Consider the following 115,343-nt stretch of genomic DNA (forward strand, 5'->3'; position numbering starts at 1 on the left):
TTATACAAGTATGGTTAGATCATTTCTAAATTCAGATATAACTATTCTTTTAATAATCAATGTGGCTCATGCAAAAAAAGGTAATCAGTATTATGGATACAGGTGTTTAATTGAAAAGTATTCATATCTAGAGCATTTGGTTATTGATGGTGAGGTATTTGTTTCAGGTTGCCGTGAAGATGTTGGAAATGGATATGCTTGGGAGAATGCTCTTGATGCTGATTCTTATGTAACAAAGCTCCAAATACTCGATGATATCTGTAAGGAGTTTCCATTGTCATCTTTTGGTGAGAATGACTGGAAGGATTATGTAACAAAGGTCAAGGGTCAGGCAATCTAATCATTTACTAAACATTCTAGTTTTTGTCACTTTTATTTTTTATGCTCCTTTACAACAAGCAAAAGCATAGACATAAGTTGCTCAATAGCGTTATTTAAAATGTTTAAAATGAGGTCTTACTAGTAAAAATTCTTCTCCATAGTGACTGCAGGGTTAAATTTTAATGCTGTTTCGATATGGCCGAGGCACGATGAGCATAGCGCATGTTCTCCAATGGATTTAGTGCTGTCTATTCTGCAGGTTGGACCAGCGCACTAAAACTCTGCTCAGGTAACTTTATTCAAGTTTGATAGTTACCAGGCTGGCTCACTTCTCGCTGAAGTAGAATTCACCCGTCAGGCGCTTGTCACGGTAATACGCGAAGAATTTGGAAATTATATCTATAGCGAGAGAGTTTCCGAGTACATCGACCATCAGGATCAGCTTGTTGAAAATATGCTCACCAGCGGTTAGTGATTTGCCATGCATTTTGAACCAAAGTTCAACCATGTGTTTCTGAGTCTGACGGTCTACCGATTCACATAGCCAGGACTTCGCCTCCGCCTCATTCATGGTGTGATGCTCAAAAGCCAGCGCTTCGCCTTTGGTGGGAAACTACTTACGGATACTAATTTCGGTGAGGTAGCATTCGCCAATCCATTATACTTGTGTCGAGTTTTTGTATTGTCATAAAAAAAGCCCTCATGTCTGAGGGCTTTTATAACTGTGTGCTTGAACAGTACTCAATGAATATTTGTGAACATATACACTTGTAGTGAGTTAAAAAGATTACTTTGAGTTAATTATCTTATCTAGTATCTTGGAAAATTCATTAAATTTGTTTAAATCATGTACACCATGTTTTTTAAGGTATTCTTTTGCTTGATTAAGCATCATTTCTGTTTCAGTTTCGGCTTTATATCTTGTTTTGTTAACTTCGATGCCGCTAGACATTATGATATTCGCAGCTAAATTTAAAATTATTAAGCAGTGAGTGTCATTGAGTAATATTTTTTTTACATCTTCACAGTTTTTTTCAATTTTATTACTATTTAAAGGATGTGTTTCTTCACCCATGGTAAGTATTCTTGTAATCATTAAGATATGGAATCTGATTTTTTTAAATTTATTATCAAGCTCCCCGCTCCTGAAGAATTGCTCTATTTTATAATAACAAAGTGCGCTCAGGTAATAAGGTGATAATTTATGTTCCATATTGAACATTTGTCCTTTGAATCTGTTAACTATCGTTCCATAATATGCACTGACAAGATGCGGTGAATTAAGAAACATTGAAGCAAAACACTTTATTTGTACGGGTATAGATATAATTTGTGTTTTCTTTATATCAGCAGAGTTATATTGCTGAGAACGTCTTTCATAATATAATTGCTGACTTTTTTCTGAAGAGAAATACAACTCTAGATTTTTTTGAAATAAACTTAATGACTCGAGTTGTTCTGGTTTTACTTCAGTTTGACTATTTGTTGCTAATGTAATGTCGGTTTTTATCTCATCACTATCTGTAACGACGATTTTGATTGGGACAAATACATTATTCACACCCTCTAGTTTCTGGCAATCATGAAGTACATGGCTTGTTTGACAGCCATTAACAACTTGATAATCTCGTAATGTAAATCTATTACCAGCAGGAGTAAGAGAAGATGCGACAATTGTAACACCATTGTTTAAAACACTAAATAAATCAAATTTTTTGTTTTCTAACGTGGATTTAATTTTTTTATTTACTTCATTTTCGCCCTGAAAATCACGAACGTTATCATCAAAAATGCTATGGATTGTCTCATTTTCATCCTGAATAAGCTTAATGTATTCCTCAAATGGGATAACGCCAAGATAAGCTTCTTTAACTTCTTTTATATCGGGCAATGTGATTCTGTTAATAAAATTTATTGTTGTTGATAATTTGTTTTTGGTCTCATGATAAAGTTTTTGAATTTCAGTTGCACCGTAAGGTGTTATTTGAACTTTTTCAAAGATCCCAATTTGCTCTATTTCAGAATGGCCATTTTGTATTATGGCAAGCAAATTGGCATCATTCATCCATCTACCTGTTGTTACATAATACATCCTTGCGTTCGGTCTTCTATTAATCATTAGGTCAGACCTTGTAAAAATCAGCTCCCACAACTCTTTTAATTCTTTAATAACACTATTTTGAACTAAAGCCGGTCTTTCTGAAAGAAAATCTTTTATTCCAAATATGAAGTTTCCAAGCTGTGAACCATCAAAAGAAGAACTAGTTTTTGCTTGTATAAAAGTAATGTCGATATCTAAATAACTACTCGATTCTGCAATATCTGTAAATGCATCAATAGAATTTATTATTTTTCCATTGATAGTGATTACTAATCCATCAATTCCACAATCGTTTCCGGAGCCAGTGTGAACATCTTCCAGTTCAAAACTGCTTCTGTTCAATTTAGATATGATGGCATAGTTACAAAAATGCTCAAACCTAACGCTTTCAGATAAGGCTTTTAGTTCGTATTGCTTTGTGAATGATTCTAATAAGGAGTTTGTGATTTTGTCCATAATTTATTCCTTTCGCTGTATGCTATAAATTCAAATGCTTTATTTATTAATATGTCAAGAAGGTGTAATGAAATAAAAAATCTAGCTAATAATAGTATTTCATTAAGTAATAACTCAAAGAATTGATTGTTATCCAAACTGAGCACTTGACTTCTCTGTGAATATTTTATTATGTTATTTATAATAAAAGAATTTTCAGTTTTTAATAACCTAATACCATTAGCTGATGTGAGTGGCTGTTCACCGGCAAGGTATCTGACATTTTTATCTATGATTATGCCGAGGTTTTTAGCGGCTTCAGGAATAATGCATCTATCTAGAATTAATTTAGAAGGAATGAGTTGTTCATTTTCTATCGTTTTCACTGATGCGCTTATCAATCGTTCACCATTTGGTGTTGATGGGATAGTGGTATTCTTAGGTGATAAATATGGTAATTTATTTTCATTGTCAGAAGTTAGCGATGCTAATGAAGCACATGTGTCCTGCGCACACTGAATTATATAATTTGCAGGTAAAATATCCCTCAAATACCGGCTAGCAAGCATACGACTAGAAATACCTAACTTCTCACATAATGCCTGCTTTGTACCAATACCACAAGCTTCGATCATACGATCATTCGCAGCTTTTCCAACTCGACGTAAGTTCATACTAATCCCGAAACGTGAGTAATCACCTATTATCCCGGCTAATCACAAGCCAATAAATGATATTGCATCATGATCCCTGACATTTCAATCACTCTGAATACGCCTTACGTCACAATCGAACGATATAACGAGTTAACAGGGCTGACGGTCATCGTTTTACCCTAGCTGATAGCGATGCCTTTACGGGGATGATTGCCACTTAGCTGCATACCTGTGAGCTGAAGAAGAAAGAGGCCATGCAGGTGAAACGACGGTGAAAGAAAACTGCCGCGCCCAAAGAGCCGAGAGCAAAACAGGGCGATTACCTCGTGGAAATGGATGAAAACGTACTAGTTCTCGACCGTACCTATGCCAACCTTAGCAATGCGGAGCGTGCTGCAAAGACCCAGTGTGAGCGCCTGCAGCGCGGTGTGGCGTCATTCTCCCTGCTACTCGCAGATGCCGGGCCGATGTCTACACCGAAATGCCCGTGAAAGTGAGCGGCTCCAAGCAGCCTATTGATGATGCGGAGTGGACGATCACCACCCTGACGTATACCGTCTGCCGGGTAACGGATTTACGACCAGCCTGGATCTCGAAGAGAAAATAGATGAGTCGAAATTGAATGCTTAGTTCAAAAATGAGAACAATAACGTATCATTATTGCGAACTGGTTAAGAGTGAGGGCTGAACGAAATGATGAACTGTCCCATGTGCGGGCCAGGCCGCACATACTAACAATAGCTTTCAGGTTTCCAGCGGAACCAAAGAACGATACTACTAGTGCACCAATATTGAGTGCGGGCATACGTTCGTGGCACATAAGACTTTTGTTCGGTCCGTCTGCCGTCCGCAAAAAATCAGCGCCGCACCGCCACATCCGAAAGGAATGCAGGAACAATTAGCTTATTGATCCAAGATCATAGGCGTAGTCTTTTATCACTGCGCTATTAGTCTTCTTCTGAAACCCCTTTCATCAGCAATCTCCATCAATCTTGCCTCGGCAGCAGCCAGCCTCCGCATTTCCGAAAGCGTCATTTTAAAGCCATGAGCATTTCCCTGAATGTTTAGTGGTAAGGAAAGCGATGCGATCAGTGTGTCTTCAAGTTCCCAGGGCGCTTCGACAGGATGCCAGTGAACTTTGGCATTCTTTTCCATCCAGGCGTCAAGCCACTGCTCGCCAGGGTGAGTAAATGTCATTCTGGATCCTGAACCCACGCGCCGCAGGGGAAAGCCACTTAAACCACTCAATAACACACCTAGCGTGCGCCTGAGTGTTGATCCAGCCGCATTGCCGCTGTAATGCGTTTTGATGCGTTTCCTTAAGTTCGAACGGCTGTTAGGTTTCCCCCTCTGGTCGGGTGAAATACCAACGTATAGCAGCGTGTAACCGTCTAAGGTAATGCAGCCCTCTGTCGGCACACCTGGAGGGATCTCCTTAAACCACCAGAAGTAGACTCCATTTACTGGCGGAACTGGCGATGGTTTGCTCATCACTTCCGTTCTGCTGTAGGTTTTCTCGGGATAAAAATCGAACATGCGGCTTTCCTTGCTGACGTTTTTCCTGATTTTATTCTTTTGCTGTCAGGGAGCGATAGTTTTATGAAGCCTGGAAGAAGAAAGTAATGGGATAAGTTTTTTTTCCGGAGCTGACGCCCAGCATCAGAAAGCGTGGCTGTAAGCGATTGATTCTGTGAGTGAGTGGATTTCAGACAACAAAAAACCCATCAACCTTGAACCAAAACGGCGGGGTTGATGGGCTCCACAAATTGGGGACATCAAAGAAAAGCAGTGGCACTAGTTATGACTGCCCCCTGATAAAAAAGTTCTGCGCGTAACAAAAATATTTTCCGCCACGCGCATTCTTAGGAGTTATCCGAGTCCGGGCCAGATGATGATGATCAGCGTACCCGCAAGTGTGAGCAGTACGTTCGCGATAGCATAGGTGCCCGCATACCCCAGCGCCGGGATGTTGCTGCGCGCGGTGTCGCTGATGATTTCCATGGCCGGCGCACAGGTACGCGCCCCCATCATTGCCCCGAAGAGCAGGGCGCGGTTCATGCGCAGCACGTAGGCACCGAACAGGAAGCAGATCACCACCGGTACCAGGCTGACGATAAGTCCGGAAACCAACATCTGCCAGCCGACGGCGCCGAGGCTGTGACCAATCCCGCTGCCCGCGCTTAAGCCCACGCCCGCCATAAAGACCATCAGACCGAACTCTTTCACCATGTTCAGCGCGCCCTGCGGAATGTAGCCGAAGGTCGGGTGGTTCGCTCGCAGGAAGCCCAGCATGATCCCGGCGAACAGCAGCCCGGCGGCGTTACCGATTCCGAAGCTGAAGTTGCTGAACTGGAAGGTGATCATCCCGATCATCAGGCCAACGATAAAGAAGGCGCAGAAGGCCAGCAGGTCGGTGACCTGGCTGTGAATGGAGATAAAGCCGATGCGGTCGGCCACGGTTTTCACGCGGCGGGCGTCGCCGCTGACCTGCAACACGTCGCCTTTGTTGAGCACCACGTTGTCGTCGATAGGCATCTCAATCTGGCTGCGGATCACGCGGTTGAGGAAGCAGCCGTGGTCGGTCAACTTCAGCTGCGCCAGGCGGCGGCCCACGGCGTTATGGTTTTTCACCACGATCTCTTCGGTGACGATGCGCATGTCAAGCAGATCGCGGTCGAACACCTCTTTGCCGTTACGGAAGCTCGGGTCGAGACGGGCGTGGGCGTCCGGGTAACCTACCAGCGCGATGTCATCGCCCATCTGCAGCACCGCGTCGCCGTCCGGGTTTGCCAGAATGCCGTTGCGGCGGATACGTTCGATGTAGCACCCCGTCTGGCGGTAAATCCCCAGCTCGCGCAGATTTTTGCCGTCAGCCCAGGCAACCAGCTCTGGCCCGACGCGATAGGCGCGGATCACCGGGAGATAGACTTTACGTTTGGAATCGGTATCGAGACCGCGCTCGCGGGCGATTTGCTGGGCGCTGGTCTGCAGATCCTGATGCTGCAGTTTTGGCAGGTAGCGTGCGCCAACGATCAGGCTCACCAGACCAATCAGATAGGTCAGGGCATAACCCAGGCTCAGGTGGTCAAGTGCGGTAGAAAGCTGCGCGCCGGCCATGCCGGAATGGCGCAGGGTATCACCGGCACCCACCAGCACAGGGGTGGAGGTCATGGAGCCTGCCAGCATACCGGCCGTTAACCCGATATCCCAGCCAAACAGTTTACCCAGCCCTAAGGCGATCAGCAGCGCGCTGCCGACCATTACCAGCGCCAGCATCAGATAATTTTTGCCGTCGCGGAAGAAAATTGAAAAAAAGTTCGGTCCCGCTTCCACGCCAACACAAAAAATAAACAGCATAAAACCTAAGTTGAGCGCGTCCGTGTTAATGCTGAAGTGCTGCTGGCCTAATAATAAGGAGACGACTAAAACGCCAATGGAATTACCAAGTTGAACTGAACCCAGGCGCAATTTACCCAGGCAAAGGCCCAGCGCCAGTACCACAAATAATAACAGGATGTAATTCCCATTTAACAAGTCTGCGACGTTTATATTCACGGAGGCTAACTTCTTGTTTACCAGTAAGTTGTTGAATGAAAGGACTTTTTGGGCTACTGTTTTCTGGGTCAGGGAAAGGCGTTAACGCTCCCTGTTTCCTGCTTTATTCCCTAAAACATTAGCTGGCGTGTAGTTTAATCGTATTAGCTACTGACAGCTACTGATTATCGCATCACCCTGTGCGTACTTTGGCAAGGATTGCCGCATTGCTTTATCTGACTGGGCGTCTACCCGACGAAAGTGTATTTGATAGAGATAAGTCAGGAGGATAGTTTGAACATTAAACGAAACTGGGCGGGGGTGATCAGCTGCTTTTTGCTGTTCACGGTCGTATGCATGTCGCTTGCTTTTAACGTGAAAGGGGCATTCAGGGCGTCGGGTCATCCGGAGCTGGGGCTGCTCTTTTTTACGCTGCCGGGGGCTGCTGCCAGTTTTCTCTCCCGTAAAGGGGAGGTGGTGAAGCCGCTGCTGGGCGCCATGCTGGCTGCGCCGCTCTGTTTGCTGCTGATGCGCTTGCTCTATATCTCAACGCGGAGTTTCTGGCAGGAGCTGGCATGGTTGATGAGCGCCGTATTCTGGTGCGCTCTTGGCGCGCTCTGCTACTTATTTGTGCGCAGTCTGCTTCATAACCGGCGGCACCACAAATAAAAACGCCCTCTCGGTGAGGGCGTCTTCACATTACTGGGCGGCAAACAGGCCCAAATGCTCTTTGGCGTAGGCTTCAAAGTCCGTGCAGCCGCCGATGTGTTTCTGATCGAGGAAGATCTGCGGTACGGTTTCAACCGGCTTGCCGACGGTTTTTTCGAGATCCGCTTTCGTGATGCCTTCCGCGTGGATATCCACGTAGCGGAAGTTGAAGTCATCGCGCTCTTCGGTCAGTTTCTCAGCCAGCTCTTTCGCGCGTACACAGTATGGACACCCTGGACGACCAAAAATTACTGCAAACATTTCTCTCTCCTCAAAAAACAAGCCTGACGGCGAATAAGACATATAGTGCCCGATAACCTGCCGCCATTAAAGAAGGTTTCGCCTGTCGCTTTGATACAGTCAGGCTATGTTTCGCCAATTACACCGTGCAAATCATTGCCTATACTGGCTGCCATACGTATTTAGCACGACAAAGAGAGAGAAGATGACACCCACAATTGACCTGCTCCGTTCCCACCGTTCCATTCGCCACTTCACTGATGAGCCGATTACCGAGGCGCAGCGTGCCGCGATTATTGACAGTGCCAGGGCGACCTCGAGCTCCAGCTTCCTGCAGTGCAGCTCCATTATCCGCATCACCGATCCGGCCATGCGTGAGCAGCTGGTGACGCTGACCGGCGGGCAGAAGCATGTGGCCCAGGCGGCGGAGTTCTGGGTGTTCTGCGCCGACTTCAACCGTCATCTGCAGATCTGCCCTGAGGCCGAGCTCGGACTGGCCGAACAGTTGCTGCTGGGCGTGGTGGATACCGCGCTGATGGCGCAAAACGCCTTCACGGCGGCGGAGTCGCTGGGATTAGGCGGCGTTTACATCGGCGGTCTGCGTAATAACATCGAAAGCGTGACCGAGCTGCTGAAGCTGCCAAAACACGTGCTGCCGCTGTTTGGCCTGTGCCTCGGCTGGCCTGCGGATAACCCGGATCTGAAGCCGCGCATTCCTGCGGCGATGCTGGTGCATGAAAACCACTACCAGCCGGTCGATCAGGACGTCCTGAATCAATACGATGAAGAGCTGGCAAACTACTACCTGACGCGCAGTAGCAATAACCGTCGCGATACCTGGACTGACCATATTCGTCGCACCATCATTAAAGAAAATCGCCCGTTTATTCTTGATTATCTGCACAAACAGGGCTGGGCGACGCGATAGTCCATTTATCCTGCGCCTGCCTGCGTATATGATACGCAGGCTTTTTCCATGTCTTCAGAGAGGTGCAGGGTGAAAATTGCCATATTGTCCCGGGATGGAACGCTCTATTCATGTAAGCGCCTGAGAGAAGCGGCGGCGAAACGCGGGCATCAGGTTGAGATCCTCGACCCGATGTCCTGTTATATGAACATCGACCCGGCCGCCTCGTCGATTCACTACAAAGGTCGCAAGCTGCCGCATTTTGATGCGGTCATCCCCCGCATCGGCTCCCAGATTACCTACTACGGCACCGCCGCGCTGCGCCAGTTCGAGATGCTGGGCAGCTATCCGCTCAACGAATCCGTCGCCATTTCCCGCGCCCGCGACAAGCTGCGCTCGCTGCAGCTCCTTGCCCGTCAGGGGATCGATCTCCCCGTCACGGGGATTGCCCATTCACCGGACGACACCAGCGATCTGATCGACATGGTGGGCGGCGCCCCTTTGGTGATCAAGCTGGTGGAAGGCACCCAGGGCATTGGCGTGGTGCTGGCGGAGACGCGTCAGGCAGCGGAGAGCGTGATTGACGCCTTCCGCGGGCTGAATGCCCACATTCTGGTGCAGGAGTATATCGAAGAGGCCAAAGGGCGCGACATCCGCTGCTTCGTCGTGGGAAACGAGGTGGTGGCAGCCATTGAGCGTCAGGCCAAAGAGGGCGATTTCCGCTCTAACCTTCACCGCGGCGGCGTCGCGCGTGTAGCCGATATCAGCGACCGCGAGCGGGAAATTGCCGTGAAAGCGGCGCAAACCCTGGGGCTGGACGTGGCGGGTGTAGACCTGCTGCGGGCGACGCGCGGGCCGCTGGTCATGGAGGTGAACGCCTCGCCGGGGCTGGAAGGCGTGGAAAAAACCACAGGGGTCGATATTGCAGGTAAAATGATCTTATGGATCGAGCGTCATGCGACGCCGGGCTACTGTCTGAAAACGGGTGGTTAAATGGATTACCGCGCGCTTTTTGAGTACCCTATGCGAAGTTTTTATTAAAGAGGCTGCATCGCGATGGATTTACAGGTCGTACCTACACTGGATACGTTACGTCAATGGCTTGATGATGCCGGAATTACGTTCTTCGAATGCGATTCCTGCCAGGCGCTGCATCTGCCTCATATGCAGAATTTCGACGGCATTTTCGATGCCAAAATCGATCTGATTAACGACGTGATCCTTTTCTCCGCGCTGGCCGAAGTGAAGCCGTCCGCGCTGCTGGCGCTGGCCTCCGACCTGTCGGCCATCAATGCCAGTTCTTTGACGGTGAAGGCATTTCTCGACATACAGGATGATAATCTGCCAAAACTGGTCGTTTGCCAGTCTTTATTCTCCGGGGCAGGGCTATCGTTCAAGCAGTTCGCCTGGTTTATGCGCCTGAGCGAAGAGCAAATTTCGATGGTCATGATGGAAGCCAATGCACATCATCTGCTGTATAGCGCGGAAGATGATGCAGAGAATAATGATGCATCTCCCAATTTTCTTCACTAAGCCTGTCTGACTTTTGCGCAGTCGCTGCCACGGCGGCTGCAGAAGGCCATTTTTTCTGCTGCTTTTAACCTTCCTTTAAAGAATTATTCACCTCCCTGAAGGCCGTTTCGGCTTATCACGTAGACTTAACTTGCATAAAAAATTGATAAAAGGCGTTTTTTCGTCTGGGCTATAGCCGGAGACACGGGCTACAGTTATTCTTGCGATGCTTCAAAAAGCGAGCGGAAGCTGCCGGGTAAAGAGGTTTCTTTTTATTTTGAGCAGAGCGACAAACTATGCATGATTTTTGCATATATCCAGATTGCACAGTTTTAGTTCGTTTGTTAACGAGCTTTCAGAAGGAATAACACTATGATCGCCTTGAATAAAAAATGGTTATCGGGTCTGGTTGCGGGTGCTCTGATGGCCGTCTCTGCCGGCACGCTCGCTGCGGAACAAAAAACGCTGCACGTTTATAACTGGTCTGACTATATTGCGCCGGACACGGTGGCAAATTTTGAAAAAGAGACCGGCATTAAAGTGGTCTACGACGTGTTCGATTCCAACGAAGTGCTGGAAGGAAAACTGATGGCGGGCAGCACCGGGTTTGACCTCGTGGTGCCTTCCGCAAGCTTCCTCGAGCGCCAGCTGACGGCAGGCGTTTTCCAGCCGCTGGATAAGAGCAAGTTACCGAACTGGAAAAATCTCGATCCGGAAGTGCTGAAGCTGGTGGCCAAGCATGACCCGGACAACAAATACGCGATGCCGTATCTCTGGGCGACCACCGGTATCGGCTTTAACGTCGATAAAGTGAAGGCGGCGCTGGGTCCGGACGTGAAGCTGGACAGCTGGGACGTGGTGCTGAAGCCGGAAAACCTTGAGAAGCTGAAAAGCTGCGGCGTCTCCTTCCTCGATGCGCCGGAAGAGATTTTCGCGACCGTGCTGAACTACCTGGGCAAAGACCCGAACAGCAATAAGGCGGATGATTACACCGGCCCGGCGACCGATCTGCTGCTGAAGCTGCGTCCAAACATTCGTTACTTCCACTCTTCCCAGTACATTAACGACCTGGCGAACGGCGACATCTGCGTCGCGATTGGCTGGGCAGGGGACGTATGGCAGGCGGCTAACCGCGCGAAAGAGGCGAAAAACGGCGTGAACGTCTCTTACTTCATTCCGAAGGAGGGGGCGCTGGCCTTCTTTGACGTCTTCGCGATGCCGGCTGACGCGAAAAACAAAGACGAAGCGTATCAGTTCCTCAACTACCTGATGCGTCCTGACGTGATCGCCCACATCAGCGACCACGTTTACTATGCGAACGGTAACAAGGCCTCCGTGCCGCTGGTGAGCGAAGAGATCCGTAATAACCCGGCTATCTATCCGCCAGCGGATGTGTTCGCCAAGCTCTTCACCCTGAAAGTTCAGGATCCAAAAATTGACCGCGTGCGTACCCGCGCGTGGACCAAGGTGAAAAGCGGTAAATAACGGCGTTTGGTATTGCTGCCCGGTGGCGCTATCGCTTACCGGGCCTCTACAACCCGTAGGCCGGGCAAGCATTAGTGCCGCCCGGCGATGCGCACCCTGACGGTGCGTTTGCACCAGTTTTGATCTCTACCGGAGAACACCCCGTGAATGACGCGATCCCCCGCCCGCAGGCGAAAGTCCGTAAAGCGCTGACCCCGCTGCTTGAAATTCGTAACCTCACCAAATCTTTCGATGGCCAGCATGCCGTGGACGACGTCAGCCTGACGATCTATAAAGGCGAAATTTTTGCCCTTCTGGGGGCCTCTGGCTGCGGTAAATCGACCCTGCTGCGTATGCTGGCCGGTTTTGAACAGCCCACCGCCGGGCAGATCGTGCTCGACGGCGTGGATCTCTCCAGCGTGCCGCCGTATCAGCGCCCGATCAACATGATGTTCCAGTCCTACGCGCTGTTTCCGCATATGACGGTGGAGCAGAACATCGCCTTCGGCCTGAAGCAGGACAAGCTGCCGAAAGCCGAAATTACCGCGCGCGTGGCCGAGATGTTGAGCCTCGTGCACATGCAGGAGTTCGCGAAGCGTAAGCCGCACCAGCTCTCCGGCGGCCAGCGCCAGCGCGTGGCCCTGGCCCGCAGCCTGGCAAAACGCCCGAAACTGCTGCTGCTCGACGAACCGATGGGCGCGCTGGATAAAAAGCTGCGCGACCGTATGCAGCTCGAAGTGGTCGATATCCTTGAGCGCGTGGGGGTGACCTGCGTGATGGTGACCCACGACCAGGAAGAGGCCATGACCATGGCCGGACGTATCGCCATCATGAACCGCGGCAAGTTCGTGCAGATTGGCGAACCGGAAGAGATTTATGAGCATCCGACCACCCGCTACAGCGCGGAGTTCATCGGCTCGGTTAACGTTTTCGAAGGGCTGCTGAAAGATCGTCAGGAGGATGGCCTGGTCATCGAATCGCCGGGGTTGCAGCATCCGCTTAAGGTCGATCCGGATAACTCGGTAGTGGATAACGTGCCGGTCTACGTCGCGCTACGTCCGGAAAAGATCATGCTCTGTGAAGACCCGCCTGCTGATGGCTATAACTTTGCCGTCGGGGAAGTGGTGCACATTGCCTATCTGGGCGATCTCTCTATCTATCACGTGCGCCTGAAAAGCGGGCAGATGCTCAGCGCGCAGTTACAGAACGAACATCGCTATCGCAAGGGACAGCCGACCTGGGGCGACGAAGTGCGCCTGTGTTGGGATGCAGACAGTTGCGTTGTGCTGACGGTATAAGGAGCGGCCAATGAGTACACTTGAACCTCCAGCCCGCGTCGAAAAGCCGGGCGGCTTTGCCCACTGGCTGACGCGCATGCAGATGAAGCACGGCCGCAAGCTGGTGATCGCCATGCCGTACGTGTGGCTGATCCTGCTGTTCCTGCTGCCGTTCCTGATTGTTTTCAAGATAAGTCTGGCGGAAATGGCGCGGGCGATCCCGCCTTACACCAACCTGCTGGACTGGGCCGACGGGCAGCTGACGCTGACCTTAAACCTGGGTAACTTCCTGCAACTCACCGACGATCCGCTCTATTTCGAAGCCTATCTGCAGTCGCTGCAGGTGGCGGCGATCTCGACGCTCTGCTGTCTGGTGATGGGCTACCCGCTGGCGTGGGCGGTGGCGCACAGCAAGCCGTCAACGCGTAACATCCTGCTGTTGCTGGTGATTTTACCGTCGTGGACCTCGTTCCTGATCCGCGTTTACGCGTGGATGGGGATCCTGAAAAACAACGGCGTGCTGAATAACTTCCTGATGTGGCTCGGGGTTATCGATCAGCCGCTGACGATCCTGCACACCAACCTCGCGGTCTATATCGGCATTGTGTACGCCTATCTGCCGTTTATGGTGCTGCCGATCTACACGGCGCTGACGCGTATCGACTACTCGCTGGTAGAAGCGTCGCTCGATCTCGGTGCCCGTCCGTTAAAAACTTTCTTCAGCGTCATTGTCCCGCTGACCAAGGGCGGCATTATCGCCGGGTCGATGCTGGTCTTTATCCCGGCGGTGGGGGAGTTTGTGATCCCTGAACTGCTCGGCGGGCCTGACAGCATCATGATTGGCCGCGTGCTGTGGCAGGAGTTCTTCAATAACCGCGACTGGCCGGTGGCCTCGGCGGTGGCGATCGTGATGCTACTGCTGCTGATCGTGCCGATCATGTGGTTCCACAAGCATCAGCAGAAACAGATGGGAGATCACGGATGAACAACTTACCGGTAGTGCGCTCCCCGTGGCGAATTGCGATCCTGGTCATCGGCTTTACCTTCCTGTATGCGCCGATGCTGATGCTGGTGATCTACTCGTTTAACAGTTCCAAACTGGTGACGGTCTGGGCAGGCTGGTCGACGCGCTGGTACAGCGAGCTGTTCCACGATGATGCGATGATGAGCGCGGTGGGGCTGAGCCTGACCATTGCGGCGCTGGCGGCGACCATGGCGTCCGTGCTGGGCACGATCGCCGCGCTGGTGATGGTACGCTTCGGGCGTTTTCGCGGTTCAAACGGCTTCGCCTTTATGATCACCGCTCCGCTGGTTATGCCAGACGTGATCACCGGTCTCGCGCTGCTGCTGCTGTTCGTGGCCCTGGCGCACGCCATCGGCTGGCCGGCGGACCGCGGGATGCTCACCATCTGGCTGGCGCACGTCACCTTCTGTACCGCCTATGTCGCGGTGGTGATCGCCTCGCGCCTGCGCGAGCTGGATCGCTCCATTGAAGAGGCGGCGATGGATCTCGGCGCGACGCCGCTGAAGGTCTTTTTCATCATCACCCTGCCGATGATTATGCCGGCGGTGATCTCCGGCTGGCTGCTGGCGTTTACCCTGTCGCTCGACGATCTGGTTATCGCCAGCTTTGTCTCCGGCCCGGGGGCGACGACGCTGCCGATGCTGGTCTTCTCAAGCGTGCGCATGGGGGTCAACCCGGAGATCAACGCCCTGGCCTCTATCATCCTCGGTGTGGTCGGAATTGTCGGATTTATCGCCTGGTATTTGATGGCGCGCGCGGAAAAACAGCGCGTGCGCGATATCCAGCGTGCAAGACGCGGCTGAAGGATTTAAAATTTCCAGTGATGTGCCGCGCATGACGCGGCACTGTTTTTCAGGGAAGTAAAACATTGGGATTATTAAAAAAATCACGTATTACGCACGCACGTCCTAACGTACCTGCACTGGTTCAGGTGGCGGCGCTCGCCATTATTATGATCCGCTGCCTGGACGTGCTGATGATTCTGAATACCCTGGGCGTGCGCGGCATCGGTGAATTCATTCACCGCAGCGTGCAGACGTGGAATCTAACGCTGGTCTTTTTGAGCAGTCTGGTGCTGGTGTTTATCGAGATTTACTGCGCGTTTTCGCTGGTTAAAGGGCGCAACTGGGCGCGCTGGGTCTATATGCTGACGCAAATTACCGCGGCGAGCTATCTGTGGGCCGCCTCGCTGGGCTACGGCTACCCGGAGCTGTTCAGCATTGCCGGTGAATCCAAACGCGAGATCCTGCGCGCGCTGTTTATGCAAAAACTGCCGGACATGCTGGTGCTCTTTCTTCTCTTCGTTCCGGCCTCCAGTCGACGGTTCTTCCGCCTGCAATAATGTGTATACACGTCATCCTTCAAGCCGTCTCTGCGTTGGCCGCGTCTGTTCACCCCAGTCACTTACTTGAGTAAGCTCCTGGGGATTCTCAGACTTGCCGCCTTGATACAACTTGAATGATTTTGTGTATATAATCGCAGCCCTCGTGATTCTTAAGGTTTTCATATGCAGTGCGTACTCTATGCCGCCGGACGCTGCCGCTCCTGTCAGTGGATAGAACAACCGGTCTCTCAACAACTCACCGCCAAAATGGCCGACCTGCAACAGCTGCTGGCAGAACACGCGGTGGGCGAGTGGTGCGCACCCGTCAGCGGCCCTGAGCAGGGTTTTCGCAATAAAGCCAAAATGGTGGTCAGCGGCAGCGTGGAAAAACCGCTGCTGGGGATGCTGCACCGCGACGGCACGCCGGAAGACTTAACCGACTGCCCGCTCTATCCCGCTTCCTTTGCGCCGGTCTTTGCCGCACTCAAGCCGTTTATTGCCCGGGCAGGGTTAACGCCCTATAACGTGGCCCGCAAGCGCGGCGAGCTGAAATACCTTCTGCTGACCGAAAGCCAGATCGACGGCGGCATGATGCTGCGCTTCGTGCTGCGCTCTGAAACTAAGCTGGCGCAGCTGCGCGCGGCGCTGCCGTGGCTGCAGGAACAGCTTCCGCAGCTTAAGGTCATTACGGCGAACATTCAGCCGGTGCATATGGCGATCATGGAAGGGGAGAAAGAGATTTTCTTCACCGACCAGCACGCGCTGGCGGAGAGCTTCAACGGCGTGCCGCTGTGGATCCGCCCGCAAAGCTTCTTCCAGACCAACCCGACCGTGGCAAGCAGCCTGTACGCTACCGCCCGTGACTGGGTGCGTGCGTTGAACGTTCACCACATGTGGGATCTGTTCTGCGGCGTGGGCGGGTTTGGCCTGCACTGCGCCACGCCGGAGATGCAGCTCACCGGCATTGAGATCTCTGCCGAAGCGATTGCCTGCGCGAAGCAGTCCGCCGCCGAACTGGGGTTAACGAATCTGCACTTCCAGGCGCTGGACTCCACGCAGTTCGCGACCGGCCAGGGCAACGTGCCGGAGCTGGTGCTGGTCAACCCGCCGCGCCGCGGCATCGGCAATGCGCTGTGCGACTACCTGAGCCAGATGGCGCCGGAATACATCATCTATTCCAGCTGCAACGCGCAGACCATGGCGAAAGACATCGCTCAACTGCCGGGCTACCGCGTTGAACGCGTGCAGCTTTTCGATATGTTCCCGCATACCGCGCATTATGAAGTGTTGACGTTGCTGGTGAAAACGCACTAATCCTCAACATCGCCCGGTGGCGCTGCGCTTACCGGGCCTACGATCGGGAGTAGGCCGGGTAAGGCGTAGCCGCCACCCGGCTTTGTTTGCTCAACCCAGGAATGCGACTCCCGCCTCTGTTTTAAGCCAGCGTGGCGCTTTCAACTGGTCGGCAAAATAGCCTGTCAGCTCAAAGAGCAGATCACCCATCACGCGGGCTGACTCCGGCGCAAGTACCCCCCCTATTAAGAGTTGCGTAATCTCCTCACAATAACGGCACAGTTGATCAGGCTCCGCGTTGAATGCAGGTTCTCTTTCTGGGAAAACGTCCACCGTTAATCGTTCATACAAATGCTCCGGCACAGGTTCCAGCAGCATCGGGCGGAGCAAGGCAAGACAGGTGGCGAGGCGGCCACAGAGCGCGATTTTTCTGGCAGGATCGGTTTCTTCAACCAGCGCTTCTCAGTAGCGCTGGCAGTTGTCGGCCAGATCGGTGAAATCGGTATTGTGATTAACAGGAAGTGTGAGAAGTGTGTCTGAAAAAGACGAGACGATCGACATATAAACATCCTCAGTATGTTGGTTTGTTACCTTCCAAATCTTCAACAAAATGTGAACTCTTCATCCCGGCGAAATCAGGTAAGCTTACGTCATAAGAAATGTATGAAGGCTTACCCATGAAGCAGATCCTGCTGGTGGAAGACGACCACGATATCGCGGCGCTTCTGCGACTCAATTTAGAAGACGAAGGCTACGCCATCACCCACGAGCCCGACGGGGGCAACGCCCTGCAGCGTCTTGAAGCACAGACGTGGGATGCGGTGATCCTCGACCTGATGCTACCCAACGTGGACGGTCTGGAGATTTGCCGCCGCATCCGTCAGATGACGCGCTACCTGCCGGTGATCATCATCAGCGCCCGCAGCAGCGAAACCGACCGCATCACCGGGCTGGAAACCGGCGCCGACGACTATCTGGCAAAACCGTTCTCCGTGCAGGAGCTGATTGCGCGTATCAAAGCACTGTTTCGTCGCCAGCAGGCGATGGGGCAGGCGCAAACCGACGGACACATTCAGGCGCACGGACTGACCATCGATCCGCTGGCGCGCAGCGTGCTGCTTCACGGCCAGGTGGTGGACCTCACCCCGCGCGAGTTCGAACTGCTCTACTTCTTTGCCCGTCATCCCGGCGAGGTGTTCTCCCGTCTGGCGCTGCTGGAGCAGGTCTGGGGCTACCAGCATGAAGGCTACGAGCACACCGTCAACACCCATATCAACCGCCTGCGCATCAAGATAGAGAAGGACGCCGCCGAGCCGGAGATCATTCGCACCGTCTGGGGCAAGGGCTACAAATTTGCGGAGCCGCAGCATGATGCGTCGCTTTAGCCTGAGCCAGCGCCTGACGCTGCTCTTCATCCTGCTGATGATGCTCTGCGCCGCCGTCGCCTGCGCGGTACAGCTCTACAGCAGCATGCAGTACGGTAACGCAATGGTGCAGCGTTTGTCGGGTGGGCTGGCGCAGCAGATCGTCCAGCGCGAACCGATTCTGGACGCGCAGGGCCGGGTCGACCGCAGCGCGCTGAAACCGCTGTTTGGCCGGCTGATGACCTTTAATCCGAGCGTTGAGTTGTACGTTATCTCTCCTGACGGCGATATCCTCGCCGATGCCGCACCGCCGGGCCATGTTCAGCGGCAAAAAATCGATCTGGCGCCGGTGCAGAGCTTCCTGAGCGGCACCGCCATGCCGGTACTGGGCGACGATCCGCGCAGTCAAAATAAAAAAGTCTTCAGTGCCACGCCGCTGCGGCAGGACGGCGAGCTAAAAGGCTATCTGTACATTATCTTGCAGGGCGAGGAGTCAAATGCTCTGGCGGAAATGGCCTGGCACAAGGCGCTGTGGAGTACCGTCCTGTGGTCACTGCTGTGGGTCGCGCTGTTTGGGCTGCTGGCAGGGCTGCTGGTCTGGTACTGGGTCACGCGCCCGGTCAAACAGCTGACGGTGGAGGTCGCCGGACTGGAGCAGGACAGCATGAGCGCAATCAGGCTGCTGGCGGCACAGACGCCGGACGCGGCGGCAAAAGATGAAGTGGCGATCCTGCGCAACAGCTTTATCGAGCTGGCGCGCAAAATCACCCAACAGTGGGATCGGCTGGCCGACAGCGATCGCCAGCGCCGGGAGTTTATCGCCAATATTTCGCACGATCTCCGCACGCCGCTGACCTCACTGCTGGGTTATCTCGAAACCCTGTCGCTCAAATCCGCCACCCTGACGCCGCAGGAACACCAGCAGTATCTCGCCACCGCGCTGCGTCAGGGGCAAAAAGTCCGGCATCTTTCGCAGCAGCTGTTTGAGCTGGCACGCCTTGAACACGGTGGTATTAAACCCCAGCGCGAGCGGTTCGCAATGGCGGAGCTGATTTCCGACGTGGCGCAGAAGTTTGAGCTCACGGCCCGCACGCGAGAGGTCAATCTGCATATTGACGTGCCGGGGCCGCTGCCGATGGTAAACGCCGATGTGTCGATGATTGAACGCGTGGTGACCAACCTGCTGGATAACGCGATGCGCCATACGCCTGGCGGCGGAGAAATTCGTCTGGCGGTGTGGCAGGAAAATGAACAGCTGCAGGTCGAAGTGTCCGACAGCGGAACGGGTGTGGATGCCTCGCTGCGCGACGATCTGTTCCAGCGGCCGTCGGCGCTCAATACCCAGGCCTCGCGGGAGAATCGCGGCGGGTTGGGGCTATTAATCGTGAAACGGATGCTGGAGCTGCACGGGGGCGGGATCAGGCTAATGGAGTCGGTGAGCGGGGCACGGTTCAGGTTCTTTGTGCCGTTATGAGAGAGTGCCGGGCGGCGCTGCGCTTGCCCGGCCTACAAATCCCCCCGTAGGCCGGGTAAGGCGAAGCCGTCACCCGGCAAAAGACATTACTGCGGGAACCACTGCTCGCTGATTTTCTGGTACGTACCGTCCGCTTTAATCGCTTTCAGCGCGCCGTTCAGTTTTTCCAGAAGCGCTTTGTTATCCGGACGTACCGCGATGCCGAGGCCCGTGCCGAAGTACTGTGGATCGGTCACTTTCTCGGTAGCCGTGCCCAGTTGCGGGTTGGTTTTGAGCCACTCGTTCACCACGGCAGTATCGCCGAAGACGCCGTCGATACGGCCATTTTTCAGGTCGATAATCGCGTTCTGGTAGCTGTCATAGGCCACGGTCTTCACTTCAGGATGTTTGTCCTGCAGGTATTTCTGGTGCGTGGTGCCGTTTTCCATCCCGATGCGTTTGCCTTTCAGCTGATCGAAAGAGGTATACGCGCCTTTCTTCGCAATCACCACCGCCGAGTTGGCGTAGTACGGGTCGGTGAACGCCACCTGCTTGCTGCGCTCAGGCGTGATGTCCATCCCGGAGATCACCGCGTCGTATTTTTTGAACTTCAGCGACGGGATCAGGCTGTCAAAAGCATGGTTAGTAAAGGTGCAGTCGGCCTGCATCTGTTTGCACAGCGCTTTCGCCAGATCGATATCGAAACCGACGATCTGGTTGCTGGCATCCAGCGACTCAAACGGCGGATAGGTGGCGGACACGCCGAAATTGATTTTTTCCGCAGCGGATGCGCCAGCGGCGAGGGTGGCGAGTAATGCGGCCAGAACTAACTTTTTCATTGTAATGCTCCCGTCTGTCTTATTGATGCGCCGTGTCTGCGGCCTGGATGTACAATGCCAGTTAATGAATTTATATGCAATAAAAATGATTAAGTATTATTTTTATCGCAAAAAAAAGCGGATAACCCATCAGGTTACCCGCTTTATGAATACCGTTTTATGCATTCGCGTGGTTAATTTCTGCGCTCAAACGCCAGCGCTTTACGCTCAATCAGGCGCATCATCAGCGTCAGCAGACCGTTCACCACCAGATACACCACGCCCGCCGCGCCGAACACCATTACGTCATAGGTGCGTCCATACAGCAGCTGTCCGTGTCCCATCACTTCCATTAGGGTGATGGTGTAGGCCAGCGAGGTACTTTTGAACACCAGCACCACTTCGTTGGAATAGGAGGAGAGGGCGCGCTTAAAGGCGTACGGCAGCAGGATTGCCAGCGTGTCTTTCTTGCTCATGCCCAGCGCCCCGCAGGACTGCCACTGGCCTTCCGGGATGGCGCGGATCGCCCCGTAGAACAGCTGGGTGGTATAGGCCGCGCTGTTCAGCGAAAGGGCAATCAGGGCACACAGCCACGGCTCAGAGAGCAGATGCCAGATAACCGGATACGCCTGCAGCGACGGGAACTGGCCCGGGCCGTAGTAAATCAGGAAGATCTGCACCAGCAGCGGCGTACCGGTAAAAAGGGTGATATACCCGCGCACAATCCACACCAGCACCGGCGTTTTTAGCGTCAGGATGATGGTGAAGATGAGCGCCAGGATCAGCGCCACGATAATGGACGCCACGGTCAGCGTCAGGCTGGTGTGCAGCCCTTTCATCAACTCGGGAAAGTATTCAAGCATCAGCCTGGTCTCCGTTCAAAGCGCGTCGCTCGCAGGTCAATACGCTTGAGGATGTACTGACTGAGCAACGTGATCACCAGGTAGATCGCCGCCGCCACAATGTACCAGGTAAACGGCTCCTGGGTACGGGTGGCGATGCTTTTGGTTTGCAGCATCAAATCGTTAACGCTAATCAGGCTCACCAGCGCGGTATCTTTCAGCAGCACCAGCCACTGGTTGCCGAGCCCCGGCAGGGCATGACGCCACATCTGCGGCATCACCAGACGGAAAAAGATGGCGGATTTCGATAACCCTAACGCCTGACCCGACTCCCATTGTCCCTGCGGCACGGCTTTCAGCGCACCGCGCAGGGTTTGCGACGCGTACGCGGAGTAGAGCAGGGAGAGGGCAATCACGCCGCACAGGAATGGGCTGACGTCGAAGTTGTCGATCTGCATCTGCACCGGGATCTGCGCAAAGCCGAGATTGATCGTGAAGCCGTCAGACAGCGTCAGTAGCAGCTGTGAGGAGCCGAAATAGATAAACAGGACCACCAGAATTTCCGGTAGCCCACGCAGCACGGTGACCAGCGCGGAGCCTGTCCAGGCGACGGGGAACCATTTCGCGGATTCCCACACCGCAAAGAACATCGCCAGCACGAGGCCGATAATCAGTGCGCAAACGGCAAGGCCGACGGTCATCCCGGCAGCGCTTGCTAAAGGAAAAATTTCATTCATCAGGAATTACTTCTGGAACCATTTTTTGTAGATGGTTTCGTAGGTGCCGTCTTTCTTCACTTTTTCCAGCGCAGCGTTGAATTTCTGCTGCAGCTCAGTGTTGCCCTGACGAACGGCAATCCCCAGACCGGTACCGAAGTAATCCTTATCGGTCACTTTGTCGCCCACGGGTGCCAGCTTGTCGTTGGCTTTCAGCCACTCGGTCACCACCGCGGTATCACCAAATACGCCGTCGATACGGCCATTTTGCAGATCCAGCTTCGCGTTCTGGTAGCTGTCATACGGAACGGTGGTGATTTCCGGATGCTTATCCATGATGAATTTCTGGTGCGTGGTGCCGTTCTGCACGCCCACTTTTTTGCCTTTCAGCTGATCGACAGAGGTGAATTTACCTTTCTGACCAATGAACAGGGCGGAGTTGTCGTAGTAAGGGGTGGTGAACAGCACCTGCTTTTCACGCTCGGGGGTGATGTCCATACCGGCCATCACGGCGTCGATACGGCGGAACTTCAGGCTTGGGATCAGGCTGTCGAACGCCTGGTTGCTGAAGGTACAGGTTGCATCGATCTCTTTACACAGGGCGTTAGCCAGGTCCACGTCGAAGCCCACAATTTTGTTGTTCGCATCAATGGACTCAAACGGAGGGTAAGAGGCTTCCGTCGCGAAACGAATGGTCTGGGCTGCGGTAGCAGAAAGGGTAACGCCAGCAAGCAGCACGGCAAGTAATACTTTTTTCATTATATTTCCCCTGACACAATCAATGAGATAAATAGTTTTTGAAGGCATCGGTTTGCGGGTTAGCGAAGCAGCTCGCATCACCTTGCTCAACGATATACCCATTTTCCATGTAGACCACACGGCTGGCGGTTTTGCGCGCCACTTCCACTTCGTGGGTGACGATAACCTGCGTAATGTTGGTTTCCGCCAGCTCGCGAATGATGCTCACGATCTGGGCGGTGATTTCCGGATCCAGCGCCGCCGTTGGTTCATCAAACAGCAGCACCGCGGGTTCCATCATCAGCGCACGGGCAATGGCCACGCGCTGCTGCTGACCACCGGACAGGTGCAGCGGGTAGCGGTCGCTGTAGGGCTTAAGGCGCAGACGCTCCAGCAGCTTTTCGGCACGCGCAATGGCCTGATCCTTGCTTAACCCCAGCACGCGGCACGGGGCTTCAATCAGGTTCTGCAGCACGGTCAGGTGCGGCCAGAGATTGTATTGCTGGAAGACCATGCCGACGTTTTGACGCAGTTCGCGAATCGCCTTATCAGACGGCGTCTTCGCGAAATCAAAATGGTTACCGGCAATCGCCAGCGTACCTGAACGGGGCATCTCAAGCAGATTAAGAACACGCAGAAGGGAGCTTTTACCTGCACCGCTAGGGCCAAGCAAAACCAGCGTTTCGCCTTCCGGGCAGTTTAGCGTGATGTCAAACAGCGCCTGGTGTGCGCCGTAGAAGCAGTTAATGCCGTTTAGTTTAATACTCATCGGGGCAGTCTTTACTCATCCAGGCAATCTATAGCAATTGAGGCCGCAGATAGTACCGTTGACAGAATAGTTATGCAATATTTCTGCGTTAAAAGTTAAATATAACCCGTATTTCCTCTTAAACATAGCACAAAATAGCGAACGGCAAGGTCGGCGAGTATAAATGTCGGCATTCCGCAAGAAATGCCGGACATTTTACGGGGGTAACATTTTTATCATTGATGAATCAGCGGTTCTCAATCGACTGGCGAAGCGTGCCTGCCGGGGCATGAACGCTGCCGCCCACGTAGCGTACGTCGTCCACCGCCCAACACTGTCCTTCACGGATCATCAGCACTTCGTCCTGCCAGGTTTGGGTGCCCTGCGTCAGCTTCACGCGCAGTGGAATATTACGGGCATCCGTGTTCGGGATGGTTGACGCGCTGGCCACTTCTGCGCTGTCCGGTAGCGTGGTGCGACTGGAGAACGGATCGGATTTCAGCAGCGCGTTGTGCTGCGGATCGCGGGTGGCATCATTAAGCAGTTTTGCCAGGCCATCGCTCAGATACGGGCGCAGGCCGGTGAGATCGTTGCTGCGGTGCTGGAGGCGATAATCATCGAACTGCTGCGCCACGGTGTCCGGGCCGCCCTCAATGCAGGGGCCGCTGCGGGTACCAATATCCTTAAAGGCAGGCGTGACCGTGGTGGTACAGGCGCTGAGCACCAGCGCGCAGGGCACCAAAAGTGTTAAAGCTGAATAGCGCATGTTGATTTCCTTATTTATTAACTATCCTTTCAATCATAGCGTAACGAACCGATAATGCTGTGCCTAAGGCATTGAACGCTAAAGAAGGAGAGAAACCATGCAGTTTTCAACAACGCCAACCCTGGAAGGGCAGACAATTACCGAGTACTGCGGCGTGGTCACCGGCGAAGCGATTCTCGGCGCCAATATCTTCCGTGACTTTTTTGCCGGTATCCGCGATATCGTGGGTGGCCGCTCGGGTGCATACGAAAAAGAGCTGCGCAAAGCCCGCGAAATCGCCTTCAAAGAGCTCGGCGAGCAGGCGGAAGCCCTCGGCGCGGATGCGGTCGTGGGGATTGATATCGACTACGAAACGGTCGGTAAAGATGCCAGCATGCTGATGGTGAGCGTAAGCGGTACGGCGGTGAAAACCCTGCGATGACGCGTTTGTTTGCCACCCTCCTGCTGGCGCTGCTGCTGGCAGGATGCGTCACGGAAAAGGGGATCGTTGATAAAGGCGCCTACGAGCTGGATACGCGTCATCAGGCGCAGGCGGCTTACCCGCGCATCAAGGTGCTGGTGATCCACTACACCGCGGATGATTTTGACAGCTCGCTGGCCACGCTGACGGATAAAAATGTCAGCTCTCACTATTTGATTCCTGCCAGCCCCCCGGCGCCGGACGGCAAGCCGCGCATCTGGCAGCTGGTTCCCGAGAGCGAGCTGGCCTGGCATGCGGGCATTAGCTTCTGGCGCGGCACCAACCGGATTAATGATACGTCCGTGGGGATTGAGCTCGAGAACCGCGGCTGGCAAATGCGCGACGGCGTGAAAACGTTTACTCCGTTTGCCCCTGCGCAGATTGCGGCGCTGGTGCCGCTCGCCAAAGACATTATTACCCGCTACAACATCAGACCTGAAAATGTGGTGGCCCATTCGGATATCGCCCCGCAGCGTAAAGACGATCCCGGTCCGCTGTTTCCGTGGCAGCAACTGGCTCAGCAGGGGATAGGTGCCTGGCCCGATCCAGCCCGCGTGGCGTTCTATATCAATGGACGGCCGCGCTATCAGGAGGTCGAACGAGGGGCGCTGCTCGATGTGCTGAAGCGCTATGGCTACGAGGTGCAGGACAACGCCACGGAACAGCAGCAGAAGAGGGTGATCTGCGCGTTTCAGATGCACTTCCGCCCCGCGCTGTGGAACGGCGTGGCTGACGTAGAAACCCTGGCCATCGCCGAGGCGCTTTTAGAGAAATACGGGCAGGGGTAGTCCTTCAGGACTGCCCCCTGACCAGGTCATATTACCTTATTTTCTATGAGATTAATCTTAAGTACATTCTCAATTCATTTTTAGTTAATTGACTTAAAAATACCCTCATTTAAGATAGACGTATAGCTTGCTAAGTAATAACAAAAAATAACACCTGCTTATTGCTCTTATTTCACTTCTTCCAGAAGTTTTTATCAGGATTATACGAATAGTTCGGTGGTTCCACCGTGGCCCCTTTTTATCTAAAATTAACATCTTAATTCGGGTATAACAATGTTAAGCATTTACGGCAGAAAATTGCGTCCGCATCATGAAATGGAAAACATTATTTCCGCAACAGAAGGATATGAAGAAAAAACGTTAAAGAAATGGCAAAAAATTACCACCGTCGACAATGAATTTATTCATGTTATCGTCAGCGGTGAAGTGGAATTTCGCCGCGAATCCGACGAGCTCTGTATGTTCACCCTGCAGGGGCAGTGCGTCTTTGGACTCTCTTCCATTTTTTATCATTCATCCCATATGTATGGCCTGGTCCGCTCGAATACCGTGGTGCGTTCGATTCCAAAAGACGCCTTTTCTCAGCTTATGACGGAGAAAGGCTTATGGCCTGAGCTTACCAAAGTGCTGGCCTGGTATATCTGCATGCTGAGCAAGCGTGATGACGTGCTGGTCGCCCGCAGCGCCTATTCTGTTGTGCGCGAGTTTTTGCTGGAGATTAATGAACTGATTGTCCATCATCAACGCGATATCAACGTTTATGATTATATTCAGGAATACACCAACCTGGCACGCAGCACCATTATCAAAATTCTCTCCGACCTGAAAAAAGGTCAATATATTGTGGTGGAAAAGGGTCGACTCCTTAACATCACCAACCTGCCTGAAAAATATTAACTATTCCAGCCGGTCTCCTTTTTCACTTAACGGAGACCGGGAATTTTCTTTATGTAATGTGCTGGCCTGAGCATTATCCTGCGTTTCGTCAACCGGCGGCGCGGGTATTTTGCCTTGCGAATAATCCTGCTCCTGTTCTTTTAACGCCTGCTTAAACAGCTCGGTTAATGAACCGTCGTCACCGTCCGTGCGGGCGGGGGCTGCATCGTCGTGCGCTTGCGTGCCGGGGAGGGTATCCCGCGAGGTATCGTGCGGCACCGTGCCGTCCGGCGCCTGCTGCCAGTCGGCGTCGTCGCTGTTAATCGGCAGATCCTGCATGGCAGGGACGTCGGCCTGCACCGGCGCGGGTTTCGGGTGCGGATGCGGGAACGGCTTACTCACATACACGTAGTGCATGTCGGAAAGCTGCGTTTCAGGCTTCGCCACGTGCACTTTTTTTACCGGCTCCGGCGCAGGGTGGCGCAGTTGCCAGTAAACGTGGGCGTACAGCCCCGCCATCAGCATGACGCAGAGGCTTACTATTCCTAACAAGGCGTTAGAAACGATCTTTCTCAGGCTGGGCATGCGGTACGAAAACCAGACCGCTTCCCCGGAAACGTAGCTGCGCTGAGCCGCAAGACAGATGGTAGACATTAGGAATGCTTCTCCTGCGTTTTCGCGTCCGGCGCGGCGTGGGTGGTCTGAAGCAGCACGCTCGGCGTGGTGTTGGTGTCACGCATTAACTGCATCAGCGTATCTTCCCCGGGAATGCCGTCGACGCGCAGATGCATTTTTTGCTGGAACTCGCGGGTGCGTTTCATCATCTCTGCCGTCCAGGTTTGCGCGTGGGTTACCGGTTCGGCAAGGGCCTGGCTCAGTTGCTGGTCAAGCCAGGCCAGCTCTTTACCGTCGCTGGCGGCGCTGATGGCGTCTTTGCCTTCCGGCGTCAGGCGGTGGAGCTGGGTATAGTTGCCGGTGGCATGCTGGTTAAACCAGTGACGGCTTACCTGCCAGGTGCGGTTGTTCATCAGCAGGTCGAGTGAGTTATCCCCGACGCGGGCGACCACGGCATAGTTAAGGTGGTTGCCGGTTTTCAGTTCACTCACCCACGGATACCCTTCCTGTGCCAGCGCATCCGGGGAAGCATTCCCCTGCTTACACATCAGGTTCACCTTCGCGGCGTTCTGGCACAGGGCATCCTCCGCCGAGGCGTCATACCCCCACATCAGATAGAGCTGATGCATCGCATCCGGCTGGTTAACCACCTCGTTGTCGATAACCGGCACCACCGGCGCCTGAACTTTTGGCGTCTGCTGTTTCCAGCTGGCAGGCACCGGCAGTTGAATCGGAAGTCTTGCACCGATTGAAGAGGTCAAATACCAGCCGCAGGCGGCGAACAGCACAGAGGCGAATACGCTCACGGTAGCCAGGCGCTTACCGTATTTTTTCGCAGGCAGGATTTCACCTGCCGCCAGGCGCAAATGACGCGGGCTGACCTGGGCTGCACGTTCGGTCCAGGCGGCAAGCATCGACAGGTGCGCCAGCTCGTTCAGCTTGCTGATATTCCCTTTAGTCAGGGCATGCATTTTACGCACCCGCGCCGGGGTTAACGGCGCGTGCTCACACCCGTGCGCTTCACACTGCGCCTGAACGTAGCTGAGAAACTCCCGGCAGGTAAGGGGACGCAGGGTGTGACAGGTATGCGCATATTCACGCAGTTCAGGCTGCTGCATCAGCGCGGCATCCCGATCCGCTGGCCCCATCAGCACGACGGACAGGCGAAACTCCAGCTCCTGCGCACGCGTCAGCAGCAGAGCCAGCACCTCCCGACAGGTCTCTTTCATGGCATCGGTATGGCTAATCACCAGCACTTTCGTCCTGCTTTTCCCTCCCTGCCACTGGTGCAGGATGGTATCCACTGCCTGAAGCCGGTTTTTGCTCTCTTTCGTTCCCGGGTTGAGTTTATACAGCAGGCTACTGGCACTCAGTTTTGGAAACGCATTGATAGCAATAACGCCAGGGGAGGTGGATTTCAGGGCGTCGCTGACCTGGCCCAGCAGCGGGGCATCGTCAGCAAAGAGCCCAATAATCCCCGCCTGTTGGGTTTTCTCTTTCAGCAGGTTGAAAATATCCTGATGATACGGCACGAAGAAATCGCCCGAGGCACGGGTGATTTTTCGAAAAGGCGGGTGATTAAATTTAAAATGACTCTGATACATAGCGACTTACCGTCTCTGGACATGAATAGCAATGGTCCGGAAAAGTACGGCAAGGCTGCATCATGGTCAATTTACGGACAGGGTAAAAATAACCTGTTGGCTACCTCTAACACCGGTCTTTTTGACGGTCAATCTTTTTCTTTATCAAAGTTAACGGCGAAGCAGGTGGTCGATTATCTGGCCGCTAATTACTATTTATGCCACATATTGGCGCAGCATGATGCTGCTTATTTTCGCTTTGCTAAAGGCCAGATGAATAATGAGGTTCTCACTTTTTTCACGGTGGATAACGCCCTGTATTATGTTTGTATTGCTGATTTTTTGCGGTCAGCAAGGCTACGTCATTTTTAAAGATTATAAAAAAGTGACGAATAAGCTGGCGAACGCAGCGGCGAAACCGCAAAAAAGACGTCAGGAAGAAAAGGCTTTTTCACTTTTCACCGCCGCCGTGCGTCAGGATAGCCTGCCTGAGGCCGCGAAAGCCCCGCTCGCCGCCGAAATTGAGGGGATCGTCCGCAGCGACGATGCCTGGCTCTCCTTCGCCGTGATCAAAACGCCGGGGGGACAGAAGAGCTATCGCGAAGGCGAGGCGCTGACTGGTTTTAACGATGCCTTTATTCAGGAAATTAACAAAGACAATGTGGTGGTTAATTACGAAGGTGCTACACAGGTACTGGCGTTAAATAAACCTGATTATTTTAAGGGCGGCGTTGACAGCGGTCCGGTAACCAAATCGACGAAAGATGCAGGTGCGGAAAGCGTGCATCTGGATGATTATCTGGTGTTAAAACCACTTATCGAAAAGGGCCAACTGGAAGGCTACAACATTAATCCAAGGAATGCCTCTGTCTTCTACAGCCATTCCGGGCTGGAAAAAGGCGATGTGGCGGTAAAAGTCAATTCTGTCGATATGACCGATGCAGCAAAGGCAAAAAATATTATTGCCAACTGGTCGAAAATGAAAGAAGCGGAGGTCGTCGTCAGACGTCACGCTCACCTTGAAAATATTCGGGTCAATGTTCTAAACAATTAACAAGTGTACAGACATGAAGAAATTTCCTTGGGCGTGCGTGGCGCTGACCGCATTGTCGTTATATTCCAGTTCGCTGCTCGCAGCCAACTTTAGCGCCAGCTTTAAAAATACCGATATCCGCGAGTTTATTGATACGGTAGGCCGCAATCTGAACAAAACCATTCTGGTCGATCCGTCCGTTCAGGGCACGGTGTCGGTCAGAACCTATAACGTGCTGACGGAAGATGAGTATTACCAGTTTTTCCTGAGCGTGCTGGACCTGTACGGCCTGTCGGTGATCCCGATGGATAACGGCATGGTCAAGGTGGTGCGCTCAAGCATTGCCCGCACCGCCGGTGCGCCGCTGGCCGACGGTAAAAATCCGGGCAAAGGCGACGAAATCATCACCCGCGTCGTGCGCATGGAAAACGTGCCGGTGCGCGAGCTGGCCCCGCTGCTGCGCCAGCTCAACGATGCCACCGGCATCGGGAACGTGGTGCACTTCGAGCCGTCCAACGTGCTGCTGTTGACCGGTAAAGCCTCGGTGGTCAATCGCCTGGTGGATCTGGTTCAGCGCGTGGACAAAGACGGTATTCAGCGCCGCGAGATTGTGCCGCTGCGCTTTGCGTCCGCTAAAGAACTCTCCGACATGTTGAACAACCTCAACAATGAAGAGCAGAAGGGGCAGAACGCGCCGCAGCTGGCCACCAAAGTGGTGGCAGATGACGAAACCAACAGCCTGGTGATCAGCGGCTCGGAAGACGCGCGCATGCGTACCCGCTCCCTGATCCATCAGCTGGATCGCGAGCAAAATAACGAAGGGAATACCCGCGTCTTCTATCTCAAGTATGCCAGCGCCACCAAGGTGGTTCCAGTCCTGACCGGCATTGGCGAGCAGCTGAAGGATAAGGCGGGCGCGCCGAAGTCGAAAGCCGCGCCTGCGTCCAGCGATCTGAACATTACCGCCGACGAGGCAACCAACTCGCTGGTGATCACCGCCCAGCCTAACGTGATGAACTCTCTGGAGAAGGTGATCGACAAGCTCGACATCCGTCGTCCACAGGTGCTGGTGGAAGCCATCATCGCGGAAGTACAGGACGGTAACGGCCTGGATCTCGGCGTGCAGTGGACCAGCAAGCACGGCGGCGTACAGTTCGGCTCAACCGGCCTGCCTATCAGCCAGATTAAAAACGGCACCATGAAGGGGGCGAGCTTCACTGGCCTGGCGACCGGCTTCTTTAACGGCGATTTCGGTGCCCTGATGACCGCGCTCTCCACCGACGGCAAGAACGACATTCTCTCCACCCCAAGCGTGGTCACGCTGGATAACAAAGAAGCGTCGTTCAACGTCGGGCAGGATGTGCCGGTGCTCTCCGGCTCGCAGACCACCAGTGGCGACAACGTCTTTAACTCCGTTGAGCGTAAGACGGTCGGTACCAAGCTGAAAATTGTGCCGCAGATCAACGATGGCGACATGATCCACCTGAAGATTGAGCAGGAAGTCTCCAGCGTCGACAACAGCGCGACGGAGGACGCCAGCCTCGGCCCAACCTTCAACACCCGCACCATCAACAACGAAGTGATGGTACACAGCGGCCAGACGGTGGTGCTTGGCGGCCTGATGGAAAACGTCACCAAGCAGTCGGTTTCCAAAGTGCCCCTGCTCGGCGATATCCCGCTGGTTGGTCAGCTGTTCCGCTACACCTCGCAGGATACCTCGAAGCGCAATCTGATGGTGTTTATCCATACCACCGTCCTGCGCGACGACGATAACTTCAGCGCGGCGTCGAAAGAGAAATATGACCAGATCCGCGCCCGTCAGCAGCAGCGCGTGGAGGAGAAGAAGCTCGGTATTATTGAACCGTCCGACAACGCGGTGCTGCCAGCCTTCCCGTCGGCCAGCGCCGCGCCGGCCACAACCCGCGCCAGCACGTCGCGCAATCCGTTTAAAAACTAAGGCGGAGGGCGCAACGTGGATGAACTGAGTAAAACGCTCTGCAGCAGCAGTTACGCAAAGGATAACGGCGTCCTGTTTTACAACAACGACGTCTACATTCGCGAGGATGCTCCCGCGTTTGCCCTGCTGGAGATGCGCCGGGTACTGGGACGCCCCTTCGAGCCGACGATCCTCGCCCCTGAGGCCTTTGAGGAGATGCTGGCCAAAATCTGGCAGCAGAGCAGCGGCGTCTCCCAGCAGCTGGTGGACGATATGGACGCGGATATCGACCTGATGGCGTTAACCGAGGAGATCCCGGACAACGAAGATCTGCTCGATAACGACGAAAACTCGCCGGTGATCCGCCTGATCAACGCCATTCTCGGCGAGGCGGTGAAGGACGGCGCGTCGGATATTCACATTGAAACGTTCGAACGGACGCTGAGCATTCGCTTCCGCGTTGACGGCGTCCTGCGCCCGGTTCTCCAGCCCGCGCGCAAGCTCGCGCCGCTGCTGGTGTCGCGCATCAAGGTCATGTCAAAACTCGACATCGCCGAAAAACGTCTGCCGCAGGATGGCCGTATCTCCCTGCGCATTGGCCGCAAGGCGATCGACGTGCGCGTCTCGACCATTCCGTCCCAGTACGGCGAGCGCGTGGTGATGCGCCTGCTCGATAAAAGTAACCTCAAGCCCGACATCAACAAGCTGGGCCTGATTGATGAAGAGCTGGAGAAGTTAAAAGGGCTGATTGACCGCCCGCACGGCATCATCCTGGTCACCGGGCCCACGGGCTCCGGGAAAAGTACCACCCTGTACGCCATTCTCTCGGCGCTGAACGGTCATGAGCGTAATATCCTGACCGTCGAAGATCCGATTGAATACGAGCTGGAAGGGGTGGGGCAGACCCAGGTGAACCCGCGCGTGGACATGACCTTTGCCCGCGGGCTGCGCGCCATCCTGCGTCAGGACCCGGACGTGGTGATGATCGGGGAGATTCGCGACGGCGAAACCGCACAAATTGCGGTGCAGGCCTCGCTCACCGGTCACCTGGTCATGTCTACGCTGCACACCAACAGCGCCGCCGGGGCTATCACCCGTCTGCGGGATATGGGACTGGAGTCGTTTTTAATCGGTTCATCGTTGCTCGGTGTCATTGCCCAGCGTCTGGTGCGTCGGCTGTGTTCGCACTGCCGCACCACCAGTCCGCTGGACGCCAATGAAAAAGCGCTGTTCAGCTTCATGGCGACGCCGCCGAAAGCGATCTATCGCGCGGTGGGCTGCGAGCATTGCCGGCAGAGCGGCTATCAGGGACGTGCGGGTATTCATGAATTCCTGGTGGTGGACACCGCCATGCGTCGCGCCATCCATGAAGATAAAGATGAGATGTCCATCGAAACGCAGCTCTTTAAGCAGGCCTACAGCCTGCGCGAAAACGGGCTGCTGAAGGTGATCAGCGGCGTCACCTCTCTGGAAGAGGTGATGCGCGTCACCGCCGAGCGTGGAGGGGATGAGTAATGGCCCTCTACGCATGGACGGCAACGGATGCGGCGGGCAAAACCCGGCGCGGCACGCTGCAGGCCGAAGGGCAAAAGCAGGTTCGCCAGACATTACGTGAGCAAAAGCTGATGCCCGTCAGCATCTCCGAAACGCGCGAGGCGGCGGCGTCCGGGAAAGCGAAAACCGGGGCGAAGCTCTCCACGCCGGTGCTGTCGATGTTTACCCGTCAGCTCTCCACGCTGGTCAACGCCGCACTGCCGCTGGAGAGCGCGCTGAAGGCGATCTCGAAGCAGACGGAGGACAAAAAGCTGGCGGCGATGGTGGTGGAGATCCGCGAGAAGGTGGTGGAAGGGCATACGCTGTTCGACGCCTTCAGCCAGTTCCCGCGCACCTTCGACAAGCTCTACTGCACGCTGGTGATGGCCGGTGAAAAAACCGGCCACCTCGGCGACGTGCTGGAGAAGCTGGCGGAGTACAACGAGCAGCGACAGAAGATGAAGAGCAAGCTGACGCAGGCGATGGTCTACCCGATCACCCTGACGGTGGTGGCCATCGCGGTCATTAGCATTCTGCTGGTGGCGGTGGTGCCGCAGGTGATCGAGCAGTTCACCCATATGAAGCAGCAGTTGCCGATCACCACCCGCACGCTGATTGCGGTGAGCGATTTCCTGCAGGCGTACGGCATCTATATTGTCGGGATCCTGACCGGTGGGGTTATCGGCTTTAAGACCTGGCTCAGAAACGCTAAAAACCGCTTTCGCTGGCACAGCTGGCTGGTGAACGGCTCGCCGATTAAAAAGCTGGTGTGCGCCATCAACAGCGCCCGCTATATCCGCACGCTCAGCATCCTGCAGGCGAGCAGCGTGCCGCTGCTCGAAGGGATGTATATCGCGATGGACGGTATCGAAAATCTCTACGCCCGGCAGGTGCTGGAGCAGGCGGCGGATACCGTGCGCCAGGGGGCATCGCTCTATGCCGCGCTGGAGCAGGCGAAATTATTCCCGCCCACCATGCTGTACATGATTGCCTCCGGTGAAGAGAGCGGCGAATTAGGCAACTTAATGGACCGCGCGGCGGAAAACCAGGAATCGGCGCTACAGCATCGTATTACGTTAACGCTGTCGGTATTTGAACCGGCGCTGGTGGTCTCCATGGCGACGATTGTTTTATTCATCGTGCTGTCAATATTACAGCCGCTTCTGCAACTTAATAATATGGTAGGTTAAATCATGGCTATAAAAACAAAACGTCTGGCTCGCCAGGCGGGGTTCACCTTGCTCGAATTAATGGTGGTGATCGTTATTCTCGGCGTTTTAGCGAGTATGGTGGTGCCAAATTTAATGGGTAATAAAGAAAAAGCGGACGCGCAAAAGGCGACCAGCGATATTGTTGCGCTCGAAGGTTCGCTGGATATGTATAAGCTCGATAACCACCGCTACCCGACCACCGAGCAGGGCCTGCAGGCGCTGGTGACCAAACCTGAGATCGCGCCCATTCCCAACGGCTACCGCGCCGACGGCTATATTCGCCGCCTGCCGCAGGACCCGTGGGGCAACGATTATCTGCTCGTCAGCCCGGGTGAACACGGCGCCGTAGACGTCTTCTCTGCCGGTCCCGATGGCGAAGCCAATACCGCAGACGATATTACGAACTGGTCTCTGGATAAGAAAGAGAAATAATGAAGCGTCAACGCGGCTTTACGTTGCTGGAAATTATTCTGGCGCTGGTGATATTTTCCAGCTGCGCCATGATGGTTGTATCAACAATACCCTCACGCAGCGGTGCGGATATATTTGGTCAGCAATTAAAAGCCCTCGTTGATTATGGTTCGGACCGCGCGGTAATGGACGGAAATATTGTCGGGCTGGTCATCACGACCGATAACTATCAGCTGGTCACGCTCGACGATAAAAACGGCGAACGTCGCTGGGTGCCATTATCCGCAGGCCGTATTACCACGAAGGGCGATTTCCCGGAAGAGATGCACGTATCGCTTTCGCCTCAGCGTCTGGCGGCGACCGTCGAGGCCGACCCCCAGATCCTCTTTCTGCCGGACGGCGAGATTGGCCGTTTTACGCTGACGCTGCAAAGTTACGACAAACAGCATCACTTCCGCGTGGTGTCGCAGGGCGCTGCCCCGGTATCGGTAGAAAACGATGACTAAAGGCAAGGTTAAGCAGAACGGGATGACGCTCCTGGAGGTGATGGTGGCGCTGGTCATTTTCTCCACCGCCGCGCTGGCGCTGATGAATTCCGTCTCCCTGAACGTGCGCTTCACCCACGGGCTGGCCGAAACGCTGCAGGCCAGCTGGGTTGCGGAAAATCAGCTGGCAGAAGCCCAGCTTGCTAAAGCCGATTTTCCCGATGCCGAGGAGCAGGGGACGGAAATTATGGGGGGACGCAGTTGGTACTGGCACAAGCAGCGGGTGAAAACCGCCAATAGCGGCTGGGCCAATGCCATCCGCGTTTACGCCGAAGGCGATGAAAGCCAGCCGGTCATTTCGCTTCAGATTATCGGGCCGGGAGAAGAGAGCAAGTGAAGACGATCCGACGCCAGCGCGGTTTTACCCTGCTGGAGATCATGATTGCGCTGACTATCTTCGCGGTCATCAGCACCCTGGCCTGGCAAATTCTGGACGGCGCGATGCGCACCAGTTCAGCCACGGATGCCAGTGCGGCAAAGCTCAACCAGCTACAGCGTGCCTGGAGCCTGATGGAGCGCGATTTTTTCCAGCTGCAGGCGCGGGCGCCGCGCAACGAGCCGGACCTGTTTTTGCAGGATGGTGATGCGGTTGAATTCACCACGCTGAACGGCGTGAGCGGCACGGTCCAGCTGGAGCGTGTGCGCTGGCGGCTGGAAGAGGGGCGCCTGTATCGCGACGTCTGGCCGGTGATTGACAGCCCGGCAGACGTCAAACCCGATGAAGTGCCGATTGTCAGCGAGGTGAAATCGATGCAGTGGCGGTTTTATCGCCAAGGCTGGCAAAAAAGCTGGGGTGAGTCCGCCCATCTGCCAGACGGCGTGGAGCTCACGCTGACCATGGAAAATGGCGAGACCTGGCGCTGGGTGTTTACCACGCCGGGAGATATGCCGGAAGCGGCGGCACCGCAGCCGGGCACCGAAACGGCGGCACCGGCGGCGGAAAATGCACCCGCCCCGCAACGTGCGCCTGCGCCGGACGTGAAGCCATGAGCCGGATACATCAACAACGCGGCGTTGCCCTGCTGGTTGTGCTGATCCTGTTGGTCATGATGTCGGCCCTGGCGGCCAAAATCAGCCAGCAGTTCTGCCGTAATTTGCAGAAAACCCACTATCAGGTGAGCCAGCAGCAGCTGCGCTGGGCAATGCAGGCGCAGGAAAAGGTGGTGAAAGATCGCTTGCAGAGCGACGCCAGCGGCGAGAGCAAACCGCTCGACCCGGAGGGCGACTGGCACCAGCCGCTGGAGACGCAGGGTGAAGACTATACGGTGGTCAGTCAGGTCGAGGACGCGCAGGACTGCTTCAACGTCAATAACCTGCTGGCCGCAGACAAAGTGGCTCAGGATCAAACTGCGTCAGCCGTGCCGGAAAAGCCGCGAAAAGAGAAGATTGTCGAGCAGATCCTGACGGACGGCGGCGTCAGCCAGACAACGGCGGAAGAGGTCTATCAGCAGCTGGTGGATTATCTCGACGGCGACACTACAACGGTGAAAGAGGGCGCGGAGACGGACGCCTGGGCTGGCGTGGTGCCGGCGCGTCAGCCAGCGAATCAGATGATGCGCACCCTTGCCGAGATAAAGCTGCTGCCGGCGTTTCCTGCTGCGGCGTACCCGAAGGTGAGCAAGCTGTTATGCGCGCTGCCGGACTCCGCCAGCAAGGTGGATGTCAATACCCTGACGCCGGAGCAGGCTCCCTTACTGGCAGCCCTGTTCCCGGGAAAACTGACCGCGGACGATGCCGTTCGTCTGATTGCGTCGCGGCCGGAGACCGGCTGGGAAAGCATGGAAGTCTTCAGCAAAGCGCTGGAACAGGCCTTCCCGCAGCTGAAGGACGATCTCCCGCAGGTGGCTGAGGTTCTCTCCATCAACAGCCGGTATTTCCGCGTCAACTATACCGGCAATACCGATGAGTTAACGCTTCGCGTGGTGAGCCAGCTTCAGGTGAATAACGAAGCCGGTGAAATTGTGACGTGGCAACGTCGTTACCGAATGATTGAATAAGAAAAGTAGAACGCTATGAAACAGGTCCTTTTTGTTCGTCCCGACAGCCGTGAGGACGGGAAAATCATGTGGTGTGAGTCGGGAAGCGAACAGGTTACAACCCTGGACACCCCGCAGGCGCTGCATACCCTTGCCGATCATCCGCTGGCCGCGCGCGTCTGTCTGCTGCTGCCCGCCAGCGAGATGATCTTCCGCCACTTTACGCTGCCGAAGAAAGTCGCGTCGCAGGCGACCGCCTTCTCGTGGATGGCGGAGGAGACCCTGATCGGCGAGGTGGACGATCTCCACTGGACGGTGCTGAACAAAAAAGGCGCCGAGGTGGACGCCGTGGCGATAGATACCGCCCGCCTGCAGCAGTGGCTGACCCGCTTTCACGAGGCGGGCCTGAAGGTGATTCAGGCCCTGCCGGACGCCTGGCTGCTGCCGGTGACGGCGGGCGGAAGCACGCTGGTCGCACAGGAGGAGAACTACTGGCTGCGCTTATCCCCGCATACCGCCTGTAACGTTGAGGCGGGTCTCTTGCCGCTGCTGATGCAAAAAGCCGGAGACGGCGAGGTGCGTTGCTACGGGGAGATCCCGCCAGGCGTTGAGGTTGACGAACAGCTGGCAGGCGAACATCCGCTGGTGCTGATCCAGCCCCAGTGGCAGGCGTGCCGCGTCAACCTGCTGCACGGCGCGTTCAGCGCGAAGGCGACCAGCGCGAGGGCGGCGAAAGGGATGAAGGCCGCCGTCGCGGCGATGGGGCTTCTCTCTCTGGGCCTGCTGCTCGGCCCCCGCATCGCCCTGGCGTGGATGTTGGTCGATCAGGAAAATCAGGTCCAGCAGGAGATGGTCCAGCTCTATCAGCACCATTTTCCAAGCATGCGCCAGCAGACCAACCTCAAGTACCACTTCGGGCAGAACATCAAGAAGCAGCCGAAAGGCATTTTTTTGCAGATGGACGAGCTGGAAAAAATCCGTCAGTCCGTTCCGTCGATGGAAATTACGCTGTTTGAATATGACGACACGCAGGGGACCCTGACGTTAAGTGTGAGTGCGCAAAACGAGCAGGCGCTACAGGAATTCATTCATCAGGCCAGCGCGAACTTTGATTTTACGTTAGAGCCTATTTCAAAGGACGCGCCGTATACGGCCATGATTACAGGGAAATATAAATGAAAGGGCGAATTGCACAGCTTAAATCTCGTTATCAACAATACAGCGTCAGAGAACAACGCATTTTAAAAATAGCGGCGGGAGCCTTATTCGGCGCCGTCATCTATTACGCGGGGGTAATACCCCTGGATAACATGATAAAAAATAGCCAGGCGACGCTGGCGCGACAAACGGAAACGGTAAACTGGATGAAAACAGAAATTGATAAAAACCATCTGCCGGTGCTACAGGTGAAAACTGATAATCCACGCAGCGTGGTGGAGAATAGCGCGCATGAAATTAACCTGACTTTGACCGATATTCGCCAGGATGGTCAGACCCTGGCCTTTGTGGTGAACCGGGTCAACGTCTATGAGTTAAAAAACTGGCTGCGTGAGATGAACCTCGCCTCCGGCGTCAGGCTGGAGAAAATAAACCTTACACCGGTGGATCACCTGAGCGACGTGAAGGCCGAAATCCAGCTGACCTGGAAAAAAGTGGCATGAACGGGCTGATGCTCGTCCGGGAGAGTTATCCCGTCGGGTTTGCCGCGATGAGCGGCGTGCTCGGCGCGATCCTGGGGAGCTTTCTCGGCGTCGTGGTGGACCGCGTGCCGGGGATGGTGATGGAGGAGGCGTGCCGCAGCAACCTGCTTTTCCCGGCATCGCACTGTCCCGTCTGCCAGCATGCGCTGCGCGCCTGGGAGAATATTCCGCTGCTGAGCTGGCTGGCGCTGCGGGGACGCTGCCGCTGCTGTCAGTCGGCGATTCCGCTGCGGTTATTTTTACTCGAACTGGTGATGGCGCTGTTCTTTGGCGTCACCGCCTGGTGGATACCGGGATTGGCATCTCTTTTCTCGCTGTGGGTGCTGGCGGCCTTTCTGTTGCCGCTGGCGATGATTGACGGACAGCACCAGCTGCTGCCCGACTGCCTGACGCAGCCGCTGCTGTGGGCCGGGCTGCTGTTCCACGCTTTTAGCCACGGACTGCCCCTGCGCGATGCGCTGCTGGGCGCGGTGGCGGGCTATCTTTCGCTCTGGCTGGTGTACTGGGCGTTTCGTCTGCTCACCCGCCGGGAAGGGCTGGGCTACGGCGATTTTAAGCTGCTGGCGGCGCTGGGCGCCTGGTGCGGCTGGCAGGCGCTGCCTGAGATTGAATTAATTGCCGCATTAAGCGGCATCGTGGGTTATTTGCTTTTAAATAAATTAAATAAAAATAACCTCACCATCGCTTTCGGACCTTATCTGGCTTTTGCTGGAATAGCACTCTATACCAGCCAGTTATTTTCACTGACATATTAAATAACCGGGTCAAGTTTTTTTATCAATTTTTTCGACGGGGAAAGAGAAGGACGACCTTTTATCCTCAGTGTATCGTAAAAGGCATAAGCTACACGGAGTTTTAGCTTGTATCTTTTAATGGAGGAATACAACGCGTCTTTAAGGTTTGGGTAACGGCTGTCTGCGTATTTAAAAAACGCACTATGTGAATAATATTCCATGTTTTAAAGGAAGATATGGGTCAATTACGTTTACGAATAAATTTATCAGGAAATAAAAATGAAATTTATTAAGCCTAAATATCTGGCGCTCTTTATTGCAGCGGCAACCGGTTCTGCATTCGCAGCTGCGCCAGGTGCACCGACCATCGGCTACGGCAATGACAAATTTGCGCTGGTGGAAGTGGATCAGGCCGCGCAGGATTACAACAGCCTCGTCAAGGTGCATAACGACGGCGTGGATGTGAAAGTCGAGTGGAACGTGTGGAGCGGCGACGCGCCAACCTCTGCAAAAGTGCTGCTCGATGGTCAAACCGTGTGGACCGGAGCAGCCGGTGCAAGCGGCTCAGCCACCTTTAAGGTGAAAAAAGGCGGACGTTATCAGGAACAGGTGGAAGCCTGTAACGCCAGCGGCTGTACCAAAAGCGCCAGCAAGCTGATCATCGTTGCGGACACTGACGGCAGCCATCTGCTGCCGCTGAACGCACCGCTCCAGGAGAACAACAAAACGTTCGCCAAACATCCTGATAAAGTGGTTGCGGCGTACTTCCCTGAATGGGGCGTTTACGATCGTAACTTCCCGGTTGATAAAATCCCGGCTGCAAACCTTAACCACATCCTCTATGGCTTCATTCCAATCTGTGGCGGCGACGGCATTAACGACGGCCTGAAAACCGTTGAGGGCGGCAACAGCTTCTCCGTGCTGCAGCGCGACTGCGCCGGACGTCCAGACTTTACCGTGGCCATCCATGACCCGTGGGCTGCTCTGCAAAAACCGCAGGCGGGCGTCGCCGACTGGGACGACCCGTATAAAGGGAACTTTGGCCAGCTGATGGCGCTGAAAAAAGCGCATCCTGACCTGAAAGTGCTGCCATCCATCGGCGGCTGGACCCTGTCCGACCCGTTCTACCACATGGGCGACCCGGCAATCCGCTCTCGCTTCGTGGCCTCCGTGAAGGAGTTCCTGCAGACCTGGAAATTCTTTGACGGCGTGGACATCGACTGGGAATTCCCGGGCGGCGGCGGTGTGACTGAAACCAAAGGCAATCCGCAGCAGGATAAAGCCACCTACACGGCGCTGATTCACGATCTGCGTACCATGCTGAACGAGCTCTCCGCGCAGACGGGTCGTACCTATGAGCTGACCAGTGCCATTGGCGCAGGCCGCGATAAGATTGAAGACGTGGATTACACCACCGCTCAGCGCGATCTCGACCATATCTTCCTGATGAGCTACGACTTCTACGGCGGCTGGAGCAACACCGAGCTGGGCCATCAGGCCGCGCTGCGCGCGCCGTCATGGCGTCCGGACACGAACTACACCACCGAGAACGGCGTGGACGCGCTGCTTGCTCAGGGCGTACAGCCAGGCAAGATCGTGGTGGGTGCGGGCATGTATGGCCGCGGCTGGACGGGCGTGCATGGCTACACCGGCGACAATCCGTTCACCGGTACCGCAACCGGCATGGTAAAAGGCACCTGGGAACCGGGCGTGGTGGACTATCGTCAGATTATGAACGAGTACAAAGGCAAGCCAGGCTGGGAATCCGGCTACGATGCGACTGCCGAAGCGCCGTATGTCTTCAATAAGACAACGGGTGATCTGATCTCCTATGAAGATGCACGCTCTACCACGGCAAAAGGGAAGTACGTGCTGTCGAAAAAACTGGGCGGCCTCTTCGCCTGGTCTATCGACTCCGATACCGGCGACATCCTGAACGCGATGAACGAAAGCCTGATGGGCGGCTCTGCGCCAGTTGATCCGGTCGTGACCAACCATGCGCCGGTTGCCACCGCGGTTGACCAGACGGTAACCGGTCCGGCTACCGTGACCCTGGACGGTTCGGCTTCAACCGATCCAGACGGTGATGCCATCACCTACAAATGGACCCAGATCTCTGGCCCATCGGTGACCCTCACCAACAGCACCAAAGCGAAGGCTTCCTTCAACGTGGCGGCCGTCACCAGCAACCAGACGCTGGCGTTCCGACTGACCGTGACCGACGCGAAGGGGCTGAGCAACTCCGCTGATGTTCAGGTCGTTAACAAAGCGCCAAAAGCGAACCAGGCGCCGGTGATTAACCCAATGCAGAACGTCACCCTGCAGGCAGGCGAAACTTATGCCCTGCACGCGCAGGCGGCGGATCCAGACGGTGATGCGCTGACCTACGCCTGGAGCGTACCGGCTGATATGCACGCGACCGGTACCGATAGCGCGAACGTGAACATCACCGCGCCTGAGGTGAGCTCTGAGTCGTCCTATACCCTGAGCGTGGTGGTGAGCGATGGCAAGACCAGCGTTCAGTCCAACGTCCAGGTCGTGGTCACGCCAAAACCGGCTGACGAAGTGACGCCTCCGGCAGAAGACGTCACCCCGCCTGCGGATGAAGTAACGCCACCGTCAGACGAGGTGACCCCGCCATCTGATGAAGGGACGGCGACCGGCAGCTGCGATAAGCCTGTTGACGCCAACGCCAGCAAATATCCGGCGTGGGAATCCAGCAAAATCTACAACACGGGCGATACCGTCAGCTTCGACCATCTGGTGTGGAAAGCGAAATACTGGACGCAGGGCAACCAGCCTGACTTCGGTGTGGACGCATGGGAAATGGTAAGCAACGTGAAGATGAACTGGCGCTCTGACCTGGCATATAACGGCGGCGAAACCACGACCTACCAGGGCAACGTTTACCGTGCGAAATGGTGGACGCAGGGTGATAACCCGGCCAACAGCGACGTATGGGTGAAAGAAGGCGCATCAACCGATTGCAAATAACCTTCTGAACCGTGAATTGCGGGAATGATATCAACCCGCAATGGTTGGTCACACCCCACTTCGGGTGTGACCAACACTTCAGAATGATCGCTAATTATGAGCAGGAAGAGGTTCAGTATTTAAGAGCAGGTGCTCATGAAACGCGTGATTTTATTTTTACTGCTGTTTAGTCAAAGCGTATTTGCGAACTGTTGGGATAACGCCGGACATTATTATCACGTCGATCCGTGGCTGTTATATGCGATTGCCAAAGTGGAATCCGGAATGAATCCCTACGCGGTAGGCTGGAACCACGACGGCACGCGTGACGTCGGGTTGATGCAGATTAATAGCTCGCACTTCAGCGAGTTAGAGCGTCAGGGGATTGATGAGAACCAGCTTATGACTGAGCCCTGTACCTCCATTATGGTCGGCGCGTCCATCCTGTCCGGAATGATAAAAGTGTATGGCTATAACTGGGAAGCGGTAGGTGCCTATAACGCCGGGTTGAAAAAAGAAAATTATCCGCAGCGCATGCGTTATGCCCATAAAGTGTGGGCGAAGTATCAGCAAATAAAGTCGGGTAAATAACGATGGCGTCATTTTTGTTTTTTGAAGAATTCCTTTTGGTGTTCTTCAGAAAATGAAAAAGAACCACACTCTCAGGCTTATTTATTAAGGGAGTAATACATAAGCCGGGAATGTACTCACCCTAGTTGCTTAAATACAGGATTATTTGAAATGACGAAAAGGACATTACTGAGCGTTCTCGTGGCGGGAGCATGCATTGCACCCTTTATGGCGCAGGCTGCATCACTGCAGGCGGCCAGCAGCGAGCCGTACACCATGAAAGCCAGCGATCTGGCGAAAAAGGAAAAAGAGCTGACCAATTTCCCGCTGATGGTTTCGGTGAAAGACACCATTGCGACTCTGGACAACAGCCTCGTTGAGCAGATTGAGCCAGGTCGTGCGTCGAACCCTGACAACGTCAAGCGCGTTGAAGGGATCGTGAAGGCCAGTGACTGGGAATATCTCTTCCCGCTGCGCGCTCAGTCTTACACCTACAGTAACTTCCTGAAGGCTGTTGGTAAATTCCCGGCACTGTGTAAGACCTATAACGATGGTCGCGACAGCGACGCCATCTGCCGCAAAGAGCTGGCGACCATGTTTGCCCACTTTGCGCAGGAAACCGGCGGTCATGAAAGCTGGCGTCCGGAAGCCGAATGGCGTCAGGCCCTGGTTCACGTTCGTGAAATGGGCTGGACTGAAGGCCAGAAAGGCGGCTATAACGGCGAATGTAACCCTGACATCTGGCAGGGACAGACCTGGCCATGCGGTAAGGACAAAGACGGCGACTTCGTAAGCTACTTTGGCCGCGGCGCGAAGCAGCTGTCTTACAACTACAACTACGGTCCGTTCTCGGAAGCGATGTTTGGCACCGTCCGCACCCTGCTCGACAAGCCTGAGCTGGTGGCGGATACCTGGCTGAACCTGGCGAGTGCGATCTTCTTCTTCGCCTATCCGCAGCCGCCAAAACCAAGCATGCTGCAGGTTATCGACGGCACCTGGCAGCCAAACGATCACGATAAAGCCAACGGACTGGTTCCTGGCTTCGGCGTGACCACCCAGATCATCAACGGTGGCGTAGAGTGCGGCGGCCCGACCGAGATTGCCCAGTCTGAAAACCGCATCAAGTACTATAAAGAGTTCGCGAACTACCTGAAAGTGCCAGTTCCGGCGAATGAAGTGCTGGGCTGCGCCAACATGAAGCAGTTCGATGAAGGCGGCTCCGGCGCGCTGAAGATCTACTGGGAGCAGGACTGGGGATGGAGTCCGGATACGCCGGACGGTAAGACCTACTCCTGCCAGCTGGTGGGTTACCAGACGCCGTTCAGCGCGTTCAAAGAGGGTGACTACACCAACTGCGTTAAGAAGTTCTATAACGTGAACATCATTAACGATGACGGCTCGGCAGTGACCCCAGGCGAAGACAAAACTCCGGCAGACACCACGCCGCCAGCGGATACCACGCCAGCGGAAGATACCACCCCTGTTGAACCGGCAACCGTGAATCACGCCCCTGTAGCGCAGATTGCGGGCCCAATCGGGGCGGTTGAAGCGGGTGCGCAGGTTTCCCTGAGCGCGGAAGGCTCCACAGACGCCGACGGTAACAAGCTGACCTACACCTGGCGTTCCCAGGATGGCCAGACCGTGACCGGTCAGGACAAAGCGGTGGTGACCTTCAAGGCACCAGAGTCTGCAACGGCTCAGCAGTACGAAATCGGCCTGACCGTCAGCGATGGCGAACTGACCAGCACCACGTCCTACCTGCTGAACGTGAAAGCGAAAGCCACGTCTAAGGACGAAGGCACTTCCGGCTCTTACGCCGCGTGGAGCGCGAACAGTAAGTACAACGCAGGTGATATCGTGAACAACCACGGTAAACTGTTCCAGTGCAAACCGTTCCCGTACAGCGGCTGGTGTAACAACTCTCCGGCATACTACGAACCAGGCGCTGGCCTGGCGTGGGCAGATGCCTGGACAGCTCTGTAAAAGCAAACGGCAACCCTCGGGTTGCCGTTTTCGTACATGAGGCTAATGGGGCGAGGGGGCAGTACGGAGCAGTTGTAGGCCCGGTAAGGCGAAGCCGCCACCGGGCAAAAAGGCTAGCGATGAAGCTTCCCGTGATCCCGTAACCACGCCGCCGTGCGCATAATCCCTTCATCCAGCGTCACAACCGGTTTATACCCCAGCTCATTCTCCGCCCGCGAAATATCCAGCGTGAAGTCAAAGTTGAGTTTAGAAACGCCGTAATGCGTCAGCGCAGGCTCTTTGGCTGTTTTACTGCCAAAGCGCTCCATGCTGCGGGCAATCATATCCAGCATGGGATAGGGAACAGAACGGATACGGCAGTCGATCTGCAGCTCGTCGATCAGCCGCTGCACAATGCTGCGCAGCGTGCAGGGTTCGCCATTAGTGATGTTATAGGCACGACCGGAGATCAGCTTATCGCAGTCCGGCTGGCTGGCCAGCCACATGGCGTGAACGGCATTTTCGTAATAGGTCATATCCACCAGCGCATCGCCGCCGCGCGGCAGCAGCACGCTGCCGTAGTGGTGCATCATCTGCGCCAGACGGGGAATAAATACCTTGTCGTGCGGCCCGAACAGGCTCTGCGGACGCAGGACCGTAAAGCGGGTATGCGGGTTTGACTGCGCCAGCAGGTCAATGACCTCTTCGCTGGCCGCCTTGCTGCGGGCAAATTCACAGGCAAAGCGGGCAGGGCGGAAATCTTCCTGCACGTCGCGATGGTGGTGATAGTCGAAATAGAGTGACGGTGACGAGATATGAATAAAGTTACGCACGCCCCAGGCAACGGCCCATTCACCCAGACGGCGGGTGGCCCGCACGTTGGCGAGATCGAAGGCTTCCTGGGTCCCCCACGGGGAGGTAAAACTGGAACAGTGCCATAGCGTGTCGATACCGGCGAGCATCACCTTCGCCTGCGAGGAGACGAGCTCCGTCAGGTCGGCATGGACGAACTCTGCGCCCATTTTTTGCAGCAGTTTACCCATCGCTTCGTTGCGACCGGTAGCCCTGACGCTGATGCCTTTATTGCGCAGAAATTCGACCGCATTTCGGCCTAAGCCGCTGGTCGCCCCGGTAACCAGTACCTTCATAGCTATCCACTGTGTTGAAAAGAATTTCGTGCGCATTCTTTCGTGAATTACGGCGCTATGCAATGGGAAAGGTGAAAGAAAGAGAGTTTTATTTAGATCTTTTCCGTCTTTTGTTCTGCCCGTTGCGCAATGCGTTTCGCCATGCCCCGGAAGATAAACAGGTGGGCAGGTATCATCAACAGCCAGTAGAACAGACCCGGCATTCCGTGCGGATGCCACCATGCGCGGACGTCCAGTTCACGATGATCGCCTTTGTCTTTCAGGGTAAAGCAGAGTCGGCCCAGCCCCGGGGCTTTCATGCCGAACAGCAGTGCCAGCTGTTTTTCCGGTTCGACGATGATCACCTTCCAGCTGTCAACCGCGTCACCCACCTCAAGATACGGGCGTGCCGGGCGGCCTTTTGCCAGCCGGTGGCCCACCAGCAGGTCCATTGCCCCGCGCGTTTGCCAGAGGAGATTACCGAAGAAATACCGTTCTTTGCCGCCAATCTGGTTCACCACCTCCCACAGCGCGGCCAGGCTGGCGTCGGTTTTCACCGTACAGCCCTCCTGTTTCGGGTAATAACCATACTCCGGCCGCCAGCGGGCAAAGGCTTGGGCGTCGTAACCCCAGTCGCTGGAGTTCACCAGCTTTTCTTCTTCCTTGAGCGTATTGCGCACGGCATCGTCAAAGCGGATCAGGTCCTGGGGAATTAAGGCGCGCAGCGCGCGATCGTCGGCCAGTAAATCATGCTTCAGCCCCTGAATAAGCGCTTTGGCGGTCGTCGGCGGCACCGAGGTGATCACATTCAAAAACCACACCGAAATCCAGCGGGTCGGGAAGGGAATGGGGATCAGCCAGCGGCGGCGTCCGCTGACGCGCATGAAATGTTCGAACTGCTCCTGATAGCTCAGTACGTCCGGGCCTGCCGCCTCGAGCACGCGGTGTTGTTCCGCCGGATGATCCAGCAGGGCCACCAGATAATGCAGCAGGTTCTCCAGCGCAATCGGCGTGGTGCGCGAACGGACCCAGCGCGGCGGCGTGAGCACCGGCAGGTTGTAGACCATATCGCGCATCACTTCGAAGGCGGCAGAGCCTGCGCCGACGATGATCCCGGCGCGCAGTTCTGTGACGGGGATATTGGCCCCCCGCAGGATGTCCGCCGTCAGCTGGCGGGCGCGCAGGTGATCGGACTGCTCGTGTTCAGGTGCCTGGAGTGAACTGAGAAAAATCACCTGCTTCACCGGGGTTTGCAGCAGGGCATCGCGGACGTTCATCGCCACCTGACGCTCGTGGGCGATAAAATCCCCGCCTTCGCCCATGCTGTGCACCAGGTAGTAAAGGGTGTCGACCCCGTCCAGCAGCGCGGGAAGTGACTTCGGCCAGTTGAGGTCAACGTTGTGACAGGTAACGCCCGCTAAACTGAGTTTTTGCAGGCGTTCGGTGTTGCGTGCCGCAGCCAGCACCTGGTGCCCCTGCTGGCTTAACGCCGCGGTGAGATGCTGACCGATATACCCGCTGGCGCCGAGCACCAGAATGCGTTGCGGCACGTGCTGCTCCTTATCGCTGTAAAAACGCCTGCCAGTGTTTCACCACGTCGGTCAGCTGCTCGCGGCTGACGTCGAGATGCGTGACCAGACGCACGACAGGCGAGGCGTTGATCAGCACGCCACGTGCTTTCATGAACTCGCCAAGCGCAGCAGCGTGGTCATCGCCCACGCGAACGAACAGCATGTTAGTGTCGTGGCGCATCACGTCGGCGCCAATTTCACGCAGCTGCGCCGCCATCCACGCGGCGTTGTCGTGATCGTCCTTCAGACGCGCCACGTTGTTTTTCAGGGCATACAGCCCCGCAGCTGCCAGAATACCCGCCTGACGCATGCCGCCGCCGGTCATTTTGCGCCAGCGGTTGGCACGCTTGATGTAGTCCGCATTGCCGACGAGCAGGGAACCCACTGGGGTGCCCAGCCCTTTAGAGAGGCAGATGGTGAATGAGTCGCAGTATTGCGTAATCTCTTTCAGCTCGCAGCCGTACGCCACCACGGCGTTAAAGATACGCGCGCCGTCCACGTGCAGGCCCAGCCTGCGTTCGCGGGTAAACTCCCATGCGGCTTTCAGATATTCGCGCGGCAGCACTTTGCCGTTGTGGGTGTTTTCAAGGCTGAGCAGCCTGGTGCGGGCAAAGTGAATATCGTCGGCTTTTATTTTCGCCGCGACCTTATCAAGGGGCAGGGTGCCGTCCGGCGCGGCGTCAATCGGCTGCGGCTGAATGCTGCCGAGCACCGCGGCACCGCCGGCTTCGTAGAGGTAGTTATGCGCGCCCTGGCCGACAATGTACTCTTCACCGCGCTCGCAGTGGCTGAGCAGCGCCACCAGGTTGGCCTGCGTGCCGGTGGGCAGGAACAGGGCGGCCTCTTTTCCGCTCAGCTCTGCGGCATAGCGCTGCAGTTCGTTGACCGTCGGGTCGTCGCCGTAGACGTCGTCCCCGACCGGGGCGGCCATCATCTCTTCGAGCATGGCGCGACTCGGGCGGGTAACGGTATCACTGCGTAAATCAATCATGGCATGTCCTTATATTTAAAAAGGCGATGCCAGATGTTTTACCTGAGCCAGTTGGTTTTTGCCAGTTCGATCACCTCGTCACCGCGCCCGCTGATGATCGCGCGCAGCATGTACAGGCTAAAGCCTTTGGCCTGTTCAAGCTTGATCTGCGGCGGGATCGCCAGCTCCTCTTTGGCGACGACCACATCCACCAGTACCGGGCCGTCGATGGAGAAGGCGCGCTGCAGGGCTTCATCCACCTCGGACGCTTTCTCCACGCGAATGCCGGTGATGCCGCAGGCCTCGGCGATGCGGGCAAAGTTGGTGTCGTGTAGCTCGGTGCCGTCCGTCAGATAGCCGCCGGCCTTCATCTCCATCGCCACGAAGCCCAGCACGCTGTTGTTAAAGACCACGATTTTCAGCGGAAGCTTCATCTGCACCACCGACAGGAAATCGCCCATCAGCATGCTGAACCCGCCGTCGCCGCACATCGCCACCACCTGGCGCTCCGGCGCTGTCGCTTTTGCGCCCAGCGCCTGCGGCATGGCGTTGGCCATCGAGCCGTGGTTGAACGAGCCGAGCAGACGGCGCTTGCCGTTCATTTTCAGGTAGCGTGCCGCCCAGACGGTTGGCGTGCCTACGTCGCAGGTGAAAATGGCATCGTCGTCCGCGAAATGGCTGATCTGCTGCGCCAGATACTGCGGGTGAATGGCTTTGTCGCTCGGTTTGGCGAGATCGTCCAGACCCTTGCGGGCATCGCGATAGTCGCTTAGCGCTTTATCGAGGAACTTGCGATCGGTTTTCTCTTCCAGCAGCGGCAGCAGGGCGGCAAGGGTGGATTTGATGTCGCCCACCAGCGCCATATCGACCTTGCTGTGCGCGCCGATGCTGGCCGGGTTGATATCAATCTGAATGATTTTGGCGTCCGTCGGGTAGAACGCGCGGTACGGGAACTGGGTGCCGAGCAGGATCAGCGTGTCGGCGTTCATCATGGTGTGGAAGCCGGAAGAAAAACCGATCAGTCCGGTCATGCCCACATCGTACGGGTTATCGTATTCGACGTGCTCTTTGCCGCGCAGGGCGTGGACGATTGGCGCTTTCAGCTTACCGGCAAATTCCAGCAGCTCCTTGTGCGCGCCCGCGCAGCCGCTGCCGCACATCAGGGCGATATTGCTGGCGTAACGCAGCAGCTGCGCCAGCTTTTTCAGCTCCTCCTCGGCTGGCGTCACCACCGGCTGCGGCGCGTGATACCAGTGGGTGCTGGCCCCTTCTGGCGCAGCCTTGAGGGCCACGTCGCCCGGAATAACGACCACCGAAACGCCGCGATTCAGCACGGCCTTGCGCATGGCGATCGCCAGCACCTGCGGGATCTGCTCCGGGGATGAAACCAGTTCGCAATAGTGGCTGCATTCACGGAACAGCTCCTGCGGATGCGTCTCCTGAAAATAGCCGCTGCCGATTTCGGACGAGGGGATGTGGGCGGCAATCGCCAGCACCGGCACGTGATTACGATGACAGTCGAAGAGACCGTTGATCAGGTGCAGGTTACCCGGCCCGCAGGATCCGGCGCAGACGGCCAGTTCACCGGTAAGCTGCGCTTCAGCGCCTGCGGCGAACGCGGCAACCTCTTCATGGCGGGTCGGCATCCATTCGATGGTCTTCATCTTGTTAAGGCTGTCGCTGAGTCCGTTCAGGGAATCGCCGGTGACGCCCCAGATACGTTTTACGCCAGCCTGTTCGAGCGTTTTCGCTATATATGCAGCCACGGTTTGTTTCATGGTTGTCCGTCTCCTTTTTGTGATAACGCTTACAAGCTTAGAAGAAAGTCTCCGTATTGCCCGTCAAATCCCCCCAATTAAAAGGTGCTTTTCACGCACAATTATTCGGCATAATCTGGTGATACCTCAGTGAAAACAGGAATCATTTCAAATGGTTAAATCATTGTTAATTGCTGTTAATGAAAAGCTATCGTGCGACGATCTTGGCAAACTCTTGTTACGACTTGCCGTCGGCGGGCTGATGCTCTTTCACGGTTTGCATAAGCTGTTTGGTGGGGTGGGCTTTATCAGCGGCATGCTGGTGGAGAAAGGGCTGCCGGGGTTTATTGCCTACGGCGTGTTGATTGGCGAAGTGGTGGCGCCGATCCTGATTATTGTCGGGCTCTTTACGCGCCCGGCCGCGCTGGTGCTGGCGTTTACGATGATCGTGGCATGGCTGATGGTGGGAATGGGGGAAACGCTCGCCCTTGATAAGGTTGGCGCATGGGCGATTGAAAGCCTGGTGTACTTCTTTATCGGCTCGCTGGCGGTGGCGTTTTTAGGCGCAGGGCGGTTTGCGCTGGGGAAAGCGCCTGCGTGGCGGTAGGGGTTGGAATCTGTTCCGAGGGAAGGGGTCTACGGACCCTTTTTTATTGTTGAGTTTTAACTTGTTGATTTCACAACGGTGAATTGTTGATGGTGAAAAAAGGGTTTACGGAGAATTTTAGGGGGATTTCTTTATATCACAAGAAGATAGGTGTAGATTGTTCCAGTTCACTGCCGTACAGGCAGCTTAGAAAGTTGCCCACTATCAGTAACGTCTCCGCGCTCTGTTCACTGCCGTACAGGCAGCTTAGAAACCCGGAACAGGGCGCAAGTGATTTTTACATACGTTCACTGCCGTACAGGCAGCTTAGAAATATACAGTTACAGGCACGAGTAGAGATGAGCAGTTCACTGCCGTACAGGCAGCTTAGAAAAAAAAAGATGGCGTCGTATTTACTGAAAAAACGTTCACTGCCGTACAGGCAGCTTAGAAATTCCGGGATTTCCGGATATACGCCGAACGTTTTGTTCACTGCCGTACAGGCAGCTTAGAAAATCACATGAAAACCTTAAGGCTCTAGCTAAGGCTGCACTGCCGTACAGGCAGCTTAGAAAGCACTTCAGCCGGGTAAGCGTCGGTGGTTAGGGTCGAATGCCGAACAGGCAGTAGGCACAACGTAGGCCGGGTAAACGCAGTGCCACCCGGCAAAAAAGCCCGGTGGCGCTGACGCTTACCGGGCCTACGAACGAACGTTTATCGTTTATGCGAGAACCAAATCCCCCTGCGGATGGCAAGAGCACGCCAGCACGTAACCCTCGGCAATTTCCGCGTCGGACAGCGTCATGGTGCTGGTCACGGTGTACTCCCCGGAAACCACCTTCGTTTTACAGCAGCCGCACACCCCGGCGCGGCAGGCCGCTACCACCGGCACGTGGTTACTTTCCAGCGCCTCCAGCAGCGTGGTCCCCACGCGGCCAAAGAAGGTCTGCGCAGGCTGCAGTTTGGTGAACTGAATCCCGCTGGTTGCTGCTTCCGCCACCGGCGTGAAGAACTGCTCTTTGAAGAAGCGGGTCACGCCGAGCGCTTTCACATCTTCTTCCACGATAGCCATGTACGGCGCCGGGCCGCAGGTCATCACGGTGCGGTTCGCGATGTCCGGCACGCTTTGCAGCAGATCGCGGCTCAGGCGACCGGGCACAAAACCGTGCGTCGCGTTGTGCTCAGCCACCAGCGTCACCGGATAATCACGCCACTCCTCGGCAAAAATGACATCGTCCGGAGAGCGCACGCTGAAGATCACCTGCACGTCGGCCTGCGGGCGGTGTTTGGCCAGCCAGCGGCGCATTGACATAATCGGCGTTACGCCACAGCCTGCCGCCAGCAGTAGGAATTTCTCTTCCGCTTTGTCGTCACAGGTGAACTCACCCTGCGCATCGGACAGCCAGATATAATCCCCGCGCTTCACGTCCCGGGTCAGCCATTCTGAACCGGCTCCGCCTTCAATGCGACGGACGGTAAGCGTGATGTACTCGCTCACGCCCGGCGTGGAAGAAAGGGTGTAGGCGCGCAGGGTGTCTGCCGAATGGCGAACGCTAACCAGCGCATACTGACCCGCACGGTACGGATAGTAGTCGTGGCACAGCAGCGACAGCGTCCACACATCCGGCGTCTCCTGATGGATGTGATGAACCTGCATGCGCCACGGGCAGTGTGAGGTTGGCATGGTCATGAGTTACTCCTTACGCGCTCAGCAGCTGCTTCATATCGTCTTCAACGTTGGTCACGGAGCGCAGACCGAATTTTTCATTGAGCACCGCCAGCAGGTCCGGAGTCAGGAAGCCTGGCGCGGTCGGGCCAGTCACGATGTTGGTCACGCCCAGAGAGAGCAGGGTCAGCAGAATGACAATCGCTTTCTGCTCAAACCACGAGAGCACCAGCGACAGCGGCAGGTCGTTCACGCCGCAGCCCAGTTTCTCCGCCAGGGTAACGGCCAGAATGATGGCCGAATAAGCATCGTTACACTGGCCCGCATCGATCAGGCGCGGCAGACCTTCGATGTCGCCGAAGTCCAGCTTGTTGAAACGGTATTTGCCGCACGCCAGGGTCAGGATCAGGCAGTCTTCCGGCACGCGGGTGGCGAAATCGGTGAAGTAGTTACGCTCGCCGCGCGCGCCGTCGCAGCCGCCGACGAGGAAGATGTGGCGCAGCTTTTCACGGCTGACGAGGTCGATCAGCGAATCGGCGGCACCGAGCAGGGTTTCACGACCGAAGCCGACGGTGATCAGATGCGGGATCTCGCTGTACGGGAAGCCTGCCATCTGCTGCGCTTGCGCTATCACCGGACCGAAATCGTCACCTTCAAGATGGCTCACGCCCGGCCAGCCGACGATGCTGCGGGTCCAGATGCGGTCGTCATACGCGCCCACGGTCGGGTCGATGATGCAGTTAGAGGTCATCACGATAGGGCCAGGGAAGCGGGCAAATTCCACCTGCTGGTTCTGCCAGCCGCTGCCGTAGTTACCGATCAGGTGCTTAAACTTACGCAGCTCCGGATAGCCGTGCGCCGGCAGCATTTCACCGTGGGTATAGACGTTAACGCCGGTGCCTTCGGTCTGCTTCAGCAGGTTGTAGAGATCTTTCAGGTCATGGCCGGAGATCAGGATACATTTACCCTCGGTCGCTTTGACGTTGACCTGCGTTGGGGTCGGATGGCCGTAGGTGCCGGTTTCACCCGCGTCCAGAATGCTCATCACCCTGAAGTTCATCTGCCCGATTTCCATCGAGCATGCCAGCAGCGCGTTCATATCGGCAGGCCAGGTGCCCAGCCACGCCATGATTTTATGGTATTGCGCGTAAATGTCGTTGTCGTATTGACCGAGCACGTGCGCGTGCTCCATATAGGCTGCCGCGCCTTTCAGGCCGTACAGGCACAGCAGGCGAATGCCGAGAATGTTCTCGCCAATCGCCGCTTTGTCTTTATTCGGCGTGAATTCTGCCGCCTGACGCTGCAGCTCGCCCAGATCGTCGCTCACCAGCTGAAGGTCTGACATCGGGTTTTCCACGCGGGCGCTGGCATCCGCCTTCAGACACTGCGCCTTCAGCGCTTCACGCAGGGCAATGGCTTCGCGGGCATAGCCAACAATGCGCGGAGAGTCGAAGTTAACGTTGGTCAGCGTGGAGAAGAAGGCGCGCGGGGCGAAGCTGTCGACGTAGTGGTCGATGATGCCATATTCGCGGGCTTTAAACGCCCATGCGGAAAGGCCTTGCAGGGCCGCAATCAGCAGGTCCTGAAGGTCAGATGTTTCTGCGGTTTTGCCGCACATACCCTGTGCGTAAGAGCAGCCATTGCCTGCCGGGTTACGGATGGTTTGTTCACATTGCACACAAAACATAATCACACCTGTTAAAGTTATATTTAATATACATGTTTAAGGTTATGCCTGTGCCAGAACGGTGAAAAGGGCTTTTTACTACAAAATAGAGGGAGATTGATTTAGCGCAATTTTGGCGGCAGGAACCCTACCGCCAAAGAAGTATCAGGCCGAGAAGACGGCCATCAGAACCGGAACCAGCAGGCTTAAAATAAAGCCGTGAACGATGGCGGCGGGCACCATCTCCAGCCCGCCAGAGCGTTGTAACACTGGCAGGGTAAAGTCCATCGACGTCGCGCCGCACAGGCCCAGCGCGGTAGAGCGGCTGCGGCGAACCAGTCCCGGGATCAGCATTATGGCGATCAGCTCGCGCGCCAGATCGTTAAAGAAGGCGGCGCTGCCGATCACCGGACCGAATGATTCGGTCAGCAAAATACCGGAGAGGGAATACCAGCCAAAACCTGACGCCATCGCGAGGCCGGTTTTCAGCGGCAGGTCGAGAATAAAAGCGTTAATCACGCCCGCCACCATGGAACTGGCGATAACAATGACCGCGACCATCATTCCCCGACGGTTCAGAACAATTTGCTTCAGCGTCATGCCATTATTTCGCAGTTGGATACCGATCAGGAACAGCAGGAAGATCAGCGTATATTCACTGGCCTCTGTCGCGTGCTGTAAAAACGCCCATCCGGTCAGCCCAAGAAGAAAACCGAGCACCACGACGCCGCACAGTTTTAATGATTCCAGCGCCATCGCAATTCGGGAAGGCAGCTTTTCCTGATGATGATGGTTTTTCCACGGAACGGTGCGCTCAAGCCAGAATAATGCGGCGATATTACACAGCAAAATAACCACCACGGTGACCACCGAATAATGCAGGATGGAAAGCAAATTCGTCGCCAGATTATCCAGGAAGGCCAGGCTTATCCCCATAAAGAAAAGAATGACGTAAACAATCCAGCTGAGAAAACGGTTGATGAGCCGTAATGCAGATTCTCTGTGCAGCGGAATAAGGTAGCCCACAATCAGGGGCAGCAGAATAATGAGGAGTCCTGAAAACATGAACAGCCGGTCCTTTTGAGTATCTGTTGAGCGCCAGAGACACTACCCAATAAAGGCTGTCAGGTAAAGGAGCAATAAAAAAGCCGGGTGGCGGCTGCGCCTTACCCGGCCTACAAGTGCACTCTCACGTAGGTCGGGTAAGCGTTAGCGCCGCCCGACACCACGCGCAATTAATCGCGTTTTTCCAACAGGGTGCGGTACAGCACGCCACCCAGGATACCGCCAATAATCGGCATGACCCAGAACAGCCACAGCTGCTCAAGCGCCCAGCCGCCCTGGAAGATGGCGACGGCGGTACTGCGTGCCGGGTTAACGGAGGTGTTGGTGACCGGAATCGAAATCAGGTGAATAAGGGTCAGCGCCAGACCAATCGCAATAGGGGCAAAGCCTGCTGGAGCGTGTTTGTCGGTTGCGCCGTGGATCACCAGCAGGAAGCCTGCGGTCAGCACAATTTCAATCACGATGGCAGACAGCATGGAATAACCGCCCGGAGAATGCTCGCCGAAGCCGTTAGAGGCGAAGCCGCTGGCCGCCGCGTCGAACCCGGCTTTACCGCTGGCAATCACGTACAGAACGCCCGCTGCGATAATACCGCCAACCACCTGGGCGACAATATAACCAATCACCTCTTTCGCCGGAAAACGACCACCGGCCCATAAACCTAACGTTACTGCCGGGTTAAAATGACCGCCGGAAATATGCCCCACGGCAAAGGCCATGGTTAATACGGTCAAACCAAATGCCAGCGCGACGCCGACAAAACCGATACCTAATTCCGGGAATGCTGCTGCCAGAACGGCGCTACCGCAGCCACCAAATACCAGCCAGAATGTACCAAAGCATTCTGCAGCCAATTTTCTAAACATAACCACCTCAAATAATTTTCCGCACGCTTTCCCGCGCGCGGGATATATCGCCATAAAGGGATGACGACTCAAAGAGTCCGTATTTTAAAAACCAACAACACCCCTTCGCCACTTAAATAAATTCGATTAATTTGATTTAAGGCAATGTGATGTCAATCCTTGTTCAAATCAGCGGTAAATAGAGCATAGACCAATTCTCGACACGGTGAATGTTGTGCTGTCGTGACAGGGCGCCTCCCGCTATACTGCTGATAACTTAAAGGAAAAAGTGTTCATTGCGCGGGGGATTTATGCTTCTCGAACGTGTGGAAATTGTCGGGTTTCGCGGTATTAACCGCCTGTCGCTGCAGCTGGAACAGAACAACGTCCTGATCGGCGAGAACGCCTGGGGTAAGTCCAGCCTGCTGGATGCGCTGACGTTACTGCTTTCGCCCGAAGACGATCTGTATCACTTCGTTCGCGATGATTTCTGGTTCCCGCCCGGCGACGTGACGGGGCGCGAGAAGCATCTGCATATCATCCTGACGTTCCGCGAATCCGAACCCGGACGCCATCGGGTGCGTCGCTTCCGCCCGCTGTCACCCTGCTGGGTGCCGTGCGATGACGGTTTCCACCGGATATTCTACCGGCTGGAAGGGGAGATGGCGGAAAACGAGGGCGTGTTGACCCTGCGTGATTTTCTTGATGAGAAAGCCAGTCCGATCCCGCTGGACAATATCGACGATCTGGCCCGCAACCTGATCCGCCTGACGCCGGTGTTGCGCCTGCGCGATGCGCGTTTTATGCGGCGTATTCGTAACGGTACCGTCCCGAATATGCCAGAAGTGGAAGTTACCGCCCGCGAACTGGATTTTCTGGCAAGAGAGCTGGTGTCGCGTCCGCAAAATCTGACCGACGGTCAAATTCGTCAGGGGCTGTCCGCCATGGTACAGCTTCTGGAGCACTATTTTTCCGAGCAGGGGACGTCGGAGTCGCGCCATCGCCTGATGCGCCGCCGCTCTCATGACGAGCAGCGCAGCTGGCGCTACCTCGATATCATTAACCGGATGATCGACCGGCCCGGCGGTCGTACCCATCGGGTGATTTTGCTGGGGCTGTTTTCAACGCTTCTGCAGGCCAAAGGCACGGTTCGTCTTGACCGGGACGCCCGGCCGCTGCTGCTGGTGGAAGACCCGGAAACGCGCCTGCATCCCATCATGCTCTCCGTGGCATGGCATCTGTTGAACCTGCTGCCGCTCCAGCGCATTACGACCACCAATTCCGGTGAATTATTATCGCTGACGCCGGTAGAGCACGTCTGTCGTCTGGTGCGTGAATCTTCCCGCGTCTCCGCCTACCGCTTAGGGCCGGGGGGATTGAACGCGGAAGACGGGCGGCGCATCGCGTTTCATATTCGCTTTAACCGCGCGTCGTCGCTCTTTGCCCGCTGCTGGCTGCTGGTGGAAGGCGAGACGGAAACCTGGGTCATCAACGAACTGGCGCGCCAGTGCGGCCACCATTTTGATGCGGAAGGCATTAAGGTGATTGAATTCGCCCAGTCGGGATTAAAGCCGCTGATAAAATTTGCCCGCCGGATGGGGATCGAGTGGCACGTTCTGGTCGACGGTGATGAGGCGGGCAAAAAATATGCCTCGACCGTACGCAGCCTGCTGAATAACGAGCGAGAAGAAGAGCGCGACCATTTAACCATGCTGCCCGCCATGGACATGGAGCACTTTATGTATCGTCAGGGGTTCGACGACGTATTCCACCGAATTGCCATGGTGCCGGTCGATGTCCCGATGAACATGCGGCGCGTGATCGCCAAAGCTATTCATCGTTCTTCAAAACCGGATTTAGCCATTGAAGTGGCAACGGAAGCGGGGAGACGGGGCGTGGAGGCGGTGCCGACCCTGCTGCGGAAGATGTTCTCCCGCGTGCTGTGGCTGGCACGCGGGAGAGCGGATTAACGTTGAGTCGCCTGGTTCACCTGCTGAATCAGGCTATCCAGCAGCGCGTAGCGGCGGCGATATTCGGAACGCTTTTTGCTCGCGATCTCTTCCATTGGTTTGCGCGGCATGACGAGGGGCAGCATAAAGTTGCCGCTATCCTGCTTTTCACCGCCGATGGAGATCCAGAAACTGTCGTAATCGGCCAACAGTTTCCCCTCTTTTTTCTTGCGGTAGCGCCAGCTGCGATAAATATGGGTGTCGTTACTGACGGCGACAATCTGTTCTACCGGGAAGGCGGTGCCGAGCGTCATGGCGGCTTCGACCAGCAGACGTTTCGGGAACAGACCATGGCAGGCCTTCGTCGCGCCCTGGATCAGCTCATGGGGAACGTGGGCTTTTGCGCCCTGCAGGCCGCCAATAAACAGCGTCGATTTTCCCTCAAACTGGCACAGGGTGAAGGTCATCTCGGCCAGCACCGTATTCTGATGGTCGCAGAAGGCGAGGGTGGCTTCCCCTTCTTTATCCAGAAACGCATCGGCGCACAGGCGGACGGTAAATTGCTCTTCATCTTTACCGGTTAAGGTGAGCAGCGTGAAGCCCTTTTTCGACAGATAGCCCGAGAGCAGCGATGCCGGCATATGGCGGCTCATCGTTTGATAGTGCCAGTTAAGGGACTCGAGGGCCTGCTGGCGATTCATATTCACCGTCAGCCAGGGGCGATGCAGACGGCACGGCAGTCCTGGCTGTACCTGCAGCATTTGCATCAGGCTCGGCTGTTTTGCAAGGCTCGTCAACAGGCGAGCGGTACTTACAGGCGTCGCCAGCGAACGTAGCATGAATTTACGTCGATAGGCGGGGTTTTGCCACGCCAGCCCTGGCATGAGCTTACCGGAAGCCAGATGACTGAAGAGCTGCCAACCCGATGCAGGCTGTGGCAGGTTTGAAAAAGGTGTATCGACGATGGAAGACATGTTAGATCCTGCTTCTTGATGAAGATTTCTATTTCAGCAGGCGAACGTTCAACGTCTCGTAAACAAATTGTGACGATTTCGGAGAACAGGGGTTTCGTTGAGGAGTCGTTTAGATAGAATCAGCATTTATCATTGCCAGAACATTTATTTGGAATATTTATGAACCTCAAGGGAAAACGCAGAACGCTGTTTCTGCTGCTGGCGGTCGTGGTGTTAGCCGGTGGATACTGGCTATGGCAGGTGCTGAATGCGCCGGTGCCGCAGTATCAGACGCTGATTGTTCGCCCGGGCGAACTGCAGCAAAACGTCCTCGCGACGGGCAAGCTTGATGCCCTGCGCAAGGTTGACGTCGGCGCGCAGGTCAGCGGTCAGCTGAAAACGCTGTCGGTTGAGATTGGCGATAAGGTGAAAAAAGGCCAGCTGCTCGGCGTGATCGATCCTGAACAGGCTGAGAACCAGATCCGCGAGGTGGAAGCCACCCTGATGGAGCTGCGCGCGCAGCGTGCGCAGGCGCAGGCAGAGCGTAACCTGGCCCAGGTGACGCTGACCCGTCAGCAGGCGCTGGCCAAAACCCAGGCGATCTCGAAGCAGGATTTAGACACGGCCACCACGGAACTGGCGGTGAAGCAGGCGCAGATTGGCACGATTGACGCGCAAATCAAACGCAATCAGGCCTCGCTGGATACGGCGAAAACCAACCTCGACTACACCCAGATCGTGGCGCCGATGGCCGGTGAGGTCACTCAGATTACCACGCTGCAGGGGCAGACGGTGATTGCCGCGCAGCAGGCGCCAAACATTCTGACGCTGGCGGACATGAGCACCATGCTGGTCAAAGCCCAGGTCTCCGAGGCGGATGTGATCCATCTGAAGCCGGGGCAGAACGCCTGGTTTACGGTGCTGGGCGACCCGCAGACGCGCTACGAAGGCGTGCTGAAGGACATTCTGCCGACGCCGGAAAAAGTGAACGACGCCATCTTCTACTATGCCCGTTTTGAAGTGCCGAACCCGAAGGGCGTGCTGCGTCTCGACATGACCGCGCAGGTGCATATTCAGCTGACCGGTCTGAAGAACGTGCTGACCATTCCGCTCTCTGCGCTGGGTGAATCCGTCGGGGAGAGTCGCTATAAAGTGAAAGTGCTGCGCAACGGCGAAACGCGCGAGCGTGAAGTGGTGATTGGCGCGCGCAATGACACCGACGTGGTGGTGGTGAAAGGGCTGGAAGAGGGCGAGGAGGTTGTTGTCAGTGAAAGCCTGCCCGGAGCCGCGAAATGACCGCATTGCTTGAGCTGAAGGACATTCGCCGCAGCTATCCGTCGGGCGATGGCCCGGTGGAGGTGCTAAAAGGCATCTCCCTTCGGGTAGAAGCGGGCGAGATGGTGGCGATTGTCGGGGCATCGGGTTCCGGTAAATCGACGCTGATGAACATTCTCGGCTGTCTGGATAAGCCGACCAGCGGGACCTATCGCGTGGCCGGAACGGATATCTCCACGCTGGATGGCGACGCGCTGGCGAAGCTGCGTCGGGAGCACTTCGGCTTTATCTTCCAGCGTTACCATCTGCTTTCTCACCTCAATGCCGCGCAGAACGTGGAAGTTCCGGCGGTCTATGCGGGCGTCGAGCGGAAAAAACGGCTCGAGCGCGCGCAGATGCTGCTGACGCGTCTGGGGCTGGCAGAGCGGGTGGAGTACCAGCCTTCGCAGCTGTCCGGCGGCCAGCAGCAGCGCGTGAGTATTGCCCGCGCCCTGATGAACGGCGGGCAGGTGATCCTCGCGGATGAGCCAACCGGCGCACTCGACAGCCATTCCGGCGAAGAGGTGATGGCGATCCTGCACCAGCTTCGCGATCAGGGGCACACCGTCATCATCGTGACCCACGATCCGCAGGTGGCGGCGCAGGCGGAACGGATCATTGAGATCCATGACGGCGAGCTGGTCAGCAACCCGCCGCCGCGTGAGTCCAGGGCTGCGGCGCCGAAAGAAGTGCTTCCGGCATCAACCGGATGGGGGCAATTCTCCAGCGGCTTTCGTGAAGCATTGACCATGGCCTGGCTGGCGATGGCGGCCAATAAAATGCGTACCCTGCTGACGATGCTCGGCATCATCATCGGTATTGCCTCGGTGGTGTCGATTGTGGTGGTGGGCGATGCGGCCAAGCAGCTGGTGCTGGCCGATATCCGCGCAATCGGCACCAATACCATTGACGTCTATCCCGGCAAAGACTTCGGGGACGACGAGCCGCAGTATCAGCAGGCGCTGAAATACGACGATCTGGCGGCCATTCAGAAGCAGCCGTGGGTCAACTCCGCCACGCCTGCGGTGTCGCAGAATCTGCGCCTGCGGGTGGGCAATGTTGACGTGGCTGCCAGCGCGAACGGCGTCAGCGGGGATTATTTCAACGTCTACGGCATGACCTTCAGCGAAGGCGCCACCTTCAACGCCGAGCAGCTGGCGGGCAGGGCGCAGGTGGTGGTGCTGGACGCGAATTCGCGCAGACAGCTCTTCCCCAATAAAGCCAACGTGGTGGGCGAAGTGATCCTGGTCGGCAACATGCCTGCCACGGTCATCGGCGTGGCGGAAGAGAAACAGTCGATGTTTGGCAGCAGCAAGATCCTGCGCGTCTGGCTGCCCTATACCACTATCTCCGGGCGGATTATGGGGCAGTCCTGGCTCAACTCCATCACCGTACGCGTGAAGGAGGGCTACGACAGCGCGCTGGCCGAGCAGCAGCTTGAGCGGCTGTTAATCCTGCGCCACGGGAAGAAAGATTTCTTCACCTGGAATATGGACGGCCTCTTGAAAACGGCGGAAAAGACCACACGTACTCTTCAGCTGTTCCTCACGCTGGTGGCGGTGATTTCGCTGGTCGTCGGCGGTATCGGGGTGATGAACATCATGCTGGTGTCGGTAACCGAGCGAACCCGGGAGATTGGCATCCGCATGGCGGTCGGGGCCAGAGCCAGCGACGTGCTGCAGCAGTTTTTGATTGAAGCCGTGCTGGTGTGTCTGGTCGGCGGTGCGATGGGGATTGCGCTCTCGATGATGATCGCCTTCGCGCTCCAGCTCTTTTTACCCGGCTGGGAGATTGGCTTCTCGCCGGTGGCCATTATTACCGCATTCTTGTGTTCGACCTTTACCGGCATTTTGTTTGGCTGGTTGCCCGCCCGCAACGCGGCGCGGCTGGATCCGGTGGATGCGCTGGCTCGGGAATAACCCGAAAATAAAAATGCCAGCCGATCGGGCTGGCATTTTGACTGCGGGATGTACACAATAAAACAGAGAGCTATGCAACCGTCTCTGCTTCAATGGGGACGATAAGGCTTGCATGATTGCCTTTTGGTCCCTGGTGGACATCGAACCGGACGGACTGCCCGGCTTTGAGCGTTCTGTAACCATCCATCTGAATGGTGGAATAGTGAGCGAAGATATCCTCGCCGCCGCCTTCGGGGCAGATGAAGCCAAACCCTTTGGCGTTGTTGAACCACTTAACAGTACCCATTTCCATGCTTCGACATCCTTCGTAAATCTTATAAGTTAAGATGGAATGAACCGGTGGTGGAGTGGGGGCTGTTCAAAACCTCGCCATCTCACGCTTGTACAATTTAGAGAAACGAAAGAAGTCGTCAAGCGTTTGGCGCTGGAGATGGGACAATAATCAACCAAAGTTTGAAGCAGTTAACGCTATTGCAACAGTTTGTGACAGACATCGCGGATGACAGTAATAGATGATTGTTATCTAACATCTGAGGTAGATTCAAAGTGGTTATGCAAAATGGGTAAGACCAACGACTGGCTGGATTTTGACCAGCTGGCGGAAGACAAAGTGCGTGACGCGCTAAAACCGCCATCTATGTATAAAGTTATGTTAATGAACGATGATTACACGCCGATGGAATTTGTTATTGACGTGCTACAAAAGTTCTTTTCTTATGATGTAGAACGTGCAACGCAACTGATGCTTACCGTTCATTATCGCGGCAAAGCTATCTGCGGCATCTTCACTGCCGAAGTGGCGGAAACCAAAGTGGCGATGGTGAACGACTATGCGAGGGAGAACGAGCATCCGTTGCTGTGTACGCTGGAAAAGGCCTGATAAGGCATAAAATTGGGGGAGGTGCCTATGCTCAATCAAGAACTGGAACTCAGTTTAAACATGGCTTTCGCCAGAGCGCGTGAGCACCGACATGAGTTTATGACCGTCGAGCATTTACTGCTCGCACTGCTTAGCAACCCATCTGCCCGCGAAGCGCTGGAAGCCTGCTCCGTGGATCTGGTGGCGCTACGTCAGGAACTCGAAGCCTTCATCGAACAAACCACACCGGTGCTGCCAGCCAGTGAAGAGGAGCGCGACACGCAGCCGACGCTCAGCTTCCAGCGTGTGCTGCAGCGCGCGGTATTCCACGTCCAGTCTTCCGGACGTAGCGAAGTGACTGGCGCAAACGTCTTAGTCGCCATCTTCAGCGAGCAGGAGTCACAGGCTGCCTATCTGCTGCGCAAACACGAAGTCAGCCGCCTCGATGTGGTTAACTTTATCTCTCACGGAACGCGCAAAGACGAGCCTAACCAGGCATCGGATTCCAGCAATCAGGTCAATAACAATGAAGAGCAAGCAGGCGGGGAGGATCGTATGGAAAACTTCACCACCAACCTTAATCAGCTTGCTCGCGTTGGCGGTATCGACCCGCTGATTGGTCGCGATAAAGAGCTGGAGCGCGCGATCCAGGTGCTGTGCCGTCGCCGCAAGAACAACCCGCTGCTGGTGGGGGAATCTGGCGTGGGTAAAACCGCAATTGCCGAAGGGCTTGCCTGGCGCATTGTGCAGGGCGACGTGCCGGAAGTGATTGCCGACTGCACCATCTACTCGCTGGATATCGGCTCGCTGCTGGCGGGCACGAAATACCGCGGTGATTTTGAAAAACGCTTCAAGGCACTGTTAAAACAGCTGGAGCAGGACACCAACAGCATCCTGTTTATCGATGAGATCCACACCATCATCGGCGCGGGTGCGGCCTCCGGTGGCCAGGTGGATGCGGCTAACCTGATCAAACCGCTGCTCTCCAGCGGCAAGATCCGCGTGATTGGCTCCACCACCTACCAGGAGTTCAGCAACATCTTTGAGAAAGACCGTGCGCTGGCGCGCCGCTTCCAGAAAATCGACGTGACCGAACCGTCCGTCGAGGAAACGGTACAGATCATCAACGGCCTGAAACCGAAGTACGAAGCGCACCACGACGTGCGTTACACCGCGAAAGCGGTGCGTGCGGCGGTGGAGCTGGCGGTGAAATACATCAACGACCGTCATCTGCCGGATAAGGCGATTGACGTGATTGATGAGGCAGGGGCGCGTGCGCGCCTGATGCCGGCCAGCAAGCGTAAGAAAACCGTTAACGTGGCGGATATTGAGTCCGTGGTGGCCCGCATCGCGCGTATCCCTGAGAAAAGCGTCTCTCAGAGTGACCGCGACACGCTGCGCACCCTCGGCAATCGCCTGAAAATGCTGGTCTTTGGTCAGGATAAAGCCATTGAGGCCTTAACCGAAGCGATCAAGATGGCCCGTGCCGGGCTGGGGCATGAGCACAAGCCTGTCGGTTCCTTCCTGTTTGCTGGCCCGACCGGCGTGGGAAAAACCGAGGTAACGGTTCAGCTCTCCAAAGCGCTGGGCATTGAGCTGCTGCGCTTTGATATGTCCGAGTATATGGAGCGTCACACCGTCAGCCGTTTGATTGGTGCGCCTCCGGGCTATGTGGGCTTTGACCAGGGGGGCCTGCTCACCGACGCGGTCATCAAGCATCCGCACGCGGTACTGCTGCTCGATGAAATCGAGAAAGCGCACCCGGACGTGTTCAACATCCTGCTTCAGGTGATGGACAACGGGACGCTGACCGACAACAACGGGCGCAAGGCGGACTTCCGTAACGTGGTGCTGGTGATGACCACCAACGCCGGGGTACGTGAAACCGAGCGTAAATCTATCGGCCTGATCCACCAGGATAACAGCACCGATGCGATGGAGGAGATCAAGAAGATCTTCACGCCGGAGTTCCGTAACCGTCTGGACAACATCATCTGGTTCGATCACCTGTCTACCGAGGTGATCCATCAGGTCGTGGACAAGTTCATCGTCGAGCTGCAGGTTCAGCTGGATCAGAAAGGCGTGTCGCTGGAAGTAAGCCAGGAGGCCCGCAACTGGCTGGCCGAGAAAGGCTATGACCGTGCGATGGGCGCCCGTCCGATGGCGCGTGTGATTCAGGACAACCTGAAGAAACCGCTGGCGAACGAGCTGCTGTTTGGCTCGCTGGTGGACGGCGGCCAGGTGACCGTGGCGCTGGACCAGGCGAAGAACGAACTGACGTACGATTTCCAGAGTGCGGCGAAGCACAAGCCGGAAGCGGCTCACTGATTTCTTACGTAGGTCTTAAAAAACCGGGCAATAGCCCGGTTTTTTTATGCCTGCTTTTCTCCCTCTCCCTGTGGGAGAGGGTTAGGGTGAGGGCATCAGGCCGCAGAGGAATTTTGCGAGGCGCTTTCCAGTTTCGTACGACGTTGGTTGCTGGATAAATCCACAGTAATAAAATGGCGGCGCACCTGCAAAATCAGGTGCCGGGATTGGCGTCCTGAAAGTGTGCACAAACAATCTTACGTGCATAAAGGATCACATATGATTGATATTAATAATTTCGCCCAACTTTACAGCGAACTCTTCCTCAACCCCGATCTCCCCACCCTGGCCGAGCGCTGCAACCTGCTCACCGAAATCCTGCTGGATTGCAAATCACTCCCACAAACGCAGCCCGTATGTCGTTGCCTCGGGTCTTATCTGGAAGAGGTAAAATCCGGCCTCACAGAATCCATGCGTGATTTTCAGATAGTGGAATTTGAGGACGAATCGGAACCACCGCAACAAAAGGAATGGCTGCTGGAAGATACAGAAACAAAGTGTGACTACTGTCGTGCGTTAAACCACGTACTTCTGGTATCGCATTTTGACCGCGATATGTTGCCGCACCTGACGGGATTACTCCATGACATGGCTCATTCTATGGCGGGGGATTTAATCGCTCCTGCACAACCGTGGATGACAATACTTCTTCCGACGCAGCAACACTAACGCCACAAATAAAAAAGGCCGGGATTAACCCGACCTTTTAAATATTCATCTGCCATTACAGGCGAAAACAATTAGCGACTACGGAAGACAATGCGGCCTTTGCTCAGGTCGTACGGGGTCAGTTCAACAGTCACTTTGTCGCCCGTCAAAATGCGGATGTAGTTTTTGCGCATTTTACCGGAGATGTGCGCAGTTACCACGTGACCGTTTTCCAGCTCTACGCGAAACATGGTATTAGGCAACGTATCAAGTACGGTACCCTGCATTTCAATATTGTCTTCTTTGGCCATCTAATCCTCTGGGGTATCACTACCAAGTTTTGAACCGGCAAGATAATGCCGAAATTCATCAATTAAGTAAAGAATTGCGCGATTAAAACGCAGCAAAACAGTTTCGGCGCATTGCCCAAGCGTCACGGTACAACCGAACAGGAAGCGCATTCGTAAAGGGGAGACAACAGGATAAACGTCAGGACGTTATCTGAAGCGAGGGTCCCAAACGGCGGCGGGGCAACAGGCAGAAGCTACTCTGCGGCATAATTATAACACCCTCACAAAAAATATGCGGAAAACATTTAGGCATTGGGCATAAAGAGCGTTCTCGGTATCCAGAAGTCGCGGGGGAGCTTCTCCTGACGACTGGCATCCAGATGCTCGATGTACTGACGTCGCGGGATCTCAACGGCGCCGAGAGAAGCCGTGTGCTCGTTGAGCACCTGACAATCGATCAGGCGTCCACCGCGCTGGGCAAACGCCTGGCTGAAGACCAGCAGCGCCGTTTTCGAGGCATTTACCGCACGGGAGAACATCGACTCGCCGCAAAACAGCGTCCCCTGCGCCACGCCATACATGCCGCCGACGAGTGCTCCACCGTCCCATACCTCGATGGAGTGAGCGTAGCCAAGCTCATGAAGCTGGTGGTAGGCGGTAATAATATCGCGGGTTATCCATGTTCCCTCAAAGCGGTCTTCGGCACAGCCTTCAATGACCTGTCCAAAGGCGTGGTTCAGGGTGACGCGGTAGGGGGATTTCGCATGGAAACGCTTCATGCTGCGGCTCTGGTGAAACTGCTCTGGCCACAGCACGGCACGCGGATCGGGAGACCACCATAAAATGGGGTCGCCGGGAGAAAACCAGGGGAAGATACCGCGCTGGTACGCCATCAATAACCGCGCAGGGCTGAGGTCACCGCCAAGGGCCAGCAGCCCATTGGGCTCACGCAGCGCCCCTTCCGGAGAAGGGAACGCGATATTATGACGAGAAAGCTGGACCAGGCGCATGACAGCAAAACTCCAGTACGCGAGTGAGGACGCTACAAATATAGTCTACAGACGCTGTTTAAACTGGTAGTAGCGACCCTGTTTCGCCAACAGCTCTGCGTGACTACCTTGCTCAATAATGTGTCCGTTGTCCATCACAATTATCTGATCAAAACTCGCCAGTCCGCGCAGGCGGTGCGTGACCATCAGGACGGTTTTACCGGTCATAACATTGGCCAGCAAATCAAGTATTTGGCTCTCGGTCGTGACATCCAGCCCTTCGGTGGGCTCGTCAAGCAGCATCAGCGGCGCATCGTGCAGCAGCGCGCGCGCAATGGCCAGACGGCGCAGTTCACCGCCGGAGAGTTGACGACCGCCTTCGCCCAGCCAGCTGTTCAATCCCTCGTCCTCAAGCAGCTTATGCAGACCGACCTGTTCCAGCATGGCGCGAAGCGCATCATCCGTGGCCTCTGGGGCTGCCAGCAGAAGGTTATCGCGCAGGGTGGCGCTGAACAGATGCACGCGCTGCGGAACGACGCTGACCGTTTTGCGCAGGGCCTGCTCGCTGAAATCAGTCAGCGACGTATTATTAAAACGAATCTGACCGCGCTGCGGATCCCAGGCACGGGTCAGCAGCTGCAGCAGCGTCGATTTACCGCAGCCGGTACGGCCGAGGATCGCAATCCGCTGTCCTGCATTAACGGACAGATTGATACCGTCCAGCGCGTTCTGCGCCTGTTTGTCGTAGGCGAAAGTGACATCTTCCAGCGTCAGTGCAACCTGCTCTGGTACCACGGTCTGCCCGGCACTGAACGTGACTTCAGGTTTCTGCTCGGCAATCTGGGTGATGCGCAGGGCAGAAGCGATGACCTGCCCCAGATGCTGGAAGGCACCCGTCACCGGGGCCAGCGCTTCAAACGCGGCCAGCGCACAGAAGACGAAAAGGGCAATAAGCGGACCCGGCTGTGTATTTCCCCCGATATCGCCGGATGCCAGCCACAGCATGGCTATTACCGCCACGCCGCCGATCAGCATCATCAGCGCCTGAGAGAAGGCCGTCAGCTCCGACTGGCGTCGCTGGGCTTCATGCCAGTTCAGCTCCGTGCTTTCCATGCGGGCGCGGTAGCGCTTGCTGGCACCAAAAATGGTCAGCTCCGCCTGCCCCTGAAGCCAGGCGGTCAGCTGCTGGCGGTAGTCCCCGCGCAGGCGCGTCAGGTTTTCCCCGGTGGATTTCCCGGCGCGGTAAAACAGCGGCGGCAGAATGATAAGCGTCAGCAGCATGATCCCACCCAGCGTCAGCGCAACGGGGACATCCAGAACAGACAGCCCCAGCGTGACCACCACAATCACCACAAACGCGCCCACGATTGGGGAAATCACCCGCAGGTAAAGATGATCCAGCGTGTCGACATCCGCCACCACGCGGTTAAGCAATTCGCCCTGACGAAAACGCGCCAACCCGGCAGGGGAGAGGGGCAGCAGTTTGCTAAAGGTATAAATACGCAGGTGCTGCAGCACGCGAAAAGTGGCGTCGTGGCTGACCAGCCGTTCGAAATAGCGTCCGGCAGTACGGGTGATGGCGGTACCGCGAACCCCGGCAGCCGGAAGCATGTAGTTGAAGCTGTATAAACCGGCGAACCCCGCGACGGCCGAGGCCGACAGGAACCAGCCGGAAAGCGTGAGCAGGCCTATGCTGGCGAGCAGCGTGACAATAGCCAGCACAATCCCCAGCGTCAGCATCCATTTGTGGCGTTTATAGAGCGCCAGGTAAGGCAGCAGAGCGCGCATCAGATATCCTCCTGACGGTTCGCCAGCAGGGTAGCAAATGGCCCCTGGGCGGCAACGAGAGAGGCGTAATCGCCTTGCTCAACAATACGGCCGTTTTCCATGACCCAGATCTGGTCCCAGTCGGCAATCCCTTCCAGCTGGTGGGTGACCATCAGGGTGGTTTGCTGCAGGGAGGCGGCGTTAAGCGCTTCCATGACGCGCTGCTCGCTGTGTGCGTCAAGGCTGGCTGCAGGCTCGTCCAGCAGCATCAGCTGGCATGGGTTGAGCAGCGAGCGGGCAACGGCCACACGCTGCGCCTGCCCGACCGACAGCCCGGCGGACTGGTCGCCGACAACGGTATCCACCCCTTGCGGCAGCAGCGGCAGAAACTCGCTAACCCAGGCGCGGTCGAGAACCGATTGCAGTTCATCTTCACGCGCGTCCGGGCGCGCCAGAAGCACATTTTCGCGCAGCGTAGCGGCGGGAAGCTGTGGGTTTTGGCCTACCCAACTGAGCTGTTTACGCCAGGCGTCAGGGTCGAGATTGCGCAGTTCGGTTTTGTTGATCCGCAGTGAACCGGTGTAGGCCATAAAACCGGACAACGCGTTCAGCAGAGAACTTTTCCCGGAACCGCTGATGCCGACAAGGACCACGCGTTGTCCGGCAGGTAAGGTAAAGTTCAGCGGACCAGCGAGCACTTTGCCTTCGGGCGACAGAATGGAAAAGTCCTGCGCTTCAATGGTCACTGGATCTTTCGCATTCAGCGTCACGTCACCGCGCTCCGGGTGGGCCAGCGGCGTTTCCAGGAACGTTTTAAGGCTATCGGCGGCGCCAACCGCCTGAGCTTTGGCGTGGTAGAAAGTTCCCAGATCGCGAAGCGGCTGGAAAAATTCCGGCGCCAGGATCAGCGCCAGGAAACCGGCGGAAAGGGTCACCGCCGTACCGTAGTGGCCGAAATCCAGCGCACCGAGGTAGGAGAAGCCGAAGTAGACCGCCACAAGGGCAATCGACAGCGAGGTGAAGAATTCCAGAACGCCTGAAGACAGGAAGGCGAGGCGTAGTACTTCCATGGTGCGCTGACGGAAGTCCTGTGACGCCAGGCGAATATTTTCGGTTTCCGCTTCACCGCGGCCAAAAATGCGCAATGTCTCCATACCACGCAGACGATCGAGGAAATGACCGCTTAAGCGACCCAGTGCGAGGAAGTTACGGCGGTTGGCATCCGCAGCCCCCATCCCGACCAGCGCCATAAACAGCGGGATCAGCGGGGCGGTGCCCATCAGAATCAGCGCCGCCATCCAGTTCACCGGGAAGATGGCGATCACGATCAGCAGCGGAACGAAGACGGCAAGGGCCATCTGTGGCAGATAGCGCGCGTAGTAGTCATGCATATCGTCAATCTGCTCAAGGATCAGCGTCGCCCAGCTACCGGCCGGTTTACCCTGGATCCACGCGGGCCCGGCTTCCTGAAGCCTGTCGAGCACCTGACGGCGGATCTCGTAGCGGATGTGCTGTCCGGCGTGAAAACCGACACGCTCACGTAGCCACACCACCCAGGCGCGCAGGATAAAAATCAGGATCAGGACAATAAAGGGCAGCAGGAGCGCTTCGCGTGGAATGTTCTCCATGATCATGTGATTAAGAATGCGTGCCAGCAGCCATGCCTGGGCAACAATCAACAGACCGCTGACGAAACCCAAAAGACGGGAAATCGTAAGCCAGCGGCGGGAAAGAACGCTTTGCTGTTTCAGCCAGCGTGTTAACTCTTGTTGACGGGTTTTTTCCATTGCGTACTTTGCAGGTGACGTTATTAGAAGTTAGGCAGCGCAATGTTACAACGGGGAGACAATAAAGGCGACTTATCGCCGCCTTTATTTACGTTTGTTACTGACTTGTAAAGATTATTTACCTTGTTCAGCCAGTCCATCAAGGTAGCGTTCAGCGTCCAGCGCGGCCATACACCCGGTGCCCGCAGAGGTGATCGCCTGACGATAAATATGGTCCATCACGTCGCCAGCCGCGAATACGCCCGGGATGCTGGTTTGAGTCGCATTACCATGAATGCCGGACTGCACTTTGATGTAGCCGTTTTCCAGCTCAAGCTGACCGTCGAAGATTGCGGTGTTCGGGCTGTGACCAATGGCCACAAACAGACCCGCCACTTCCAGCGTTTCGACATTATCGGTGTTCTGGGTATCACGAATACGCAGACCGGCAACGCCCATCTGGTCGCCCGTTACCTCTTCCAGGGTACGGTTGGTGTGCAGCACGATGTTGCCGCTCGCCACTTTGTCCATCAGACGTTTGATCAGGATCTTCTCCGCGCGGAAGGTCTCGCGGCGGTGGATCAGGTGCACTTCAGAGGCAATGTTCGCCAGATACAGCGCTTCTTCCACGGCAGTGTTGCCGCCGCCGATGACCGCGACCTTCTGATTGCGATAGAAGAAACCGTCGCAGGTGGCGCAGGCAGAAACCCCACGGCCTTTAAACGCTTCTTCGGATGGCAGGCCGAGATAGCGGGCAGAGGCACCGGTTGCAATGATCAGCGCGTCACAGGTGTATTCACCGCTGTCACCCGTCAGGCGGAACGGACGGTTCTGCAGGTCGACCTTATTGATGTGATCGAACAGAATTTCGGTTTCGAATTTAGCGGCATGCTCGTGCATACGCTCCATCAGCAGCGGCCCGGTCAGGTCGTTCGGGTCGCCTGGCCAGTTTTCCACTTCGGTGGTGGTGGTCAGCTGACCGCCTTTTTCCATGCCGGTGATTAATACCGGGTGCAGGTTAGCGCGTGCAGCATAGACCGCCGCGGTATATCCCGCAGGTCCAGAACCAAGGATTAGCAGCTTACTGTGTTTGGCCGTGCCCATGAGATCCCCATTGTTGTTGGCAGACATTTGGCTGGATTGTAGGGAATTTGTTGCCGTAAAAAAAGAGCGCAGCAATTTTGATATCAATCTGTGTAATAGCCATGGACGATGAATCGCGCGCGATAACATCACGCTTTCTCCAGAAAAGCGGTCGTTTGTAAGGCAATAAAATGAGGATTAATACCCTGCCGCAATGAATATCCGGCATGTTGTACTAAAAAACGATGTTTTGCTTTGACAATCCCCTGCGCTTTTGCGAAAACATTCAAGGAAGAAAAAAACCGCGTTAACCGTATGCCGCATAGGCATGCACGTAAATGCCATTTTTACCGGGTCAGTGAAATCTACGCATGGCGTGGACAGACGCCATACGTGATGTCGGTGACTGCCTTCGGGCAACGGTCTTCTTACCAACAGAACCCGAATCCGCATCGCGTCTATTACATAATCAGGCGATGTGATGACTAACGGGTACAGGCTCTGAACAGTGATGTGCACAGGGTCCAGGCAGGAGTAGGGAAGGAATACAGAGAGACAATAATAATGGTAGATAGCAAGAAGCGCCCTGGCAAAGATCTCGACCGTATCGATCGTAACATTCTTAATGAATTGCAAAAGGATGGGCGTATTTCCAACGTCGAGCTTTCAAAACGTGTGGGACTTTCCCCGACGCCGTGCCTTGAGCGTGTGCGCCGACTGGAAAGACAGGGTTTTATTCAGGGCTATACGGCTCTGCTGAACCCGCATTATCTGGATGCCTCACTTCTGGTATTTGTTGAGATTACTCTGAATCGTGGTGCGCCGGATGTGTTTGAGCAATTTAACGCCGCTGTACAAAAACTTGAAGAAATTCAAGAGTGTCATCTGGTGTCCGGTGATTTCGACTACCTGTTGAAAACCCGTGTGCCTGATATGTCCGCCTACCGTAAGCTGCTGGGGGAAACCCTGTTGCGTCTGCCGGGCGTGAACGACACCCGTACGTACGTGGTGATGGAAGAGGTCAAACAGAGCAATCGTCTGGTTATTAAGACGCGCTAACACGGAACAGGTGCAAAATCAGTGTAGTTTGATTACACTCCTGTTAATCCATACAGCAACAGTGCCGGGGAGTCCCGGCGCTGTTGTCCGTTTTAGCAAACAGGCAGGATATGCCTGATACCTGGAGAGCCTTTCTTGAGCCAGGAATACACTGAAGACAAAGAAGTCACACTATCGAAGCTAAGCAGCGGACGTCGTCTCCTCGAGGCTTTGCTGATTGTTATTGCCCTTTTTGCCGTCTGGCTGATGGCAGCCTTACTCAGTTTCAACCCCTCGGATCCCAGCTGGTCACAAACTGCATGGCATGAGCCTATCCATAATTTGGGCGGTGTCCCCGGTGCCTGGCTTGCGGACACGCTGTTCTTCATTTTCGGTGTGATGGCCTACACCCTTCCCGTCATTATCATTGGCGGATGCTGGTTTGCGTGGCGTCATCGTCAGAACGATGATTACATCGACTATTTCGCCGTCTCGCTGCGCCTGATTGGCGCGCTGGCGCTGATCCTCACCTCCTGCGGGCTGGCGGCGATTAACGCCGATGATATCTGGTACTTCGCCTCTGGCGGGGTGATCGGCAGCTTATTAAGTTCTGCGCTCCAGCCGATGCTGCACAGCAGCGGCGGCACGCTGGCGCTGCTGTGCATCTGGGCCGCCGGGCTGACGCTGTTTACGGGCTGGTCCTGGGTGAGCATTGCCGAGAAAATTGGCAGCTTTATCCTCACCATTCTGACTTTTGCCAGCAATCGTACCCGCCGTGACGATACGTGGGTGGATGAAGACGAATACGAAGATGAAGAGGAAGACGATGCGCCTGTGCAGCATCGCGAGTCTCGTCGTGCCCGAATTCTGCGCGGCGCGCTGGCGCGTCGCCAGCGTGTTGCTGAGAAATTTGCCAACCCACTGGGCCGTAAAACCGATGCTGCGCTCTTCTCCGGTAAACGCATGGATGAAGACGAGCAGGTGGCGTATCGCGCTGCGGGTGTCGCCGTCGATCCTGACGATGTGCTCTTCTCCGGCAGCCGGGCCACGCCCGGGGACTTTGACGAATACGACCCGCTGTTAAACGGCCACTCGGTCACCGAACCGGTAGCAGCCGCGGCTGCCGCGACGACTGCAGCCCAGGCGTATGCCGCGCCTGTCGACGCCGTGATGCCATCCGCGCCGGTCCCGCCACCGGAATCCGTTATTCAGCAGCCTCAGGTTGAGTGGCAGACTGCGCCGGGTGTTCACACGCCAGAGCCCGTTATTGCGCCTGAACCTGAAAGCTACATTCCCGTGCAGCAGGAACAGTGGCAGCAGCCTTATCAGCCGCCGCAGCCTGAGTATGAGCCGCAGCAATATCAGCAGCCAGTGGCTCAACCGTATCAGGAGTATGTGCCTGAACCGGTCGAGCCTGTACAGTCTTACGTCGCACCGCAGCCTGAGCCTGAGCCTGAAATCGTGGAAGAGGTGAAGCCTGCCCGTCCACCGCTGTACTATTTTGAAGAAGTCGAAGAGCGCCGCGCGCGTGAACGCGAACAGCTGGCCGCCTGGTATCAGCCTGTGCCTGAACCTGTGCAGGAGCCGGTTACGAAAGCGCCTTCTGTTTCTGTTCCACCTGTCGACCCGACGCCTGCTGTTGCACCCGTAGCGGAAAGCGTGAAGCAGGCTACCGCGGCGGCGGCCGTGGCTGCACCCGTCTTTAGCCTGGCAACCGGGGGGGCACCTCGTCCTCAGGTGAAAGAAGGGATTGGTCCGCAGCTGCCTCGTCCTAACCGCGTCCGCGTGCCCACCCGCCGTGAGCTTGCTTCTTATGGCATCAAGCTGCCTTCCCAGCGTATGGCTGAAGAAAAAGCGCGCGAGTCTGAGTACGACGATGATGCTGATGAAATGCAGCAGGACGAGCTGGCCCGCCAGTTCGCTGCGCAGCAGAATCAGCGCTACGGTGAAGAGTATCAGCACGATGAACCGGCGCTGGAAGACGACGATGACGCCGCGGAAGCGGAACTGGCGCGTCAGTTTGCCGCCACCCAGCAGCAGCGCTATTCCGGTGAACAACCGGCTGGTGCAAATCCGTTCTCGCTGTCGGACTTTGAATTCTCGCCGATGAAAGATCTGGTGGATGATGGCCCAAGCGAGCCTTTATTTACCCCGAGCGTGATGCCGGAAGCTGAGCCTGTGCGCCAGCCACCGGCACCACAGGCCTACGCGCAGCCGCAACAGCCCGTTCAGCAGCCGTATACACAGCCGCAGCAGCCACCACAGCCGCCGCAGCCACCACAGTTCCAGCAGCCTGCGCCTCAGCCTCAGGAGAGCCTGATTCACCCGCTGCTGATGCGTAACGGTGACAGCCGTCCGCTGCAGCGTCCAAGCACGCCGCTGCCGTCTCTGGATCTGTTAACGCCGCCGCCGTCAGAAGTTGAACCGGTTGATACCTTCGCACTGGAGCAGATGGCGCGTCTGGTGGAGGCCCGTCTGGCTGACTTCCGTATCAAGGCGGACGTGGTGAACTACTCTCCGGGTCCTGTGATCACCCGTTTTGAACTGAACCTGGCGCCGGGCGTAAAAGCCGCGCGTATTTCCAACCTGTCCCGCGACCTGGCGCGTTCGCTGTCGACCGTGGCGGTGCGCGTGGTGGAAGTGATACCGGGTAAACCTTACGTTGGTCTTGAGCTGCCGAACAAAAAACGTCAGACCGTCTACCTGCGTGAAGTGCTGGACAACACCAAGTTCCGCGATAACCCCTCTCCGCTGACCGTGGTGCTGGGTAAAGATATCGCTGGCGATCCGGTGGTGGCAGACCTCGCAAAAATGCCTCACCTGCTGGTCGCGGGTACTACCGGTTCCGGTAAGTCCGTCGGTGTGAACGCCATGATCCTCAGCATGCTCTATAAAGCGCAGCCGGAAGATGTGCGTTTCATCATGATTGACCCGAAAATGCTCGAACTGTCGGTCTATGAAGGTATTCCTCATCTGCTGACCGAAGTGGTCACCGACATGAAAGACGCCGCCAACGCTCTGCGCTGGAGCGTGAATGAGATGGAGCGTCGCTACAAGCTGATGTCTGCGTTGGGCGTACGTAACCTGGCCGGCTATAACGAGAAAATCGCCGAAGCGGCACGTATGGGACGTCCGATTCCGGATCCGTACTGGAAGCCGGGTGACAGCATGGATGCCCAGCATCCGGTGCTGGAAAAACTGCCTTATATCGTGGTGCTGGTCGATGAATTCGCTGACCTGATGATGACCGTCGGTAAGAAAGTGGAAGAGCTGATTGCTCGCCTGGCGCAGAAAGCGCGTGCGGCCGGTATTCACCTTGTGCTGGCGACTCAGCGTCCTTCCGTGGACGTCATCACCGGTCTGATTAAAGCGAACATTCCGACGCGTATCGCCTTTACCGTATCCAGTAAAATTGACTCGCGTACTATTCTTGACCAGGGCGGTGCAGAATCGCTGCTGGGTATGGGTGACATGCTCTATTCCGGTCCGAACTCTACCTCTCCTGTGCGTGTTCACGGCGCGTTCGTGCGCGACCAGGAAGTGCACGCGGTTGTGCAGGACTGGAAAGCGCGCGGTCGTCCGCAATACGTCGATGGCATCACCAGCGACACGGAAAGCGAAGGCGGCGGCGGTGGCTTTGACGGCGGTGAAGAGCTGGATCCGTTATTCGATCAGGCGGTTAACTTCGTTACTGAAAAACGTAAAGCATCTATCTCCGGCGTACAGCGTCAGTTCCGCATCGGCTATAACCGCGCTGCGCGCATCATCGAGCAGATGGAAGCGCAGGGCATTGTGAGCGAGCAGGGGCATAACGGTAACCGCGAGGTGCTTGCACCGCCACCGTTTGATTAACCTTCCGCAATTGCAAAGAAGGGTAAATCAGCCAAAATTAAGCATTTTCTTCTGTCGCCTGCCTTCGGGCAGGTCCAGAATAGAAGACGGAAACCCCCTATCGGGAAGACGTATTTTAAGGAATAACAATGAAAAAAATCGCCATCGCCTGTGCATTACTCACCAGTTTTGTCGCCAGCAGCGTCTGGGCTGATGCAGCCAGCGACCTTAAAAGCCGACTGGATAAAGTAAGCAGCTTCCACGCCAGCTTCACCCAAAAAGTGACGGACGGCAGCGGCAACGCGGTGCAGGAAGGTCAGGGAGATTTGTGGGTAAAACGCCCCAATCTGTTCAACTGGCACATGACCCAGCCGGATGAGAGCATCCTGGTCTCTGACGGTAAAACCTTATGGTTCTTCAACCCGTTCGTTGAGCAGGCCACGGCGACCTGGCTGAAGGATGCGACCAGCAATACGCCGTTTATGCTGATTGCCCGTAACCAGGCCAGCGACTGGCAGCAGTACAATATTAAACAGACGGGTGACGAATTTGTCCTGACGCCGAAAGGCAGCAACGGCAACCTGAAGCAGTTCACCATCAATGTCAGCACTAACGGTACCATTAATCAGTTCGGCGCGGTTGAGCAGGACGATCAGCGCAGCAGCTATCAGCTCAAGTCTCAGCAGAACGGCGCCGTTGATGCATCGAAATTCACCTTTACCCCGCCGAAGGGCGTAACGGTGGACGACCAACGCAATAAGTAAGAGGCGTGAGTGGGCAATCTGTCGCTCGATTTTTCAGATAACGCGTTTCAACCTCTGGCCGCACGTATGCGGCCAGAAAATTTAGCGCAGTACATCGGCCAGCAGCACCTGCTGGCTGCCGGTAAGCCCTTGCCGCGCGCCATTGAGGCGGGGCATTTGCACTCCATGATCCTCTGGGGGCCACCCGGCACCGGTAAAACGACCCTCGCCGAAGTGATTGCCCGCTATGCCAACGCAGACGTCGAACGTATCTCGGCGGTGACGTCCGGCGTGAAGGAGATCCGCGAAGCGATCGAGCGTGCGCGGCAGAACCGCAATGCCGGGCGGCGCACCATTCTCTTTGTGGACGAAGTCCACCGCTTCAACAAGAGCCAGCAGGATGCTTTCCTGCCGCACATTGAAGACGGCACGATCTTCTTCATTGGGGCGACCACCGAAAACCCGTCGTTTGAGCTGAACTCGGCGCTGCTTTCCCGCGCGCGCGTTTACCTGCTCAAATCGCTGACGACCGAGGATATCGAAAAGGTTCTTACTCAGGCGATGGACGACAAATCGCGCGGCTACGGGGGGCAGGATATCGTTCTGCCTGACGAGACGCGTCGTGCGATTGCGGAACTGGTTAACGGCGATGCGCGTCGGGCGCTGAACACGCTGGAGATGATGGCCGATATGGCCGAAGTCGACGATGCCGGCAAGCGGGTGCTGAAGCCGGAACTGCTCACCGAAATTGCCGGGGAACGCAGCGCGCGGTTCGATAATAAAGGTGACCGTTTTTACGATCTCATTTCGGCCCTGCATAAGTCCGTGCGCGGCAGCGCGCCGGATGCGGCACTGTACTGGTACGCGCGTATTATCACTGCGGGCGGCGATCCGTTATACGTCGCGCGCCGCTGTCTGGCGATTGCCTCAGAAGATGTCGGCAATGCCGATCCTCGCGCCATGCAGGTCGCTCTGTCGGCCTGGGACTGTTTCACCCGGGTTGGACCTGCGGAAGGCGAGCGTGCCATTGCGCAGGCGATTGTCTATCTGGCCTGTGCGCCAAAAAGCAATGCCGTCTATACCGCGTTTAAGGCCGCGATGTCTGACGCACGCGAACGCCCGGACTACGATGTACCGGTTCATCTGCGTAATGCGCCGACCAAACTGATGAAAGAGATGGGGTATGGGCAGGAGTACCGCTACGCTCATGATGAACCCAATGCCTACGCCGCCGGGGAGGAATATTTCCCGCAGGAGATGGCACAAACGCGCTATTATCACCCCACAAACAGAGGTCTTGAAGGCAAGATTGGTGAAAAGCTCACCTGGCTCGCCGGACAGGATCAAAATAGCCCTATAAAACGCTACCGTTAGTTCAGTCGTTGCGGTAATGTTGGCAATTGTATCCTTGTGACCGCAGGCTGTGGTCACATTTCCTATTTTAATTCGATAAGCACAGGATAAGCATGCTCGATCCCAATCTGCTGCGTAATGAGCCAGACGCAGTCGCTGAAAAACTGGCACGCCGGGGCTTTAAGCTGGATGTAGATAAGCTGCGCGCTCTTGAAGAGCGTCGTAAAGTTCTGCAGGTACAAACTGAAAATCTGCAGGCAGAGCGTAACTCTCGATCGAAATCCATCGGCCAGGCGAAAGCGCGCGGGGAAGATATTGAGCCATTACGCCTGGAAGTGAACAAGCTGGGTGAAGAACTGGATCAGGCGAAAGCGGAGCTGGATGTTCTTCAGGCCGAAATTCGTGATATTGCCCTGGCTATCCCGAATATTCCTGACGACAGCGTGCCTGTCGGCAAAGATGAAAACGACAACGTTGAAGTGAAACGCTGGGGTACGCCTCGTGAGTTTGACTTCGAGGTGCGCGATCACGTGACGCTGGGCGAAATGCACGCGGGCCTGGATTTTGCGGCAGCGGTTAAGCTGACCGGTTCTCGCTTCGTGGTGATGAAAGGCCAGATTGCCCATCTGCACCGTGCGCTGGCGCAGTTCATGCTGGATCTGCACACCGAGCAGCATGGCTATAGCGAAACCTACGTGCCGTATCTGGTCAACCACGATACGCTGTACGGTACGGGCCAGCTGCCGAAATTTGCCGGCGATCTGTTCCATACCCGTCCGCTGGACGAAGAAGCAGACAGCAGCAACTACGCGCTGATCCCAACCGCGGAAGTGCCGCTGACTAACCTCGTGCGTGATGAGATCATCGACGAAGACGATCTGCCAATCAAACTGACGGCGCACTCTCCGTGCTTCCGTTCTGAAGCCGGTTCTTACGGTCGCGACACGCGTGGTCTGATCCGTATGCACCAGTTCGACAAGGTTGAGATGGTGCAGATCGTCCGTCCTGAAGAGTCCATGGACGCGCTGGAGGAGATGACCGGCCACGCGGAGAAAGTGCTGGAGCTGCTGGGTCTGCCATACCGTCGTATGGCGCTGTGCACCGGTGATATGGGCTTTGGCGCCTGCAAAACCTTCGATCTGGAAGTGTGGGTGCCTGCGCAGAACACCTACCGTGAAATCTCCTCCTGCTCTAACGTCTGGGATTTCCAGGCGCGCCGCATGCAGGCACGCTGCCGGAGCAAATCTGACAAGAAAACCCGTCTGGTGCATACCCTGAACGGTTCTGGTCTGGCTGTGGGCCGTACCCTGGTTGCCGTGCTGGAAAACTACCAGCAGGCAGACGGTCGTATCGAGATCCCTGAAGTGCTGCGTCCATACATGAAAGGCCAGCAGTACATCGGTTAATATTTGCCTTAAAACAAAAAAGCGCCTCAGGGCGCTTTTTTTATGCCTTTGATTTGATACGACGCAATAACCCCTCCCTCTAAAGTAGTAATACTCCTCCGAATGAAAGTCAGCATAAAACGCTGATAACGAAAAAATTCGTTATATATAAAACTACATAGCGGTTTGCGCCGCCTCTCTTTTCTTTGTGAGCAACCAAAGTGAGTCTCTATGAAAATCAACGCGCCTGAAGCATTAATGGCTGCCGAGGTCACTCGCCGTGGGTTGATGAAAACCACGGCCATAGGCGGCCTGGCCGTAGCCAGCAGTGCCTTCACGCTCCCCTTTACCCGACTGGCGTCGGCGGCAGAGGCTCTGTCTCCGGCCACTTCGCCGGAAAAAGTGGTGTGGAGTGCCTGTACCGTCAACTGCGGTAGCCGTTGTCCGCTGCGTATGCATGTGGTGGACGGTGAAATTAAATATGTCGAAACTGACAATACCGGCGACGATAACTACGAAGGGTTACATCAGGTCCGTGCCTGCCTGCGTGGTCGTTCCATGCGTCGTCGCGTCTATAATCCGGACCGCCTGAAATACCCGATGAAGCGCGTCGGTAAGCGTGGGGAAGGGAAATTCGAGCGGATTAGCTGGGACGAAGCCTACGACATCATCGCCACCAACATGCAGCGTTTGATTAAAGAGTACGGTAACGAATCTATCTACCTGAACTACGGTACCGGGACGCTTGGCGGCACGCTGACCCGCTCCTGGCCACCGGGAAAAACGCTGGTGGCGCGCTTGATGAACTGCTGCGGCGGTTATCTCAATCACTATGGCGACTACTCCTCTGCGCAGATCGCGGCAGGACTGAACTACACCTACGGCGGCTGGGCTGACGGCAACAGCCCGTCCGATATCGAAAACAGTAAGCTGGTCGTGCTGTTCGGTAACAACCCGGGTGAAACCCGCATGAGCGGTGGTGGGGTGGCCTACTACCTCGAACAGGCACGCGCCAAATCCAATGCCCGCATGATCATCATCGATCCGCGCTATACCGACACCGGTGCCGGACGTGAGGACGAGTGGATCCCAATCCGTCCGGGAACCGATGCCGCGCTGGTCTCCGCGCTCGCGTGGGTGATGATCACTGAGAACCTTGTTGATCAGCCTTTCCTGGATAAATACTGCGTCGGCTATGACGAGAAAACGCTGCCCGCCAGCGCGCCGGCAAACGGTCACTACAAGGCGTATATTCTCGGACAGGGCAGCGACGGCGTGGCGAAAACGCCGGAGTGGGCCTCCACCATCACCGGCATCCCGGCAGAGCGTATCGTTCAGCTGGCGCGTGAGATTGGCTCAGCTAAACCGGCCTATATCAGCCAGGGCTGGGGTCCGCAGCGTCATGCGAACGGCGAAATCGCGACCCGTGCCATCTCCATGCTCTCCATTCTGACCGGCAACGTCGGCATTCACGGCGGTAACACCGGCGCGCGTGAAGGTTCATATGAAGTGCCCTTCGAACGTATGCCGACGCTGGATAACCCGGTTCAGACCAGCATCTCCATGTTTATGTGGACCGATGCGATTGAACGCGGCCCGGAAATGACCGCTCTGCGCGACGGCGTGCGCGGCAAGGACAAGCTGGACGTGCCGATCAAGATGATCTGGAACTATGCCGGTAACTGTCTCATCAACCAGCACTCTGAAATCAATCGCACCCATGAAATCCTGCAGGACGACAAGAAGTGCGAGATGATTGTGGTGATCGACTGCCACATGACCTCCTCGGCAAAATATGCCGATATCCTGCTGCCGGACTGCACCGCCTCTGAGCAGATGGATTTCGCGCTGGACGCCTCCTGCGGCAACATGTCCTACGTGATCTTTACCGACCAGGCGATTAAACCGCGCTTTGAGTGCAAAACCATTTATGAGATGACCTCTGAGCTGGCGAAACGTCTTGGCGTTGAGCAGCAGTTTACCGAGGGACGTACTCAGGAAGGGTGGATGCGCCATTTGCATGAACTCTCCCGTAAGGCGATTCCTGACCTGCCGGACTTTGATACCTTCCGCAAGCAGGGGATGTACAAACAGCGCGATCCGGAAGGGCACCACGTGGCGTACAAAGCGTTCCGTGAAGATCCGCAGGCGAACCCGCTGACCACGCCGTCGGGCAAAATCGAAATCTACTCCGAAGCGCTGGCAAACATTGCGTCAACCTGGGAACTGCCGGAAGGGGACGTCATCGATCCGCTGCCGATCTACACGCCGGGCTTTGAAAACTATAACGATCCGCTGACGGCGAAATTCCCGCTGCAGCTGACCGGCTTCCACTACAAAGCGCGTGTTCACTCTACCTACGGTAACGTCGACGTGCTGAAAGCCGCCTGCCGTCAGGAGATGTGGATCAACCCGATGGACGCGAAAGCGCGCGGCATCAGCAACGGCGATCGCGTGCGTATCTTCAACGGTCGCGGCGAGGTGCATATTGAAGCCAAAGTCACCCCACGCATGATGCCCGGCGTGGTGGCGTTAGGGGAAGGGGCCTGGTACAGCCCGGATGCCAACCGCATCGACCAGGCGGGCAGTATTAACGTACTGACCACACAGCGTCCGTCGCCGCTGGCGAAGGGTAACCCATCCCACACAAACCTTGTCCAGGTTGAAAAGGTTTAAGGAGTAACCGATGACAACTCAGTATGGATTTTTTATTGATTCCAGCCGTTGTACCGGGTGCAAAACCTGCGAGCTGGCCTGTAAAGACTACAAAGACCTGACGCCGGACGTGAGCTTCCGTCGCATCTATGAATACGCCGGGGGCGACTGGCAGGAAGATAACGGCGTCTGGCATCAGAACGTCTTTGCGTATTACCTGTCGATTGCCTGTAACCACTGTGAAGATCCTGCCTGCACGAAGGTTTGTCCGAGCGGGGCGATGCACAAGCGCGAAGATGGCTTTGTAGTGGTGGATGAAGATGTCTGCATTGGCTGTCGCTACTGCCATATGGCCTGTCCGTACGGCGCACCGCAGTATAATGCCGCTAAAGGCCACATGACCAAATGCGATGGTTGCCACACCCGCGTAGCGGATGGCAAAAAGCCGATTTGCGTCGAGTCCTGTCCGCTGCGCGCGCTGGACTTCGGCCCGATTGAAGAGCTGCGTCAGAAACACGGTCAGCTCGCCGCCGTGGCACCGCTGCCGTCTGCGCACTTCACGAAGCCAAGTATTGTGATTAAACCTAACGCCAACAGCCGTCCTACAGGTGACACCACCGGCTACCTGGCAAACCCGAAGGAGGTGTGAGATGGGAAGTGGATGGCATGAATGGCCGCTGATGATCTTCACGGTCTTTGGTCAGTGCGTGGCGGGCGGCTTCATTGTGCTCGCGCTGGCGTTGTTGAAAGGTCAGCTCAACGCTGAACAGCAGCAGCGTTTACTGTTGAGCATGTTTGGCCTGTGGGTGCTAATGGGGATTGGCTTTATCGCCTCAACGCTGCACCTGGGCTCGCCGATGCGCGCGTTTAACTCTCTGAACCGCGTGGGGGCCTCATCACTGAGTAACGAGATTGCCAGTGGCGCAATTTTCTTTGCCGTCGGTGGGCTAGGCTGGCTGCTGGCCGCTATGAAGAAGTTGCCTGTGGGTTTGCGCAGCCTGTGGCTGATCCTGACCATGGTGCTGGGCGTGGTGTTCGTGTGGATGATGGTGCGTGTCTATAACACCATTGATACCGTCCCCACCTGGTACAGCGTCTGGACGCCAATGAGCTTCTTCCTGACGATGTTTATCGGCGGGCCGCTGTTGGGCTACCTGCTGCTGCGCGTGGCGGGTGTCGACGGATGGGCTATGCGTTTGCTGCCCGCTGTTTCGCTTCTGGCGCTGGTAGTGAGTGCGATGGTCGCCCTGATGCAGGGTTCTGAACTGGCAACCATTCACAGCTCTATCCAGCAGGCCTCTGCCCTGGTGCCGGACTACGGTGCGCTGATGGCCTGGCGTATCGTCCTGCTGGTCGCTGCGCTGGTATTCTGGATTGCTCCTCAGCTTAAAGGCTATCAACCTGCGCTGCCGCTGTTGTCACTGGCTTTTGTGCTGGTACTGGCGGGTGAACTGATTGGTCGCGGCGTGTTCTACGGGTTGCATATGACTGTAGGTATGGCTATCGCCAGTTAACGTTGTATTTGGTTATATCAAGCCGGGCCTGAGTGCCCGGCTTTTTCTTTTTTCGATCATGAAATTTTTCGACTGTCGTTTTGTTTTAATTTTGCCTATTAATAAATGAAAACAGAGACATAATTAATATCTATAGCAGGCGTGGCATTAGCAGGATAAGTTTTTTAAATCGACAGGGAACATATTGTGCGAGGCGGCTAAATCAGTGGATTGACTTTGTTTTTGCCAGTGGCATGATGCGCACGAAATCTGAACTTCCTCACGGCTTTTTAATCCATGACCACCTATACCCGGCCAGTGCTGCTGTTGCTCTGTGGCCTGCTTCTGTTGACCCTGGCGATCGCAGTGTTAAATACGCTCGTCCCGCTGTGGCTCGCCCATGAAAACTTACCAACCTGGCAGGTAGGTATGGTCAGCTCATCCTTTTTTACCGGGAACCTGCTGGGTACGCTGGTGACCGGGAGCCTGATCAAGCGCTTTGGCTTTAACCGCAGCTATTATCTGGCCTCGCTGATTTTCGCCGCCGGATGTGCGGGGCTGGGCCTGATGGTCGGCTTCTGGAGCTGGATGGCATGGCGCTTTATCGCCGGTGTCGGCTGCGCGATGATTTGGGTGGTCGTTGAAAGTGCGCTGATGTGCAGCGGCACCTCCCGCAACCGCGGACGCCTGCTGGCTGCCTACATGATGGTTTACTATGTCGGCACCGTGCTGGGACAACTGATGGTGAGCAAGCTGCCAACCGACCTGATGAGCGTTCTGCCGTGGGTGACCGGTATGGTGCTGGCCGCGATCCTGCCGCTGCTCTTTACGCGCATTGTGAACCAGAACAGCGAACACCAGGAAGCAACCCACGTCTGGCCAATGCTGAGGCTGCGTCAGGCGCGTCTGGGCGTTAACGGCTGCATTATCTCGGGGATTGTCCTCGGCTCGCTCTATGGCCTGATGCCACTCTATCTGAACCATCAGGGCGTCAGCGACTCCGGAATTGGCTTCTGGATGGCGGTGATGGTGAGTGCGGGTATTGTTGGACAATGGCCAATTGGCCGCCTGGCGGACCGCTTTGGACGTCTGCTGGTGCTGCGCGTTCAGGTCTTCGTGGTGATCATGGGCTGTCTTGCTATGCTCAGCAACGCCGCGATGGCGCCTGCGCTGTTCATTCTCGGGGCTGCTGGCTTTACGCTCTATCCCGTCGCGATGGCCTGGGCCTGTGAGAAAGTTGAACATCACCAGCTGGTGGCAATGAACCAGGCGCTGTTACTGAGCTATACCATCGGCAGCCTGTTAGGGCCGACGTTTACCGCGATGCTGATGCAGAATTACTCCGACAATTTACTGTTTATCATGATCGCCAGCGTGTCGTTTATTTATCTGTTAATGCTGCTGCGTAAAGCGGGCGAACATCCAACGCCTGTGGCACATGCCTGATGAATTAAAAGCCTGTCGATGACAGGCTTTTTTGTCCCCATCACAACTCAGAGTTTTACTTATTGTTTGTTTATTGCGCCGGACGATAATTCAGGTGAGTCCTACCACAATAAGGCAGCAATCATGTCTCTACGTCGTTTTTCCACTACCGCACTGGCCGTAGTGTTGTCTTTAACGTTTGCAACGGCTCCGGTCATGGCTAATCCTGGCAACGGGAATGGCAATGGTCACGGAAACGGAGGCGGACAGGGTAACAGCGGCAATCATGGTAACGGGAATTCTGGTAACGCCGGTAACCATGGTAATAAACAAAATAACGGTCAGGATAACCCTGGTAAATCGGATAAGGGCGTTAAAAACAGCAAAGATGTCGGTAATGACGTGGATGCTCGCGTGAGCTTCGATCATGCCCGCCATCTGGCCGTGAATTACGGCTTAACGGGCTATAAGTCTCTGCCTCCGGGGATCGCAAAAAACCTGGCGCGCGGTAAACCACTGCCTCCGGGTATTGCGAAGAAGGCCGTGCCGGCCTCAATGCTGGACCAGCTTCCTTCCTATCCCGGTTATGAATGGCGCGTAGTGGGTGACGACCTGGTCTTAATTGCGCTGAGTACTGCCATTGTGACGTCTGTTATTAACGGCGTCTTTAAATAGAATATAAAAAGGCCCGGTTTTTACCGGGCATTTTCTTTAATACATCACCTTGTGACCGTACTGTTCAAGAATACCTTTGACGCGTTCCATCGTGTCTTTTTTCGGCGGCTTCACGCCATCGAGCTTGTACTCTTCACCCATGGCCACCCATTTATGTTTACCCAGCTCGTGATAGGGCAGAAGCTCGATTTTCTCGACGTTGCCCATGTCGCGGGTGAATTCCCCCAGGCGGTGCGCGGAGTCATCGTCATCTGACCAGCCTGGTACCACCACGTAGCGGATCCAGGTTTTGATGCCTTTATCGGCAATGTATTTGGCAAACTCCAGAGTGCGGTGGTTGGAGACGCCCACCAGGTTCTGGTGGATCTCATCGTTCATCTGTTTGAGATCGAGCATCACCAGATCGGTCACTTCGAGCAGTTCATCAATTACCGGATCGTAGCGACGTACAAAGCCATTGGTATCCAGGCAGGTATGAATGCCTTCTTTGTGGCAGGCGCGGAACCAGTCGCGGACAAATTCAGCCTGAAGAATGGCTTCACCGCCGGATGCGGTCACACCGCCACCGGAGGCGTTCATAAAGTGGCGATAGGTCACTACCTCTTTCATTAGATCGTCGACGGTGACTTCTTTACCGCCGTGCGTGTCCCAGGTGTCGCGGTTATGGCAGTACAGGCAGCGCATCAGGCAGCCCTGGAAAAAGGTGATAAAGCGGATACCCGGGCCATCGACGGTGCCACAGGATTCAAAGGAGTGAATACGACCAATAGTTGACATTGCGGTGATATCTCCATCATCGGCCCGTCCCGGGCCTGTGTATGCACAGCTCAAAGCCGGCTGTGTTAAGTCTGTTTTGGCTGTTATCCATTCAGTATAGATAGCGGACAAAAGAGACTGAGGTGGAGAGGGTGCTAAAAAGGCCCCACTGACGTGGAGCCTTTATTGTACGCTTGTTAACGCGTGATTTCAGTCAATTCCACTTACATGGACTGAGTGAAAGTACGGGTGATAACGTCCTGCTGCTGTTCTTTAGTCAGGGAGTTAAAACGTACTGCGTAGCCAGATACGCGGATGGTCAGCTGAGGATATTTCTCAGGGTGTTCCATCGCGTCGAGCAGCATTTCACGGTTCATGACGTTCACGTTCAGGTGCTGACCACCTTCGATGGACGCTTCGTGGTGGAAGTAACCATCCATCAGACCCGCGAGGTTAGTTTTACGCACTTCGTCGTCTTTACCCAGCGCGTTTGGCACGATAGAGAAGGTGTAAGAGATACCATCTTTCGCGTAAGCAAACGGCAGTTTAGCAACGGAAGTCAGAGAGGCAACCGCACCTTTCTGGTCACGACCGTGCATTGGGTTCGCACCTGGGCCGAATGGCGCGCCAGCACGACGACCGTCTGGGGTGTTACCGGTTTTCTTACCATACACAACGTTAGAGGTGATGGTCAGAACAGACTGAGTCGGGATAGCGTTACGGTAGGTAGTCAGTTTCTGAATTTTCTTCATGAAACGTTCTACCAGGTCAACCGCCATGTCATCAACGCGAGAGTCGTTGTTACCAAACTGCGGATATTCGCCTTCGATTTCGAAGTCGATAGCCAGACCGTCTTCGTCACGAATTGGTTTAACTTTCGCATATTTGATTGCAGACAGGGAGTCAGCAGCAACGGACAGACCTGCGATACCACACGCCATGGTGCGGATAACGTCACGGTCGTGCAGCGCCATCAGAGAAGCTTCGTAGCTGTACTTGTCGTGCATGTAGTGGATAACGTTCAGCGCAGTGACGTACTGTTTCGCCAGCCAGTCCATGAAGTGATCCATGCGGTCCATCACTTCGTCGAAGTTCAGAACGTCGCCTTTGATCGGTTCAGACTTAGGACCAACCTGCATTTTCAGTTTTTCATCAACGCCGCCGTTGATAGCGTACAGCATGGTTTTCGCCAGGTTTGCACGCGCACCGAAGAACTGCATTTGTTTACCAACAACCATTGGGCTTACGCAGCAAGCGATAGCGTAATCGTCGTTGTTGAAGTCCGGACGCATCAGGTCATCGTTCTCGTACTGCAGAGAAGAGGTGTCGATGGACACTTTAGCGGCGAATTTCTTGAAGTTCAGAGGCAGTTTTTCAGACCACAGAACGGTGATGTTCGGCTCCGGAGAAGGACCCATGGTGTACAGGGTGTTCAGGAAGCGGAAGCTGTTTTTGGTCACCAGAGTACGGCCGTCAACGCCCATACCGCCGATGGATTCAGTTGCCCAGATTGGGTCACCGGAGAACAGTTCATCGTATTCAGGCGTACGCAGGAAGCGAACCATACGCAGTTTCATGACCAGGTGGTCAATCATTTCCTGAGCATCTTGCTCGGTGATTTTGCCTGCTTTCAGGTCACGTTCGATGTAAGCATCCAGGAAGGTGGATACGCGACCGAAGGACATCGCTGCACCGTTCTGAGACTTAACTGCGGCCAGGTAGCCGAAGTAGGTCCACTGGATAGCTTCCTGAGCGTTGGTAGCAGGACCAGAGATATCGCAGCCGTATTTAGCCGCCATCTCTTTGATCTGACCCAGCGCGCGGTGCTGTTCAGCGATCTCTTCACGCAGACGGATAGTCGCTTCCAGGTTTACGCCGTTTTCCAGATCGGACTGCAGGGAAACAAACTGCGCGTACTTGTCTTTCATCAGGAAGTCGATACCGTACAGCGCAACGCGACGGTAGTCACCGATGATACGGCCACGGCCATACGCATCTGGCAGACCAGTCAGAACGCCAGATTTACGGCAGTTCAGAATGTCTTTGGTGTAAACATCGAATACGCCCTGGTTGTGGGTTTTGCGGTATTCGGTGAAGATTTTTTTCAGCATTGGGTCCAGCTCGCGGTTATACGCTTTGCAGGAACCTTCAACCATTTTAATACCACCGAACGGGATGATTGCGCGTTTCAGTGGTGCTTCAGTCTGCAGACCAACGATTTTCTCAAGGGCTTTGTTGATATAGCCAGCATCGTGAGAAGTGATGGTGGAAGCAACGGAGGTGTCAAAATCAACTGGCGCGTGAGTGCGGTTTTCCAGTTTAACGCCTTCCATTACGCTGTCCCACAGCTTGGTGGTCGCGTCAGTTGCGCCAGCCAGGAAGGATTCGTCACCTTCATACGGGGTATAGTTTTTCTGAATGAAGTCACGTACGTTTACTTCATTCTGCCAGTCACCTTTCGCAAAACCTTCCCAGGCTGTGGCTAACTTTTCATTAAGCTCGGACATGTAACACCTACCTTCTTAAGTGGATTTTTTATTTACTGCCTGAGAAAACCATCAATGATGATCGTCGCCACGCAGGTAAATGACCCAGTATGTCAACCCAACTAACAGACCCCCACCGATAATGTTCCCGATAGTGACAGGGATCAGGTTATCAGTAATGAAATTCATAATAGTCAGGTGAGAGAAACTTTCCGGGGATGAACCAACTGCGGTCCAGAACTCCGGGCTCGCAAAGTCGCGGATAACAATGCCCATTGGGATCATGAACATATTCGCGATACTGTGCTCAAAGCCGCTGGCAACAAACATCGCAACCGGCAGAACCATAATTAAGGCTTTGTCCATCAGGCTACGACCCGAGTAGCTCATCCATACAGCCAGGCAGACCATCAGGTTAGCGAGGATGCCGAGAGCAACGGCTTCGATAAATGTGTGGTGCATTTTGTGGTCGGCGGTTTGCAGGACGTTAAGGCCCCAGCCACCGTTGGCGGTCATGTACTCGCCAGAAAGCCACATCAACAAAACAAAGAGCAGACAGCCAACCAGGTTACCCACGTAAACATTAAGCCAGTTACGTGCCAGCTGACCCCAGGTAATTCTTCCGCTGGCCTTTGCCACGACAATCAGCACCGTTGAGGTGAAGAGGTCGGCGCCGCAAATGACGCAAAGAATCAGACCCAGTGAGAAACAAATGCCGCCAATCAGTTTGGCCATGCCGAAAGGCATTCCGGCAGTACCGGTGGTGGCGGTGATGTAGAAGACGAAAGCGATAGAGATGAACACACCAGCCGTGATCGCCAGATAGAACGTCTTCATCGGGTGTTTCGTTGCTTTATAGACACCTGCTTCTTCGGCAACTTTGGCCATCGCAGCAGGGAGTAAAAGATCAAAAGGGTTGTCAGCTTTCACACTAACTCTCTCTTTATTAAGTCGGCGACGAGATACTAACAAAGCATTATAGAAGAGAAATTGATATAGATCATATCTCGCCTGGCTTATAGGCCCGCAGTGTGTATGGATTTACAGCAAATGCGGAGTAAGTGTTTGATTATCCGTATAAAAATAAATTTTAAAAGTTATGAAAAGAGTTGAATTTTTTCGTTCAGCCACCTCTTTATCAGTTAATTAATATGGAGTATTAACCATAAAAAGTAACAGTAAAGCCCAGATCAATATTATTATATTTACCCGTGTTTAACTTTATTATTACAATCAACAATCATTGCCGAAGAAAATAAAAAACGGGGCAATGAAATTGCCCCGTAATATAGCCCAGACGATTGAATACGCCTACTGCTGGTAATGTTATATGCGCTTATTTTGACCAGTAAGCAGCTTTTGCTTTCTGCAGCTTTTCGTAGGCCTTCAGCAGTGACTGATGCGCCGGGAAGGCTTTCAGATCGCTATCAACAGCCTGCAGGCCATAGAACGGCGCTTCGCCGCTCAGGGCCGCGCTGGCTGCTTCAACGGCCTCAGCCCCATACATACGCACGAAAGCATTCAGGTATTGCAGCGGTTCGCGATCCTCTTCCTGTGCAAGCAGCAGCAGGGTTTGCAGGCAACGGTAATAATTGGTGCGCTCGGCAGAGAAGACCGACTGGTTGAACTCCATGGTCCACTCGGTCCAGGCCAGGGCCTGATCCAGATCGCCACCCGCCAGAGCCAGCATTGCTTTCAGTTCACCGATACGCAGGGTATACCAGCCGTTATCTTTACCGGTCGCCAGACCCAGGAGTTCGCGTACGCGGGTGAAGTCATCGTGGCCTTCTTCGTCCAGTTGGGCGATCAGGTTCAGGTAATCTTCTTTCTCCCATTCACTGCCCGGCAGAGCCAGCAGCGTTTCTCGCAGATGGGCGCCCATGCTGTTGTTTGCCAGCCACAGGTCTTCCGCTGGATAGATATCAGACATGCCAGGCACGATGATGCGGCACGCGTAAACGCCCAGGTGCTCGTAATCGGCAATGTACACTTCCTGGTCTTCCGCGTTGAAGATCGCCATCAGCGTGGCGAACTCTTCTTCCGTGGTACCGGCGAAGCTCCAGTCCACGAACGGATAGTCCGCGTCCTGCTTGAACATATCCCAGGAAATTAAGCCGCTGGAATCGATGAAGTGGGTTTCGAGGTTGGTATGCTCGGCCACTTCTTCATCGTCAAACGTTGGCGGCGTAAACACGTCGAGATCTTTCAGGCTACGGCCCTGCAGCAGCTCGGTGACGGTACGCTCCAGCGCCACGCCGAAGTCCGGGTGCGCGCCGAAGGAGGCGAAGCAGGTACCGTTGGTCGGGTTAAACAGCACGACGCAGATCACCGGATACTTGCCGCCCAGCGAGCCGTCATACGCGAAGATTGGGAAACCTTCTGCTTCCAGTTTGGCGATGGATTCCACCACGCCCGGGTAGCGCGCCAGCACGTCTGCCGGAATTTCAGGCAGGCTGATGGATTCGGCAATAATGCGGTTTTTGATGTGACGCTCGAAGACTTCAGACAGTCCCTGCACGCGCGCTTCATTGCGGGTGTTACCGGCGGACATGCCGTTAGACACATACAGGTTGCCGACGATGTTCATCGGGATATAGACGGTCTGCTCGTCAGACTGACGGGTAAAGGGCAGAGCGCAAATACCGCGATCGTCGTTTCCGGACTGCAGATCGATCAGCATGCTGGCGGTCAGTTCGTTTTCCGGATCGTAGAAAGCGCGCAGACGCGCGTCGAGAATACCTTCCGGCAGTTCGTCATCTTCCGTCAGTGGGAACCACTTTTCGTTCGGATAGTGAACGAACGGGCCGTTGGCGATGGTTTCGCCCAGCCAGAAGTCAGCGAAGAAATAGTTGGTGGACAGACGCTCAAAATACTCACCCAGCGCGGAGGCCAATGCCGCTTTTTTCGTCGCGCCTTTACCGTTGGTAAAGCACAGGGCACAGTCTTTATCGCGAATATGCACGGACCAGACATGAGGCACCGGATTGAGCCAGGAGGCTTCTTCGATGTTAAAACCCAGGTCGGTCAGTTTCTGCTGGAAGCGAGCGATGGAATCTTCCAGAGCGGCGTCTTTGCCGGGGATAAACGTTTGAATCATGGCGTTCACTTTTATCGTACGTAAAGCGCGCAATGATACGGGTTTTGCGTGACGGGTGCTATCTTCGGCGAAAATAAATGCCTGAGCTATGCTTACACTCAGTAACCTACTGTTAAGGCATAGAAAAATGAAAGCGTTTGATCTCCAGCGGATGGCGTTTGATAAAGTCCCTCCAGAGTTTTTAGGCGAAGTCGCGCTTCGCAGCCTGTATACCTTCGTCCTCGTCTTCCTGTTTCTCAAAATTACGGGCCGTCGCGGCGTAAGGCAGATGTCGCTCTTTGAAGTATTGATCATCCTGACGCTGGGTTCTGCGGCGGGGGATGTCGCCTTCTATGATGATGTGCCGATGGTGCCGGTCTTCATCGTTTTTGTCTCCCTGGCGCTGCTTTACCGGCTTGTCATGTGGCTGATGTCGAAAAGTGAAAAGCTGGAAGATCTGCTTGAAGGGAAGCCGGTCGTTATCGTCGAGGACGGTCAACTGGCCTGGGAAAACGTTCAGAGCGCCAATATGACCGAGTTTGAGTTCTTTATGGAGCTACGCCTCAACAGCGTGGAACAGCTCGGGCAGGTGCGTCTGGCGATCATGGAAACTAACGGGCAGATTAGCGTCTATTACTATTCTGACGATGAGGTGAGGCCGGGACTGTGCATCCTGCCGGATATGCTGATCGAGCGTTTCAGAACCATACCTGAGTCAGGCGAGTATGCCTGCGTGAGATGTAGCCATGTCGTCGCGATGCAGCCAGGGGATCGTCAATTATGCCCCCGCTGTGCAAATCCGGAATGGACGAAGGTTAGCCGGGCTAAACGCATCACCTGACAGCCATTTTGTCGGTTTTGTCCTGGCGAGGCGGCAGATTGTTTTGTGTGACGTGGGGCACATTTCACGGGTCATAAGTTTTAGACATTGCGGCGCGTGTCACTGAATGATAAAACCGATATCCACAGTTATAACTTATGGCTTTTAGCGTGGTGAGGGGAAATGGCTCAAGTCTTTAATTTCAGTTCAGGTCCGGCAATGTTACCGGCAGACGTGCTTAAACAGGCTCAACAGGAACTTTGTGACTGGAACGGTCTCGGTACGTCGGTGATGGAAATCAGCCACCGGGGTAAAGAGTTTATTCAGGTGGCGGAAGAGGCAGAAAAGGATTTTCGCGATCTGCTGAATATTCCCTCGAACTACAAAGTATTGTTCTGTCACGGCGGCGGGCGAGGCCAGTTTGCGGGCGTACCGCTGAACATCCTGGGCGATAAAACGACGGCAGACTACGTTGACGCAGGCTACTGGGCGGCCAGTGCGGTGAAAGAAGCGCACAAATACTGCACGCCGAATGTGATCGACGCCAAAGTGACCGTTGACGGCCTGCGCGCCGTGAAGCCAATGAGCGAATGGCAGCTTTCTGATAACGCCGCGTATCTGCACTACTGCCCGAACGAAACCATTGACGGCATTGCCATCGACGAGACGCCAAACTTCGGCAGCGATGTCGTGGTTGCCGCTGACTTCTCCTCCACCATTCTGTCTGCGCCAATTGACGTCAGCCGTTATGGCGTGATCTACGCGGGCGCACAGAAAAATATCGGCCCTGCAGGCCTGACAATTGTTATCGTGCGTGAAGATCTGCTGGGTAAAGCGCATACTTCCTGCCCGTCGATTCTTGATTACACCGTGCTGAACGACAACGATTCTATGTTCAACACCCCACCGACGTTTGCCTGGTACCTTTCCGGCCTGGTCTTCAAATGGCTGAAGCAAAACGGCGGCGTGGCGCAGATGGACAAAGTGAATCAGCAGAAAGCTGAACTGCTGTATGGCGTGATCGACAAGAGCGATTTCTACCGCAACGATGTGGCGAAAGCTAACCGTTCCCGCATGAACGTGCCGTTCCAGCTGGCGGACAGCAACCTGGATAAAGTGTTCCTGGAAGAGTCCTTCGCGGCAGGCCTGCACGCGCTCAAAGGTCACCGTGTCGTGGGCGGCATGCGTGCCTCCATCTATAACGCGATGCCGCTGGAAGGCGTTAAAGCTCTGACCGATTTCATGATCGACTTCGAACGTCGCCACGGTTAATTGCGCTGTTTTCACCCCCGTAGCCCTGCTGCGGGGTTTTTATTATGTTGAGTTGAGAGTTAAGTTTCCATGGAATCCCTGACGTTACAACCGATCGCGCGGGTAGATGGCACCATTAATCTGCCTGGTTCAAAAAGTGTCTCGAACCGCGCTCTGCTGCTGGCAGCACTGGCAAACGGCACCACCGTCCTTACAAACCTGCTGGACAGCGATGACGTGCGCCATATGCTCAATGCGCTGAAAGCGTTGGGCGTTCATTACACTCTCTCCGACGATCGCACCCGCTGCGAAGTGACCGGCAACGGCGGCGCGCTGCAGACGGGTGAAGAGCTTGAGCTGTTTCTGGGCAACGCGGGTACCGCGATGCGTCCGCTGGCGGCGGCTCTGTGTCTTGGGCGCAACAACATTGTGCTGACCGGTGAGCCGCGCATGAAAGAGCGTCCGATTGGCCATCTGGTGGATGCCCTGCGTCAGGGCGGCGCGCAGATTGAGTATCTGGAGCAGGAAAATTATCCGCCACTGCGTCTGCGCGGGGGCTTTACCGGCGGTCACGTCGAGGTTGACGGCAGCGTTTCCAGCCAGTTCCTGACCGCGCTGCTGATGACCGCGCCGCTGGCACCGCAGGATACGGTAATTACGATTAAAGGCGAGCTGGTCTCCAAACCGTATATCGATATCACGCTGCACCTGATGAAAACCTTCGGCGTCGAGGTGGAAAACCAGTCTTATCAGCGCTTCGTGGTACGTGGGGCGCAGCAGTACCAGTCTCCGGGCAGCTATCTTGTTGAAGGCGACGCCTCGTCGGCTTCTTACTTCCTGGCGGCGGGCGCGATCAAAGGCGGTACCGTGAAGGTAACCGGTATTGGCCGCAACAGCGTGCAGGGCGATATCCGTTTTGCGGACGTGCTGGAGAAAATGGGCGCGGTTGTGACCTGGGGCGATGACTTCATCTCCTGTACCCGCGGCGAGCTGAAGGCCATCGACATGGACATGAACCATATTCCGGATGCGGCGATGACCATTGCCACAGCGGCGCTGTTTGCAAAAGGCACCACCACGCTGCGTAATATCTATAACTGGCGCGTAAAAGAAACCGACCGACTGTTCGCGATGGCGACTGAGCTGCGTAAGGTCGGCGCTGAGGTGGAAGAGGGCGAAGACTACATTCGCGTCACGCCTCCTGCAAAACTGCAGGTTGCCGAGATCGGAACCTACAACGATCACCGTATGGCGATGTGCTTCTCGCTGGTGGCGTTGTCAGACACGCCTGTCACCATTCTTGATCCAAAATGTACGGCGAAAACGTTCCCTGACTACTTCGAACAGCTGGCACGCATTAGCACGCTGGCCTGATAACGCCTGCCGCATCACCCGATGCGGCATTTCCTTACGCTTCCTGACGAACACTTCCGTTCATTTCTTCTACACTCTGCTTCAATCAATCCGTAATTTGCACGCAAAGGTAACAGTTGCGCACGTTGACGCGTATAATGCGCGGCGTTCATGTAAACGGTATGCCTTATTTAAGGAGAAAAAGATGACGGCAATTGCCCCGGTAATCACCATTGATGGGCCGAGTGGCGCAGGGAAAGGGACTCTGTGCAAAGCGATGGCGGAAGCGTTGCAATGGCATCTTTTAGATTCGGGAGCAATCTATCGCGTGTTGGCTCTGGCTGCGCTGCATCATCATGTGGACGTGGCGTCAGAAGAAGCGCTGGTTCCGCTGGCTGCGCATCTTGATGTGCGTTTCGTATCGACCAATGGCAACCTGGAAGTCATCCTTGAAGGGGAAGACGTGAGCGGGGAAATCCGTACTCAGGAAGTGGCGAATGCGGCCTCCCAGGTAGCAGCCTTCCCGCGCGTTCGTGAGGCGCTGTTACGTCGTCAGCGCGCGTTTCGTGAAGCCCCGGGCTTGATCGCAGACGGACGCGATATGGGAACCGTGGTATTCCCTGATGCACCTGTGAAAATTTTCCTTGACGCCTCTTCGGAAGAACGTGCTCAACGCCGCATGCTTCAGTTGCAGGAAAAGGGGTTTAGTGTTAACTTTGATCGCCTTTTATCCGAGATAAAAGAGCGCGATGACCGCGATCGTAACCGCGCCGTCGCCCCACTTGTTCCAGCAGAAGATGCATTAGTTCTGGATTCAACCAGTTTAACTATTGAGCAAGTGATTGAAAAAGCGCTACAATATGCGCGCCAAAAACTGGCACTCGCGTAATCGCGACCGATTTAGCAGTACCCCCGCTGCAAGGGATTGACGGCGGGTATGTGAAACAACCCCATCCGGCACGGAGCCAGGTGGACGTTAATATTAACCTGAAGATTAAACATGACTGAATCTTTTGCTCAACTGTTTGAAGAATCCTTAAAAGAAATCGAAACCCGCCCGGGTTCCATCGTTCGCGGTGTTGTTGTTGCTATCGACAAAGACGTAGTACTGGTTGACGCCGGTCTGAAATCTGAGTCCGCCATTCCGGCAGAGCAGTTCAAAAACGCCCAGGGCGAGCTGGAAATCCAGGTTGGCGACGAAGTTGACGTTGCTCTGGACGCAGTAGAAGACGGCTTCGGTGAAACCCTGCTTTCTCGTGAGAAAGCGAAACGTCACGAAGCATGGATCACGCTGGAAAAAGCTTACGAAGAAGCTGAAACTGTGGTCGGTGTTATCAACGGCAAAGTTAAAGGTGGCTTCACTGTTGAGCTGAATGGTATTCGTGCGTTCCTGCCAGGTTCTCTGGTAGACGTTCGTCCAGTTCGTGACACTCTGCACCTGGAAGGCAAAGAGCTTGAGTTCAAAGTAATCAAGCTGGACCAGAAGCGTAACAACGTTGTTGTTTCCCGTCGTGCCGTTATCGAATCCGAAAACAGCGCAGAACGCGATCAGCTGCTGGAAAACCTGCAGGAAGGCATGGAAGTCAAAGGTATCGTTAAGAACCTCACTGACTACGGCGCATTCGTTGACCTGGGCGGCGTTGATGGCCTGCTGCACATCACCGACATGGCGTGGAAACGCGTTAAGCACCCAAGCGAAATCGTGAACGTGGGCGACGAAATCACTGTTAAAGTGCTGAAGTTCGACCGCGAGCGTACTCGTGTATCCCTCGGCCTGAAACAGCTGGGCGAAGATCCATGGGTAGCTATCGCTAAGCGTTACCCAGAAGGTACTAAACTGACTGGTCGCGTAACCAACCTGACTGACTACGGCTGCTTCGTTGAAATCGAAGAAGGCGTTGAAGGTCTGGTGCACGTTTCCGAAATGGACTGGACCAACAAAAACATCCACCCATCCAAAGTTGTTAACGTTGGTGATGTAGTGGAAGTGATGGTTCTGGATATCGACGAAGAACGTCGTCGTATCTCCCTGGGCCTGAAGCAGTGCAAAAACAACCCATGGCAGCAGTTCGCGGAAACCCACAACAAGGGTGACCGTGTTGAAGGTAAAATCAAGTCTATCACTGACTTCGGTATCTTCATCGGCCTGGACGGCGGCATCGATGGCCTGGTTCACCTGTCTGACATCTCCTGGAACGTTGCAGGCGAAGAAGCAGTTCGTGAATACAAAAAAGGCGACGAAATCGCTGCAGTTGTTCTGCAGGTTGACGCAGAGCGTGAGCGTATCTCCCTGGGCGTTAAACAGCTCGCAGAAGATCCGTTCAACAACTGGGTTGCACTGAACAAGAAAGGCGCAATCGTAAACGGTAAAGTGACTGCAGTTGACGCTAAAGGCGCAACCGTAGAACTGGCTGACGGCGTTGAAGGTTACCTGCGCGCTTCTGAAGCTTCCCGTGACCGCGTTGAAGATGCCACTCTGGTTCTGAACGTAGGCGACGACGTTGAAGCTAAGTTCACCGGTGTTGACCGTAAGAACCGTGCAATCAGCCTGTCTGTTCGTGCTAAAGACGAAGCTGATGAGAAAGATGCAATCGCAACTGTTAACAAACAGGAAGATGCAAACTTCTCTAACAACGCAATGGCTGAAGCTTTCAAAGCAGCTAAAGGCGAGTAATATCAGGTTCTCAGCATCATGTGCGTTGTAATGCATTTACAGCGTGAAGGATGAGGAGCAAACTTGACAGATTACAGGATTCGTCCTGTAATCAATAACAAAGGGCGGCTACGGCCGCCCTTGTTTAATGAGCTGTTCAGCTAATTGGTTTGAAAGGAACCGGAGGAATCATGACCAAGTCAGAATTGATTGAAAGACTTGCCAGTCAGCAACCGCATATCCCTGCCAAAGCAGTGGAAGATGCCGTAAAAGAGATGCTGGAGCATATGGCCTCCACTCTTGCCCAGGGCGAGCGCATTGAAATCCGCGGTTTCGGTAGTTTTTCTCTGCACTATCGTGCTCCACGTACCGGGCGTAACCCGAAAACTGGCGATAAAGTCGAGCTGGAAGGTAAGTACGTTCCACACTTTAAGCCGGGTAAAGAACTGCGCGATCGCGCCAATATTTACGGCAACTGAGTTTAGCCAGCCGGTTAAACTGGGTTCGAAAGAAAGCACCTGCGGGTGCTTTTTTTGTACCTGTCGCTTTCTTTCTGAAGGTGCCCCGCATTTTCCGTTTCGTTTTCTGCAACCCGTAAAATACCTTGCTGCGCTTGCTGTAAATCGCATCCTTCACACCTGACGACCCGCTCACCCTGCTTGCATACTGCCACCCTGAAACAGGGAGGTAGCAATGGGAATTCCCACGCTTAGTGTCTGCGCCATGCTGGCGATAGTTCCATTACTCTGGTTACCTGAATTGCCGTCACCTTACGCCGTGTGGGTCATGGTGGCTGGCGGGATAGTGCTTGCTGCATGGCAAAACCGTCGAGTGAAGTATGCTGGTATCACGCTGTTATTTTGTGCGTGGGGCATTCTGGCCGCGCAAGAGAGCGTCTGGCCGATGCAGCATTTAACAACGGGAGCCGTGCAGGCTGAGGTAGAGCTCACCGCGACCGACGGCGCCACTCTGCATCAGGGAAACATTCGCAGCGTCGATGGCAAGCGCTGGTGGGCCTCCACCGGCGTAACGCTGTATGGCAATTATCTGCCGAAGCAAGCCTGTGCCGGTCAGCGCTGGACCATGACGCTCAGGCTCAGGCCTGCACACGGCGAACTGAACGACGGCGGTTATGATGCTCAGCGCAGCGCTTTTGCCCGACATCAAACATTGAGCGGGCGCTTCACCCGTGCGGAACTCGTCGACGGGCGCTGCAGCCTGCGAGCGCAATATCTGCTGTCGTTGCAAAACCGACTTTCAGCTTATCCATGGGGAGCGGTTATCCTGGGCCTTGGGATGGGGGAACGCCTGGATGTACCGCGGGAAATAAAAGATCTGATGCGGGAAACCGGCACGCTGCATTTGATGGCGATTTCGGGTCTGCATATCGCACTGGCAGCCTCTCTCGTCTGGTTACTTGCACGTGGACTCCAGTTTTTATTACCCAGCCATCGGGTCCACTGGCAAATGCCTCTCCTTGCCGGGTTAATCTTTGCTGCTTTCTACGCCTGGCTTACCGGCCTGCAACCGCCTGCGCTGCGGACGGTCATCGCACTTGCTGTGCTTGCTATGTTGCGGATCGCTGGCCGTCAATGGTCGCCCTGGCAGGTATGGGGGTGCTGTATCGCGGCGATACTGTTAAACGATCCGTTAGCCGTACTTTCGCAGAGTCTGGCTTTGTCAGCCTTTGCCGTCGCCGCGCTGATTTTCTGGTTTCAGTGGCTGCCGCTTCCTGACTGGCAGCGGACAAGACGTATACGGCCGCTAGTAAACCTGATTTATTTGCAGGTCGGCATGTTGCTTCTGCTCATGCCGTTACAGGTTCTGATTTTCCATGGCTTCAGCCTCTCATCCCTGGTCGCGAATCTCTTTGCCGTGCCCCTGGTAACGTTTGTCTCCGTCCCGCTGATCCTGCTCGGTATGCTGCTCCATCTGCTACCGCTGGCGGCGGTTGAAAGTGCCATCTGGTTTGCTGCCGATAAGTCGCTTGCAGGACTCTTCTGGCTACTGATGCGCCTGCCTGATGGCTGGCAGAATGTCGATCAACGCTGGCAAACCATGGCATTACTGCCGTGGTTGATCATCATTGCCTGGCGTTTTCGTGCCTGGAAAACCGTTCCTGCCGTTTGTCTTGCAGGCAGTGTCTTACTGACATTTCCCCTCTGGCGAGCGGCAAAAAGCGAGAGCTGGACGCTGCATATGCTGGACGTGGGGCAGGGGCTGGCCATGGTTATTGAAAGGCAGGGAAAAGCCCTTCTTTATGATACCGGGCTCGCCTGGCCGGACGGAGACAGCGCGCAGCGGTTAATTATTCCCTGGCTTCGCTGGCATCACCTGCGGCCAGACGGGGTGATTCTCAGTCATGAACACCTCGACCATGCAGGAGGCCTCATTTCGTTGCAAAAAGCATGGCCGGATATATGGATAAGAAGCCCGTTGCGCAGGACTGGACACCGTCCCTGTTTTCGTGGGCAGAAATGGTTATGGCAGGGGTTAACCTTCACCGTCCACTGGCCCCCTGAAAATTACCCGGCCCAGGGGAATAACCGTTCCTGCGTGGTAAAGGTGGACGACGGGGAGCAAAGTGTTCTGTTAACAGGAGATATTGAAGCGCAAGCGGAACAGGCTATGCTTAGCCATTACTGGCGCTATATGACGTCCACGTTGATACAGGTGCCCCATCATGGCAGCAATACCTCGTCTTCATTGCCGCTGGTACAGCGGGTGGGAGGACAGATTGCCCTGGATTCCGCGGCCCGCCATAACGCATGGCATTTCCCGTCGCCAAAAGTTGTCCGACGCTATCGAAAAGAGGGGTATATCTGGCACGATACCCCTCACTCAGGACAAATATCGGTGACATTCTCGCAACATCACTGGCAAATCCGGCGCTTGCGAGAGCAAATTTTACCACGTTGGTATCATCAGTGGTTTGGCGCGCCCGTCGATAACGGGTAGAATATGCGGCTATTTCAACAATGCTGGTTTTTTGAATGCATAACGACAAAGATCTCTCCACGTGGCAAACGTTCCGCCGACTCTGGCCGATGATTGCCCCTTTTAAAGCAGGCTTGATCGTGGCGGGTGTAGCGTTAATCCTCAACGCAGCCAGCGATACTTTTATGCTATCGCTTCTTAAACCGTTACTGGATGACGGTTTTGGTAAAACGGATCGCTCAGTGCTGCTATGGATGCCTCTGGTGGTTATCGGACTGATGATCTTACGCGGTATCACCAGCTATATCTCAAGCTACTGCATTTCCTGGGTATCCGGGAAAGTGGTGATGACCATGCGCCGTCGACTGTTCAGTCACATGATGGGCATGCCGGTTGCGTTCTTTGACAAGCAGTCAACCGGGACGCTGCTGTCGCGTATTACCTACGACTCCGAGCAGGTTGCTTCTTCCTCTTCCAGCGCGCTGATTACCGTTGTGCGCGAGGGCGCGTCGATCATCGGCCTGTTCGTGATGATGTTCTACTACAGCTGGCAGCTGTCGCTTATCCTTATCGTTCTGGCACCGGTGGTTTCCATTGCTATCCGCGTCGTGTCAAAGCGCTTCCGCAATATCAGTAAGAATATGCAGAACACGATGGGGCAGGTGACCACCAGCGCAGAGCAGATGCTAAAAGGGCATAAAGAAGTGCTGATTTTTGGTGGTCAGGACGTCGAAACCAAACGCTTTGATAAAGTCAGCAACAAAATGCGTCTGCAGGGGATGAAAATGGTCTCGGCCTCTTCCATCTCTGACCCGATTATTCAGCTGATTGCCTCGCTGGCACTGGCATTCGTCCTGTATGCAGCAAGCTTCCCGAGCGTCATGGAGACGCTGACGGCGGGTACCATTACCGTGGTCTTCTCCTCAATGATTGCCCTGATGCGTCCGCTGAAGTCACTGACGAACGTGAATGCCCAGTTCCAGCGTGGGATGGCCGCCTGCCAGACCCTGTTCAGCATTCTGGATTCCGAACAGGAAAAAGATGAAGGCAAACGCGTCATTGAGCGCGCGAACGGCGACGTTGAGTTCCGCAATGTGACCTTTACCTATCCTGGCCGCGAAACACCGGCTCTGCGCAATATCAACCTGACCATTCCGGCGGGGAAAACCGTTGCGCTGGTAGGCCGTTCTGGCTCGGGTAAATCGACCATTGCCAGCCTGATCACCCGTTTCTACGACATTGACGAAGGTGAAATTCTGTTAGACGGCCACGACCTGCGGGAGTATACCCTGCAGTCGCTGCGTAATCAGGTAGCGCTGGTCTCTCAGAACGTGCACCTGTTCAACGATACCGTGGCAAACAATATTGCCTATGCGCGTACTGAAGAGTACAGCCGCGAGCAGATTGAGAACGCCGCGCGTATGGCCTACGCGATGGACTTTATCAACAAGATGGATAACGGTCTGGATACCATCATCGGTGAGAACGGCGTATTGCTCTCCGGTGGGCAGCGTCAGCGTATCGCCATTGCCCGTGCGCTGTTGCGCGACAGCCCGATCCTGATCCTGGACGAAGCGACCTCTGCGCTGGATACGGAATCTGAACGCGCGATTCAGTCCGCGCTGGATGAGCTGCAAAAGAACCGTACCTCGCTGGTGATTGCGCACCGTCTGTCGACTATCGAGCAGGCTGATGAAATCGTCGTGGTTGAGGACGGTATCATTGTTGAGCGTGGAAGCCATGCTGACCTGCTGGAACACCGCGGCGTTTACGCTCAGCTTCATAAGATGCAGTTCGGCGAATGATTGCACGCATCTGGTCCGGTGAATCCCCGCTGTGGCTGCTGCTTTTGCCGCTCTCATGGCTCTACGGCCTGGTGAGCGGCATCATCCGCCTGCTTTATCGTCTGGGGGTGAAGCGGGCCTGGCGCGCGCCGGTGCCGGTTGTGGTTGTCGGTAATCTTACGGCGGGCGGCAACGGCAAAACGCCGGTGGTGATCTGGCTGGTGGAGCAGCTACAAAAACGCGGTATACGCCCGGGCGTGGTATCGCGCGGATATGGTGGTCAAGCGGCGCATTACCCGCTGTTGCTGACGGCGGAAACCACGACGGCTGAAGCGGGTGATGAACCGGTATTGATTTTCCAGCGTACCGGCGTACCGGTCGCGGTTTCCCCGGTGCGCAGCGATGCCGTACAGGCACTGCTTGCCGAACACGCGGTACAAATCATCATCACTGACGATGGTCTGCAGCATTACGCCCTGGCGCGTGATAAAGAGTTTGTGGTCATCGACGGCGTTCGCCGTTTTGGCAACGGCTGGTGGTTACCTGCCGGCCCCATGCGCGAACGCGCTTCGCGTCTGAAATCCGTTGATGCGGTGATTGTGAACGGGGGTGAGGCGAAAACGGGTGAAATCCCGATGCACCTGCAGCCGGGTCTGGCAATCAACCTGGTGACGGGGGAACGCCGGTCGGTTTCAGAGTTGCCTTCACTGGTAGCGATGGCGGGCATTGGTCATCCGCCGCGCTTCTTCGCGACGCTGGAACAGTGTGGTGCCCGGCTGGAAAAACGCGTTCCGCTGGCCGACCATCAGGCGCTGGTGGAAGGGCAGGTAGACGCCTTGACCGCACCCGGGCAGTCGCTGATCATGACCGAAAAAGATGCGGTGAAATGCCGCGCCTTTGCGAAAGATAACTGGTGGTATCTGCCGGTTGACGCCGAACTCAGCGGTGAGCAGCCGGAACATTTGCTCAAGGAACTGATTGCGTTGGTGCACTAAAGGCTTACGCGGTTCTGGTGACGCTTTGACTGACAGGAAAACGCATGTCTCTACCGCAACTCTCGCTTTCAGCCGCACGTAATCTCCACCTGGCCGCGCAGGGGCTGCTCAAAAAGCCCCGCCGCCGCGCGCAGCCTGCCGATATTCTCTCTACTGTACAGCGCATGTCGCTACTCCAGATCGACACCATTAATATTGTGGCCCGCAGCCCTTACCTGGTGCTGTTTAGCCGCCTGGGGAGTTATCCTTCCCAGTGGCTGGATGAGGCGCTCAGCAAGGGGGAGTTAATGGAGTACTGGGCGCACGAAGCCTGCTTCCTGCCCCGCAGCGATTTTGCCCTGGTGCGTCACCGCATGCTTGCGCCGGAAAAGATGGGCTGGAAATACAGACAGGCCTGGATGCTGGAACATGCGGCTGAAATAGAGCAGCTCATCGCGCATATTCAGGATAACGGTCCTGTACGCTCTGCCGATTTTGAACACCCGCGCAAGGGGACAAGCGGCTGGTGGGAGTGGAAGCCGCACAAACGTCATCTCGAAGGGTTATTTACCTCTGGCAAAGTCATGGTGATTGAGCGGCGTAACTTTCAGCGCGTCTACGACCTCACGCATCGCGTGATGCCGCACTGGGACGACGAGCGCGACCTGCTTACCCAGGAGGCGGCCGAGGCCATTATGCTGGAGAACAGCGCCCGTAGTCTGGGGATTTTTCGCACGCAGTGGCTGGCAGATTATTATCGCCTGCGCCAGCCCGTACTGAAACCGCTGCTGGACATGTGGCAACACGAGCAGCGCATTATTCCCGTTACCGTGGAAACGCTGGGCGAAATGTGGCTGCATGCGGATCTCCTCCCGTTATTGCCGCAGGCTCTGGAGGGGAAACTTCAGGCAACCCACAGCGCGGTATTGTCGCCTTTCGACCCGGTCGTCTGGGACAGAAAACGCGCCGAGCAGCTCTTTGATTTCAGCTACCGGCTGGAATGTTATACCCCGGCCCCAAAGCGCCAGTATGGCTACTTTGTTTTACCGCTGCTGCATAAGGGACAGCTGGTCGGGCGCATGGATGCCAAAATGCACCGCAAGACCGGCACGCTTGAAATCATTGCGCTTTATCTGCAAGAGGGCGTCAGGGTGACGGCGAGCCTGGAAAAAGGATTAACGTCCGCCATTAGCGAATTCGCGCGCTGGCAGGGTGCCGACGACGTGACGCTGGGCAGGGTACCTGATGGATTGTTTACATCCTGTCGAAGTGGCTGGGAAACAGGCACGCCCTGAAAAGGGAATGTGTTAAGCTTTAGCGATTACCCATACGGAGGAACTATGGATCACCGTTTACTTGAAATTATTGCCTGCCCGATATGCAACGGCAAACTGTACTACAGCCAGGACAAACAAGAGCTCATTTGCAAGCTGGACAGTCTGGCTTTCCCGCTGCGTGACGGTATTCCGGTATTGCTGGAAAATGAAGCCCGTTCCCTGGTGGCAGAAGAGAGCAAGCCATGAGTTTTGTCGTCATTATTCCTGCGCGTTATGCCTCAACGCGTCTGCCGGGTAAACCGCTGGTGGATATTAACGGCAAGCCGATGATTGTGCATGTCCTTGAGCGCGCGCGTGAATCGGGTGCTGACCGCGTGATTGTTGCCACCGACCATCCGGATGTCGCTCGTGCGGTTGAGGCTGCAGGCGGAGAGGTGTGCATGACTCGCGCCGATCACCAGTCCGGCACCGAACGTCTGGCGGAAGTGGTTGAGAAATGCGGTTTCAGTGATGATACGGTCATCGTAAACGTGCAGGGTGACGAGCCGATGATCCCCGCGGTGATTATCCGTCAGGTGGCCGAAAACCTGGCTCAGCGTCAGGTCGGAATGGCGACGCTGGCGGTACCCATTCATCATGCAGAAGAAGCGTTTAACCCGAATGCGGTGAAGGTTGTCATGGATGCGGAAGGCTATGCGCTCTATTTCTCCCGCGCCACGATCCCGTGGGATCGCGATCGCTTTGCGCTCTCTAAAGAGACCATCGGTGATACCTTCCTGCGTCATATTGGGATCTACGGCTATCGCGCTGGCTTTATTCGCCGCTATGTGGCCTGGGCGCCGAGCCCGCTGGAGCATATCGAAATGCTGGAGCAGCTTCGCGTGCTCTGGTACGGCGAGAAAATTCACGTTGCCGTTGCTGAGGAAGTCCCCGGCACGGGCGTAGACACCCCTGAAGATCTTGAGCGCGTTCGCGCCGAATTGCGTTAATCTTACCGGCATCTCTCCGCAGGGAGGGATGCACTCTCCGCTTTATTTTTCACTTTCTTTTTCCTGATTGATCTCTTCCGGGTGACATCTTCATTAAGGACGCTCATTATAAAAGCAGTAGTCTTAATGGGGGTAATCTCATATGGAACAGCTGCGTGCCGAACTTAGCCATCTGCTGGGTGAAAAGTTAAGCCGGGTCGAATGCGTGAGTGAAAAAGCCGATACCGCGCTCTGGTCGCTTTACGACAGTCAGGGTAACCCGATGCCGCTAATGGCAAGAAGTTTCACGTCACCCGGTGTTGCCAGGCAGCTTGCATGGAAAATGTCGATGCTGGCGCGGGAGGGAACCGTGCGTATGCCGACGGTGTATGGCGTGATGACCCATGAGGAACACCCCGGCCCGGACGTACTGCTGATTGAACGTTTACGCGGTGTGCCCGTTGAAGCGCCCGCGCGAACGCCGGAACGCTGGGAGCAGCTGAAAGACCAGATTGTCGAGGCGCTGCTGGCCTGGCACCGTCAGGATAGCCGTGGACTTGTCGGACCGGTTGACAGCACCCAGGAAAACCTCTGGCCGCTGTGGTACCGCCAGCGGGTTGAAGTGCTGTGGGGAACGCTTAACCAGTTCAACAATACCGGTTTAACCATGCAGGACAAACGTATCCTGTTTCGCACCCGGGAGTGCTTACCGGCCTTGTTCGAAGGTTTTAATGACAACTGCGTGCTGATCCACGGCAATTTTACCCTGCGCAGCATGCTCAAAGACGCCCGCAGCGATCAGCTTCTGGCAATGGTGGGGCCGGGCATCATGCTCTGGGCACCGCGCGAATATGAGCTGTTCAGGCTCAGCGACAGCGGGGCGGCGGAAGGCTTACTGTGGCATTACCTTCAACGCGCCCCCGTTGCGGAAGCGTTTCTCTGGCGACGCTGGCTATACCTGCTCTGGGACGAAGTCGCGCAGTTGGTGAACACCGGACGATTTAATCGCGCAAACTTCGATCTGGCAACAAAATCACTCTTGCCCTGGCTCGCCTGAGGATCCTTTCAGCCACTGCCAGAGGCGTCCGAGCGTCTCGTAGCCGACGCGGTCGCTGTGCATCAGCCACACCGGGGAGGGGATCGCCCGTTCCCACGGGTTGAGCGGTGCGTCGATGGCCATCTGGTTTGCGGGTGCGGGAAGCGGGTGCAGGCCTTGCTTCTCAAAGAAAATCATCGCGCGCGGCAGGTGTGAGGCGGAGGTCACCAGCAAGAACGGGGCATCGCCAATCGCCTGCTTCACTGCAGCAGCCTCTTCTTCGGTGTCTTTCGGGCTGTCCAGCGTGATGATTGAGGAACGCGGCACGCCGAGAGATTCCGCGACCCTGGCGCCTGCTTCAGCCGTACTCACCGGGTTCGTTTTGGCCGCCGCGCCGGTGAAGATCATTTTTGATCCCGGATTCGCCAGCCACAGGCGAATACCTTCGTTCAGCCGTGGCAGGCTGTTGTTGATCAGGTTTGAGCTCGGGGCCCAGTCAGGATCCCAGGTATATCCACCGCCCAGCACCACGATGTACGACACTTTCTGATTTCCCTGCCATGTTGGGTACCTGTTTTCGATGGGGCGTAACAGGCCATCCGCGACCGGTTGCAGGCTCAACAGCAGCAAGACCAGCCAGCCGAGCGTGATAAGCGTTTTGCCACTCTTCTGAAAGCGACTGAACCACACCAGCGCCAGCCCCAGCGCGATGATGATGAGCAGCAGCGGAAGGGGAAGCATCATCCCTCCAATGTATTTCTTAAGGGTAAAAAGCATCCTTTTTGGTTCCTTTTTTGACCATATAGCAGGTGATTGCCGGTGATATTACACCAGAGAGGTTCATTCTCCGCGCGGGTGTGACAAAATAGCAGTTTTGCAGTTAGCGAGTGGAACTCTCCCAATGCGGGATCGCAATTTTGATGACATCGCGGAAAAATTTTCGCGCAACATTTATGGCACCACGAAGGGGCAGCTCCGTCAGACGATCCTCTGGCAGGATCTGGACACCATTCTGGCAACGTTCGGTGGCCAAACGTTGCGCGTGCTGGACGCCGGTGGTGGTGAAGGGCAGACGGCCATAAAAATGGCTGAACGCGGTCATCACGTCACGCTTTGCGATCTTTCTGCTGAAATGGTCGCCCGCGCGACGCGTGCAGCAGAAGAGAAAGGTGTGAGCGACAACATGCATTTTATACAATGCGCCGCTCAGGACATCGCACAGCATTTGGAAACCCAGGTTGATCTGATATTGTTTCATGCGGTGCTGGAGTGGGTTGCCGATCCGCAAAGCGTGTTACAAACCCTGTGGTCGATGTTGCGCCCGGGCGGCACGCTGTCGCTGATGTTCTACAATGCTAACGGCTTCCTGATGCACAACATGGTTGCGGGAAACTTCGACTATGTTCAGGTCGGGATGCCCAAAAAGAAAAAGCGCACGCTTTCCCCGGACTATCCGCGCGATCCACAGCAGGTTTATGGCTGGCTGGAAGCGATTGGCTGGCAGATTGTCGGGAAGACGGGCGTCAGGGTGTTTCATGATTATCTGCGTGAAAAACACAAACAGCGTGACTGTTTTGACACCTTAACAGAATTGGAAACGCGGTATTGCCGTCAGGAGCCTTTTGTCAGCCTTGGCCGCTATATTCACGTCACCGCGCACAAGCCGCAGATGCAAGGATAACCTATGAGTGAATTTTCCCAGACAGTCCCCGAACTGGTTGCCTGGGCCAGGAAAAACGATTTCTCCATCTCGCTGCCGGTAGACAGACTCTCTTTCCTGCTGGCGGTCGCCACGCTGAACGGCGAGCGGCTGGATGGTGAAATGAGCGAGGGTGAACTGGTGGATGCGTTCCGCCACGTCAGTGATGCGTTTGAGCAAACCAGCGAAACCATTAGCGTCCGTGCCAACAACGCGATCAACGATATGGTGCGTCAACGTCTGCTGAACCGCTTTACCAGCGAGCAGGCGGAAGGAAACGCCATCTATCGCCTGACGCCACTGGGCATCGGCATCACCGATTATTATATCCGCCAGCGTGAATTTTCCACGCTGCGTCTTTCCATGCAGCTGTCGATCGTGGCGGGTGAGCTTAAGCGCGCCGCCGATGCGGCAGATGAAGACGGTGACGAATTCCACTGGCACCGAAACGTCTATGCACCGCTGAAATATTCGGTGGCGGAAATCTTCGACAGTATCGATCTGACCCAGCGCCTGATGGACGAACAGCAGCAGCAGGTGAAAGACGATATCGCACAGCTGCTGAATAAAGACTGGCGAGCGGCCATCTCCAGCTGTGAACTTTTGCTGTCAGAAACCTCCGGTACGCTGCGTGAGCTGCAGGATACGCTGGAAGCCGCAGGGGATAAGCTGCAGGCGAACCTGCTGCGCATCCAGGACGCGACGCTGGCGCACGACGATCTGCATTTTATCGATCGTTTAGTGTTCGACCTGCAGAGCAAGCTGGACCGTATCATCAGCTGGGGCCAGCAGTCGATCGACCTGTGGATTGGCTATGACCGACACGTGCATAAATTTATCCGTACCGCGATCGATATGGATAAGAACCGCGTCTTTGCCCAGCGTCTGCGCCAGTCGGTGCAGACCTATTTCGATGCGCCGTGGGCGCTGACCTACGCCAATGCCGATCGTCTGCTGGATATGCGCGACGAAGAGATGGCGCTGCGCGATGAAGAGGTGACCGGTGAACTCCCGCCGGATCTCGAATATGAAGAATTTAACGAAATTCGCGAGCAGCTTGCGGCGATGATCGAAGAACAGCTCGCGGTCTATAAAACCAGACAAGCTCCGCTGGATCTGGGACTCGTGGTGCGCGACTATCTGGCGCAATATCCGCGCGCGCGCCACTTCGACGTTGCCCGCATTGTGGTAGACCAGGCGGTTCGCCTGGGTATCGCGCAAGCAGACTTCACCGGACTGCCGCCGAAGTGGCAGCCAATTAACGATTACGGAGCCAAGGTACAGGCGCATGTCATTGACAAATATTGAACAAGTGATGCCGGTTAAGCTGGCACAGGCGCTGGCGAATCCGTTATTTCCGGCGCTGGACAGCCAGCTGCGTGCCGGTCGTCACATTGGCTTAGACGAGCTGGATAATCACGCCTTTTTGATGGACTTCCAGGAGTACCTGGAAGAGTTTTACGCACGCTACAACGTGGAGCTTATCCGCGCGCCGGAAGGATTTTTCTACCTGCGCCCGCGCTCCACGACGCTGATTCCGCGTTCCGTGCTCTCCGAGCTGGATATGATGGTCGGCAAAATTCTTTGCTACCTCTATCTCAGCCCGGAACGTCTGGCGAATGAAGGGATCTTCACCCAGCAGGAACTTTACGACGAGCTGCTGACGCTGGCAGATGAGAGCAAGCTGCTCAAGCTGGTGAACAACCGCTCCACGGGGTCGGATCTTGACCGTCAGAAATTACAGGAAAAGGTTCGCTCTTCCCTGAACCGTCTGCGTCGTCTGGGGATGGTCTGGTTTATGGGTCACGACAGCAGCAAATTCCGCATTACGGAATCTGTCTTCCGCTTCGGCGCCGACGTGCGTGCGGGCGATGACGCGCGTGAAGCGCAGCTTCGCATGATCCGCGACGGTGAAGCGATGCCGGTGGAAAACCATTTGCAGCTCAATGATGAGCATGAAGAAAATCTGCCGGATAGCGGGGAGGAAGAGTAATGATTGAACGCGGTAAATTTCGCTCACTGACGCTGATTAACTGGAACGGCTTCTTTGCCCGAACGTTCGATCTGGATGAGCTGGTGACGACGCTCTCCGGCGGTAACGGTGCGGGTAAATCCACCACCATGGCGGCCTTTGTCACGGCGCTGATCCCTGACCTGACGCTGCTTCACTTCCGTAACACCACCGAAGCGGGTGCCACAAGCGGCTCCCGTGATAAAGGTCTGCACGGGAAGCTGAAGGCCGGCGTCTGTTATTCGGTTCTGGACGTCATTAACTCCCGCCATCAGCGCGTGGTGGTGGGCGTACGCTTGCAGCAGGTTGCCGGTCGCGACCGTAAAGTCGACATTAAACCGTTCGCCATCCAGGGGCTGCCAACGTCTGTGCAGCCGACGGCGCTGCTGACGGAAACCCTGAACGAACGCCAGGCGCGCGTGCTGACGCTCCAGGAGCTGAAAGATAAGCTCGAAGCGATCGAAGGCGTGCAGTTCAAGCAGTTTAACTCGATTACCGACTACCACTCGCTGATGTTCGATCTCGGCGTGGTGGCGCGTCGTCTGCGCACGGCATCAGACCGCAGCAAATACTACCGCCTGATTGAAGCGTCTCTTTACGGCGGTATCTCCAGCGCCATTACCCGCTCCCTGCGCGACTACCTGCTGCCGGAAAACAGCGGCGTGCGTAAGGCCTTCCAGGATATGGAAGCGGCGCTGCGTGAAAACCGCATGACGCTGGAAGCGATTCGCGTTACCCAGTCTGACCGTGACCTGTTTAAACACCTGATCAGCGAAGCCACCAACTACGTGGCGGCGGACTACATGCGCCACGCCAACGAGCGCCGCGTCCACCTCGATCAGGCATTAGAATATCGCCGCGAGCTGTTTACCTCCCGTAAACAGCTGGTGGCCGAGCAGTACAAGCACGTCGAAATGGCGCGCGAGCTCGGTGAGCACAACGGTGCCGAGGGCGACCTGGAAGCCGACTATCAGGCCGCCAGCGATCACCTGAACCTGGTGCAAACTGCGCTCCGTCAGCAGGAAAAAATCGAGCGCTATGAAGCGGACCTCGATGAGCTGCAGATCCGTCTCGAAGAGCAAAATGAAGTGGTGGCCGAAGCCGCCGAGATGCAGGAAGAGAACGAAGCCCGCGCCGAAGCGGCCGAGCTGGAAGTGGATGAGCTGAAAAGCCAGCTTGCCGATTACCAGCAGGCGCTGGACGTGCAGCAGACGCGCGCGATCCAGTACACCCAGGCACTGCAGGCATTACAGCGCGCGAAAGAGCTGTGCCATCTGCCTGACCTGACGCCGGAAAGCGCCGACGAGTGGCTGGATACCTTCCAGGCCAAAGAGCAGGAAGCCACTGAGAAACTGCTGTCCCTCGAACAGAAAATGAGCGTTGCGCAAACGGCGCACAGCCAGTTTGAGCAGGCCTATCAGCTGGTTGTGGCGATTAACGGCCCGCTGGCGCGTAACGAAGCCTGGGACGTTGCCCGTGAACTGCTGCGCGACGGCGTGAACCAGCGCCATCTGGCCGAGCAGGTTCAGCCGCTGCGTATGCGTCTGAACGAGCTGGAACAGCGCCTGCGCGAGCAGCAGGAAGCCGAGCGTCTGCTGGCGGAATTCTGCAAACGTCAGGGCAAAAATTACGATTTTGACGAGCTTGAGGCCCTGCATCAGGAACTCGAGGCGCGTATCGCTGCGCTTTCAGACACGGTCTCCAGCGCCAGCGAACAGCGTATGACCCTGCGTCAGGAGCTGGAACAGCTGCAGTCCCGTTCGCAAGCGCTTCTGCAGCGTGCACCGGTCTGGCTGGCGGCCCAGAGCAGCCTTAGCCAGCTCAGCGAACAGTGCGGCGAGCAGTTTGAATCCAGTCAGGAAGTGACCGAATACCTGCAGCAGCTGCTGGAGCGCGAGCGCGAAGCCATTGTTGAGCGTGATGAAGTCGGCACGCGCAAGCGTGAAGTCGACGAAGAAATTGAACGCTTAAGCCAGCCGGGCGGTGCGGAAGACCCGCGTCTCAATGCCCTGGCGGAGCGTTTTGGCGGCGTGCTGCTGTCCGAGATTTACGACGATGTCGGTCTGGACGATGCGCCATACTTCTCCGCGCTGTACGGTCCATCCCGTAATGCGATTGTGGTGCCGGATCTGTCGCTGATTTCTGAGCAGCTTGCCGGCCTGGAAGATTGTCCGGAAGATCTTTACCTGATCGAAGGGGATCCGCAGTCGTTCGATGACAGCGTATTCAGCGTCGACGAGCTGGAAAAAGCGGTGGTGGTGAAAATCGCTGACCGTCAGTGGCGCTATTCCCGCTTCCCGGAACTGCCGCTGTTTGGCCGCGCCGCGCGCGAAAGCCGCATCGAAAGCCTGCACGCCGAGCGTGAAACGCTGTCTGAACGTTTTGCGACGCTGTCGTTTGACGTGCAGAAAACCCAGCGCCTGCATCAGGCGTTTAGCCGCTTTATCGGCAGCCATCTGGCCGTGGCCTTTGAAGCTGATCCGGAAGCGGAAATTCGCAAGCTCAATACCCGTCGCGGCGAGCTGGAGCGGGCGATTGCCAGTCATGAAAGCGACAACCAGCAGAGCCGCGTCCAGTTCGAGCAGGCGAAAGAGGGCGTCGCGGCCCTTAACCGTATTCTGCCGCGCCTGAATCTGCTGGCGGATGACACGCTGGCCGATCGCGTGGACGAGATCCAGGAGCGCCTGGATGAAGCGCAGGAAGCCGCGCGCTTCGTGCAGCAGCACGGCAATCAGCTGGCGAAGCTGGAGCCGGTTGTCTCTGTCCTGCAGAGCGACCCGGAACAGTTTGAGCAGTTGAAAGAAGACTATGCCTGGTCGCAGCAGGTGCAGCGCGAGGCGCGTCAGCAGGCGTTCGCCCTGACGGAGGTGGTGCAGCGTCGCGCCCACTTCGGCTACTCCGATTCGGCAGAAATGCTGAGCGGTAACAGCGATCTGAATGAAAAGCTGCGTCAGCGCCTTGAGCAGGCGGAAGCGGAACGTACCCGCGCCCGCGAAGCAATGCGCAGCCATTCCGCTCAGCTGAACCAGTACAACCAGGTGCTGGCCTCGCTGAAAAGCTCCTTCGATACCAAGAAAGAGCTGTTAAACGACCTGCAGAAAGAGCTTCAGGACATCGGCGTTCGTGCCGACAGCGGGGCAGAGGAGCGCGCGCGCATTCGTCGTGACGAGCTGCATGCTCAGCTGAGCAACAACCGTGCGCGTCGCAATCAGCTGGAAAAAGCGCTGACCTTCTGCGAAGCAGAAATGGATAACCTGACCCGTCGCCTGCGCAAGCTGGAGCGCGACTACTTTGAGATGCGCGAGCAGGTCGTGACCGCGAAGGCGGGCTGGTGCGCGGTGATGCGCATGGTGAAAGACA

The 115,343-nt window shown here is 55.6% G+C and carries 99 protein-coding genes, 5 pseudogenes and 1 CRISPR repeat array (1 of these 105 running past the window's edge); of the genes and pseudogenes, 69 read left to right on the top strand and 35 right to left on the bottom strand.

What is annotated here, in order from left to right; translation table 11 throughout:
• The coding region (locus tag ACMWJS_RS00005; RefSeq protein ID WP_414746415.1) for a putative phage abortive infection protein at window positions 1-340 on the top strand (340 nt) is incomplete at its 5' end.
• Between the two features lie 199 nt (window positions 341-539).
• Here ACMWJS_RS00005 and ACMWJS_RS00010 read toward each other — a convergent pair.
• From ACMWJS_RS00010 to ACMWJS_RS00020, 3 genes and pseudogenes are all read right to left on the bottom strand, one after another.
• Window positions 540-1,010 (bottom strand): annotated as a pseudogene (locus tag ACMWJS_RS00010) (site-specific integrase); the annotation flags it as partial.
• A 98-nt stretch (window positions 1,011-1,108) separates the two neighbouring features.
• On the bottom strand, window positions 1,109-2,878 hold the full coding sequence (locus ACMWJS_RS00015; protein ID WP_262790392.1) for an AIPR family protein: 1,770 nt from the start codon (window positions 2,876-2,878) through the stop codon (window positions 1,109-1,111).
• A complete protein-coding gene (locus tag ACMWJS_RS00020; protein WP_414746416.1) occupies window positions 2,851-3,531 on the bottom strand; it encodes a helix-turn-helix domain-containing protein in 681 nt (226 codons plus the stop codon). The genes ACMWJS_RS00015 and ACMWJS_RS00020 overlap by 28 nt, the downstream gene beginning before the upstream one ends.
• A 69-nt stretch (window positions 3,532-3,600) precedes the next feature.
• Between ACMWJS_RS00020 and ACMWJS_RS00025 the strand changes: the two are divergent.
• The 3 pseudogenes from ACMWJS_RS00025 to ACMWJS_RS00035 all read left to right on the top strand — a co-directional run.
• Window positions 3,601-3,681: pseudogene (locus ACMWJS_RS00025) on the top strand (regulator); the annotation flags it as partial.
• Window positions 3,675-4,143, top strand: a pseudogene (locus tag ACMWJS_RS00030) (phage late control D family protein); the annotation flags it as partial. The pseudogenes ACMWJS_RS00025 and ACMWJS_RS00030, both read left to right, overlap by 7 nt.
• Window positions 4,144-4,206: 63 nt before the next feature.
• A pseudogene (locus ACMWJS_RS00035) lies at window positions 4,207-4,423 on the top strand (ogr/Delta-like zinc finger family protein).
• A 26-nt stretch (window positions 4,424-4,449) separates the two neighbouring features.
• Here ACMWJS_RS00035 and ACMWJS_RS00040 read toward each other — a convergent pair.
• A complete protein-coding gene (locus ACMWJS_RS00040; RefSeq protein ID WP_414746417.1) occupies window positions 4,450-5,049 on the bottom strand; it encodes a GIY-YIG nuclease family protein in 600 nt (199 codons plus the stop codon).
• A 333-nt stretch (window positions 5,050-5,382) separates the two neighbouring features.
• Window positions 5,383-7,068 carry an aspartate:alanine antiporter gene (locus ACMWJS_RS00045; RefSeq protein ID WP_014169303.1) on the bottom strand — a complete coding sequence of 562 codons (1,686 nt, stop codon included), beginning with the start codon at window positions 7,066-7,068 and terminating at the stop codon, window positions 5,383-5,385.
• Window positions 7,069-7,341: 273 nt separating this feature from the next.
• On the opposite strand from ACMWJS_RS00045, the gene ACMWJS_RS00050 reads away from it, so the two are divergent.
• A complete protein-coding gene (locus ACMWJS_RS00050) occupies window positions 7,342-7,716 on the top strand; it encodes an inner membrane protein YbjM (protein ID WP_048222222.1) in 375 nt (124 codons plus the stop codon).
• 30 nt (window positions 7,717-7,746) lie between these two features.
• Here the strand turns inward: ACMWJS_RS00050 and ACMWJS_RS00055 are convergent, their stop codons facing one another.
• A complete protein-coding gene (locus ACMWJS_RS00055; RefSeq protein ID WP_006809455.1) occupies window positions 7,747-8,016 on the bottom strand; it encodes a GrxA family glutaredoxin in 270 nt (89 codons plus the stop codon).
• 184 nt (window positions 8,017-8,200) lie between these two features.
• On the opposite strand from ACMWJS_RS00055, the gene nfsA reads away from it, so the two are divergent.
• The 9 genes from nfsA (at window position 8,201) to rlmC (ending at window position 16,817) form a co-directional block, all read left to right on the top strand.
• On the top strand, window positions 8,201-8,923 hold the full coding sequence (nfsA, locus tag ACMWJS_RS00060; protein WP_414746418.1) for a nitroreductase NfsA: 723 nt from the start codon (window positions 8,201-8,203) through the stop codon (window positions 8,921-8,923).
• Window positions 8,924-8,992: 69 nt separating this feature from the next.
• On the top strand, window positions 8,993-9,895 hold the full coding sequence (gene rimK, locus ACMWJS_RS00065; RefSeq protein ID WP_045908436.1) for a 30S ribosomal protein S6--L-glutamate ligase: 903 nt from the start codon (window positions 8,993-8,995) through the stop codon (window positions 9,893-9,895).
• Window positions 9,896-9,958: 63 nt separating this feature from the next.
• Window positions 9,959-10,435, top strand: coding sequence for a YbjN domain-containing protein (locus ACMWJS_RS00070; RefSeq protein WP_003858385.1), 477 nt, complete (start codon window positions 9,959-9,961; stop codon window positions 10,433-10,435).
• Between the two features lie 351 nt (window positions 10,436-10,786).
• On the top strand, window positions 10,787-11,899 hold the full coding sequence (gene potF, locus ACMWJS_RS00075; RefSeq protein ID WP_262807887.1) for a spermidine/putrescine ABC transporter substrate-binding protein PotF: 1,113 nt from the start codon (window positions 10,787-10,789) through the stop codon (window positions 11,897-11,899).
• 143 nt (window positions 11,900-12,042) lie between these two features.
• On the top strand, window positions 12,043-13,176 hold the full coding sequence (gene potG, locus ACMWJS_RS00080; protein ID WP_021240929.1) for a putrescine ABC transporter ATP-binding subunit PotG: 1,134 nt from the start codon (window positions 12,043-12,045) through the stop codon (window positions 13,174-13,176).
• A gap of 10 nt (window positions 13,177-13,186) precedes the next feature.
• On the top strand, window positions 13,187-14,140 hold the full coding sequence (gene potH / locus ACMWJS_RS00085; RefSeq protein ID WP_024907854.1) for a putrescine ABC transporter permease PotH: 954 nt from the start codon (window positions 13,187-13,189) through the stop codon (window positions 14,138-14,140).
• On the top strand, window positions 14,137-14,982 hold the full coding sequence (gene potI, locus ACMWJS_RS00090; RefSeq protein WP_008503447.1) for a putrescine ABC transporter permease PotI: 846 nt from the start codon (window positions 14,137-14,139) through the stop codon (window positions 14,980-14,982). Before potH ends, potI begins: the two co-directional genes overlap by 4 nt.
• 65 nt (window positions 14,983-15,047) lie before the next feature.
• A complete protein-coding gene (locus ACMWJS_RS00095) occupies window positions 15,048-15,521 on the top strand; it encodes a YbjO family protein (protein WP_045908434.1) in 474 nt (157 codons plus the stop codon).
• 165 nt (window positions 15,522-15,686) lie between these two features.
• On the top strand, window positions 15,687-16,817 hold the full coding sequence (gene rlmC, locus ACMWJS_RS00100) for a 23S rRNA (uracil(747)-C(5))-methyltransferase RlmC (RefSeq protein ID WP_414746419.1): 1,131 nt from the start codon (window positions 15,687-15,689) through the stop codon (window positions 16,815-16,817).
• A 90-nt stretch (window positions 16,818-16,907) separates the two neighbouring features.
• On the opposite strand, the pseudogene ACMWJS_RS00105 reads toward rlmC, so the two are convergent.
• Window positions 16,908-17,357, bottom strand: a pseudogene (locus tag ACMWJS_RS00105) (hypothetical protein).
• A gap of 116 nt (window positions 17,358-17,473) precedes the next feature.
• Here ACMWJS_RS00105 and ACMWJS_RS00110 point away from each other — a divergent pair.
• The gene (locus ACMWJS_RS00110) at window positions 17,474-18,181 is read left to right on the top strand and encodes a response regulator transcription factor (RefSeq protein WP_025912904.1); all 708 of its coding nucleotides are present in this window, start codon (window positions 17,474-17,476) and stop codon (window positions 18,179-18,181) included.
• Window positions 18,165-19,634: an ATP-binding protein gene (locus ACMWJS_RS00115; RefSeq protein WP_167212374.1), complete on the top strand. Its 1,470-nt coding sequence runs from the start codon at window positions 18,165-18,167 to the stop codon at window positions 19,632-19,634. Before ACMWJS_RS00110 ends, ACMWJS_RS00115 begins: the two co-directional genes overlap by 17 nt.
• An 86-nt stretch (window positions 19,635-19,720) precedes the next feature.
• Here ACMWJS_RS00115 and artJ read toward each other — a convergent pair whose 3' ends face one another.
• The 6 genes from artJ to ACMWJS_RS00145 form a co-directional block, all read right to left on the bottom strand.
• Window positions 19,721-20,452, bottom strand: coding sequence for an arginine ABC transporter substrate-binding protein ArtJ (gene artJ / locus ACMWJS_RS00120; RefSeq protein ID WP_334763180.1), 732 nt, complete (start codon window positions 20,450-20,452; stop codon window positions 19,721-19,723).
• A gap of 173 nt (window positions 20,453-20,625) precedes the next feature.
• Window positions 20,626-21,294 (bottom strand): arginine ABC transporter permease ArtM, encoded by a 669-nt coding sequence (artM, locus tag ACMWJS_RS00125; RefSeq protein ID WP_028012513.1) that lies wholly within the window; start codon window positions 21,292-21,294, stop codon window positions 20,626-20,628.
• Window positions 21,294-22,010 carry an arginine ABC transporter permease ArtQ gene (gene artQ / locus ACMWJS_RS00130; RefSeq protein ID WP_008500033.1) on the bottom strand — a complete coding sequence of 239 codons (717 nt, stop codon included), beginning with the start codon at window positions 22,008-22,010 and terminating at the stop codon, window positions 21,294-21,296. Before artQ ends, artM begins: the two co-directional genes overlap by 1 nt.
• A 6-nt stretch (window positions 22,011-22,016) precedes the next feature.
• Window positions 22,017-22,748: an arginine ABC transporter substrate-binding protein ArtI gene (artI, locus tag ACMWJS_RS00135; RefSeq protein WP_008500032.1), complete on the bottom strand. Its 732-nt coding sequence runs from the start codon at window positions 22,746-22,748 to the stop codon at window positions 22,017-22,019.
• A gap of 19 nt (window positions 22,749-22,767) precedes the next feature.
• Window positions 22,768-23,496 carry an arginine ABC transporter ATP-binding protein ArtP gene (gene artP, locus ACMWJS_RS00140; RefSeq protein WP_008500030.1) on the bottom strand — a complete coding sequence of 243 codons (729 nt, stop codon included), beginning with the start codon at window positions 23,494-23,496 and terminating at the stop codon, window positions 22,768-22,770.
• Between the two features lie 226 nt (window positions 23,497-23,722).
• A complete protein-coding gene (locus ACMWJS_RS00145) occupies window positions 23,723-24,241 on the bottom strand; it encodes a lipoprotein (protein WP_414746420.1) in 519 nt (172 codons plus the stop codon).
• Window positions 24,242-24,338: 97 nt separating this feature from the next.
• Between ACMWJS_RS00145 and ACMWJS_RS00150 the strand changes: the two genes are divergently transcribed.
• The 3 genes from ACMWJS_RS00150 to ACMWJS_RS00160 all read left to right on the top strand — a co-directional run bounded on the left by ACMWJS_RS00150 (window position 24,339) and on the right by ACMWJS_RS00160 (window position 26,386).
• Window positions 24,339-24,662 carry a heavy metal-binding domain-containing protein gene (locus ACMWJS_RS00150; protein WP_023310944.1) on the top strand — a complete coding sequence of 108 codons (324 nt, stop codon included), beginning with the start codon at window positions 24,339-24,341 and terminating at the stop codon, window positions 24,660-24,662.
• Window positions 24,659-25,489 (top strand): N-acetylmuramoyl-L-alanine amidase, encoded by an 831-nt coding sequence (locus ACMWJS_RS00155; RefSeq protein WP_414746421.1) that lies wholly within the window; start codon window positions 24,659-24,661, stop codon window positions 25,487-25,489. Before ACMWJS_RS00150 ends, ACMWJS_RS00155 begins: the two co-directional genes overlap by 4 nt.
• 273 nt (window positions 25,490-25,762) lie before the next feature.
• On the top strand, window positions 25,763-26,386 hold the full coding sequence (locus ACMWJS_RS00160; protein ID WP_045908427.1) for a helix-turn-helix domain-containing protein: 624 nt from the start codon (window positions 25,763-25,765) through the stop codon (window positions 26,384-26,386).
• On the opposite strand, the gene ACMWJS_RS00165 is transcribed toward ACMWJS_RS00160, so the two are convergent.
• Together ACMWJS_RS00165 and ACMWJS_RS00170 are read right to left on the bottom strand one after the other, a co-directional pair.
• Complete coding sequence (locus tag ACMWJS_RS00165; protein ID WP_048222245.1) at window positions 26,387-27,019, bottom strand: hypothetical protein; 633 nt, start codon at window positions 27,017-27,019, stop codon at window positions 26,387-26,389.
• Window positions 27,019-28,584, bottom strand: coding sequence for a peptidoglycan-binding protein (locus ACMWJS_RS00170; RefSeq protein WP_414746422.1), 1,566 nt, complete (start codon window positions 28,582-28,584; stop codon window positions 27,019-27,021). The genes ACMWJS_RS00165 and ACMWJS_RS00170 overlap by 1 nt, the downstream gene beginning before the upstream one ends.
• A 21-nt stretch (window positions 28,585-28,605) precedes the next feature.
• Between ACMWJS_RS00170 and ACMWJS_RS00175 the strand changes: the two genes are divergently transcribed.
• The 16 genes from ACMWJS_RS00175 (at window position 28,606) to ACMWJS_RS00250 (ending at window position 45,168) form a co-directional block, all read left to right on the top strand.
• Complete coding sequence (locus ACMWJS_RS00175; protein ID WP_414746423.1) at window positions 28,606-28,935, top strand: hypothetical protein; 330 nt, start codon at window positions 28,606-28,608, stop codon at window positions 28,933-28,935.
• On the top strand, window positions 28,886-29,617 hold the full coding sequence (gene gspC, locus ACMWJS_RS00180; RefSeq protein ID WP_167212390.1) for a type II secretion system protein GspC: 732 nt from the start codon (window positions 28,886-28,888) through the stop codon (window positions 29,615-29,617). The genes ACMWJS_RS00175 and gspC overlap by 50 nt, the downstream gene beginning before the upstream one ends.
• A gap of 13 nt (window positions 29,618-29,630) precedes the next feature.
• A complete protein-coding gene (gene gspD, locus ACMWJS_RS00185; protein ID WP_167212392.1) occupies window positions 29,631-31,553 on the top strand; it encodes a type II secretion system secretin GspD in 1,923 nt (640 codons plus the stop codon).
• A gap of 15 nt (window positions 31,554-31,568) precedes the next feature.
• Window positions 31,569-33,047 (top strand): type II secretion system ATPase GspE, encoded by a 1,479-nt coding sequence (gspE, locus tag ACMWJS_RS00190; RefSeq protein WP_334763190.1) that lies wholly within the window; start codon window positions 31,569-31,571, stop codon window positions 33,045-33,047.
• Window positions 33,047-34,255 (top strand): type II secretion system inner membrane protein GspF, encoded by a 1,209-nt coding sequence (gene gspF, locus ACMWJS_RS00195; protein ID WP_262790405.1) that lies wholly within the window; start codon window positions 33,047-33,049, stop codon window positions 34,253-34,255. Before gspE ends, gspF begins: the two co-directional genes overlap by 1 nt.
• A 3-nt stretch (window positions 34,256-34,258) precedes the next feature.
• Window positions 34,259-34,708 (top strand): type II secretion system major pseudopilin GspG, encoded by a 450-nt coding sequence (gene gspG / locus ACMWJS_RS00200; RefSeq protein ID WP_008500018.1) that lies wholly within the window; start codon window positions 34,259-34,261, stop codon window positions 34,706-34,708.
• The gene (gspH, locus tag ACMWJS_RS00205; RefSeq protein WP_414746424.1) at window positions 34,708-35,193 is read left to right on the top strand and encodes a type II secretion system minor pseudopilin GspH; all 486 of its coding nucleotides are present in this window, start codon (window positions 34,708-34,710) and stop codon (window positions 35,191-35,193) included. Before gspG ends, gspH begins: the two co-directional genes overlap by 1 nt.
• Window positions 35,186-35,569 carry a type II secretion system minor pseudopilin GspI gene (gspI, locus tag ACMWJS_RS00210; protein WP_235401369.1) on the top strand — a complete coding sequence of 128 codons (384 nt, stop codon included), beginning with the start codon at window positions 35,186-35,188 and terminating at the stop codon, window positions 35,567-35,569. The genes gspH and gspI overlap by 8 nt, the downstream gene beginning before the upstream one ends.
• Complete coding sequence (gspJ, locus tag ACMWJS_RS00215) at window positions 35,566-36,222, top strand: type II secretion system minor pseudopilin GspJ (protein WP_262764562.1); 657 nt, start codon at window positions 35,566-35,568, stop codon at window positions 36,220-36,222. Before gspI ends, gspJ begins: the two co-directional genes overlap by 4 nt.
• Window positions 36,219-37,229, top strand: coding sequence for a type II secretion system minor pseudopilin GspK (gspK, locus tag ACMWJS_RS00220; RefSeq protein ID WP_111966997.1), 1,011 nt, complete (start codon window positions 36,219-36,221; stop codon window positions 37,227-37,229). Before gspJ ends, gspK begins: the two co-directional genes overlap by 4 nt.
• A 15-nt stretch (window positions 37,230-37,244) precedes the next feature.
• Window positions 37,245-38,387, top strand: coding sequence for a type II secretion system protein GspL (gene gspL, locus ACMWJS_RS00225; RefSeq protein ID WP_262820471.1), 1,143 nt, complete (start codon window positions 37,245-37,247; stop codon window positions 38,385-38,387).
• Window positions 38,384-38,869 (top strand): type II secretion system protein GspM, encoded by a 486-nt coding sequence (gene gspM, locus ACMWJS_RS00230; protein WP_045908415.1) that lies wholly within the window; start codon window positions 38,384-38,386, stop codon window positions 38,867-38,869. Before gspL ends, gspM begins: the two co-directional genes overlap by 4 nt.
• On the top strand, window positions 38,866-39,663 hold the full coding sequence (locus ACMWJS_RS00235; RefSeq protein ID WP_252073610.1) for a prepilin peptidase: 798 nt from the start codon (window positions 38,866-38,868) through the stop codon (window positions 39,661-39,663). The genes gspM and ACMWJS_RS00235 overlap by 4 nt, the downstream gene beginning before the upstream one ends.
• A gap of 258 nt (window positions 39,664-39,921) precedes the next feature.
• Window positions 39,922-42,636 (top strand): glycosyl hydrolase family 18 protein, encoded by a 2,715-nt coding sequence (locus tag ACMWJS_RS00240; protein WP_414746425.1) that lies wholly within the window; start codon window positions 39,922-39,924, stop codon window positions 42,634-42,636.
• Window positions 42,637-42,771: 135 nt separating this feature from the next.
• Window positions 42,772-43,206, top strand: coding sequence for a type III secretion system invasion protein IagB (gene iagB / locus ACMWJS_RS00245; protein WP_048027141.1), 435 nt, complete (start codon window positions 42,772-42,774; stop codon window positions 43,204-43,206).
• A 150-nt stretch (window positions 43,207-43,356) separates the two neighbouring features.
• Window positions 43,357-45,168 (top strand): chitinase, encoded by a 1,812-nt coding sequence (locus ACMWJS_RS00250; protein WP_045908411.1) that lies wholly within the window; start codon window positions 43,357-43,359, stop codon window positions 45,166-45,168.
• A gap of 113 nt (window positions 45,169-45,281) precedes the next feature.
• Here ACMWJS_RS00250 and ACMWJS_RS00255 read toward each other — a convergent pair whose 3' ends face one another.
• From ACMWJS_RS00255 to poxB, 4 genes are all read right to left on the bottom strand, one after another.
• Window positions 45,282-46,295 (bottom strand): NAD-dependent epimerase/dehydratase family protein, encoded by a 1,014-nt coding sequence (locus ACMWJS_RS00255; protein ID WP_032649241.1) that lies wholly within the window; start codon window positions 46,293-46,295, stop codon window positions 45,282-45,284.
• 92 nt (window positions 46,296-46,387) lie between these two features.
• Window positions 46,388-47,824 (bottom strand): DUF2867 domain-containing protein, encoded by a 1,437-nt coding sequence (locus ACMWJS_RS00260; RefSeq protein ID WP_414746426.1) that lies wholly within the window; start codon window positions 47,822-47,824, stop codon window positions 46,388-46,390.
• Window positions 47,825-47,834: 10 nt separating this feature from the next.
• Window positions 47,835-48,836 carry a low-specificity L-threonine aldolase gene (gene ltaE, locus ACMWJS_RS00265; protein WP_045908408.1) on the bottom strand — a complete coding sequence of 334 codons (1,002 nt, stop codon included), beginning with the start codon at window positions 48,834-48,836 and terminating at the stop codon, window positions 47,835-47,837.
• A 38-nt stretch (window positions 48,837-48,874) separates the two neighbouring features.
• On the bottom strand, window positions 48,875-50,593 hold the full coding sequence (gene poxB / locus ACMWJS_RS00270; RefSeq protein WP_023343670.1) for a ubiquinone-dependent pyruvate dehydrogenase: 1,719 nt from the start codon (window positions 50,591-50,593) through the stop codon (window positions 48,875-48,877).
• A gap of 151 nt (window positions 50,594-50,744) precedes the next feature.
• Here poxB and ACMWJS_RS00275 point away from each other — a divergent pair, with 151 nt between their 5' ends.
• Window positions 50,745-51,179, top strand: coding sequence for a DoxX family protein (locus ACMWJS_RS00275; RefSeq protein ID WP_045908406.1), 435 nt, complete (start codon window positions 50,745-50,747; stop codon window positions 51,177-51,179).
• A 165-nt stretch (window positions 51,180-51,344) separates the two neighbouring features.
• Window positions 51,345-51,733: a CRISPR direct-repeat array (repeat unit 28 nt; unit sequence GTTCACTGCCGTACAGGCAGCTTAGAAA).
• Between the two features lie 146 nt (window positions 51,734-51,879).
• Here the strand turns inward: ACMWJS_RS00275 and hcr are convergent.
• From hcr to aqpZ, 4 genes are all read right to left on the bottom strand, one after another.
• On the bottom strand, window positions 51,880-52,848 hold the full coding sequence (gene hcr, locus ACMWJS_RS00280; RefSeq protein WP_414746427.1) for an NADH oxidoreductase: 969 nt from the start codon (window positions 52,846-52,848) through the stop codon (window positions 51,880-51,882).
• 10 nt (window positions 52,849-52,858) lie between these two features.
• Window positions 52,859-54,511, bottom strand: a complete 1,653-nt coding sequence (gene hcp, locus ACMWJS_RS00285) for a hydroxylamine reductase (protein WP_414746428.1) — start codon at window positions 54,509-54,511, stop codon at window positions 52,859-52,861.
• A gap of 144 nt (window positions 54,512-54,655) precedes the next feature.
• Window positions 54,656-55,555, bottom strand: a complete 900-nt coding sequence (locus tag ACMWJS_RS00290) for a lysine exporter LysO family protein (protein WP_048027153.1) — start codon at window positions 55,553-55,555, stop codon at window positions 54,656-54,658.
• Between the two features lie 170 nt (window positions 55,556-55,725).
• Complete coding sequence (gene aqpZ / locus ACMWJS_RS00295) at window positions 55,726-56,421, bottom strand: aquaporin Z (protein ID WP_008499998.1); 696 nt, start codon at window positions 56,419-56,421, stop codon at window positions 55,726-55,728.
• A 290-nt stretch (window positions 56,422-56,711) separates the two neighbouring features.
• On the opposite strand from aqpZ, the gene ACMWJS_RS00300 reads away from it, so the two are divergent.
• Window positions 56,712-58,370, top strand: coding sequence for an ATP-dependent endonuclease (locus ACMWJS_RS00300; protein WP_414746429.1), 1,659 nt, complete (start codon window positions 56,712-56,714; stop codon window positions 58,368-58,370).
• Here ACMWJS_RS00300 and ACMWJS_RS00305 read toward each other — a convergent pair.
• The gene (locus ACMWJS_RS00305; protein WP_334763213.1) at window positions 58,367-59,323 is read right to left on the bottom strand and encodes a VirK/YbjX family protein; all 957 of its coding nucleotides are present in this window, start codon (window positions 59,321-59,323) and stop codon (window positions 58,367-58,369) included. The genes ACMWJS_RS00300 and ACMWJS_RS00305 overlap by 4 nt on opposite strands.
• 159 nt (window positions 59,324-59,482) lie before the next feature.
• Between ACMWJS_RS00305 and macA the strand changes: the two genes are divergently transcribed.
• Together macA and macB are read left to right on the top strand one after the other, a co-directional pair.
• A complete protein-coding gene (gene macA / locus ACMWJS_RS00310) occupies window positions 59,483-60,598 on the top strand; it encodes a macrolide transporter subunit MacA (protein ID WP_414746430.1) in 1,116 nt (371 codons plus the stop codon).
• Window positions 60,595-62,535, top strand: a complete 1,941-nt coding sequence (macB, locus tag ACMWJS_RS00315) for a macrolide ABC transporter ATP-binding protein/permease MacB (protein WP_414746431.1) — start codon at window positions 60,595-60,597, stop codon at window positions 62,533-62,535. The genes macA and macB overlap by 4 nt, the downstream gene beginning before the upstream one ends.
• 70 nt (window positions 62,536-62,605) lie before the next feature.
• Here the strand turns inward: macB and cspD are convergent, their stop codons facing one another.
• Window positions 62,606-62,827 carry a cold shock-like protein CspD gene (gene cspD, locus ACMWJS_RS00320; protein WP_008499993.1) on the bottom strand — a complete coding sequence of 74 codons (222 nt, stop codon included), beginning with the start codon at window positions 62,825-62,827 and terminating at the stop codon, window positions 62,606-62,608.
• Between the two features lie 267 nt (window positions 62,828-63,094).
• On the opposite strand from cspD, the gene clpS reads away from it, so the two are divergent.
• The 3 genes from clpS to ACMWJS_RS00335 all read left to right on the top strand — a co-directional run bounded on the left by clpS (window position 63,095) and on the right by ACMWJS_RS00335 (window position 66,430).
• Window positions 63,095-63,415, top strand: a complete 321-nt coding sequence (gene clpS, locus ACMWJS_RS00325) for an ATP-dependent Clp protease adapter ClpS (RefSeq protein WP_006174393.1) — start codon at window positions 63,095-63,097, stop codon at window positions 63,413-63,415.
• A gap of 27 nt (window positions 63,416-63,442) precedes the next feature.
• Window positions 63,443-65,722 (top strand): ATP-dependent Clp protease ATP-binding subunit ClpA, encoded by a 2,280-nt coding sequence (gene clpA / locus ACMWJS_RS00330; RefSeq protein ID WP_014831269.1) that lies wholly within the window; start codon window positions 63,443-63,445, stop codon window positions 65,720-65,722.
• 258 nt (window positions 65,723-65,980) lie between these two features.
• On the top strand, window positions 65,981-66,430 hold the full coding sequence (locus ACMWJS_RS00335; protein WP_414746432.1) for a hypothetical protein: 450 nt from the start codon (window positions 65,981-65,983) through the stop codon (window positions 66,428-66,430).
• A gap of 71 nt (window positions 66,431-66,501) precedes the next feature.
• Here ACMWJS_RS00335 and infA read toward each other — a convergent pair whose 3' ends face one another.
• The 5 genes from infA to trxB all read right to left on the bottom strand — a co-directional run bounded on the left by infA (window position 66,502) and on the right by trxB (window position 72,325).
• A complete protein-coding gene (gene infA, locus ACMWJS_RS00340) occupies window positions 66,502-66,720 on the bottom strand; it encodes a translation initiation factor IF-1 (RefSeq protein ID WP_002211347.1) in 219 nt (72 codons plus the stop codon).
• Window positions 66,721-67,004: 284 nt separating this feature from the next.
• Window positions 67,005-67,709, bottom strand: coding sequence for a leucyl/phenylalanyl-tRNA--protein transferase (gene aat / locus ACMWJS_RS00345; protein ID WP_414746433.1), 705 nt, complete (start codon window positions 67,707-67,709; stop codon window positions 67,005-67,007).
• A 45-nt stretch (window positions 67,710-67,754) separates the two neighbouring features.
• Window positions 67,755-69,476 (bottom strand): heme ABC transporter ATP-binding protein/permease CydC, encoded by a 1,722-nt coding sequence (gene cydC, locus ACMWJS_RS00350; RefSeq protein WP_414746434.1) that lies wholly within the window; start codon window positions 69,474-69,476, stop codon window positions 67,755-67,757.
• Window positions 69,476-71,242, bottom strand: coding sequence for a heme ABC transporter permease/ATP-binding protein CydD (gene cydD, locus ACMWJS_RS00355; RefSeq protein ID WP_414746435.1), 1,767 nt, complete (start codon window positions 71,240-71,242; stop codon window positions 69,476-69,478). The genes cydC and cydD overlap by 1 nt, the downstream gene beginning before the upstream one ends.
• A 114-nt stretch (window positions 71,243-71,356) precedes the next feature.
• The gene (gene trxB / locus ACMWJS_RS00360; RefSeq protein ID WP_032638969.1) at window positions 71,357-72,325 is read right to left on the bottom strand and encodes a thioredoxin-disulfide reductase; all 969 of its coding nucleotides are present in this window, start codon (window positions 72,323-72,325) and stop codon (window positions 71,357-71,359) included.
• 543 nt (window positions 72,326-72,868) lie between these two features.
• Here trxB and lrp point away from each other — a divergent pair.
• The 10 genes from lrp to ACMWJS_RS00410 all read left to right on the top strand — a co-directional run bounded on the left by lrp (window position 72,869) and on the right by ACMWJS_RS00410 (window position 86,902).
• Window positions 72,869-73,363, top strand: a complete 495-nt coding sequence (gene lrp, locus ACMWJS_RS00365; RefSeq protein WP_000228469.1) for a leucine-responsive transcriptional regulator Lrp — start codon at window positions 72,869-72,871, stop codon at window positions 73,361-73,363.
• Between the two features lie 135 nt (window positions 73,364-73,498).
• The gene (locus ACMWJS_RS00370; protein ID WP_414746436.1) at window positions 73,499-77,194 is read left to right on the top strand and encodes a DNA translocase FtsK 4TM domain-containing protein; all 3,696 of its coding nucleotides are present in this window, start codon (window positions 73,499-73,501) and stop codon (window positions 77,192-77,194) included.
• A 128-nt stretch (window positions 77,195-77,322) separates the two neighbouring features.
• Window positions 77,323-77,937 carry an outer membrane lipoprotein chaperone LolA gene (gene lolA / locus ACMWJS_RS00375; RefSeq protein WP_024907806.1) on the top strand — a complete coding sequence of 205 codons (615 nt, stop codon included), beginning with the start codon at window positions 77,323-77,325 and terminating at the stop codon, window positions 77,935-77,937.
• Window positions 77,938-77,946: 9 nt separating this feature from the next.
• Window positions 77,947-79,290: a replication-associated recombination protein RarA gene (rarA, locus tag ACMWJS_RS00380; RefSeq protein ID WP_008499984.1), complete on the top strand. Its 1,344-nt coding sequence runs from the start codon at window positions 77,947-77,949 to the stop codon at window positions 79,288-79,290.
• Between the two features lie 92 nt (window positions 79,291-79,382).
• Entirely contained in the window at window positions 79,383-80,675 is a 1,293-nt protein-coding gene (serS, locus tag ACMWJS_RS00385) for a serine--tRNA ligase (RefSeq protein WP_008499983.1), read from the top strand.
• A gap of 210 nt (window positions 80,676-80,885) precedes the next feature.
• Window positions 80,886-83,330, top strand: a complete 2,445-nt coding sequence (dmsA, locus tag ACMWJS_RS00390) for a dimethylsulfoxide reductase subunit A (protein WP_414746437.1) — start codon at window positions 80,886-80,888, stop codon at window positions 83,328-83,330.
• A 10-nt stretch (window positions 83,331-83,340) separates the two neighbouring features.
• Window positions 83,341-83,958: a DMSO/selenate family reductase complex B subunit gene (locus ACMWJS_RS00395; RefSeq protein ID WP_021240882.1), complete on the top strand. Its 618-nt coding sequence runs from the start codon at window positions 83,341-83,343 to the stop codon at window positions 83,956-83,958.
• A 1-nt stretch (window position 83,959) separates the two neighbouring features.
• Entirely contained in the window at window positions 83,960-84,823 is an 864-nt protein-coding gene (locus ACMWJS_RS00400; protein WP_334755279.1) for a dimethyl sulfoxide reductase anchor subunit family protein, read from the top strand.
• A 276-nt stretch (window positions 84,824-85,099) separates the two neighbouring features.
• On the top strand, window positions 85,100-86,248 hold the full coding sequence (locus tag ACMWJS_RS00405; RefSeq protein ID WP_008499979.1) for an MFS transporter: 1,149 nt from the start codon (window positions 85,100-85,102) through the stop codon (window positions 86,246-86,248).
• 123 nt (window positions 86,249-86,371) lie between these two features.
• Window positions 86,372-86,902 carry an anti-virulence regulator CigR family protein gene (locus ACMWJS_RS00410; protein ID WP_334755280.1) on the top strand — a complete coding sequence of 177 codons (531 nt, stop codon included), beginning with the start codon at window positions 86,372-86,374 and terminating at the stop codon, window positions 86,900-86,902.
• A 36-nt stretch (window positions 86,903-86,938) separates the two neighbouring features.
• Here the strand turns inward: ACMWJS_RS00410 and pflA are convergent, their stop codons facing one another.
• The 4 genes from pflA to ycaO all read right to left on the bottom strand — a co-directional run bounded on the left by pflA (window position 86,939) and on the right by ycaO (window position 93,241).
• A complete protein-coding gene (pflA, locus tag ACMWJS_RS00415; protein WP_334755281.1) occupies window positions 86,939-87,679 on the bottom strand; it encodes a pyruvate formate lyase 1-activating protein in 741 nt (246 codons plus the stop codon).
• Between the two features lie 203 nt (window positions 87,680-87,882).
• Window positions 87,883-90,165, bottom strand: a complete 2,283-nt coding sequence (gene pflB / locus ACMWJS_RS00420) for a formate C-acetyltransferase (protein WP_023310992.1) — start codon at window positions 90,163-90,165, stop codon at window positions 87,883-87,885.
• Window positions 90,166-90,216: 51 nt separating this feature from the next.
• The gene (gene focA / locus ACMWJS_RS00425) at window positions 90,217-91,074 is read right to left on the bottom strand and encodes a formate transporter FocA (protein ID WP_008499974.1); all 858 of its coding nucleotides are present in this window, start codon (window positions 91,072-91,074) and stop codon (window positions 90,217-90,219) included.
• A gap of 406 nt (window positions 91,075-91,480) precedes the next feature.
• Window positions 91,481-93,241: a 30S ribosomal protein S12 methylthiotransferase accessory factor YcaO gene (gene ycaO / locus ACMWJS_RS00430; protein WP_414746438.1), complete on the bottom strand. Its 1,761-nt coding sequence runs from the start codon at window positions 93,239-93,241 to the stop codon at window positions 91,481-91,483.
• A gap of 127 nt (window positions 93,242-93,368) precedes the next feature.
• Here ycaO and ACMWJS_RS00435 point away from each other — a divergent pair, with 127 nt between their 5' ends.
• From ACMWJS_RS00435 to ACMWJS_RS00495, 13 genes are all read left to right on the top strand, one after another.
• Window positions 93,369-94,061 carry a DUF421 domain-containing protein gene (locus ACMWJS_RS00435; protein ID WP_069719505.1) on the top strand — a complete coding sequence of 231 codons (693 nt, stop codon included), beginning with the start codon at window positions 93,369-93,371 and terminating at the stop codon, window positions 94,059-94,061.
• A gap of 162 nt (window positions 94,062-94,223) precedes the next feature.
• Window positions 94,224-95,312 carry a 3-phosphoserine/phosphohydroxythreonine transaminase gene (gene serC, locus ACMWJS_RS00440; protein WP_045908388.1) on the top strand — a complete coding sequence of 363 codons (1,089 nt, stop codon included), beginning with the start codon at window positions 94,224-94,226 and terminating at the stop codon, window positions 95,310-95,312.
• A 69-nt stretch (window positions 95,313-95,381) separates the two neighbouring features.
• Window positions 95,382-96,665 (top strand): 3-phosphoshikimate 1-carboxyvinyltransferase, encoded by a 1,284-nt coding sequence (gene aroA / locus ACMWJS_RS00445; protein WP_045908387.1) that lies wholly within the window; start codon window positions 95,382-95,384, stop codon window positions 96,663-96,665.
• A gap of 184 nt (window positions 96,666-96,849) precedes the next feature.
• Window positions 96,850-97,533 carry a (d)CMP kinase gene (gene cmk, locus ACMWJS_RS00450; RefSeq protein ID WP_008499967.1) on the top strand — a complete coding sequence of 228 codons (684 nt, stop codon included), beginning with the start codon at window positions 96,850-96,852 and terminating at the stop codon, window positions 97,531-97,533.
• A gap of 111 nt (window positions 97,534-97,644) precedes the next feature.
• The gene (gene rpsA / locus ACMWJS_RS00455; protein WP_008499966.1) at window positions 97,645-99,318 is read left to right on the top strand and encodes a 30S ribosomal protein S1; all 1,674 of its coding nucleotides are present in this window, start codon (window positions 97,645-97,647) and stop codon (window positions 99,316-99,318) included.
• Window positions 99,319-99,488: 170 nt separating this feature from the next.
• Window positions 99,489-99,776, top strand: a complete 288-nt coding sequence (gene ihfB, locus ACMWJS_RS00460) for an integration host factor subunit beta (protein WP_008499965.1) — start codon at window positions 99,489-99,491, stop codon at window positions 99,774-99,776.
• Between the two features lie 214 nt (window positions 99,777-99,990).
• Window positions 99,991-102,255, top strand: a complete 2,265-nt coding sequence (locus ACMWJS_RS00465) for a ComEC family protein (protein WP_414746439.1) — start codon at window positions 99,991-99,993, stop codon at window positions 102,253-102,255.
• Window positions 102,256-102,290: 35 nt separating this feature from the next.
• Window positions 102,291-104,039, top strand: coding sequence for a lipid A ABC transporter ATP-binding protein/permease MsbA (gene msbA, locus ACMWJS_RS00470; protein WP_045908385.1), 1,749 nt, complete (start codon window positions 102,291-102,293; stop codon window positions 104,037-104,039).
• Complete coding sequence (gene lpxK / locus ACMWJS_RS00475) at window positions 104,036-105,013, top strand: tetraacyldisaccharide 4'-kinase (protein ID WP_196352644.1); 978 nt, start codon at window positions 104,036-104,038, stop codon at window positions 105,011-105,013. The genes msbA and lpxK overlap by 4 nt, the downstream gene beginning before the upstream one ends.
• Window positions 105,014-105,057: 44 nt before the next feature.
• Window positions 105,058-106,287 carry a winged helix-turn-helix domain-containing protein gene (locus tag ACMWJS_RS00480; protein ID WP_325818661.1) on the top strand — a complete coding sequence of 410 codons (1,230 nt, stop codon included), beginning with the start codon at window positions 105,058-105,060 and terminating at the stop codon, window positions 106,285-106,287.
• 45 nt (window positions 106,288-106,332) lie between these two features.
• Complete coding sequence (gene ycaR / locus ACMWJS_RS00485) at window positions 106,333-106,515, top strand: protein YcaR (protein ID WP_150143234.1); 183 nt, start codon at window positions 106,333-106,335, stop codon at window positions 106,513-106,515.
• Window positions 106,512-107,258: a 3-deoxy-manno-octulosonate cytidylyltransferase gene (kdsB, locus tag ACMWJS_RS00490; protein ID WP_008499959.1), complete on the top strand. Its 747-nt coding sequence runs from the start codon at window positions 106,512-106,514 to the stop codon at window positions 107,256-107,258. The genes ycaR and kdsB overlap by 4 nt, the downstream gene beginning before the upstream one ends.
• Before the next feature lie 142 nt (window positions 107,259-107,400).
• Window positions 107,401-108,294, top strand: a complete 894-nt coding sequence (locus ACMWJS_RS00495) for a YcbJ family phosphotransferase (RefSeq protein WP_048027209.1) — start codon at window positions 107,401-107,403, stop codon at window positions 108,292-108,294.
• Here ACMWJS_RS00495 and elyC read toward each other — a convergent pair.
• Entirely contained in the window at window positions 108,271-109,050 is a 780-nt protein-coding gene (elyC, locus tag ACMWJS_RS00500) for an envelope biogenesis factor ElyC (protein ID WP_048027210.1), read from the bottom strand. The genes ACMWJS_RS00495 and elyC overlap by 24 nt on opposite strands.
• 124 nt (window positions 109,051-109,174) lie before the next feature.
• Between elyC and cmoM the strand changes: the two genes are divergently transcribed.
• The 4 genes in view from cmoM to mukB are tightly spaced (at most 3 nt apart) and all read left to right on the top strand, a layout consistent with a single transcriptional unit that may run on beyond the window.
• Entirely contained in the window at window positions 109,175-109,954 is a 780-nt protein-coding gene (gene cmoM / locus ACMWJS_RS00505) for a tRNA uridine 5-oxyacetic acid(34) methyltransferase CmoM (protein ID WP_032649174.1), read from the top strand.
• A gap of 3 nt (window positions 109,955-109,957) precedes the next feature.
• A complete protein-coding gene (gene mukF, locus ACMWJS_RS00510) occupies window positions 109,958-111,280 on the top strand; it encodes a chromosome partition protein MukF (protein WP_008499955.1) in 1,323 nt (440 codons plus the stop codon).
• Window positions 111,261-111,965, top strand: a complete 705-nt coding sequence (gene mukE, locus ACMWJS_RS00515; RefSeq protein WP_008499954.1) for a chromosome partition protein MukE — start codon at window positions 111,261-111,263, stop codon at window positions 111,963-111,965. Before mukF ends, mukE begins: the two co-directional genes overlap by 20 nt.
• Window positions 111,965-115,343 carry the 5' portion of a chromosome partition protein MukB gene (mukB, locus tag ACMWJS_RS00520; protein WP_414746440.1) on the top strand. 1,073 nt of this gene lie beyond the right edge of the window, so the window shows 3,379 of its 4,452 coding nt (coding positions 1-3,379); the start codon lies at window positions 111,965-111,967; its stop codon lies off the right edge, out of view. Before mukE ends, mukB begins: the two co-directional genes overlap by 1 nt.

This window comes from Enterobacter sp. HK-058-C-ECC (assembly GCF_047531125.1).
Classification (GTDB): Bacteria; Pseudomonadota; Gammaproteobacteria; order Enterobacterales; family Enterobacteriaceae; genus Enterobacter; species Enterobacter quasiroggenkampii.

What these genes read in the sequence shown, in the direction of transcription:
- cmoM (WP_032649174.1), top strand. Translation starts at nt 109,175, where the DNA reads ATGCGGGATCGCAATTTTGATGACATCGCGGAAAAATTTTCGCGCAAC.
- gspM (WP_045908415.1), top strand. Translation starts at nt 38,384, where the DNA reads ATGAAAGGGCGAATTGCACAGCTTAAATCTCGTTATCAACAATACAGC.
- potF (WP_262807887.1), top strand. Translation starts at nt 10,787, where the DNA reads ATGATCGCCTTGAATAAAAAATGGTTATCGGGTCTGGTTGCGGGTGCT.
- mukF (WP_008499955.1), top strand. Translation starts at nt 109,958, where the DNA reads ATGAGTGAATTTTCCCAGACAGTCCCCGAACTGGTTGCCTGGGCCAGG.
- gspI (WP_235401369.1), top strand. Translation starts at nt 35,186, where the DNA reads ATGACTAAAGGCAAGGTTAAGCAGAACGGGATGACGCTCCTGGAGGTG.
- iagB (WP_048027141.1), top strand. Translation starts at nt 42,772, where the DNA reads ATGAAACGCGTGATTTTATTTTTACTGCTGTTTAGTCAAAGCGTATTT.
- gspF (WP_262790405.1), top strand. Translation starts at nt 33,047, where the DNA reads ATGGCCCTCTACGCATGGACGGCAACGGATGCGGCGGGCAAAACCCGG.
- nfsA (WP_414746418.1), top strand. Translation starts at nt 8,201, where the DNA reads ATGACACCCACAATTGACCTGCTCCGTTCCCACCGTTCCATTCGCCAC.
- hcr (WP_414746427.1), bottom strand. Translation starts at nt 52,848, where the DNA reads ATGACCATGCCAACCTCACACTGCCCGTGGCGCATGCAGGTTCATCAC.
- gspL (WP_262820471.1), top strand. Translation starts at nt 37,245, where the DNA reads ATGAAACAGGTCCTTTTTGTTCGTCCCGACAGCCGTGAGGACGGGAAA.
- ACMWJS_RS00145 (WP_414746420.1), bottom strand. Translation starts at nt 24,241, where the DNA reads ATGCGCTATTCAGCTTTAACACTTTTGGTGCCCTGCGCGCTGGTGCTC.
- clpA (WP_014831269.1), top strand. Translation starts at nt 63,443, where the DNA reads ATGCTCAATCAAGAACTGGAACTCAGTTTAAACATGGCTTTCGCCAGA.
- artJ (WP_334763180.1), bottom strand. Translation starts at nt 20,452, where the DNA reads ATGAAAAAGTTAGTTCTGGCCGCATTACTCGCCACCCTCGCCGCTGGC.
- potI (WP_008503447.1), top strand. Translation starts at nt 14,137, where the DNA reads ATGAACAACTTACCGGTAGTGCGCTCCCCGTGGCGAATTGCGATCCTG.
- ACMWJS_RS00235 (WP_252073610.1), top strand. Translation starts at nt 38,866, where the DNA reads ATGAACGGGCTGATGCTCGTCCGGGAGAGTTATCCCGTCGGGTTTGCC.
- ACMWJS_RS00150 (WP_023310944.1), top strand. Translation starts at nt 24,339, where the DNA reads ATGCAGTTTTCAACAACGCCAACCCTGGAAGGGCAGACAATTACCGAG.
- trxB (WP_032638969.1), bottom strand. Translation starts at nt 72,325, where the DNA reads ATGGGCACGGCCAAACACAGTAAGCTGCTAATCCTTGGTTCTGGACCT.
- ltaE (WP_045908408.1), bottom strand. Translation starts at nt 48,836, where the DNA reads ATGATTGATTTACGCAGTGATACCGTTACCCGCCCGAGTCGCGCCATG.
- ACMWJS_RS00465 (WP_414746439.1), top strand. Translation starts at nt 99,991, where the DNA reads ATGGGAATTCCCACGCTTAGTGTCTGCGCCATGCTGGCGATAGTTCCA.
- macA (WP_414746430.1), top strand. Translation starts at nt 59,483, where the DNA reads ATGAACCTCAAGGGAAAACGCAGAACGCTGTTTCTGCTGCTGGCGGTC.
- ACMWJS_RS00170 (WP_414746422.1), bottom strand. Translation starts at nt 28,584, where the DNA reads ATGTATCAGAGTCATTTTAAATTTAATCACCCGCCTTTTCGAAAAATC.
- poxB (WP_023343670.1), bottom strand. Translation starts at nt 50,593, where the DNA reads ATGAAACAAACCGTGGCTGCATATATAGCGAAAACGCTCGAACAGGCT.
- ACMWJS_RS00250 (WP_045908411.1), top strand. Translation starts at nt 43,357, where the DNA reads ATGACGAAAAGGACATTACTGAGCGTTCTCGTGGCGGGAGCATGCATT.
- msbA (WP_045908385.1), top strand. Translation starts at nt 102,291, where the DNA reads ATGCATAACGACAAAGATCTCTCCACGTGGCAAACGTTCCGCCGACTC.
- cydD (WP_414746435.1), bottom strand. Translation starts at nt 71,242, where the DNA reads ATGGAAAAAACCCGTCAACAAGAGTTAACACGCTGGCTGAAACAGCAA.
- ACMWJS_RS00055 (WP_006809455.1), bottom strand. Translation starts at nt 8,016, where the DNA reads ATGTTTGCAGTAATTTTTGGTCGTCCAGGGTGTCCATACTGTGTACGC.
- gspH (WP_414746424.1), top strand. Translation starts at nt 34,708, where the DNA reads ATGAAGCGTCAACGCGGCTTTACGTTGCTGGAAATTATTCTGGCGCTG.
- gspG (WP_008500018.1), top strand. Translation starts at nt 34,259, where the DNA reads ATGGCTATAAAAACAAAACGTCTGGCTCGCCAGGCGGGGTTCACCTTG.
- rpsA (WP_008499966.1), top strand. Translation starts at nt 97,645, where the DNA reads ATGACTGAATCTTTTGCTCAACTGTTTGAAGAATCCTTAAAAGAAATC.
- cspD (WP_008499993.1), bottom strand. Translation starts at nt 62,827, where the DNA reads ATGGAAATGGGTACTGTTAAGTGGTTCAACAACGCCAAAGGGTTTGGC.
- ACMWJS_RS00070 (WP_003858385.1), top strand. Translation starts at nt 9,959, where the DNA reads ATGGATTTACAGGTCGTACCTACACTGGATACGTTACGTCAATGGCTT.
- lolA (WP_024907806.1), top strand. Translation starts at nt 77,323, where the DNA reads ATGAAAAAAATCGCCATCGCCTGTGCATTACTCACCAGTTTTGTCGCC.
- gspD (WP_167212392.1), top strand. Translation starts at nt 29,631, where the DNA reads ATGAAGAAATTTCCTTGGGCGTGCGTGGCGCTGACCGCATTGTCGTTA.
- ACMWJS_RS00290 (WP_048027153.1), bottom strand. Translation starts at nt 55,555, where the DNA reads ATGTTTTCAGGACTCCTCATTATTCTGCTGCCCCTGATTGTGGGCTAC.
- artQ (WP_008500033.1), bottom strand. Translation starts at nt 22,010, where the DNA reads ATGAATGAAATTTTTCCTTTAGCAAGCGCTGCCGGGATGACCGTCGGC.
- ACMWJS_RS00305 (WP_334763213.1), bottom strand. Translation starts at nt 59,323, where the DNA reads ATGTCTTCCATCGTCGATACACCTTTTTCAAACCTGCCACAGCCTGCA.
- pflA (WP_334755281.1), bottom strand. Translation starts at nt 87,679, where the DNA reads ATGTCAACTATTGGTCGTATTCACTCCTTTGAATCCTGTGGCACCGTC.
- ACMWJS_RS00495 (WP_048027209.1), top strand. Translation starts at nt 107,401, where the DNA reads ATGGAACAGCTGCGTGCCGAACTTAGCCATCTGCTGGGTGAAAAGTTA.
- ACMWJS_RS00395 (WP_021240882.1), top strand. Translation starts at nt 83,341, where the DNA reads ATGACAACTCAGTATGGATTTTTTATTGATTCCAGCCGTTGTACCGGG.
- ACMWJS_RS00115 (WP_167212374.1), top strand. Translation starts at nt 18,165, where the DNA reads ATGATGCGTCGCTTTAGCCTGAGCCAGCGCCTGACGCTGCTCTTCATC.
- ACMWJS_RS00255 (WP_032649241.1), bottom strand. Translation starts at nt 46,295, where the DNA reads ATGAAGGTACTGGTTACCGGGGCGACCAGCGGCTTAGGCCGAAATGCG.
- ACMWJS_RS00160 (WP_045908427.1), top strand. Translation starts at nt 25,763, where the DNA reads ATGTTAAGCATTTACGGCAGAAAATTGCGTCCGCATCATGAAATGGAA.
- serS (WP_008499983.1), top strand. Translation starts at nt 79,383, where the DNA reads ATGCTCGATCCCAATCTGCTGCGTAATGAGCCAGACGCAGTCGCTGAA.
- ACMWJS_RS00165 (WP_048222245.1), bottom strand. Translation starts at nt 27,019, where the DNA reads ATGTCTACCATCTGTCTTGCGGCTCAGCGCAGCTACGTTTCCGGGGAA.
- ACMWJS_RS00110 (WP_025912904.1), top strand. Translation starts at nt 17,474, where the DNA reads ATGAAGCAGATCCTGCTGGTGGAAGACGACCACGATATCGCGGCGCTT.
- ACMWJS_RS00480 (WP_325818661.1), top strand. Translation starts at nt 105,058, where the DNA reads ATGTCTCTACCGCAACTCTCGCTTTCAGCCGCACGTAATCTCCACCTG.
- ACMWJS_RS00405 (WP_008499979.1), top strand. Translation starts at nt 85,100, where the DNA reads ATGACCACCTATACCCGGCCAGTGCTGCTGTTGCTCTGTGGCCTGCTT.
- ACMWJS_RS00155 (WP_414746421.1), top strand. Translation starts at nt 24,659, where the DNA reads ATGACGCGTTTGTTTGCCACCCTCCTGCTGGCGCTGCTGCTGGCAGGA.
- aqpZ (WP_008499998.1), bottom strand. Translation starts at nt 56,421, where the DNA reads ATGTTTAGAAAATTGGCTGCAGAATGCTTTGGTACATTCTGGCTGGTA.
- artP (WP_008500030.1), bottom strand. Translation starts at nt 23,496, where the DNA reads ATGAGTATTAAACTAAACGGCATTAACTGCTTCTACGGCGCACACCAG.
- artI (WP_008500032.1), bottom strand. Translation starts at nt 22,748, where the DNA reads ATGAAAAAAGTATTACTTGCCGTGCTGCTTGCTGGCGTTACCCTTTCT.
- ACMWJS_RS00240 (WP_414746425.1), top strand. Translation starts at nt 39,922, where the DNA reads ATGAAATTTATTAAGCCTAAATATCTGGCGCTCTTTATTGCAGCGGCA.
- ACMWJS_RS00435 (WP_069719505.1), top strand. Translation starts at nt 93,369, where the DNA reads ATGAAAGCGTTTGATCTCCAGCGGATGGCGTTTGATAAAGTCCCTCCA.
- dmsA (WP_414746437.1), top strand. Translation starts at nt 80,886, where the DNA reads ATGAAAATCAACGCGCCTGAAGCATTAATGGCTGCCGAGGTCACTCGC.
- ycaO (WP_414746438.1), bottom strand. Translation starts at nt 93,241, where the DNA reads ATGATTCAAACGTTTATCCCCGGCAAAGACGCCGCTCTGGAAGATTCC.
- infA (WP_002211347.1), bottom strand. Translation starts at nt 66,720, where the DNA reads ATGGCCAAAGAAGACAATATTGAAATGCAGGGTACCGTACTTGATACG.
- lrp (WP_000228469.1), top strand. Translation starts at nt 72,869, where the DNA reads ATGGTAGATAGCAAGAAGCGCCCTGGCAAAGATCTCGACCGTATCGAT.
- macB (WP_414746431.1), top strand. Translation starts at nt 60,595, where the DNA reads ATGACCGCATTGCTTGAGCTGAAGGACATTCGCCGCAGCTATCCGTCG.
- clpS (WP_006174393.1), top strand. Translation starts at nt 63,095, where the DNA reads ATGGGTAAGACCAACGACTGGCTGGATTTTGACCAGCTGGCGGAAGAC.
- gspC (WP_167212390.1), top strand. Translation starts at nt 28,886, where the DNA reads ATGTTTGTATTGCTGATTTTTTGCGGTCAGCAAGGCTACGTCATTTTT.
- ihfB (WP_008499965.1), top strand. Translation starts at nt 99,489, where the DNA reads ATGACCAAGTCAGAATTGATTGAAAGACTTGCCAGTCAGCAACCGCAT.
- mukE (WP_008499954.1), top strand. Translation starts at nt 111,261, where the DNA reads ATGTCATTGACAAATATTGAACAAGTGATGCCGGTTAAGCTGGCACAG.
- ACMWJS_RS00020 (WP_414746416.1), bottom strand. Translation starts at nt 3,531, where the DNA reads ATGAACTTACGTCGAGTTGGAAAAGCTGCGAATGATCGTATGATCGAA.
- gspK (WP_111966997.1), top strand. Translation starts at nt 36,219, where the DNA reads ATGAGCCGGATACATCAACAACGCGGCGTTGCCCTGCTGGTTGTGCTG.
- serC (WP_045908388.1), top strand. Translation starts at nt 94,224, where the DNA reads ATGGCTCAAGTCTTTAATTTCAGTTCAGGTCCGGCAATGTTACCGGCA.
- artM (WP_028012513.1), bottom strand. Translation starts at nt 21,294, where the DNA reads ATGCTTGAATACTTTCCCGAGTTGATGAAAGGGCTGCACACCAGCCTG.
- ACMWJS_RS00410 (WP_334755280.1), top strand. Translation starts at nt 86,372, where the DNA reads ATGTCTCTACGTCGTTTTTCCACTACCGCACTGGCCGTAGTGTTGTCT.
- rlmC (WP_414746419.1), top strand. Translation starts at nt 15,687, where the DNA reads ATGCAGTGCGTACTCTATGCCGCCGGACGCTGCCGCTCCTGTCAGTGG.
- ACMWJS_RS00300 (WP_414746429.1), top strand. Translation starts at nt 56,712, where the DNA reads ATGCTTCTCGAACGTGTGGAAATTGTCGGGTTTCGCGGTATTAACCGC.
- aroA (WP_045908387.1), top strand. Translation starts at nt 95,382, where the DNA reads ATGGAATCCCTGACGTTACAACCGATCGCGCGGGTAGATGGCACCATT.
- cydC (WP_414746434.1), bottom strand. Translation starts at nt 69,476, where the DNA reads ATGCGCGCTCTGCTGCCTTACCTGGCGCTCTATAAACGCCACAAATGG.
- ACMWJS_RS00015 (WP_262790392.1), bottom strand. Translation starts at nt 2,878, where the DNA reads ATGGACAAAATCACAAACTCCTTATTAGAATCATTCACAAAGCAATAC.
- elyC (WP_048027210.1), bottom strand. Translation starts at nt 109,050, where the DNA reads ATGCTTTTTACCCTTAAGAAATACATTGGAGGGATGATGCTTCCCCTT.
- cmk (WP_008499967.1), top strand. Translation starts at nt 96,850, where the DNA reads ATGACGGCAATTGCCCCGGTAATCACCATTGATGGGCCGAGTGGCGCA.
- ACMWJS_RS00400 (WP_334755279.1), top strand. Translation starts at nt 83,960, where the DNA reads ATGGGAAGTGGATGGCATGAATGGCCGCTGATGATCTTCACGGTCTTT.
- lpxK (WP_196352644.1), top strand. Translation starts at nt 104,036, where the DNA reads ATGATTGCACGCATCTGGTCCGGTGAATCCCCGCTGTGGCTGCTGCTT.
- ACMWJS_RS00040 (WP_414746417.1), bottom strand. Translation starts at nt 5,049, where the DNA reads ATGTTCGATTTTTATCCCGAGAAAACCTACAGCAGAACGGAAGTGATG.
- hcp (WP_414746428.1), bottom strand. Translation starts at nt 54,511, where the DNA reads ATGTTTTGTGTGCAATGTGAACAAACCATCCGTAACCCGGCAGGCAAT.
- ACMWJS_RS00335 (WP_414746432.1), top strand. Translation starts at nt 65,981, where the DNA reads ATGATTGATATTAATAATTTCGCCCAACTTTACAGCGAACTCTTCCTC.
- aat (WP_414746433.1), bottom strand. Translation starts at nt 67,709, where the DNA reads ATGCGCCTGGTCCAGCTTTCTCGTCATAATATCGCGTTCCCTTCTCCG.
- potH (WP_024907854.1), top strand. Translation starts at nt 13,187, where the DNA reads ATGAGTACACTTGAACCTCCAGCCCGCGTCGAAAAGCCGGGCGGCTTT.
- ycaR (WP_150143234.1), top strand. Translation starts at nt 106,333, where the DNA reads ATGGATCACCGTTTACTTGAAATTATTGCCTGCCCGATATGCAACGGC.
- ACMWJS_RS00175 (WP_414746423.1), top strand. Translation starts at nt 28,606, where the DNA reads ATGAATAGCAATGGTCCGGAAAAGTACGGCAAGGCTGCATCATGGTCA.
- pflB (WP_023310992.1), bottom strand. Translation starts at nt 90,165, where the DNA reads ATGTCCGAGCTTAATGAAAAGTTAGCCACAGCCTGGGAAGGTTTTGCG.
- ACMWJS_RS00275 (WP_045908406.1), top strand. Translation starts at nt 50,745, where the DNA reads ATGGTTAAATCATTGTTAATTGCTGTTAATGAAAAGCTATCGTGCGAC.
- kdsB (WP_008499959.1), top strand. Translation starts at nt 106,512, where the DNA reads ATGAGTTTTGTCGTCATTATTCCTGCGCGTTATGCCTCAACGCGTCTG.